The organism is Pseudomonas sp. NPDC089996, from assembly GCF_044748405.1.
GTDB lineage: Bacteria > Pseudomonadota > Gammaproteobacteria > Pseudomonadales > Pseudomonadaceae > Aquipseudomonas.
Window position 1 is genome coordinate 1 of record NZ_JBIVGA010000009.1, and the last position, 115,343, is coordinate 115,343.

The window sequence follows — 115,343 nt, forward strand, 5'->3', positions numbered from 1 at the left end:
AATCTTTGTGACTATCAGTCCGTACTCACAAGCACCCACACGAATTGCTTGATTCGATTTGTTAAAGAGCGTTTGGTTAAGAGCTTTTCGTCTCAGCCGAGGCGCGCATTCTACGCTTTCCTCAGAGTGTGTCAAGCGTTTATTTTGAAGTTTTTTGCGAGAAACTCGTTTAGCTTCAAACACTTGACTCGCCGCGATCTCTCGTAGCGGGAGGCGAATAATACAGCGTTTAAAACCGCTGTCAACCTTCATCTCAACCGCTATCGATCATTCGATCGAAGCCCTTTCAGTGACCTCTTAACAATCTAACTCAATGAATTTCAAGGAGTTTGTCGTTCCGATGTCGCTGGAAGTGGGGCGCATTATAAGGGGATTCGAGAGGGCGTCAACCTTTAATTTCAAGAAATTGAAATAGAAGGGGAAACGACCGTATCAGGGCTGCCAGGTGCCTGCCTTAATCTATTCAGAGCCTGCCCCTCAAACCGCCCTCCCCTGCCTCCTGACAATCCTCGGCAATACCCGAGAAACCGCGGGAACCCGCATCACCATCAACACCACTCCAAAAAAAGCATAAATCGCCCACTCCCTCAAATCCGAACGAACAATCCAAAGGAAATGCAGCAAACCCAACCCAAGCACCGCATACACCAGCTTGTGCAGCTTCTTCCACCGCGCGCCCAACCGACGCTGGCTATACCGGTTCGAGGTAACTGCCAGCACCAGTAACCCAAGGAACCCCAGCGCCCCCACAATAATGTAAGGCCGCTTGCGCAACTCCACCGCCAACTGCCCCCAATCCAGCCCGAGAATAAAGAACAGATAGGCCAGGATATGCAGCACGATATAGGCAAACACCCATAACCCCAGCTGCCGCCGCACCACGATCCATCCCGACCAGCCCGTCAGCTTCTGCAGCGGCGTCATGCTCAATGTCACCAGCAGGAAAGTCAGCGCCCCAAGCCCAAGCCGGTCCATGATGATTTTTCCTGGATCCGGGCCAAGCAGACTCATCGCGGCCTCATACAACCACCACACCGGGAACAGACACCCCACGACAAAGATGCCCAGGCGTAACCAGGGATATCGCATCAATAGTTCTTCCGCAGATCGAGCCCGGTGTACAGCGACGCCACTTCATCGGCGTAACCATTGAACATCTGCGTCTGACGCACATTCGGACTGAACAGCCCGCTGGGCAAACGGCGCTCGCGCGCCTGAGTCCAGCGCGGATGGTCAACCGTCGGGTTCACATTGGCATAGAAACCATACTCATCCGGTGCCAGTCCCTGCCAGGTGGTCCCCGGCTGCTCGGCCACCAGGCTGATTCGCACGATCGACTTGATACTCTTGAAGCCATACTTCCATGGCACCACCAGACGTAACGGCGCACCATTCTGATTGGGCAGCTCCCGGCCATACATCCCCACGGCCAGAATCGCCAGAGGGTGCATCGCCTCATCCAGACGCAAGCCTTCTCTATAAGGCCAGTCGATCAAGGCAAACCCCGAACGCTGCCCGGGCATGTGCTGTGGATCCTCAAGCGTCTCGAAGCGGACATAGCGTGCCTTCGACGTCGGCTCCACCTGCTTGAGCACCTGTGCCAAGGGAAAGCCCAGCCAGGGAATGACCATCGACCACGCCTCGACGCAGCGCAGCCGGTAGATACGCTCTTCCAGCTGATAAGGTTTGACGAAGTCTTCCAGTGCATAGCGCCCCGGCTTGCCCACTTCGCCATCCACCACGACCGACCAGGGCGCGGTCTTCAGGCTGTCGCCATTGGCGGCCGGGTCGCCCTTGTCAGGCCCGAACTCATAGAAGTTGTTGTAGTGGGTGGCATCCTTGAACGGCGTGATCGCCTCATCCTTGACCGTCACCGCCTGCCAACGCGCCGCAGCGAGCTTGTCGGTGAACCAGCCCGGCGCGGAGCCGGCCGCCACATCGGCATAACGCGACACTTCGGCCGCGCTCGCCCCGCCGGGCAAAGCGCCCAGGGCCAGGCCGGCCAATGAGCCGCCGAGCAGGGTTCGACGGGAGAGGTAGATGCTTTCGGGGGTGATCTCCGCTGCATTGCAGTCGGAAGACCTGGGAAGCTTGATGAGCATGGTCGGCTCCACAGCACTGGATAACGGATGTACCAGTAAGACTATGGAGCCGGAGGGTTATTCCAGCATTAAGCGATTTTCACGCTTTGCGCCGGCGTGCCCGCAACAGGAACTGGATCGGGCCCGATGCCGCGTAGGCAAGGAAGACCAACAGCAGGATGCGCGGCGGGTCGCTGAACACCACGGCAAACACCAGCACCACCGCGAGGATTGCCACGAACGGCACGCGCCCCTTGAGGTCCAGCTCCTTGAAGCTGTTGTACTTGATGTTGCTGACCATCAGCATGCCGGCGGCGGCAACCAACAGTGCCACCAGGAACGACAGCTTGGAACCCTGGATACCATAGTCACTGAATGCCCAGACAGTACCGGCGACCACGCCGGCGGCGGCCGGGCTGGCCAGGCCGATGAAGTAGCGCTTGTCGGCAGTGCCGACCTGGGTATTGAAACGCGCCAGACGCAACGCAGCACCGGCCACATAGATGAAGGCGACCATCCAGCCGACCTTGCCCATGTCACCCAGTGCCCAACCAAAGGCCAGCAAGGCCGGGGCCACGCCGAAAGCAACCATGTCCGACAGGGAGTCGTACTCAGCGCCGAAGGCGCTCTGGGTATTGGTCATGCGTGCCACGCGGCCATCGAGGCCATCGAGCACCATGGCCACGAAGATCGCGATGGCGGCGAAGGCAAAATACTTGCTCGCCTCGCGCGGGTCACCGGCGCTCTGCGCACTCATCGAGCTGATGATGGAATAGAAACCGGCAAACAGGTTGGCGGTGGTGAACAGGTTGGGCAACAGATAGATGCCGCGGTGACGCACCTTGCGCCCTTCAGCGTCATGCCCTTCTTCAATGTGCTCATCGACAGGTAGCAGGCTTTCGGCGTCGGAGGGCTTGTTCGGCTCTTCGGGACGTTCGCTCATGGAGGGTACCTTGCAACAGGATGGAAAATGTTCGACACGGGCCCGCGAAACAGGTTCTGACGGCAGGCCACTGGTCTGCTTTATACCAGAAGCTGACTGCCAGAACGAAAAAACGCGGCCGAAGCCGCGTTTTTCATGTTGCGATGTTACTTAGTTCTTGGCTTTGTCGACGATCTTGTTCGCCGAGATCCAAGGCATCATCGAGCGCAGTTGCTCGCCGATGATTTCGATGCCGTGCGAAGCGTTGTTACGGCGCTTGGCAGTCATCGATGGGTAGTTGGTAGCACCTTCGGAGATGAACATCTTCGCGTATTCGCCGTCCTGGATGCGCTTCAGAGCATTGCGCATGGCCTTGCGGGATTCTTCGTTGATGACTTCCGGACCGGTGACGTACTCACCGTACTCGGCGTTGTTGGAGATCGAGTAGTTCATGTTGGCGATGCCGCCTTCGTACATGAGGTCAACGATCAACTTCAGCTCGTGCAGGCACTCGAAGTAGGCCATTTCCGGCGCGTAGCCAGCTTCGACCAGGGTTTCGAAACCGGCCTTGACCAGCTCGACGGTACCGCCACACAGAACAGCCTGCTCACCGAACAGGTCGGTTTCGGTCTCGTCCTTGAAGGTGGTTTCGATGATGCCGGTACGGCCACCACCGACGCCAGCAGCGTAGGACAGGGCGACGTTCTTGGCGTTGCCCGAAGCGTCCTGATAGATGGCGATCAGGTCAGGGATGCCGCCGCCTTTGACGAACTCGGAGCGAACGGTGTGGCCCGGGGCCTTCGGCGCGATCATGATCACGTCGAGGTCGGCACGCGGAACGACCTGGTTGTAGTGGATCGAGAAGCCGTGGGAGAAGGCCAGGGTAGCGCCCTTCTTGATGTTCGGCTCGATCTCGTTCTTGTACAGAGCACCCTGGAACTCGTCCGGGGTCAGGATCATGACCAGGTCGGCAGCAGCGACGGCAGTAGCCACGTCGGCAACTTTCAGGCCGTGGGCTTCGGCCTTGGCAACGGTTGCCGAACCTTTACGCAGACCGACGGTAACGTCTACACCGGAGTCCTTCAGGTTGCACGCCTGAGCGTGGCCCTGGGAGCCGTAACCGATGATGGCGACTTTCTTGCCCTGGATGATGGAAAGGTCGCAGTCTTTATCGTAGAAAACTTTCATGAAAATACCCCTGGTTATATCTCGGCCCCTGCGGAGCCATCGCTAATTTTTGAATTCAGATGCTGAGCACTTTGTCGCCACGGGCAATGCCGGTAACGCCGCTGCGCACGGTTTCGAGAATCGATGTGGTGCCGATCGCCTGGATGAAGCTGTCCAGTTTGTCGCTGGTGCCGCTCAGCTGCACGGTGTACACGCTGGCGGTCACATCGACGATCTGGCCACGGAAGATGTCCGTGGTGCGCTTGATCTCGGCGCGCTGGGCACCAGTGGCCTTGACCTTGACCAGCATCAGTTCGCGCTCGATGTGGGCGCTTTCCGACAGGTCGACGAGTTTCACCACCTCGACCAGTTTGTTCAGGTTCTTGGTGATCTGTTCGATCACTTCGTCATGGCCAACGGTGGTCAGCGTCAGACGCGACAGGGTCGGGTCTTCGGTCGGCGCCACGGTCAGGCTTTCAATGTTGTAGTTGCGCTGGGAGAACAGGCCGACCACACGGGACAGAGCACCAGGTTCGTTTTCCAGCAGCAAGGAAATGATGTGCCGCATATCAGGTACGCTCCGTCTTGCTCAGCCACATGTCACGCATCGAGCCATCCTTGATCTGCATCGGATAGACGTGCTCGCTGCGGTCGACCGCGATGTCGATGAACACCAGGCGGTCCTTCATCGCAAACGCTTCTTCCAGCTTCGGCTTGAGGTCCTTCAGGCTGGTGATGCGGATACCCACATGGCCATAAGCCTCAGCCAGCTTGATGAAGTCAGGCAGCGACTCGACGTACGAGTGCGAGTGACGACCGTTGTAGGCCATGTCCTGCCATTGGCGGACCATGCCCAGCACACCGTTGTTCAGGTTGACGATCTTCACCGGCAGGCCGTATTGCATGCAGGTGGACAGTTCCTGGATGTTCATCTGGATGCTGCCTTCGCCCGTTACGCAGGCCACGTCCTGGTCCGGGAAGTTGAGCTTGACGCCCATCGCCGCCGGGAAGCCGAAGCCCATGGTGCCCAGGCCACCGGAGTTGATCCAGCGGTTCGGCTTGTTGAAGCGGTAGTACTGTGCCGCAAACATCTGGTGCTGGCCAACGTCGGAGGTGACGAAGGCGTCGCCATTGGTCACTTCGCACAGTGTCTCGATGACTTTCTGCGGCTTGATGACGTTACCGTCGCCCTTGTCGTAAGGGAACAGTTCGCCATCACCACGCCACTCGTCGATCTGCTTCCACCAGGCATCCAGCGCCGCCTTCTCAGGCTGCTCGCCGATTTCCTTGAGAATGCCAAGCATTTCGCTGAGCACGCTGTCGACGGGACCGACGATCGGCACATCGGCCTTGATCAGCTTGGAGATCGACGCAGGGTCGATGTCGACATGGATGATCTTGGCGTTAGGGCAGAACTTGGCCGGGCCGTTGACCACGCGGTCGTCGAAACGGGCACCGACAGCGAAGATCACGTCGGCATTGTGCATGGCCATGTTGGCAGTGAAGCTGCCGTGCATGCCGAGCATACCGAGGAACTGACGGTCAGTACCCGGGAAGCCACCCAGACCCATCAGGGTGTTGGTGACGGGCAGGTTCAGCGACTTGGCGATCTCGGTCAGCGCTTCGGAACCACCGCCGAGGATCACACCGCCACCGGCGTAGACGATCGGACGCTTGGCAGCCAGCAGCATCTCGGCGGCCTTGCGGATCTGCCCCGAGTGACCACGTACAGCCGGGCTGTACGAACGCAGCTTGACCTTCTTCGGATAGACGTACTCGAACTTCTCGGCCGGGTTGGTCATATCTTTTGGAATGTCGACCACGACCGGGCCTGGGCGACCGGATTGCGCCAGGTAGAAGGCTTTCTTGAGTACTTCAGGGATCTCGGTCGGGTTCTTGATCATGAAGCTGTGCTTCACGATCGGCCGCGAGATACCGATCATGTCGGTTTCCTGGAAGGCATCGGTACCTACCATGGTGCTAGGCACCTGGCCGGACAGGATGACCATCGGGATCGAATCCATGTAGGCGGTGGCAATGCCGGTAATGGCATTGGTCGCGCCCGGGCCGGAGGTTACCAGCACCACACCGGCCTTGCCGGTGGCGCGAGCATAGCCGTCCGCCATATGGGTTGCCGCCTGCTCGTGACGAACCAGGATGTGTTCCACTTCCGGTTCTTTGAACAGTGCGTCGTAAACATGAAGGAGAGCACCACCAGGGTACCCGTAGATGTGCTTAACGCCTTCGTCACGCAAGAAGCGGACGACCATCTCAGCGCCAGATAAAAGCTCCACGTTGTTCACCTCTAAAACGCCAGAATACCGTCCCTAGTGGACGGGTCTTAATAGGTTTACTGCCAAGCAGAGCATGAGCGAACGTCAGCACTGACTGAGCAAGTATTGGGAGCGCCCCAGAGTGTTGCGGGGTTTTCCCACCCAGCGCGAGGTAACGCGTTGCGGGGTGTAACAGGTCGGCGCGGGTGTGCGCCTCATGATCTGCTTAGCGGGTCTGCTTCTGGCAGTCCCTCTACAGCGGAATCTGGATTCTTGTGATTTGGCGCCTACAAGTCAAGAAAAATTATTGCCAATTTTTCCCCAAGATGAATTCCTGCCACCACTAAAAACCGAGTCAGCAGCAGGAAAAATAAGATTTCCACAAAAAAGGGCCACAATCTGCGGCCCTTGATGAAAAAACTGAAGAAATCAGGCGGAAGGAGCGATCAATTGATCGAATGCTGCCAACAGTCGGCGCAGCTCCCGACTTTGTTCCGGACGATCGGTAAACACGGTTTCCGCCATCACCAGGATGCTCGAAGCATTGGGCAGCGGCTGGCCGAGTTCGATGATGATCTTCATGCGCGGCAGGAAGATCCACTGCAACCACTGTTCGAAGCTCAGGGTATCGACCGCGAACGGTACGGTACTGGCCAATGCTTCGTCGCTGGGCGGCTCGTCTTCCCACCAGCCTTGCACCTGCAGCTCGCGCTCGATGAGCAGCAGGTGGTCAGCGATATCGAGAACGCGTTGCTCGACCATCACGAGTTGACCCGCGCTTTCTGCCGCGCCAAGGCGGCACCGGCGCTGTCACCCTGCTTCTCGCGGGCCTGGGCGATGGTATTCCACAGCTCGGCCTGCAGGTCGGGGCGACCGTTGGCGTAGGTCAGTGCCCGGCGCGCCAGTTGCTCGGCCTGTGGTGCGTCGCCTTGTGACAGGCGCACCTGGGCCAGGCGGAACAATACCTGCGGCTCACGCGGGGCGATGCGCTGGGCACGCTCCAGGCTCGAGGCAGCGCCATTGTAGTCACCGCTACCCTGCTGCGACTGGGCGGTCGTCAGCAACGCCAGCACCGGGCCGTCGAGCTGTTCGTCAGCCGACAGGCCGCCGGAAGCCGCAGCGCTGCGAGGGATGCCGGTCGGTGCACTGGACGCAGCCGGCGTGCTGTTCATCGAGGCGATATCGAACGGTTCGTCCGCGATCGGGTTAGGGTTGGTGGTCATCGGTGCCGAAGTGACCGGGCCTGAGCTGACCGGCCCCGGTGTGATCGGAGCGGTGCTGATCGGCGCCGCGCCGTTGCCTGCCGGGAAGGTCTGGATGCCGGCGGCACCGGCGCCTTGCGGAATCATCACGGTTACGCCGGAGTCCTCGGGCAGCGACTGCGCCTGCGAGGTGCCGTTGCTCATGCCCGCAGCCGAACGATTGGCCTGGACACGCTCACTATTGGACACCCGGGTGCTCGAGTCCACTACCGGGATGTTGCCGCGCTGCACGCTGGAGCACCCTTGGAGCACCACCAGCGCCGTCACGGCAGGAAACAGCCACTTATTCAATTCACACCTCATCAATGCTGCTCGGGGCTCAGTTCATCCAGCCCTTGACCCAGTCCATGACCGATTCTGCCGGATTCTGCTCGCCACCGCAGGTTGCCCCGGCGGGCGGTTCGCTGCCGCGAATATACGGCATCTGCACCGCTCCCGGACAGCTGCCGTCGGAGCCATGGCCGCTGTATGGGTCGATCCATGCCTGCACCACGTTGTCTGGCTGTGGCATGTCCAGTGGCAGCGGGTCGGCCTTCTTCATGAAGCTGGTCCAGACCTGCAAGGCACCGGTAGCACCGGTAAATGGCGTTTTGCCGTTATCGTCACGGCCCATCCACACCACCGCCAGCAAGTCCTGGCTGAAGCCCGAGAACCAGCTGTCACGCGAATCGTTGCTGGTGCCGGTCTTGCCCGCCAGGGTCAGCGAACTTGGCAGCACGTTGTACACCGAACGGCCGGTACCCTCGCGCATCACCCGCTGCATGGCGTTCTGCACCAGGTAGATGGAACCCGGGTCGAAGGTCTGCTGGATCTGGAACGGATAGCGCTTGAGCGGCTCCCCTTCGGCGGTGAGCACGCTGCGAATGCCGCGCATCGGCGTGTTGAAACCACCGTTGGCGATGGTCTGGTACATCGTCGCGACCTGCATTGGCGACATGCCGCCAGCGCCCAACAGCATCGCCGGGAAGGCCGGCCAGTCGACGTTGACGCCGAGGCGGCCGATAGTCTTGATCACGTTCGGCACACCCACTTCCAGGCCGAGTTTCGCGGTCGACAGGTTCAGCGAGTTGGCCAGGCCCTGGTACAGGTAGATCGTACCGTGCGAGCGCCGGTCATAGTTCTGCGGACGCCACACCTGGCCGTCGGCCCCCTTGACCGAGAACGCCTCATCCTGCACCCAGGTGGTCAGGGTGTATTTGCTTGGCTGCTCCAGCGCGGTCAGGTAGACCGCCGGCTTGACCAGCGAGCCGATCGGCCGCACGGCATCGATGGCACGGTTGAAACCGGCAAAACCGGACTGGCGGCTGCCGATCAGTGCCTGCACCTCGCCGGTTTCCGGATTGGTCACGACCATCGCCGACTCCACCTCGTCGGCACCTTTGCGCCCGGCCAGGCGCTTGAAGGTTTCGGCCATGGAGGTTTCGGCCTTCATCTGCAGGATCGGGTCGAAGCTGGTGAAGATGCGCAGGCCTTCTTCGGTCAAGTCTTCATCGCGGTAGTCCTGGCGCAGCTGACGCTTGACCAGGTCGAGGAAGGCCGGGAACGAGCTGTCGGCGAGGCTGCCACGCTTGGTCACGCCCAGCGGCATCTTCTTCGCCGCATCGACTTCCGCCTGGCTGGCCACGCCCTGCTCGGCCACCAGGTCAAGGACCAGATTACGCCGCGCCAGCGCACGCTCGGGGTAACGCCGCGGGTTGTAATAGGACGGCCCCTTGACCATGCCCACCAGCAAGGCAATCTGGTGCAGTTTCAGCTCCGACAGCGGCTGGCTGAAGAAGAACTGGCTGGCCAGGCCAAAGCCATGCACGGCGCGCTGGCCATCCTGGCCGACAAACACTTCGTTGAGGTAGGCCTCGAGGATTTCGCGCTTGTCGTAGTGCATTTCCAGCAGCACGGCCATCATCGCTTCGGTCAGCTTGCGGCTGAGGCTACGTTCGCTGGTCAGGTAGAAGTTCTTCACCAACTGCTGGGTCAGGGTACTGCCACCCTGGCGCATGGAACCTGCCGAGGTGTTGACCCACATGGCCCGGGCGATGGACTTGGGCGACACGCCGAAGTGGCTGTAGAAATCCCGGTCCTCGGTCGCTACCAGGGTTTCGAGCAGGTGGGGTGGCACCTGGTCAATCTTGATCAGGATGCGGTCTTCGAGGTTTTTCGGGTAGATACCCCCGATCATCAGCGGCTCGAGGCGTACCACGTCGAGCTTCTTGCCGTTGGCGCCAGTAAGGCCTGCGACGAAGTCGCCGGAGAAACGCACCCGCACGAACTGCGCAGGCTCCATGCCCTCGTAGAACTGGAAGCCACGGGTGTTGAGGTCGACGGTGTTGCCGTTGACCGCCGCCGCGCCTGGGCCGTTGGCTGCACTTTCACGCCGGTAGCCGAGGGCATCGAGTTCGGTGAGGAAGTCGTTCTTGCTCAGTTTCTGGCCGGTGAACAGCTCCAACGGCCGGGCATACACCTTGGCCGGGATGGTCCAGCGCTTGCCGGAAAACTTCTCCTGAACGATGGCATCGAGGTAAACCGCGAAGCCGGCAACGATCACCAGGCCGACCAGGCTGAGCTTCAAGGCCCAGCCCAGCCAGGCGCGCGAGCGGCCGGTCGGGCGTTTCTGAGGGGTGCGAGTATTTCGGGTTCGAGTCATGGCGGCGGATTATACGCACTTTGTAAAAGGTAGGCAGGCGCCCTCTGGCGGTAGGCAGGGACGGCACCATTGACCATAATGGCGCTTTCGAATTCCCTGCCTGCGGAAGGATTTCCTTTGAGCCAAGCCTTGATCAACGCGTTGCAGAACCCTGCCCTGTACCCTCACCCCGTGGACGGGTTCCAACTCATCGAGACGCACATCTCCTGGGTACTGCTCACTGGCGAGTACGCCTACAAGATCAAGAAGCCGATGAATTTCGGCTTCCTCGACTTCACTCGTCTGGACCAGCGCCAGCATTTCTGTAATGAAGAGTTGCGCCTGAACCAGCGCCTGACCGAGGGTCTTTACCTTGAAGTGCTGCCGATCACCGGCAATGCCCAAGCGCCGCAGATCGGCGGTGAAGGCGAAGTGATCGAATATGCGCTGAAGATGCGCCAGTTCCCCCAGGGCCAGATGCTCAGCACCCTGCAGGCCAATGGCGAACTGCACACCGGCCACATCGACCAGATGGCCCGGCAGATTGCCGAATTCCACCTGCAGGCACCGCAAGTGTCGCCGGAACACCCGCTGGGCACCCCGGAAAGCGTGATGGCCCCGGTCGAACAGAACTTCGAGCAGATTCGCCCGTTCCTCAGCGATAAAGCCGACCTGCAGCAACTGGACAACCTTCAGGCCTGGGCACGCAGCAGCTTCGAGCGCCTGCATGGCCTGCTGCAGGCGCGCAAGGCCAACGGTTTCATCCGTGAGTGCCACGGTGACATTCACCTGGGCAACGCCACGCTGATCGACGGCAAGGTGGTGATCTTCGACTGCATCGAGTTCAACGAGCCGTTCCGCCTGACCGACGTCTACGCCGACGTCGGCTTCCTGGCGATGGACCTGGAAGACCGCGGTCTGAAGTGCCTTGCCCGGCGCTTCGTCAGCCAGTACCTGGAACTGACCGGCGACTACGCAGGCCTGGAACTGCTGAACTTCTACAAGGCTTACCGTGCACTGGTCCGGGCCAAGGTCGCCCTGTTCAGCCTCTCGGCCGATGCCGACGGCGTGCAGCGTGCCACCACCCTGCGCACCTACCGCAACTACGCCAACCTGGCGGAAAGCTACAGCGCCATCCCTTCCCGCCTGCTGGCCATCACCCACGGCGTCTCGGCAGTGGGCAAGAGCCACGTGGCCATGCGCCTGGTCGAGGCGCTGGGTGCGGTTCGCGTGCGCTCGGATGTGGAACGCAAGCGCCTGTTCGGTGAGCAATCGCAACAGCACGCGGGCCAGCTCGCTGCTGGCATCTATGACCAGGACGCCAGCGGGGCGACCTACCAGCGCCTGCATGAGCTGGCGGCGACGATCTTGCGCGCCGGCTTCCCGGTGGTGCTCGATGCCACCTACCTCAAGGCCGAGCAACGCCAGGCCGCAGCCGCCGTGGCCAGCGAAACGGGTGTGCCATTCCTGATCCTCGACTGCCATGCCCCGGAAGCGGTGATCGCCAGCTGGCTGGAGCAGCGCCAGGCCGAGAACAGCGACCCGTCGGATGCCACACTGGAAGTGGTCAAGGCCCAGCAAGCCAGCCGTGAGCCGCTGGATGCCCAGGAGCTGGCTCACAGCACCCGCATCGATACCCAGGAAGCCAGCGGCATGGACCAGGTGATCGAACAGATTCGGCAGCGTTTGCCAGGCCTTTAAGTCCACCACGTCCCAGCTTCGACCACTTTGCGGGCATGCCCGCGAAGTGGTCGGCACAGCCCCCCCCGCAGGCAGCTCGTCGTCCCCGATGGCAAAAGGCCGCGCATTTCCCAACCCCCGCTACACTCCTCTCTGACCTGCTCGCGATTTATCCCCTAGACCCGTTCAGCCATCGCAAGGAGGCTCGATGAACGATGAATTGCAGCACCTGAAAAATCTTGGCAAGACCTCTGCCCAGTGGTTGCATGCGGCCGGCATCCACAGTGCATCGGACTTGCGCCGGTTGGGCGCCGTAGGTGCCTACCAGGCCGTGAAAACACGAGGATTCCGGGCGTCGAAGGTGCTGTTGTACGCCATTGAAGGTGCATTGCTGGACATGCACTGGAACGATTTGCCGGCTGAACGCAAGGAGGCGCTCAATCAGCAACTCGATGCGAAATGCCCCCTGCAAAAAAATATGAAATAAATGCTCGAAGGGGATTGACGCCGTAATGAGAATCGTTATGATTATCACAACTGGTCGCGAGACTGGTTGGATAAACTAAGAGCCCCTGGTTCGGACTCTCAGATTATCTCCTCATCAGGCTAATCACGGTTATTGACCCGGCATTTTGCCGGGTCTTTTTTTGCCCGCAGGTTTGGCATGGCAGGCACAGACCCCGTCGCCGGCACGGGCACACGCTAACGACGCAGTTGAGCGCAATAATCTTGCTCGGGCATTGACGCCGTATACCAAACGTAGTCGGCCATTCCGGGCTCGACTTGCTCACCGACCTCGGCCAGCAGCACCACCTTGCTCGCGCCCTTCGCGCCCAGATCGGCAAGGTGCAATGGCACCCCCAGATCCTTGCGCGCATGGTATGCCCCCGTGAACAACAGTGCCGGCTGCGGCGCCACCAGCAAACGCTCGGCGATACGCCGATCCCGCTGTTGCTGCACCGCCAGCATCGCTGGCAACTGGCTATCCGGCAGCAGGCCACAATGGCCTTGCTTCACCTGCTCGAGCAGCGCCGCCCTGACCGCCGGTGCATTCGACTGGGTGCCTGGCAGAACCGCCGGGTTGCGATAGGCCTGGCGCATTTCTGTGGGTGACAGGTTGGCTGCCAACAGGGGTACGTGCTGTTGCAAAGCTTCTTGCACGATAGGGCCGTAAAGCTGCCAGTCCCAGCCGTCTTCCCAGGCCAGGGCCTTGGGCAGGTCCTGCGGCAATTGCGCCTGCCCCGCAAGCGCATCGACGCGTGGCTGCTGTTCGGGTTGCAGCATTTCCAGCAGCAGGCTGCCCTGCGCTCGGCGTTGCTGCAACGCACGCATCAGCCACAGCTGCAAGGCATGATGGTCCGGGTTGTCATGCTTCTCACCCACCAGCACGCGCGGCGCATCGGCCAGGCCCTCGATCAGCTGTTCAGGGCTGATCAGCCGCCCGCTGGTCAGGTCGTGTATCTGCCCCAGCTCGGTGCTATTGCGCCCTTCGCTGCTCTGCCAGGCAGGCAACGGCGGAAGGCTGGCCTGGCAGCCACTCAGCGCCAACGCCAGGCACAGCAACGAACCGCACAGCAACGGATGACTCATGGGCAGTGCCTCCTAGCGGGTTATGATCAGCGGGTGACCCCGCTCCGGGTGTGCCTGCACCAGCACTTCGATACCGAACACGGCCTTGAGCGCCGCAGGTGTCAGTACCTCTTGCGGCGTGGCCAGGGCATGGCAGCGCCCGCTTTCAAGCAGCAGGATGCGATCACAGTAGCGCGCCGCCAGGTTCAGGTCATGCAGGATCACCAGCACTGCAGCGCCGCCGTCGGCAAAACGACGCACGGCTTGCAAGGTGGTGTGCTGATGCAACGGGTCGAGCATCGAAGTCGGTTCATCGAGCAACAGCGTGGCACCCTCCTCACCCGGCCACAGCTGAGCCAGCACGCGGGCCAGGTGCACCCTTTGCCGCTCGCCACCCGACAAGGCCAGGTAGCTGCGCCCCACCAGGTGCGAGGCATCCGCTGCCTGCAGAGCCTCGTCAATGATCTCGGCGTCGCGCTGTTGCCCGGTGCCGTGTGGCATGCGCCCCATGGCCACCACTTCCTCGACCTTGAACGAAAACCCCAGGCTGGACACCTGCGGTAGCACCGCCAGGCGCCTGGCACGCTCCTGCCCGGCCCAGTGAGCCAGTGGCCGGCCTTGTAGCGTCACATTGCCGCGGTCCGGTGCCAACTCGCCACACAGCACCCCGAGCAGGCTGCTCTTGCCGGCGCCATTCGGGCCGAGCACGCCCACCACCTGCCCGGGACTCAAGTGCAGATCAATACCGTGCAACACGTCATTGCTGCCCCGCTTAAGGTGCAGCCCCTCGACTTGCAACATCAGCTGCGCCCTCGTATCAGCAGAAGCAGGAAGAACGGCGCGCCGATAAAGGCAGTGACGATGCCGATCGGCAGCTCGGCAGGCGCCAACAGCAAGCGCGCCGCGAGATCGGCGAACAGCATGAGCACACCCCCGGCCAGCAACGACGCGGGCAGTACCACGCGATGATCGGGCCCTGCCAGCAAACGCACTAGGTGAGGAACCACCAGGCCGATGAAACCGATCAGCCCCGCGGCGGCCACCGCTGCCCCCACACCCAATGCCGTGCAGAACACCAGTTCGCGCTTGAGCCGCTCGACGTCGACGCCCAGGTGACGGGCCTCCGACTCGCCCAGCAACAAGGCATTCAGCGCCTTCGCGCGGCGCGGCAACCACAGCGCCACACCGCCTGCTATAAGCAGCAAGGGCCACAGACGCTCATAGCTGGCACCATTGAGGCTGCCCAGGTTCCAGAAGGTCAGCGTACGCAGGGTGGCATCATCGGCCAGGTAGGAAAACAGGCCGACGGCAGCACCGCCCAGCGCCGTCATGGCCACACCGGCCAACAGCATCGTGGCGACATTGGTCTGCCCGTCGCGACGCCCAAGGCGATAGACCAGCGCAGTGACCCCCAGCCCACCGATGAAGGCACACAGTGACAACAGATAAGGGGCCAGCGCATCCGGCAGGCCACCAAGCCAACTGCCACCCACGATGGCCACCGCCGCGCCCATCGCCGCACCGGCGGCAACCCCCACCAGGCCCGGGTCGGCCAACGGGTTACGAAAGAGCCCCTGCATGGCCACACCAGACAACGCCAGTACCGCCCCCACCGCCAACCCCAGCAAGGTGCGCGGCAGCCGGATTTGTCCCAGGATCATCTCGGCCTGCTGCAGGCCGTCTGCCGCAATTGGCAAACCCAACAGGCGCAGGCCTGCGCGCAGGGTATCGATCATCGGCAGGCTGACGGGCCCTAGGGCCAGCGACAGCCAGACTGCCAGCAGGCACAGCAATGTCAGGCAAACAAACAGTGTTCGCGGCTGGATCCGTTGTTTCATTTAGCGGTGCTTGCCGGGTAGAACGCAGTCGCCAGTTCCTGCAGGGCGGTTGGCAGGCGCGGGCCAAGGCCACCCACCAGCAATGTCGGGTCGAGCGACACCAGGCGCTTGTCGCGCACTGCACGGGAAGCGGCCAGGGCGGGGTTTTCCTTGAGCAGTGCGTGCAAGGCCTGCTCGCCGCTCAGTGCACGGTCGGAGAACACCACCACATCCGGGTCGAGCGCCGCCAGCGCCTCATTGGAGAAGTTCTTGTAGCCCTGGTGCTCGGCCAGGTTGCGCGCCCCTGCCTGACGCAACAGCCAGTCCCCTGCCGTGCCCTGCCCGGCAATCAGCGGTTTGGCACCCGCATGGCCAACCAGCAGCAATACACCTGGCGCCTTGTGATGCTGCTGGGCCTGCTGCACCTGCTGCTGCAGCGCTTCAAGTTGCTGGTGATAGCTGGCCGCCAGCTGTGCCGCTTTCTCCTCGACGCCCAGCAAACTCCCCAGCTGCTTCAGATTCTGGTCCACGGCAGCCAGCTCGGCCTGGCTGGAGAACAGCTCGACACGTACGCCCGCCTTGCGCACCTGCGCCAACACCGGCGGTGGCCCCATTTCTTCGGTGCCGACCAGCACATCCGGGCGCAGGCTGAGAATGCCCTCGGCCGACAACTGCCGTTGGTAACCGATACTCGGCAAGGCCTTCAGCGACTCGGGGTGCTGGCTGGTGGTATCGACGCCCACCAGGCGTGGCTCGCCGCCCAATTCACTGATCCACTCGCTGAGCGCCCCGCCAGCACTGACCCAGCGCTGTGGCAAGTCGGCAGCCAAGGCCTGGGTGGCAACAACGAGAGCTGCGCACAGGGCGAGCAAGGCAGCGGGACGGCGCATCATCGGATTCCTTCTGAAGACGGGCCGCACACCTTGTGGCGAGCGGCGGAACTGCGCACCATAGACGACTGGCGCAGCGAATGCGGGCAATTTGATAATTATTCGCATTGAAGCGTCAAGCCATCACTTTGTTTCACGAGCCTTCCCTGCAATGCATTTTCTCTGCTCTTCCGCGGCCCTGGCCGAGGGCCACAGCCGCGCCTTCAGCGTAGACGGCATCGACCTGTTCGGCGTGCGCCGCCACGGTCAGGTGCATCTCTACCGCAACCGCTGCCCGCATCGCGGCATCCCGCTGAACTGGGCGCGAGACGCCTTTCTCGACGACAGTGCAAGCCTGATCCACTGCGCCCATCATGGCGCGCTGTTTCTGATCGACAGCGGTGAGTGCGTGGCTGGCCCCTGCGAAGGCGAGATGCTGCAGGCCCTGGACTGCCATGAAGACAGCCAGGGTATCTGGTTCAAGGGTTGAGCAGCACCGGCAGCGGGCGGTCGATGACGATTCGCGAGGCATCCAGGCGTACACCGTAAGCCAGTACCTCGACCCCGTCCGCCACCGCAGCGCGCAGGGCGTCGGCATAGGCAAAGTCGATTTCGTCGGCGGGGCGCACGGCCTCGACACCGGTCAGGTTCACACAGTACAGCTGCACCGCACGAATGCCCTGGCGGGCCAAGGCCGCCAGCTCGCGCAGGTGCTTGGCGCCACGCTGGGTCACGGCATCCGGGAAGGCCGCCACGGCGTTATCCGGGTAACCCAGGGTCACACTCTTGACCTCGACATAGGCCGGCCCGTCGGCGAACTCCAGGCGAAAATCCACCCGGCTGCGTTCTTCACCGTAAGCCACCTCACGTTTCAGCGCAGTAAAACCGGCCAATTCATGGATCACCCCGGCGTGCAGTGCCTCTTCAACCAGTGCATTGGCCCGCCCGGTATTGATACAGGCCAGGCGGCCCTGGGGCGTTTCGCTGATTTCCCAAGTGCCTGGCAGCTTGCGCTTGGGGTCGTTGGAGCGGCTGAACCACACCTGCCCGCCCTCGCGCATGCAATTGAGCATGGAGCCGGTGTTCGGACAGTGGATGGTCAACTGCTCGCCATTGGCCAGTTCGATGTCGGCCAAAAAGCGCTTGTAGCGGCGCAGCAGGCGCCCTTGTTCAAGTTGAGGAAAGTACACCCGTTTACCCCTGCCAGTTCCGCAGGCCGCGGGCAATACGCGCGACGGCCTCTTCCAGCCGGGGCAGGCTCTGGGTGTAGGCAAAACGCACGTGATGCCCGGCCAGGTGGCGGCCGAAATCCAGGCCTGGGGTGAATGCCAGGTGCTCGGTTTCCAGGAAGTGCCGGCAGAACGCGAAGGCGTCGCCGCCGAAGGCGCTGATGTCGGCGTACAGGTAGAACGCCCCCTGCGGCTCGACGGCGATGCGGAAGCCCAGTTCACGCAGGGCCGGCAACAGATAGTCACGGCGAAGGGCGAACTCGGCACGGCGCTCTTCGAAAATTGCCAGGGTTTCCGGCTGGAAGCAGGCCAGCGCCGCATGCTGGGCCATGCTCGGTGCGCTGATGTAGAGGTTCTGCGCCAGTTTCTCCAGATCGGCCACGGCATCGGGCGGAGCCACCAGCCAACCGAGCCGCCAGCCAGTCATGCCGAAATACTTGGAAAAACTATTAAGGACGAAGGCCGAGTCGTCCACTTCCAGCACACTCGGTGCGTCCATGCCGTAGGTCAGGCCGTGGTAGATCTCGTCCACCACCAGGTGGCCATGGCGTTCACGCGTGGCCTTGGCCAGGCTGGCCAGCTCGTCGCGGCCCAGTACGGTGCCCGTCGGGTTGGCTGGCGAGGCGACCAGGGCGCCGACGCTGTCCTTGTCCCAGTAACGTTCGATCAGCTCGGCGGTGAGCTGGTAGTTGGTCTCCGGCCCCACCGGCACCAACTGCGCGCCGCCTTCGACCAGGCGCAGGAAGTGGCGGTTGCACGGGTAACCCGGGTCGGCCAGCAGCCAATGCTTGCCGGGATCGACCAACAGGCTGCTGGCCAGCAGCAGCGCGCCGGAGCCGCCCGGCGTGACCAGAATCCGCTCCGGGTCAATCTGCAGGCCATAACGCTGGCCATAGAACCCGGCGATGGCCTCGCGCAGCGCTGGCAGCCCGCGGGCGGCGGTATAGCGGGTATGCCCGGCAGCCAGCGCGGCCTGGCCGGCAGCGACGATCGGTGCGGCGGTGGTGAAGTCGGGTTCGCCGATTTCCAGGTGGATCACATCGTGCCCGGCGGCTTGAAGTTCGTTGGCCCGCGCCAGCAACGCCATGACGTGGAAGGGTTCGATGGCGCGACTGCGCGCACTGTAGGGGTGGGCCATGACCTTCTCTCAATTGGGTCTAAACTAGACATTCTACCTTTGCAAGGCACCGAACGTGCGGCTCCTGCCGCTGTCAACAGCTAGGATCGGGCGGGGTAGCGCACCCCCGATCTATCTGGTAAGTTCGGCGGCTCGCAGTCGCAGGGCCGGCGGGTGCCGGAGATGGAGCAGCCTGCGCATTGGATCAGATGAGTGAGAGGCGGTCTATTCATGTCCACCGTAGAAAAGCAAAAAACCGGTCAGACCATGTACGGTGTCGAGCCCTATAAAGAGACCAAGGGCGAGGAGTACATGGGCGAGCCCATGCGCAAGCATTTCACCAAACTCCTCAATGCCTGGAAAGGCGAGCTGATGGTCAGTGTGGACCGTACCGTGGACCACATGAAGGACGAAGCAGCCAACTTCCCCGACCCGGCCGACCGTGCCAGCCAGGAAGAAGAATTTGCACTGGAACTGCGCAACCGCGACCGCGAGCGCAAGCTGATCAAGAAGATCGACAAGACCCTGCAGAAGATCCAGGACCAGGATTACGGCTGGTGCGATTCCTGCGGCATCGAGATCGGCCTGCGCCGTCTGGAAGCCCGTCCGACCGCCGACCTTTGCTTCGACTGCAAGGAAATCTCGGAGAAAAAGGAAAAGACCGTCGGCAAAGGCTGATTCTTCTCCCATCCGAACGGGGCGCATCTAGCGCCCCGTTTCATTTATATGCCCGGCAATGCCATGAAAGACTCCCGCTACATCGGCCGCTTCGCCCCCACCCCGAGCGGTTTCCTGCACTTCGGCTCGCTGGTTGCCGCCCTCGCCTCCTGGCTCGACGCCCGCGCTGTAAATGGCCGCTGGCTGCTGCGCATGGAAGACACCGACCCGCCCCGGGAAATGCCCGGTGCCCGCGACGCGATCCTGCAAACCCTCGAACGCTACGGCCTGGAATGGGACGGCGAGGTGGTGTACCAGAGCCAGCGCCACGATGCCTACGCTGCGGTGGTCGACCGCCTGTTCAGCATGGGCCTGGCATACGCCTGCACCTGTTCGCGCAAGCAGCTGGAGGGCCACAACGGCATCTACCCAGGCTTTTGCCGTAACGCCGGGCATGCCCGTGAAGGCGCGGCGATCCGGCTGCGGGTGCCGGAGCTGATTTACCGTTTCACCGACCGGGTACAGGGCGAGTTCCAGCAGCATCTGGGGCGTGAGGTGGGCGATTTTGTCATCCAGCGCCGGGACGGGCTTTACGCCTATCAGCTGGCGGTGGTGCTGGACGACGCCTGGCAAGGTGTTACCGACATCGTGCGTGGCGCCGACCTGCTCGACAACACCCCGCGCCAGCTCTACCTGCAGGAGTTGTTGGGCTTTTCGCAGCCGCGTTATCTGCATATTCCACTGATCGTGCAACCGGATGGGCACAAGCTGGGCAAGTCGTACCGTTCACCGCCGCTGCAGGCGGAGCAGGCGACGCCGCTGCTGTTGAGAGCCCTGCGGGCATTGGGGCAAGAGACCGATTCGCAACTGCTGCTGGCAACACCAGCCGAAGTGCTCGATAGGGCTCGCCAGCAGTGGCGGCCAGCGGCGATTGCCCGGCAGACCACGGTGCCAGAGGCTGATTTGCACTGAAACAGGCCTGGCCCTTTCGCGTGTAAACCCGCTCCCACAGGTTTTCCATAGCCCTCAGAATTGTGGTGATCCTGTGGGAACGGGTTTACCCGCGAAAGGGCCGCCACAGACAACCCCGCTCTCAAAATCAAAAGCCCATTAAATTCAACCCCTTGGCGAACACCATGGATTCCCGCTAGCATCCCCCCCGCCATTTGCGCCAATAATAAGTCCAAGCCCGCAGCGCCCAACCATCGAGGCCAGCATGTACATCTATCGTTTGGTCCTGCTACTGGTCGTGGGGATCTACCTGTTCTCCCCGGCCATCATGGACTGGTGGATCGAACCGACCGGTGCCTGGTACCGCCCCTACCTGCTCTGGCTGATCCTGATCGTCGTCACCTTCATCCTGCAGAGCCAACGAGATGCCGATGAGCTTTAGCCTGACCCAGATGATCCTGATCAGCGCCGGGTACCTCATGGTGCTGTTCGGCGTGGCCTGGATCAGCGAGCGTGGGCTGATCCCGCGTTCCATCATTCGCCACCCGCTGACCTACACCCTGTCCCTGGGCGTCTACGCCAGTGCCTGGGCCTTCTATGGCTCGGTGGGCCTGGCCTATCAGTATGGCTACGGTTTCCTCGCCTGTTACCTGGGAGTATCTGGTGCATTCCTGCTGGCACCGGTGCTGCTGTATCCGATCCTCAAGATCACCCGCACGTACCAGCTGTCATCGCTGGCCGACTTGCTGGCGTTCCGCTTTCGCAGCACCTGGGCCGGCGCCCTGACCACGCTCATCATGCTGATCGGCGTACTGCCCTTGCTGGCCCTGCAGATACAGGCGGTGGCCGACTCGATCAGTATCCTGACCGGCGAGCCAGTCAAGGCGCGGGTGGCCTTTGCCTTCTGTATCCTGATCATCCTGTTCACCATTTTCTTCGGTTCGCGCCACATCGCCACCCGCGAGAAGCACGAAGGCCTGGTTTTCGCCATCGCTTTCGAATCGGTGATCAAGCTGCTGGCCCTGGGCGGCATCGGTTTGTATGCCCTTTACGGCGTGTTCGGCGGCCCCCATGAGCTGGAAGTCTGGCTGCTGCAGAACCAGACCGCCCTGGCGGCGCTGCACACGCCGCTGCAGGAAGGCCCTTGGCGCACCCTGCTGCTGGTGTTCTTCGCCTCGGCCATCGTCATGCCGCACATGTACCACATGGCTTTCACCGAAAACCTCAACCCGCGCGCGTTGGTCAGCGCCAGCTGGGGCCTGCCGCTGTTCCTGCTGCTGATGAGCCTGGCCGTGCCGCTGGTGCTATGGGCCGGCCTGCGCCTGGGCGCCAGCACCAACCCCGAGTACTTCACCCTGGGCCTGGGAATCGCCGCCAACAACCAGGCACTGGCACTGGTCGCCTACGTCGGCGGGCTTGCCTCCGCCAGCGGGCTGATCATCGTCACTACCCTGGCCCTGTCGGGCATGGCCCTCAACCATCTGGTGCTGCCGCTTTACCAGCCACCGGCCGAAGGTAACATCTACCGCTGGCTGAAATGGACCCGTCGCGCGCTGATCGTCGCCATCATCACCGCAGGCTTTGTCTTCTACCTCACCCAGAACAACCACCAGAGCCTGGCCAACCTGGGCATCGTGGCCTTCGTCGCCACCTTGCAGTTCCTGCCTGGCGTGCTGTCGGTGCTGTACTGGCCCACCGCCAACCGCCGCGGCTTCATCGCCGGCCTGCTGGCAGGCACCTTGGTGTGGATGGTGACGATGCTATTGCCGCTGCTGGGCAATCTGCAGGGTTTCTACATTCCATTGCTGGACATGATCTATGTGCTCGACGACACCAGCTGGCACATGGCGGCCATCGCGTCGCTGGCGGCCAACGTGCTGTTGTTCACCCTGATTTCGCTGTTCACCAACGCCAGCAGCGAAGAAGTCAGCGCCGCCGAAGCCTGCGCCGTGGACAACGTGCGGCGCCCGCAACGCCGCGAATTGCATGCCGCCTCGCCACAGGAGTTTGCCACCCAGCTGGCCAAACCTCTGGGCGCCAAGGCCGCGCAAAAAGAAGTCGAACAGGCCCTGCGCGACCTCTACCTGCCGTTCGACGAGCGCCGCCCCTACGCCTTGCGCCGCCTGCGTGACCGTATCGAGGCCAACCTCTCCGGGTTGATGGGGCCGAGCGTGGCCCAGGACATGGTCGAGACCTTCCTGCCGTACAAGTCCGGTAACGAAAACTACGTCACCGAAGACATCCACTTCATCGAAAGCCGCCTTGAGGACTACCACTCGCGCCTCACCGGCCTGGCTGCCGAGCTCGACGCCCTGCGCCGCTACCACCGCCAGACCCTGCAAGAGCTGCCCATGGGCGTCTGTTCGCTGGCCAAGGACCAGGAAATCCTCATGTGGAACAAAGCCATGGAAGAGCTGACCGGGATTGCGGCCAAGCATGTGGTCGGCTCGCGCCTGATGACCATCGGCGAACCCTGGCGAGGCCTGCTGCAAGGCTTCATCAACGTGCCCGACGAACACCTGCACAAGCAGCGCCTGGCGCTGGACGGCCAACCGCGCTGGCTGAACCTGCACAAGGCGGCCATCGACGAACCCCTGGCACCAGGCAACAGCGGCCTGGTGCTGCTGGTGGAAGACCTTACCGAAACCCAGGCCCTGGAAGACAAGCTGGTGCACTCCGAGCGCCTTGCCAGCATTGGCCGCCTGGCTGCCGGCGTGGCCCACGAAATCGGCAACCCGATCACCGGCATTGCCTGCCTGGCGCAGAACCTGCGCGAAGAGCGCGAAGGCGATGGTGAAATCATCGAGCTGTCCAGCCAGATCCTCGAACAGACCAAGCGCGTCTCGCGCATCGTCCAGTCGCTGATGAGCTTCGCCCACGCCGGCGGCAGCCATCAGAACAGCGAAGAGCCAGTGTGCCTGGCCGAAGTGGCGCAGGACGCCATCGGTCTGCTGGCACTGAACCGGCGCAATTTCGAAGTGCAGTTCTTCAACCTCTGCGACCCGGACCACTGGGCCGAGGGGGATCCCCAGCGCCTCGCCCAGGTATTGATCAACCTGCTCTCCAATGCCCGCGATGCATCAAAGCCCGGCAGTGCCGTACGTGTGCGCAGTGAAGTCAGCGAGCACACCGTCGACCTGATCGTCGAAGACGAGGGCAGCGGGATCCCGAAGAGCATCATGGACCGCCTGTTCGAACCGTTCTTCACTACCAAGGACCCGGGCGAAGGAACCGGACTGGGGCTCGCTCTGGTCTATTCCATCGTGGAAGAGCATTATGGGCAAATCACCATCGACAGCCCGGCCGACATCGAACGGCAACGTGGCACCCGGATCCGCGTGACCCTGCCCCGGCATGTCGTAGCGACGTCCCCTGAAATTCGAGACCGTCGAGAGAATTGAATCAATGCCGCACATTCTGATCGTCGAAGACGAAACCATCATCCGCTCGGCCCTGCGTCGGCTGCTAGAACGCAACCAGTACCAGGTCAGCGAAGCCGGCTCGGTGCAGGAAGCCCAGGAACGCTTCAGCATTGCCACCTTCGACCTGATCGTCAGCGACCTGCGCCTGCCAGGCGCCCCAGGCACCGAGCTGATCAAGCTTGGCCAGGGCACCCCGGTGCTGATCATGACCAGCTACGCCAGCCTGCGCTCGGCGGTGGACTCGATGAAGATGGGCGCGGTGGACTACATCGCCAAGCCTTTCGACCACGATGAAATGCTTCAGGCCGTGGCGCGCATTCTGCGCGACCGGCAGAGCGCCCCGGCGGCCATACCCGCTGCCGCCGAGCCACGGGCCAACGGCAAGGCCGCGCCAGCCGACAAGGGCGCCGCCGCCGTCAATGGCGAGATCGGCATCATCGGGTCGTGCCCGCCGATGCAGGACATGTACAGCAAGATCCGCAAGGTCGCGCCCACCGACTCCAATGTGCTGATCCAGGGCGAGTCGGGCACCGGTAAAGAGCTGGTCGCCCGTGCCTTGCACAACCTGTCGCGGCGAGCCAAGGCGCCGATGATCTCGGTGAACTGCGCGGCCATTCCGGAAACCCTGATCGAATCGGAACTGTTCGGCCACGAAAAAGGCGCCTTCACCGGCGCCAGTGCTGGCCGTGCCGGCCTGGTGGAAGCCGCTGACGGCGGCACCCTGTTCCTCGACGAAATCGGCGAGCTGCCGCTCGAAGCCCAGGCGCGCTTGTTGCGCGTGCTGCAGGAAGGCGAAATCCGCCGGGTCGGTTCGGTTCAGTCGCAAAAGGTCGACGTGCGCCTGATCGCCGCGACCCACCGCGACCTGAAGAACCTGTCCAAAGCCGGGCAGTTCCGTGAAGACCTTTATTACCGTCTGCATGTGATCGCCCTGAAATTGCCGGCCCTGCGCGAGCGCGGCAGCGACGTCAACGAGATCGCCAGTGCATTCCTCGCCCGCCAGAGCGCGCGCATCGGCCGTGACGACCTGCACTTCTCGGCCGAGGCCGAGCAAGCCATTCGTCATTACAGCTGGCCAGGTAACGTGCGTGAACTGGAAAACGCCGTTGAGCGCGCGGTGATCCTGAGCGAGAGCGCGGAAATTTCCTCCGACATGCTGGGCATCGACATCGAGCTGAGCGACCTGGAGGAGGATGACATCCTCGACAATGCCCTGGTCGCAGCCAGCGCCAGCGCCAGCAGTGCCAGCCATGAGCCGACAGAGGACCTGTCGCTGGAGGATTATTTCCAGCACTTCGTGCTCGAGCATCAGGACCACATGACCGAGACCGAGCTGGCTCGCAAACTCGGTGTCAGCCGCAAGTGCTTGTGGGAACGGCGCCAGCGCCTGGGCATCCCGCGGCGCAAGAGCAACGCCACCAGCGACAACTGATTCGGATCTCCACTACCCTCTTCGCGGGCTTGCCCGCGAAGAGGCCGGCAAGGCCACAGCCCCTCCACAGGTAACACCTCAGTTCCCGCACAAATCTGTTACCCAACCTTTCCGGCGTAACAGTTCCCGAGGCGTACGGTAACGAAAAAGCTCCGTTTTCGACCTGCCGAAATTCGCCAAACCACCCCAAACCCTTGATTTTGCTGGGTTTCGAAAAGTTGGCACGGCACCTGCTATATGTCTTGTACAAGAACAATAACAAGCACAGCAACTCAGAATAAGAACAAGACGAAACGGCTCACGCACAATAAAAACAAGACGGCGGAGGCGCAGCTAACTGATTCTTTTGGAGAGGATGCGTGTTTGGGGCTTGCCCCACGACCAGGCAGAGAACAACAAAAACTGCACTTAAAAGCAGCGCCTGAACTGGTTGGATCGAAGGATCAACGTGACATCAGCGGCCAAAGCAATCCGTTTGCTCTTTACCCCCGGATTGGGGGTCGTCCACAAGCTTCGAGATTTGTGGACAGGGCACTCAACAAAAACAAGAAGCCCAGTAAAAAAACAATAAGAGCACGCAACGACTTCTTGGGGAGCTTAGGCTCCCCTTGTCGTTTCTCCCCTTTAGCAGGAGCTTCCTGCTACCGCCTACACCATTCCCCCAGTAAATGCTAGAATCCCCGCCCATCATGCGGCCATTCTCCTATTCTTGGCCGAACATTCCTTCAAACAGTGCATCCCATGCTGAAGAAGCTGTTCCAGTCGTTCCGCCCACCCGTACCGGGCCAGCACCACAGGCGCACTACGCCCGAGGTGATCAACAAGAGCCAACACTCGCTGCAGCGCCACCAGTTCAGCCGCCACGCGGTGAACATCGTCGAGCGCCTGCAGAGTGCGGGCTACCAGGCATACCTGGTCGGTGGCTGCGTCCGCGACCTGATGCTGGGCATCACGCCCAAGGACTTCGACGTCGCCACCAGTGCCACGCCCGAGCAGGTCCGTGCCGAATTCCGCAACGCGCGCATCATCGGCCGGCGCTTCAAGCTGGTCCATGTGCATTTCGGCCGCGAGATCATCGAAGTCGCGACATTCCGCGCCCACCACTCGGAAGACGACCAGGGCGACAGCCACCGTTCGTCACACAACGCCAGTGGTCGCATCCTGCGTGACAACGTGTACGGCACCCTGGAAGAAGACGCGCAACGCCGCGACTTCACCATCAATGCCCTCTACTACGACCCGGTCAGCGAGCGCATCCTCGACTACGCCAACGGCGTGCACGATGTGCGCAACCGCCTGTTGCGCCTGATCGGTGACCCGACCCACCGCTACCAGGAAGACCCGGTGCGCATGTTGCGTGCCGTGCGTTTCGCCGCCAAGCTCGACTTCGGCATCGAGAAACACACCTTCCAGCCGATCCGCAAGCTGGCCCCGATGCTGCGCGAAATCCCGCCAGCGCGCCTGTTCGAGGAATGCCTCAAGCTGTTCCTCTCCGGCCAGGGTGCCATCGCCTTCGAGATGCTGGTCGACCTGGAGTTGTTCGAGCCGCTGTTCCCAGCCAGTGCCCATGCCCTGGACGAGCGCCCGACCTACACCCATACCCTGATCAGCCAGGCGCTGAACAACACCGACCTGCGCGTCAAGCAAGGCAAGCCGGTGACCCCGGCCTTCCTGTTTGCCGCCCTGCTCTGGCCAGCCCTGCCAAGCCGTGTGCTGCATCTGCAGAGCCAAGGCGTGCCGCCGATCCCGGCCATGAACGGTGCAGCCCACGACCTGATTGCCGAGCAATGTGCACGCATCGCCATTCCCAAGCGCTTCACCCTGCCGATCCGCGAGATCTGGGACATGCAGGAACGTCTGCCGCGCCGCAGTGGTAAACGCGCTGACATGCTGCTCGACAACCCGCGCTTCCGCGCCGGCTACGATTTCCTGCTGCTGCGCGAAAGCGCCGGCGAGGAAACCGATGACCTTGGCCAGTGGTGGACCGACTACCAAGATGCCAACGACAGCGAGCGCCGCGAGATGATCCGCGAGCTCGGTAGCCGTGACGAAGGCACCGGTGCCGGCCCGCGCAAACGCAAGCGCAGTGGCAGCAAGCGCAAGCGCAGCGGTGGTGACGAGGCGTTCGAGTGACCACGCGCGCCTACATCGGCCTGGGCAGCAACCTGGACGCACCCGCCGAACAGTTGCGCAGTGCCATGCAGGCGCTTGATCAAGTCGACGGCAGCCGCCTGGTGGCGGCTTCGGCCCTGTACACCAGCGATTCGCTGCTGCCCGGCCAGCCGCGCTACACCAACGCCGTGGCCGCGCTCGACACCACCTTGGCCCCACTGGACCTGCTCGACGCCTTGCAGGCCATCGAGAACGAGCAAGGCCGTGTGCGCAAGGAACGCTGGGGCCCACGCACGCTCGACCTGGACATGCTGCTGTTCGGTGACCAAGTCATCGATGTGCCACGCCTGCAGGTGCCGCACTACCACATGCATGCACGCCCCTTCGTGCTGTACCCCTTGGCCGAACTGGTGGCGGATGACTTCTGCCTGGCCGATGGCCGTACCCTCGCCCAGTTGCTCGAAGCCTGCCCGTTCGTCGGCCTGGAACGCCTGTAAACCGGGTGTTTGAGACATTTACCAGGTCACGGTAACGCCAGTAACACCCTGTTAGTAACAATGCGGTAACAGGGTGATTGACTTCCCCCACCTCGCTCACGACTATAGGCGTCCCGTGTGGCACCAAAGTGCCGCATACCCGTATTTAGGCCCGGACGGACCTGTGCCCGAACATCACGCGCGATGATGTGCCGCTCCGGAAGATGACTACACGCGTTGTATGCAGTCGTTTTTCACAGCGCCTGAACGAGGATTTTCCTACATGCCTGAAGTAACCCTGACCACCCTGCATGGCTTGAAGGCCAAGGGTGAAAAGATCACCATGCTGACCTGCTACGATGCGACCTTCGCCAAGGCCTGCAGCCAGGCCGGCGTCGACGTGTTGCTGGTGGGCGACTCCCTGGGGATGGTCCTGCAGGGCCACGACAGCACGCTGCCCGTCACCACTGCCGAGATGGCCTACCACACGGCCTGCGTCAAACGCGGCAACGATGGCGCGCTGATCCTCGCCGACCTGCCGTTCATGGCCCACGCCACCCCCGAGCAGGCTTTTGCCAACTGCGCCACGCTGATGCAGGCCGGCGCCCACATGATCAAGCTCGAAGGCGCCGCCTGGCTGGCAGACACCATCCGCCTGCTGGCCGAGCGCGGCGTACCGGTGTGCGCGCACATGGGCCTGACCCCGCAGACCGTCAACGTGCTGGGCGGCTACAAGGTACAGGGCCGCCAGGAAGCCCAGGCGCGGCAGATGCGTGCCGACGCCATTGCCCTGGAACAGGCCGGCGCGGCGATGCTGCTGCTGGAATGCGTGCCCAGCGAGCTGGCTGCGGAGATCACCCAGGCAGTGGGTATTCCAGTAATCGGCATTGGCGCCGGTAGCGCCACCGACGGCCAGGTACTGGTGTTGCACGACATGCTGGGCCTGTCGCTGAGTGGCCGGGTACCCAAGTTCGTGAAGAACTTCATGGCCGGCCAGGCTGACATCCAGAGCGCCCTTACCGCCTACGTCAAGGCCGTCAAGGACGTTACCTTCCCTGCAGCCGAGCACGGATTCAGCGCATGAACACAGTCAAGACCGTCCGCGAACTGCGCGCCGCCGTCGCCCGTGCACGCGGTGAGGGCAAACGCATCGGCTTCGTGCCGACCATGGGCAACCTGCACAGCGGCCACGCCGCGCTGGTAACCAAGGCCGCCCAACGTGCCGATTTCGTGGTCGCCAGCATTTTCGTCAACCCCTTGCAGTTCGGTGCCAACGAAGATCTCGACAAATACCCGCGCACCCTCGCCGCCGACCAGGAGCGCCTGCTGCAGGCCGGTTGCAATCTGCTGTTCGCGCCCACAGTGGAAGAGATGTACCCCGATGGCATGAGCGTGCAAACCCGCGTCAGCGTGCCCAACCTGTCCGAAGGCCTGTGCGGTGCCAGCCGCCCCGGGCATTTCGAAGGTGTGGCGACCGTGGTCAGCAAGCTGTTCAACATGGTCCAGCCGGACCTGGCCGTGTTTGGCGAGAAGGACTACCAGCAACTGGCGGTGATCCGCGCCATGGTGCGCGACCTGAACATGCCGATCCAGATCATTGGTGAGCCGACCGTGCGCGCCGAAGATGGCCTGGCGCTGTCGTCACGCAATGGTTACCTGACGCCCGAGCAGCGGGCTACGGCGCCGGTGGTTTATCGCACCTTGCAGCAGATTGGCCAGGCGCTGGTACGCGGCCAGGTGGATTTCGCGGCACTGATCGAGGAAGGCAAGGCCCAGCTGAGCGCTGCCGGTCTGCGCCCGGATTACCTGGAAGTGCGCCATGCCCTGAACCTGCGCCCGGCAACCTTTGGCGACCGGGACCTGGTGATTCTTGCTGCTGCTTACCTGGGTAACACTCGGTTGATCGATAATTTGTATCTGCATCTGGACGAGAAGACCGCATAACCTTCCGGGGCTGCTTCGCAGCCCATTCGCGGCGGTTCGGCGCCCCGACAAGCCCGTTCCCATATGCCTATAATGATGGCCTGTCTGAACCCGGCAATCAGTGCCCTGTCCAAGGCTCACCCCGCATCAAGGAATTCCGCTCAATGGCGTATTACCGTACCCCCCACGATGTGACGGCCCTGCCTGCCTGGCAGGCCCTGCAGAAACACCGCGACGCCATGCAAGGCTTCAGCATGCGCGAAGCCTTCGCCGCCGACGCCAATCGCTTCGATCAGTTCTCCCTGAGCTGCTGCGGCCTTTTCCTCGACTACTCGAAAAACCTGATCACCGACGAGAGCCGCAATCTGCTGGTGAACCTGGCCGAACAGGTCGGCCTGCAGGATGCGATCAAGTCGATGTTCAGCGGCGAGATCATCAACGCCTCGGAAGGCCGCCCGGTGCTGCACACCGCGCTGCGCCGCCCGGTGGGCGACAAGCTCAGCGTCAACGGCGTCAACGTGATGCCGGAAGTGCACAAGGTACTCAACCAGATCACCGAACTGGTCGGCCGCATTCATGACGGCCTGTGGCGTGGCTACAGCGAAAAGCCGATCACCGATGTGGTCAACATCGGCATTGGCGGCTCGTTCCTCGGCCCCGAGCTGGTCTCCGAAGCCCTGCTGCCTTATGCCCAGCGCGGCGTGCGTTGCCATTACCTGGCCAACATCGACGGCAGCGAGTTCCATGAACTGTCGGCCAACCTGCGCGCCGAAACCACGCTGTTCATCGTCTCGTCGAAATCGTTCAACACTCTCGAGACCCTGAAGAATGCCATGGCCGCGCGCACCTGGTACCTGGCCCAGGGCGGATCGGAAGCCGAGCTGTATCGCCACTTCATCGCAGTGTCGAGCAACAAGGCCGCCGCCGTGGCCTTCGGCATTCGCGAAGAGAACATCTTCCCGATGTGGGACTGGGTAGGCGGGCGCTACTCGCTGTGGTCAGCCATCGGCCTGCCGATCGCCCTGGCCATCGGCACTGCAAACTTCAAGGAACTGCTGTCGGGTGCCTACACCATGGACCAGCATTTCCAGACCGCGCCGTTCGACAAGAACATGCCGGTGCTGCTGGCCCTGCTGGGCGTCTGGTATGGCAACTTCTGGAACGCCAACAGCCACGCCATCCTGCCGTACGACCATTACCTGCGCAACATCACCAAGCACCTGCAGCAGCTGGACATGGAGTCCAACGGCAAGAGCGTGCTGCAGGATGGTACCCCGGTCAAGACCGATACCGGCCCGGTGATCTGGGGCGGCGTCGGCTGCAACGGCCAGCATGCCTACCACCAGTTGCTGCACCAAGGCACTCAGCTGATCCCGGCCGACTTCATCGTCCCCGTGGTCAGCTTCAACCCGGTGGCCGACCACCATCAGTGGCTGTACGCCAACTGCCTGTCGCAGAGCCAGGCGCTGATGCTCGGCAAGACCCGTGAAGAAGCCGAGGCCGAACTGCGTCAGAAGGGCCTGAACGAGGCGGACATCGAGAAGCTCGCGCCGCACAAGGTGATCCCGGGCAACCGCCCGAGCAACACCCTGGTGGTCGAGCGCATCAGCCCGCGCCGCCTGGGTGCACTGGTGGCGATGTACGAGCACAAGGTGTTCGTGCAAAGCGTGATCTGGGGCATCAACGCCTTCGACCAGTGGGGCGTGGAGCTGGGCAAGGAACTGGGCAAGGGCGTGTACCAGCGCCTGGTGGGCAGCCTGGAAGACAGCGCCGAAGATGGCTCCACCCAGGGTCTGATCAACTACTTCCGCGGCCGTCACCGCGGCTGACCTGCTCTTTGTGGGAGCGGCCTTGTGTCGCGAAAGGGGTGCGTAGCGCCCCCAGGATCTGAGCTTCGCAGCTGATATCGCCGGGGCCGCTTTGCGGCCCTTTCGCGACACAAGGCCGCTCCTACAACAGCCCTCAGGAACATCACCGCTAGCTACACTGTCCATCGAATAGCCGTTGCCGTCCCTCCGACAAGAGCAGGACCACCCGCCATGTTCGATATCAAGCAGTATCCCCACGCCCTGGCCGTCAGCCAGTCCGCCGGCCTCACCCACGACGACTACCAGCGCCTTTACCGCCAGTCGATCGAAGACCCCGACACCTTCTGGGCCGAACAGGCCAGACGCCTGGACTGGATCAAACCCTGGTCGAGCGTGCAGCAATGCGACCTGAGGACCGGCAAGGCCCTTTGGTTTGACGGTGCTCAGTTGAACGTCAGCTACAACTGCATCGATCGTCACCTGGCCCAGCGCAGCGAGCAGACCGCCCTGCTGTGGGAAGGCGACGACCCCACGGACTCCAAGTCCATCACCTACCGCGAACTGCACGGCCAGGTCTGCCGCCTGGCCAACGCCCTGAAGGCTCGCGGCGTGAAAAAAGGCGACCGGGTGTGCATCTACATGCCGATGATTCCCGAGGCCGCCTACGCCATGCTCGCCTGCACACGCATCGGCGCCATCCACTCGGTAGTGTTCGGCGGCTTCTCCCCCGATGCCCTGCGTGACCGCATTCTCGATGCCGACTGCCGCACCGTGATCACCGCCGATGAGGGCGTGCGCGGTGGCAAGCGCATACCGCTCAAGCACAATGTCGACAAGGCCCTGGCCAGCTGCCCTGAGGTCAGCAGTGTGTTCGTGGTGCGTCGCACCGGCGGTGATGTGGCCTGGAGCGAGGGCCGCGACGTCTGGTACCACGAAGCGACCGAAAAGGCCGGTGACGATTGCCCGCCCGAGCCGATGGGCGCCGAAGACCCTCTGTTCATCCTTTATACCTCCGGCAGCACCGGCAAGCCCAAGGGTGTGCTGCATACCACCGGTGGCTACCTGCTGCAGGCGACCATGACCTTCAAGGTGGTGTTCGACTACCGCGATGGCGAAGTATTCTGGTGCACGGCCGACGTCGGCTGGGTCACGGGCCACAGCTACATCGTCTACGGGCCATTGGCCAACGGCGCGATTTCACTGATGTTCGAAGGCGTACCCAACTACCCGGACACCTCGCGTTTCTGGCAAGTGGTGGACAAGCATCAGGTGAATATCTTCTACACCGCGCCCACCGCTCTGCGCGCGTTGATGCGTGAAGGTTCGGCACCGCTGCAGAGCACCTCGCGCAAAAGCCTGCGCCTGCTCGGCAGCGTGGGCGAACCGATCAACCCGGAAGCCTGGGAGTGGTACTTCGAAGAAGTTGGGCAGAAGCGTTGCCCCATCGTCGACACCTGGTGGCAGACCGAAACCGGCGGCATCATGCTCACGCCGCTACCGGGGTCGCAAAGGCTCAAGCCTGGCTGCGCCACTCAGCCGATGTTCGGCGTGCAACCGGCGCTGCTGGACGAAAAAGGCCAGCTGATAGAAGGCCCCGGTGCCGGCCTGCTGGTGATCAAGGCCAGCTGGCCTGGGCAGATCCGCAGCGTGTATGGCGACCACCAGCGCATGGTCGACACCTACTTCAAGCCCATGCCCGGCTACTACTTCACCGGTGACGGCGCCCGCCGCGATGCCGACGGCGATTACTGGATCACCGGCCGCATCGATGATGTGATCAACGTTTCCGGGCACCGCATCGGTACCGCCGAGGTAGAAAGCGCGCTGGTGCTGCACGACAGCGTCGCCGAGGCGGCCGTGGTTGGCTACCCCCACGACCTCAAGGGCCAGGGCGTGTATGCCTTCGTCACGACCATGAACGGCATTACCCCGGACGACACGCTCAAGGCCGAGCTGCTGGCGTTGGTCAGCAAGGAGATCGGCAGCTTTGCCAAGCCGGAACTGATCCAATGGGCGCCGGCCTTGCCCAAGACCCGCTCGGGCAAGATCATGCGGCGTATACTGCGCAAGATCGCCTGCAACGAGCTGGACAACCTTGGCGACACCTCGACCCTGGCCGACCCGAGCGTGGTGCAGGGCCTGATCGACAAACGCCTCAATCAATAGCGGGCGGCCACTTGCCATGGCCGTCCTGACACACAGGACGCCATGGAAGCCCTACGCCGCCGTATCGAAACCCAGGTCATGAGCCTTACCGGGCTGGCCCTCGGCCAGCTCGACCTCGAATCCCCCAAGGGCGACCCTGGCCTGTTCGGCCCGCACAGCATCAGCTGGCGGGTGCATGGCGACTTCCCGAGCATGTTGGTCGGCGGCATCAGCGCCCTGATGCTGCAGCTGCTGCACCCGTTGGCCCTGGCCGGGGTGTGGGACCATTCCAACTTCCGCGAAGACCTGCTCGGCCGCCTGCGCCGCACCAGCCAGTTCATCTCCGGCACCACGTTCGGCTCGACCCGTGATGCCGAATGGCTGATCGACAAAGTGCGCACCATCCACCTGCAGGTCACCGGCATCGCACCCGACGGCAGCCCCTATGCCGCCAGCGACCCGGACCTGCTGACCTGGGTGCACGTCGCTGAAGTCAGCAGCTTTCTCGCCGCCCACCTGCGTTACCGCGACCCTCAGTTGTCACGCGCCGACCAGGATGCCTATTACGCGGAAATCGCCCTTGTCGCCGAACGCCTCGGTGCCCGCGACGTGCCCCGCTCCTGCCAGCAGGTCGAGGACTATCTGCAGCGAATGCGCCCACAACTGCAATGCAGCGCGCGCAGCCTGGAAGTGGTCGGCATTCTGCTCGAAGCCCCTGCCCCGAGCCGCCTTGCCGAGCCGGTCGGCAAGCTGATGCTGCATGCAGGCATCGACCTGCTGCCGGACTGGGCCCTGGCCATGCTCGGCCTGCAGCAAGGGCCGCTGCAACGGCACATGATCCGCTTTGGCCTGCGCCGCACAGCGCCGGTCCTGCGCTGGGCCATGCGTGACGGCTCGGCACACCGGGCGAGGCGACGCATGGGCATCGAGTGACGGGAAAATGGTCGCCCCAGCGGAACCGATTTAACGTGCCATACTCCAAGCACTCCTGCTTAGACAGACGATGCGACACATGTACAAAGGATTGACTCGCGCACTCGGCGCCCTGTTGGCTCTCGTGGCCCTCTACAGCTTGCTCGGTTTCCTCATTCTTCCCGGTGTCGCCTTGCGCATCGCCAACCAGCAGCTGGCGCAATACGCCAACGTGCCGGCGCACCTGCAACGTATCGAACTCAACCCTTTCAGCCTTGAGCTGACGCTGTGGGGCCTGCAGATCGGCGAGCCCGGCAAAGAGCAGGTCGGCTTCGAACGGCTGTATGCCAACCTGGCACTGGACAGCCTGTGGATTCGCGCCCTGCACCTGCAGGCCATCGAGCTCGACAAGCCACGCAACGAGGTGCTGTTCGCCAAGGACGGTACGCTCAACCTGACGCAGCTGTTCAAGTTGCCTGCCAGCGAAGCCAAGCCGGACGAGCCCCCCGGCGACCCCTTTCCGCTGCGTATTGGCAGCATCAAGCTCAGTGGTGGCTACCTGCATTTCCAGGACCTGCGCCCGAGCGAGCCGATCGAGTTCGTCTACGACGACATGAACCTGGAGCTGAAGAACCTCAGCACCCTGCCGGACGATAATGCCGACATGACCCTGGTGGCGCTTGGCCCCAACGGCGGGCGGGTTGACTGGAACGGCACCCTCAGCCTGTCGCCGATCGCCTCGGAAGGTACGCTGAAGGTCACCGACGGCAAGCTGAAGCTGTTCTGGCCCTATGTGCGCGATGCCGTGCCCCTTGTGCTTGAAGACGGCGTGTTCAACCTCGACACCCACTACAAGCTCAACCTGTCCAAGGACACCGAGCTGCTGCTGGACAATACCTTGGTCAAGGTCGCGCCCTTCGCCATCAAGGCCCCGGATGGCCGGCCACTGGTGCGCCTGGCCAACCTGGAGGTAAGCGAGACGTCGATCGACCTGGCCAAACAGCTGGTCACCGTCGGCAAGGTTCGCAGTGAAAAACTGGAAACCTGGGCGGCACTGGAGCCGGACGGCCAACTCGACTGGCAGAAGCTGTTCGCCAGCCAGCCGGCCAAGCCCAGCCCGAAGGAAAAGGCCGAGCCGGCAGCTGCCGAGCCAACGCCTCAAGAGCAAGCCGCGAAGGCGCCAGGCAAGCCTTGGCAAGTGCTGCTCAAGGACGTTCAGCTGCGCAACTACCAGGTGCACCTCGCCGACCGCAGTCAGAAGGAACCGGTGGCACTGGACGTTGGCCCGCTGAACCTCGACATGCAGGGTTTCGACAGCCTCAACCAGTCGCCTTTCACCCTCAAGCTCGACACCGGAGTGGGTAAACAAGGCAAGCTGCAGGCGGCCGGTGAAGTGAACCTGGCGCCGGTCACCGCCAAGCTCGATGTCAGCACCCAAGACATCGACCTGCGTGTCGCCCAGGCCTACATCAGCCCGTTCATCCGCCTCGAGCTGCGCAGCGGCATGCTTGCCAGCGACCTCAAGGTCGACCTCAAGAGCACCGAGCCGCTGGCCTTCACCGTCGCTGGCAAGGCCCAGGTCAACCAGCTGCACACCCTGGACACCATCAAGGGCCGCGATTTCGTCAAATGGCAGCAAGTCAACGTCGATGGTTTGTCGTATGTGCACGGTGACGCCGTGTCGATCGACAAGGTGACCCTGCTGCAGCCCTACGCGCGCTTCATCATCAACGAAGACCGCACCACCAGCGTCGACGACCTGCTTATCCCGCAACCGGCCGGCGCGCCTGCCAAGCGCTCGGCCCAACCCGCCAGTGCCGCTGCCAGCAAGCCCTTGGGCATCCGCATCGGGCAGATCGATATCAACGATGGCTCGGCCAATTTCGCCGACCTGACCCTGACGCCGAATTTCGCCACCGCCATCCAGCAACTCAATGGCCGGATCGGCACCATCGACAACCGCAAGCCGGCACCGGCCAAGGTCGATGTGAAAGGCAAGGTCGACCGTTATGCACCGGTCACCATCAAGGGCGCACTCAACCCGTTCAACCCGCTGGCCAGCCTGGATATCGCCACCAGTTTCAAGCGTGTCGAGCTGACCACCTTGACGCCCTACTCCGGCAAGTTCGCAGGCTTCCGCATCCGCAAGGGGCGGCTGAACCTCGACCTGCACTACCTGATCACCAACGGCCAGCTCAAGGCCGAGAACAAGCTGGTGGTCGAGCAATTGCAGCTGGGTGAGAAGGTCGACAGCCCCGATGCGGTGGACTTGCCGATCCGCCTGGCGGTTGCGTTGCTCAAGGACACCGAGGGCAAGATCTCCATCGAACTACCGGTTTCCGGAGACCTGAACAACCCGCAGTTCAGCGTCATGCCTATCGTCTGGCAGACCCTGCGCAACCTGGTGCTGCGTGCGGCCCAGGCCCCGTTCAAGTTCATTGGTGGGCTGATTGCCGGTGGTGGCTCGGAAGACCTTGGCAGCGTGGCCTTCGCCCCTGGCTCCAGCGAGCTCACCGGTGATGCACAAGCGGCCCTGGACAAGCTGGCGTCAGCACTCAAGGAACGCCCGGCGCTTCGTCTGGAAATCGAAGGCACAAGCGCCCAGAGCAGCGATGGCCCGTTGATCGCAGAGCAACGCCTGGAGCGTGAATACCAGGCGACCTGGTACAAGATCCTGCAGCGCCGTGGTGACAAGGTACCGGCCAACGCCTCGATGCTGCAGGTCGATGACAGCGACAAGCCGGCGATGCTTGAAGGCATCTACCGTACACGCCTGAAGCAGCAGCCTCCGGCCGAATGGCAAGAACTTGGCCGGGAGGAGCGCACCACCAAGCTGCGCGAAGCGGTGATCAAGTCGTGGGCTGAAAGCACTGCGTTGCTGCGTACCCTTGGCCAGGAGCGGGCCAGCAGCATCAAGGACTACCTGGTCGACAAGGGCAAGCTCGAGGATGACCGGGTGTACTTCATCGATACCAGCCTGGGCCAGGCCGAAAGTGATGGGCGGGTGATTACCCCGATGCACCTGGATGCCGAATAAACAACTGGCCTGACGCGGTCGCTGTAGGAGCGGCCTTGTGTCGCGAAAGGGCCGCAGAGCGGCCCCGGCAATCTCGGCGTCGCCTGTGACTTCCTGGGGCCGCTCTGCGGCCCTTTCGCGACACAAGGCCGCTCCTACAAGTCGGCGTCAGGCCAGCCGTTGCCCTGACACCGACGGATGATACAGCGGCTGCACCTTGTTCCCCGCCGGGTCCAGCAGGTGGAAGCTGCGTGCCCCGTCACCATGGTTGAACGGCTTGTCGAGCAAGGTGACCCCACACGCCTTGAAGTACTGGTACCAGGCCTCCAGCTCCTCGACGGTGTCGACGATGAACCCGTAATGGTCGAGGGTCTGCAGCCCATTGGCCGCCCCTGCTCCACGCCCCAGCGACAGGTTGTCGTTTCCGCAGGTCAGGTAAACCAGGTCCTCGTTGGCCCGGTTCAGCACCTCCATGCCCATCACGTCGACATAGAAACGCTCGCACTCCTCCAGGTTGGGCACCAGCAGGGCAATATGGCGCAGACCATTCAGGCGACCGGGGCGAGCAGGTAATTCGGACATTGGCGCGACTCCACTTTTGTATACAATTCAGAATTGAATTTAAAACAAAAGGAGCGTCATGTGTATAGCCTGTTCATCAAGACCCGTGTCAAGCCCGGTTGCGCCGAGGCTTTTTTAACCGCCATCAAGGTCAATGCTGCGGCCTCCGTCGCTACCGAGCCAGGCTGCCTGGTGTTCGACGTGTCACAGGACAGGGTCGACCCGGACGTGATCTACCTCTACGAAATCTACCGCGACGACGATGCATACGAAGCGCACACTCAAACCGCTCACTTCCGCGACAGTCGCCCACTGGTCGAGCCGCTTGTGATCGAACAGGAGTGTTTCGAGAGCGATGTGGTTGCACGCAACCCTGTTTACTAAGGCCAAAATGAAAACCCGGCGTGAGCCGGGTTTTCGTGAAAGTGGCCAAATCCTTTTGGCCGACGGGACATCCCTTATTCGGCTTTCAAGCCGTCGGACATGACGCTCTTGACGCCTTTGATGTTCTTGGCGATGCGAACAGCCTCGTCTTTCTGCGAATCGGTCACTTTCACGTCCGAGGACAGCGAAACTACGCCTTGGCTGGTTTCGACTTTGATGTCGCTGCCTGGAATGCCTTTCTCAGTCATCAGATCGGCTTTGACCTTGGTAGTGATCCAGGTATCCGAACCTTCCTGCTGCATGTTGTCCACAGTGTTGGCAGCCATCATCATTGGCGCCTGTGTGGCTTGGGCGGCGAACGCACCGTTAGCCATGGTCAGGGTCAGAGCGGTTGCAGTAGCGGCAGCAATGGCGAACTTCTTCATGTGGGTCACTCCTGTTATTCGAAAGGTCTGCGCCGTATGTCCTGGCGGCAGGTGAGAAGGTAGTTGCATGTGCTGTGCCAGCTTTTCCGCTTCGCTTGTTTCCTTATAAATCAACAAGTTACACGCATGGCAAACTAATGAATGTCGTGCATTTTGCAATCAGGCCGGAAAACCTGCATGCAAGATGCAAGTCCGCAAAAAGTTCCAAGGCCCCATGAAAAAAGGGCCCCGAAGGGCCCTTTCATGTTGCGTGCAATCGCTTAGACGCCCGAGGCCTTGGCCGCGGCAACGTCCTTGATCGACAGCTTGATACGGCCGCGGTTGTCCACGTCCAGTACCAGCACTTCGACTTCCTGGCCTTCTTTCAGCACGTCGGTCACTTTCTCTACGCGAGCATCGCTCAGCATCGAGATGTGCACCAGGCCGTCCTTGCCAGGCAGGATGTTGACGAAGGCGCCGAAGTCGACGATGCGCTCGACCTTGCCGACGTAGATCTTGCCAATCTCGGCCTCGGCGGTGATGCCCAGGATGCGCTGCTTGGCAGCCTCTGCCGCTTCCTTGGATTCGCCGAAGATCTTGATCGAGCCGTCGTCTTCGATGTCGATCGAAGCCTTGGTCTCTTCGCAGATGGCGCGAATGGTGGCGCCGCCTTTGCCGATGACGTCACGGATCTTGTCGGTGTCGATCTTCATCGCGATCATGGTCGGGGCGTTGGCCGACAGCTCGGTACGCGACTCGCCAATGATCTGGTTCATCTGGCCGAGGATGTTCAGGCGCGCTTCCAGGGCCTGGCCCAGGGCGATTTCCATGATCTCTTCGGTGATGCCGTTGATCTTGATGTCCATCTGCAGCGCGGTAACACCTTTGGCGGTACCCGCAACCTTGAAGTCCATGTCGCCGAGGTGGTCTTCGTCACCGAGGATGTCGGTCAGGACTGCGAACTTCTCGCCTTCCTTGACCAGGCCCATGGCGATACCGGCAACCGGCGCCTTCATCGGTACACCAGCGTCCATCAGTGCCAGGGAAGCGCCGCAGACCGAAGCCATGGAGCTGGAACCGTTGGACTCGGTGATTTCCGAAACCACGCGGATGGTGTACGGGAACACGTCCGCAGCTGGCAGCATGGCCTGAACCGAACGACGGGCCAGGCGGCCGTGGCCGATTTCGCGGCGGCCGGCACCACCCATGCGACCACACTCGCCTACCGAGAACGGTGGGAAGTTGTAGTGCAGCATGAACGGGTCTTTCTTCTCGCCTTCGAGGGTGTCCAGCAGCTGGGCGTCACGTGCAGTACCCAGGGTCGCAACGACCAGGGCCTGGGTTTCGCCACGGGTGAACAGCGCCGAACCGTGGGTCTTCGGCAGCACGCCGACTTCGATGTTCAGCGGGCGCACGGTCTTGGTGTCGCGGCCGTCGATACGTGGCTTGCCGTTGACGATGTTTTCGCGAACGGTGCGGTATTCGATTTCGCCGAAGATTTCTTTGACTTCGCCGGCCGAAGGCTGGCCTTCTTCACCGGAGAACTTGGCGATCGCCTGATCGCGCAGCTCGCCCAGGCGTGCGTAGCGGTCAGCCTTGACGGTGATGGTGTAGCCCTGGGAAACGGCTTCACCGAACTCGGCACGGATGGCGTTGAACAGTTCGGTGTTGGCAACGGCCGGTTTCCAGTCCCAGGTCGGCTTGGCAGCTTCGGCAGCCAGCTCTTTGACAGCCTGGATAACAGCCTGGAATTCGTCGTGGGCGAACAGTACGGCACCCAGCATCTGGTCTTCGGTCAGCTCTTGCGCTTCCGACTCGACCATCAGCACGGCATCGGAAGTACCGGCAACGACCATGTCCAGGCTCGAGGCAGCCAGCTGCTCGTAGGTCGGGTTCAGCAGGTAGCCGGTGCTTTCGTGGAAGGCAACGCGGGCAGCGCCGATCGGGCCTTCGAACGGAATGCCGGAAATGGCCAGGGCAGCCGAGGTACCGATCATCGCAGCGATGTCCGGGTCGGTCTTCTTGCTGGTGGAAACGACGGTGCAGACAACCTGCACTTCGTTCATGAAACCTTCAGGGAACAGTGGGCGGATCGGACGGTCGATCAAGCGCGAGGTCAGCGTCTCTTTCTCGGAAGGACGGCCTTCACGCTTGAAGAAGCCACCTGGGATCTTGCCGGCGGCGTAGGTCTTTTCCTGGTAGTGGACCGACAGCGGGAAGAAGCCCTTGCCTGGGTCGGCCTGCTTGGCACCGACCACGGTCACCAGCACGGTGACGTCGTTGTCGACGGTAACCAGCACGGCGCCGGTTGCCTGACGGGCGATACGGCCCGTTTCGAGAGTAACGGTCGATTGACCGAACTGGAATTTCTTGATTACCGGGTTCACGGTTTCCTACCTTTTCAGTGGCTCTGGGGGAACTGGTTTCTTGCGAATTCTTGGGCAGAACAGGGAATCGGCCCCGTTGACCGTCCAGATACAACACGAGGCTGGGAACCTGGCGCCAAGCGGTAAAAACCGCTCAACGTTGCCAGGCTGCCAACCTCGAAGATACGCGTGGCGTGTCCGATGGAAACGCTGCCAGGCAGCGCTCCCAAAGCATGCAACACGCCATGCACACCACTGACCAGGCCGCTATTAGCGACGCAGGCCCAGGCGACCGATCAGGGCGCTGTAACGAGTGGTGTCTTTGCCCTTCAGGTAGTCCAGCAGCTTACGACGCTGGTTAACCATACGGATCAGGCCACGACGCGAGTGGTGGTCTTTACCGTTGGCCTTGAAGTGGCCTTGCAGCTTGTTGATGTTCGCGGTCAGCAGAGCGACCTGAACTTCAGGGCTACCAGTGTCGCCAGCAGCTTGCTGGTAGTCGGTAACGATTTGAGCTTTTTCTTCAACGCTGAGGGCCATGAGGCTTCTCCTGATAACGGAACCCGCGAACGGGTCCAATAGGCCAGGGACTGATCCCTGTATTAATAAAAAAGGTGTGACCGTGCCTACTGACAGCCACCCTTGTATCCGCACGTTACAGCCAGAGCCGGAACCTGCGGTTTCGATCATTCAGACCGAATCAGTCGACGCGGCGCAATGCGCCCGTCTTCGCTCACTTCACCGATACCGATGAAACGACCATTGTGATCCTGTACCCGGACCATGCCGAATTGCGGCGCGTCCGGAGCGCGTACTGCCTGGCCATGCAGCCAGTAGAATGCGCTGTGTTCGGACAGGCCAACCAGCGGCCAATCCAGCAAGCCACTGTCAGAAGGCATCAGGAAACGATCGAGCGCTTCATTGCCGCCTTCGGCGTGGGCCTGTTCAAGTGCTTCGAGGGTCACGGTCTGGGCCAGCTCGAAGGGCCCGGCGTGGGTCCTGCGCAGCTCGGCAACATAGGCACCACAGCCAAGCGCTTCGCCGATATCCTCCACCAGGGTGCGGATATAGGTGCCTTTGCTGCATCCTACGCTCAGCCGTGCACGAGTGCCTTCGCACTCGAGCAACTCCAAGCGGCCAATAGTAACAGAACGCGCCTCGCGCTCCACTACCTCTCCTGCACGCGCCAACTTGTAAAGCGGCTGGCCATCACGCTTGAGTGCCGAGTACATCGGCGGTATCTGGCTGATCGGACCGCGAAAACGTGGCAGCAGGGCCTCGATATCGGCACGACCAACGGTCACCTCACGCGTCTGCAGAACCTCGCCTTCAGCGTCGGCCGTATTGGTAGTCTGCCCCAGCTGCATGACCGTTTCGTAGCCCTTGTCGGAATCGAGCAGGTACTGCGAGAACTTGGTCGCTTCGCCAAAGCACAACGGCAGAACACCGGTGGCCAGTGGATCGAGGCTGCCGGTGTGGCCGGCCTTCTCGGCATTGAGCAACCAGCGGACCTTCTGCAACGCGGCGTTGGAGGTAAAGCCCAGCGGCTTGTCGAGCAGGATGATGCCGCTGACGTTGCGACGGATACGTTTGACCTGGGCCACCACTTACTCCTTGGCGTCCGGCTCGTCGGCATCCTTGTGCAGGCGGTCTTCGGCCACTGCACGCTCGATCAGCGCCGACAGGTGGACACCGCGGCTGACACTTTCATCGAAGTGGAAGTGCAACTGCGGCACGCTGCGCAGCTGCATCGAGCGGCCCAGGTGCAGGCGCAGGAAGCTGGCGGCGCTGTTCAGGGCCTTGAGCGACTGCTGCACGGCGTCAGGGGCTTCTTCGCCCATGACGGTGATGAAGACCTTGGCATGGCCCAGGTCGCGGCTGACATCCACGGCGGTGATGGTCACCAGACCGACGCGTGGGTCCTTGACTTCACGGCGGATCAGCTCGGCCAGCTCGCGCTGCATCTGATCACCGATACGTTGGGTACGGCTGTATTCTTTGGCCATTCTTGCTACCTGTAACTTAAAGCGGCAAACGCCCGGTGAGGCTGAAGCCTGACCGGGCGCTACCTACTGAGGCGCTGCCCACCGCCCTGCGGCGGGGGCTGGCGCCCTGCTCACCCTTAAAGGGTACGAGCAACCTGGACTTTCTCGAAGACTTCGATCTTGTCGCCGACCTTGACGTCGTTGTAGCTCTTGACGCCAATACCGCACTCCATGCCCGAACGCACTTCGGAAGCGTCATCCTTGAAGCGACGCAGCGATTCCAGCTCGCCTTCGAAGATCACAACGTCTTCGCGCAGTACGCGGATCGGACGGTTGCGGTACACGGTACCTTCGATGACCATACAGCCAGCGATGGCGCCGAACTTCGGCGAACGGAACACATCACGCACTTCGGCGACACCCAGAATGTTCTCGCGAACATCGCTGCCGAGCATGCCGGTCAGGGCTTTCTTGACGTCTTCGATGATGTCGTAGATCACGTTGTAGTAACGCATATCCAGACCTTCCTGCTCGACGATCTTGCGCGCGCCGGCATCGGCACGCACGTTGAAGCCGAACAGTACTGCATTCGAAGCCAGCGCCAGGTTGGCGTCGCTTTCGGTGATACCACCGACGCCGCCACCGATCACGCGCACCTGAACTTCGTCGTTGCCCAGGCCGCCAAGCGAGCCGTTCAACGCTTCCAGGGAACCACGCACATCGGTCTTGAGGACGATGTTGAGGGTCTTCTTCTCTTCCTGACCCATGGTCTCGAAGATGTTTTCCAGCTTGCCGGCGTGAGCACGGGCCAGCTTGACCTCGCGGTACTTGCCTTGACGGAACAGGGCAACTTCGCGTGCCTTCTTCTCGTCGGCAACCACGGACAGCTCGTCACCGGCTTCCGGGGTACCGTCCAGGCCGAGAATCTCGACCGGAATCGACGGGCCGGCTTCCTTCACAGGCTTGCCGTTCTCGTCGAGCATGGCGCGCACGCGGCCATAGTTGGAGCCGCACAGGACCATGTCGCCCTGACGCAGGGTACCGTCCTGAACCAGGATGGTCGCCACCGGGCCGCGGCCCTTGTCCAGGCGCGATTCGACCACGACGCCACGGCCTGGAGCGGTCGGGGTGGCGGTCAGCTCGAGGATCTCGGCCTGCAGCAGAACGGCTTCGAGCAGCTCATCTACACCGGTACCCATCTTCGCCGAAACCTTGACGAACGGCGTGTCACCACCCCAGTCCTCGGAGGTTACGCCTTCGACGGCCAGTTCGTTGCGGATGCGATCGAGGTCGGCACCCGGCTTGTCGATCTTGTTCACTGCAACCACCAGCGGAACGCCAGCTGCCTTGGCATGCTGAACGGCTTCGCGGGTTTGCGGCATCACGCCGTCATCCGCCGCCACCACCAGGATGACGATGTCGGTGGCCTTGGCACCACGAGCACGCATCTGGGTGAACGCGGCGTGGCCCGGGGTATCGAGGAAGGTGACCATGCCGCGGTCGGTTTCCACGTGGTAGGCACCGATGTGCTGGGTAATACCACCGGCTTCGCCTGCGGCAACCTTGGCACGACGGATGTAGTCGAGCAGCGAGGTCTTGCCATGGTCGACGTGACCCATGACGGTAACCACCGGTGCACGCGACTCGGTCTGGCCTTCGAACTTCAGCGATTCGGCCAGGGAGTCTTCCAGGGCGGTATCGCTGACCAAGGTGACCTTGTGGCCCAGCTCTTCTGCGATCAGCTGAGCGGTTTCCTGGTCGAGGACCTGGTTGATGGTGACCGGAGTACCCATCTTGAACATGAACTTGACCACCTCGGCGCCCTTGACGGACATCTGGTTGGCAAGTTCCGAGACGGTAATGGTCTCGCCGATGGTCACGTCACGAATGACGGGGCCGGTCGGGTTCTGGAAGCCGTGCTGGTTACGCTTCTTCAGCTTGCTCTTGCCACCACGGCCACGACGAGCGCCATCGCTCTCTTCGTCGGTGGTACGCGGAGCGGCACGAGGCGTCGGAGCCTTTTCCTTCTCCTTGACCTTGACCTTGATCGACACACGCGGGGCTTCGCCACGACGCTCGCCACCACGGCGGTCTTCGTCGCGGGTGCGGCCTTCGTTGCGACGGGCTTCGTCCTTCTTGCGCTCGGCAGCACGGGCTGCGGCGTCTTCGGACGCTGGAGCGTCGGCGACAACCGGGGCCGCGGCAGGTGCTGGCTCGGCCTTGGCGACTGGCGCCGGGGCTGGAGCTGCAGCAGCGGCTTCGGCCGACTGGCGGCGAGCCTGCTCTTCGTTGCGCTGGCGAACTTCGGCCTCGACCTTGTCGCGCGCGGCATTTTCAGCCGCGCGGCGCTCATCGAGCTCACGCTTCTGCTCGGCCTGGATTTCTTCCGGGCTGCGCTGCACGAAAACTTTCTTCTTGCGTACTTCTACGCTGATGCTCTTGCTACCGGCGACACGCAGGGTGCTGGTGGTCTTGCGCTGCAAGGTAATCTTGCGCGGCTCTTCCGCCTTGCTCTTGTGGCTGCTCTTCAAATGGGTCAGCAGAGTCTGCTTCTCATTGTCGGTCACTACCTGACCGGCGTCGGTGTGCGGCAGACCTGCCTCACGCATCTGCTGCAGCAGGCGCTCTACCGGTGCCTCGACCTCTTGGGCCAGTTCTTTCACCGTGACTTGCGTCATGCACTTCTCTCCTCAGGCCGCGCCTAATTACTCGAACCAGTGGGCTCGGGCGGCCATGATCAACTTGCCGGCACGCTCTTCGTCGATGCCGTCGATGTCGAGCAGGTCGTCAATCGACTGCTCGGCCAGGTCTTCGCGGTTAACCACGCCGCGCACCGCCAGTTCCGCCGCCAGGTCCTTGTCCATGCCCTCGAGGGAGAGCAGGTCTTCGGCCGGATGGGCGTCTGCCAGTTTTTCTTCGGTAGCGATGGCCTTGGTCAACAAACGGTCCTTGGCTCGAGCGCGGAGCTCATTGACGATATCTTCGTCAAAGCCATCGATGTTGAGCATTTCTTCCAACGGTACGTAGGCAATTTCTTCGAGGTTGGTGAAGCCTTCGTCAACCAGCACTTGGGCCAGCTCCTCGTCGACTTCCAGTTCATCGATGAAATTACGCAGGATGTCACCGGTTTCTGCCTGCTGCTTGGCCTGGATGTCCTTCTCGGTCATCACGTTCAAGGTCCAGCCGGTCAACTGACTGGCCAGGCGAACGTTCTGACCACCACGGCCAATGGCCTGGGCCAGGTTGTCCTCGGCAACTGCGATGTCCATTGCATGGGCATCTTCATCAACGATGATCGCCGCGACTTCAGCCGGCGACATGGCGTTGATGACGAACTGCGCCGGGTTATCATCCCACAGGACGATATCCACACGCTCACCACCCAGCTCGCCGGATACGGCCTGGACACGCGAACCGCGCATGCCGATACAGGCACCTTGCGGGTCGATGCGTTTGTCCTTGGAGCGGACGGCGATCTTGGCACGCGAGCCCGGATCACGGGAGGCGGCCATGACTTCGATGAGGCCTTCGGCGATTTCCGGCACTTCGATGCGGAACAGCTCGATCAGCATCTGTGGCGCGGTGCGCGACAGGATCAGCTGAGGGCCGCGGTTCTCGGTGCGGATTTCCTTGAGCAGCGCACGCAGGCGCACGCCGACCCGGAAGGTCTCACGTGGAATGATGTCTTCGCGGGCCAGCAACGCCTCGGCGTTGTTGCCCAGATCGACGATAACGTTATCGCGGGTAACTTTCTTGACGGTGCCGGAGATGATCTCGTTGACCCGCTCGCGGTAGGCGTCGACCACCTGGGCGCGCTCGGCTTCACGGACCTTCTGCACGATGACCTGCTTGGCGGTCTGCGCGGCGATACGGCCGAACTCGATCGACTCGATCTTTTCTTCGATCACATCACCGACTTTCGCTTCCGGGTGAGTGTCCTTGATCTTGTCCAGCCAGGTTTCGATCGCCGGGTCGTCCAGGTCGTTTTCGTCGACCACGGTCCAGCGACGGAAAGTCTCGTAGCTACCGGTGTGGCGGTTGATTTCCACACGCAGGTCGACTTCGTCCTCAAAACGTTTTTTGGTTGCAGTAGCCAGGGCCACTTCCAGCGCTTCGAAAATGACGCCGGGCGGTACACCTTTTTCGTTGGATACCGATTCAACAACCAGCAGTACTTCTTTGCTCATCGTACGCCTCGCCTTGCGCAAGCCATTGGGCCCGGATAGTCCGCCGGGCCCGGCACGTCTCAGTCAAAACTGGGAATAATATTGGCCTTGTCGATCGAGTCGATCGGCAGCAGGAACTCTTGATTGTCCACCTGGACGACCACGTCCTGTTCCTCCACACCGCGGAGAAGGCCCTGGAAGTTACGACGACCCTCGAAGGGTGAACGCAGCTTGATCTTCACTTGTTCGCCGGCATGCGAGGCAAACTGTTCCAGAGTGAACAGTGGGCGATCCATGCCTGGAGAGGAGACCTCAAGGGTGTATTCGCTGCTGATTGGATCTTCCACATCGAGGATCGCGCTGGCCTGACGGCTGACCGCTTCGCAGTCGTCCACCAGGATGCCGTCTTCCTTGTCGATATAGATGCGCAGTACCGAATGCTTACCCTGGGATACGAATTCGATCCCCCAGCACTGATAGCCCAGACCCTCGACCACCGGGGCCAACAAGGCCTGCAACTGTTCTAGCTTGCTCGACACCTGAACCCCCTCGTGCATGCTGTGCAAATAAAAAATGGGCGAAGCGCCCATCCCTGAAAGCGCCGTAGGACTACGACGCCGTAAATTTTGTTCGGCTAGCAAAAAGCCCCTGAAAAGGGGCTCCGCTGAAGCTGGTTGCGGGGGCTGGATTTGAACCAACGACCTTCGGGTTATGAGCCCGACGAGCTACCAAGCTGCTCCACCCCGCGACAAAGCTGGGGCGAAAGTATAAGACTTAACCGGCTTATGGGTCAAACCCAAACCTTCACCTGCAAGAAAGCCCGCTAAAGCGGGCTCTCAAGCTTCAATTGGTACCGAGAAGGGGACTCGAACCCCTACACCCTATGGGCACAACCACCTCAAGGTTGCGTGTCTACCAATTCCACCACCTCGGCAATACTACATTTGAAACCCGTTACTTCTGCTCTTCAGCTGGAGGAGGAACATCACCTTGAGGGGCGGTGTCGCTCTTCTGCTCCTGGAGCACCGGTACATCATCATTAACTGCCGGTTTCTGCGGCTCTTTCACTTCTAGCACCGCTGGATCTGGAAGACCTGCTTGGCTAAGCTGGTGAGCTTGTTGCTTCGCGAAGTATCCTAACCCAAGTGCTGTCAAAAAGAAAGTGGCAGCGAGTATAGCAGTCAATTTACTCAGGAAGGTAGCAGAACCCTGGCTTCCGAACACGGTGTTTGAGGCACCTGCGCCGAAAGATGCACCTGCTTCCGCACCTTTACCCTGTTGCAACAGAACCAGCACTACAAGCGACAGCGCTGCCAACAGATGAAAAACAACGATAACTGTTTCCAGCATTTGTTCAGTTTCCTGCGGCGCGACAAATTGCACCGAATTCGTCTGCGTTCAGGGACGCTCCACCAATGAGCCCCCCATCGATATCCGGCATGCCGAACAGTTCGGCCGCATTGGCCGCCTTCACGCTGCCGCCGTAGAGAAGCTGCACGTTTGCGGCAACTTCGGCGTCTTCGACCGCCAACTGGGCACGGATGGCTGCATGCACATCCTGAGCCTGCTGAGGCGAAGCCGTCAAACCTGTGCCAATGGCCCAAACGGGTTCATAGGCGATTACTGCATTGGCAAAAGCCTTAACACCGAACGCGTCGATGATACTGCTTAGTTGACCCCCGACAACTTCGAGTGTCTTGCCTGCCTCACGCTCTTCGAGAGTTTCCCCTACGCAGAGCACCGGCATTAAACCACTAAGTTGAGCGGCTGCAAACTTATCTTTCAACACTTCTTCACTTTCGCCGATGATCTGGCGACGCTCGGAGTGACCAATCAACACCAACTTGCAACCTGCTTCAACCAACTGACTTGGTGCAACTTCACCGGTCAGTGCGCCCTGCTCGGGCTTTATTGCAGAATTCTGTGCTCCGACAGCGATCCCTTTTCCTTGCAGCCCATCAACCACCTGATTGATGAACAGCGCCGGGGGAAACACCGCGACTTCCACACCGTTTGGCACGGACATGTTGCCCAGGCCCAGGATCAGCTCAGCGACGCTGGCGCGGGTACCGTGCATCTTCCAGTTACCAGCTACCATGGGGCGACGCATGCTTTACCTCGTCGGTCAAAGTGGGCGCAGATCTTACCCAACCCGATCTGCGCTGGCAAGCCTCTTTCAGGCACAAACTTCTGCGACCAGCTTGGCCAATGCTTCCGCGTGGCCTCGCACCTGGTTTTCGTCGTCACCTTCGACCATCACCCGCACCAACGGCTCGGTGCCGGACTTGCGCAGCAGCACACGCCCGCGCCCGGCCATGGCCTCGGTGACCTTGGCACTGGCCTCCTTGACCGCCGGATGCTCCAGGGGGTCGACCTTGCTCGCGCCAAAACGCACGTTGATCAGCACCTGCGGGCATTTGCGCAGGGTCTGGCGGGCATGCGCCAGGGTTTCACCGCGACGCTTGAGCGCCATCAGCACCTGCAGCGCGGCAATGATCGCATCACCGGTAGTGGTGTGGTTGCAGCACACGACATGGCCCGAGTTTTCACCTCCCAGCAGCCAGTCGCGCTCGAGCAGCTCGGCCATCACGTAGCGATCGCCGACCTTGGCCCGCACGAACGGAATATCCAGGTCCTTGAGCGCGAGCTCCAGACCCAGGTTGCTCATCAGCGTGCCGACCACGCCGCCTTGCAGCTTGCCACGCTCATGCAGGTCGCGGGCGATGACGAACAGCAACTCGTCGCCGTCGACGATGGCCCCCGTGTGGTCGACCATCAATACCCGGTCACCATCGCCGTCGAAAGCGATGCCCAGGTCGGCATGCCCCACCAGCACAGCGGCCTGCAACGACTCGATGTGGGTAGAGCCACAGCCCTCGTTGATGTTGAGGCCGTCCGGCTGCGCATGCAGCACGGTGACATCGGCGCCCAGCTCACGGAATACGCTTGGGGCTACCTTGTAGGTGGCACCATGGGCGCAGTCGACCACCAGCTTGAGGCCTTCGAAACTGGTGCTTGTGGGCACGCTACTCTTGCAGAACTCGATATAGCGGCCTGCCGCGTCGTTGATACGGGAAACCTTGCCCAGCTTGCCTGACTCGACCACGGTCATCGGCTGATCGAGCAGCTCTTCGATCATCAGCTCGACTTCGTCAGGCAGCTTGGTGCCCTGCCCGGAGAAGAACTTGATGCCGTTGTCGTCGTGCGGGTTGTGCGAGGCACTGATGACGATGCCGGCTTCAGCATGGAAGGTGCGGGTCAGGTAGGCGATTGCCGGGGTCGGCATCGGCCCGAGCAGCATCACGTCAGCACCTGCTGCAGACAATCCGGCCTCGAGCGCGGACTCGAACATGTAACCGGAAATTCGCGTGTCCTTGCCCACCAGCACTCGGCAATTGCCTTGCTTGCGGAAGGCCATGCCGGCGGCCCAGCCAAGCTTCAGCATGAAGTCCGGAGTGATCGGGTATTCGCCGACGCGGCCACGGATGCCGTCGGTACCAAAGTATTTTCTGCTCATAGGGACTCCAATATTCTTATTCGGCGTTCTGCACCGCGGCAATCATGCGCACCACATCGACGGTCTCGGCCACATCATGGACCCGCAGGATGCTGGCCCCCTTGGTCATGGCCAGAGCCGCCAGCGCGAGGCTGCCGTACAGTCGCTCACCGACCGGACGATCCAGCGTCAGGCCGATCATGCTCTTGCGCGAGACGCCCACCAGCAGCGGGCGCCCAAGGCGATAGAGCGCTTCCATGTGCTTGAACAGGCTGAGGTTGTGCGCCAGTGTCTTGGCGAAACCGAAGCCCGGATCAAGAATGATTCGTTCGGCGGGGATGCCCGCCGCTGCGCAAGCGGCCATCCGTTGTTCAAGATAGCGCGTTACGTCGGTGGTCACATCTTCGTAATGCGGGTCGTCCTGCATGTTGCCGGGCTCGCCTCGCATATGCATGAGACACACAGGCAGGCCAGTATCCGCCGCCGCATCCAGGGCACCATCGCGCTCCAGGGCACGCACGTCGTTGATCAGGCCGGCACCGAGCCGCGCCGATTCGCGCATTACCGCCGGAGTCGAGGTATCCACCGAAATGACCACGTCGAAACGACTGTTGATGGCCTCGACCATCGGCGCCACACGCTCGATCTCTTCGGTGACCGAAACCGCACGCGCGCCGGGGCGGGTCGACTCGCCACCGATGTCGATGAGCGTGGCGCCTGCCGCGATCATCGCCTCGGCATGGCGCAACGCCTCGTCACGCTGGCTGAAACGCCCGCCATCGGAGAAAGAATCGGGGGTGATGTTGAGAATACCCATGACATGGGTACGGGAAAGATCAAGAACCCGATTGCCGCAAGGCAACCGGGTCGGGTACTGCACTGAGCTCATAGATGCCCTTAGTGTTGAGCTGCTGGGCCGCCGATCGGCGATTCCGGGCGATCATTCTGGGCAGCAGGGGTGCCCGAATCCTTGTCATCATCCCAATCACGGGGTTCGCGCGGAGTACGACCCGCCATGATGTCGTCGATCTGATCGGCATCGATGGTCTCGTACTTCATCAGGGCTTCGGTCATTGCCTCGAGCTTGTCGCGGTTGTCGATCAGCAGCTGCTTGGCAGTGGCATAGCACTGGTCGATGATGCTACGCACTTCGGAGTCGATCAGCTTGGCAGTCTCGCCGGATACACTGGCGTGCTGGCTTCCGGCACTACGGCCGAGGAACACCTCGCCATCCTCTTCCGCATACATGAGCGGCCCGAGCTTTTCCGACAGCCCCCACTTGGTCACCATGTTGCGAGCGATCTGGCTGGCACGCATGATGTCGTTGGAGGCACCGGTGGTGACGCCATCGAAGCCCAGGGTCATCTCCTCGGCGATACGGCCGCCGTACAGCGAGCAGATCTGGCTGATCAGTGCACGCTTGGACAGGCTGTAGCGGTCTTCTTCCGGCAGGAACATGGTCACACCCAGGGCACGACCACGCGGAATGATCGAAACCTTGTAGACCGGGTCGTGCTCAGGCACCAGGCGGCCGACAATGGCGTGACCGGCCTCGTGATAGGCGGTGTTCCTCTTTTCCTTCTCGGACATGACCATGGTCTTGCGCTCGGCGCCCATCATGATCTTGTCCTTGGCCAGCTCGAACTCTTTCATTTCGACCAGGCGCTTGTTGGAGCGAGCGGCGAACAGCGATGCCTCGTTGACCAGGTTGGCCAGGTCTGCACCGGAGAAGCCTGGGGTACCACGGGCAATGACCGCCGGGTTGACGTTTTCGCCAACCGGCACCTTGCGCATGTGCACCTTGAGGATCTGCTCACGACCACGGATATCCGGCAGACCGACCACCACCTGACGGTCGAAGCGACCAGGGCGCAGCAGTGCAGGGTCGAGCACGTCCGGGCGGTTGGTGGCGGCAATGACGATGATGCCATCGTTCATTTCGAAGCCGTCCATTTCCACCAGCAGCTGGTTGAGGGTCTGCTCGCGCTCGTCGTGACCACCGCCCATGCCTGCGCCACGGTGGCGACCCACGGCGTCGATCTCGTCGATGAAGATGATGCATGGCGCGTGCTTCTTGGCCTGCTCGAACATGTCACGAACACGGCTGGCACCGACACCGACGAACATCTCGACGAAGTCGGAACCGGAAATGGTGAAGAACGGCACCTTGGCTTCACCGGCAATGGCCTTGGCCAGCAAGGTTTTACCGGTACCGGGCGGGCCGACCATCAGCACGCCGCGCGGAATGCGACCACCCAGGCGCTGGAATTTGCCCGGATCGCGCAGGAACTCGACCAGCTCGCCAACCTCTTCCTTGGCCTCGTCGCAACCGGCGACGTCAGCCAGGGTGGTCTTGACCTGGTCTTCGGACAGCAGGCGCGCCTTGCTCTTGCCGAAGCTCATTGGCCCGCCCTTGCCGCCTGCACCGCCTTGCATCTGGCGCATGAAGAACATGAACACGGCAATGATCACCAGGATCGGGAAGCTGGCAACCAGCAGTTGAGTCCAGATGCTCTGTTGCTCAGGCTGCTTGCCTTCGACGACCACGTGGTTGTCGACCAGGTCGCCGATCAGGCCATTGTCGGTGATGGCCGGGCGCACGGTCTTGAAGTTGTCGCCGTCGGCGCGCTTGCCGGTAATGATGTAGCCGTCGACGGTCACACGCTCGACCTTGCCATCCTTGACCTGCTGGATGAAGTCGGAGTAGTTGAGGGTCTGCGGCTCGTTAGGGCTTGAGAAGTTGTTCATCACTGTCACCAGGACAGCTGCGATGATCAACCACAGGATCAGATTCTTTGCCATGTCGTTCAATTCGCTACCCTCTGAGGCCGGCGCACGACGCAGCCGTGCCTCGCATGATATTCATCGCCCTAACTTACTACATTACCTACGCATCCGCAGGCACCGTCTGTAACCCTTTGTGAAACCTAGACTACACGAAGTTCGGACGATCCAGACGGGGTGGCCGATTGGAAATAACTATCAGCCACCCCGCAACACGCCTCACGCCCCCTTGAAACCCTTGCCCAGCAGGTACTGCTCACGGGATCGGTCCCGCGATGACGACGGCTTGCGCATCTGCACCTTGTCGAACTTGCTGCGCACGTCCTTCAGGTACAGATCGAAACCTTCGCCCTGGAAGATCTTGATCAGGAAGTCCCCGCCCGGCTTGAGCACGCGGGTCGCCAGATCCAGGGCCAGCTCGCAGAGGAACATGGCCTTCGGTATATCCACGGCAGGCGTACCACTCATATTGGGGGCCATGTCGGAAATCACAAGGTCTACGTGCGAATCACCAACCGCCTGAAGAATTTGCTGCAGCACTTCCTCCTGGGTGAAGTCGCCCTGAATGAAGGTCACATCGGGGATCGAGTCCATTTCCAGGATGTCGGAAGCGATCAGGCGGCCTTGGCCACCAATCAGACGACTGGTCACCTGGGACCAGCCTCCGGGTGCTGCGCCAAGGTCGATCACGCTCATGCCGGGGCGGATCAGGCGGTCCTTTTCCTGGATCTCCAGCAGTTTGTAGCTCGCACGCGAGCGGTAGCCATCCTTCTGTGCCTGTTTCACAAAAGGATCGTTGAAATGCTCTCGCAGCCAGTTTGCGCTGCTTTTGGAACGTTGTACCACGGGGCACCTCGATGATATGCGTCGTGATTGACTGGGCGGAGCCGGTGGCCCTCGGGTAAAATGCCGGTCAATTTTACAGAATCAGACGGAAAGGGTCAGATTATGCCGCTCAATAACGAGCAGAAGAAGCAATACAAGTCCATTGGTCATGACCTGAAGCCGGTCCTGATCGTTGCTGGCAACGGTTTGAACGAAGGCGTGATCGGCGAACTGGAGCGTGCGCTGGCCGATCACGAGCTGATCAAAGTCGAAATTCGCTCGGAAGATCGCGAAGAACGCGCCGAAACCATTGCCGCGCTGTGCAAGGCAGGCCGTGCCGAGCTGGTGCAGACCATCGGCAAGAAGGCACTGATCTATCGCAAGAACCCCCAGCCGAACAAGCAATTGTCCAACGTCCACCGTTACAAGTGACGAGTGTGGGAGCGGCCTTGCGTCGCGAAAGGGCTGCACAGCAGCCCCGGCGGTATTTGCGATAAAGCCGACATCCTGGGGTCGCTTCGCGACCCTTTCGCGACGCAAGGCCGCTCCTACAAGGACCACGGAACCAGGGCTAGCGGCGTGACCTGACCGGGACCGGTTGGGCCACCAGCACGATGCCGGAGAAGCCCAGCACCAGGAAACAGAACATCTGCCAGCGCTCGCCGACCGAGATGCCGTAGCGCAAGGTGTAATACCCCACGCAGGCGCCGAAGCCCAATAACAGCATCTGCCCGCGAAACTGCCGCCACCAGGCCGCCAGGCCGTCCACCCGCGCCAATACCGCCAGCTGGGTCAACAGGCCAAGCAAGGCCACGCCGATCAACCAGCGGTCGATCTGCCCGGCGACATCCTGCACCAGCAAGGGCGCAAGGCCACTGACTTTCAGTGCCGGCACCAGCCCCACATGGAACACCCAAAGGCCACCGACCCAGAAAACCTGGGCCAGTTGCCAGAGGATCCCCTCGAGGGATGGCGCCCGCAGGCGCCGGTCAGATGTGTTTGACTTCGACAATCTCGTACTCGACCGTACCGCTTGGCGTCTTGACCACCACGGTGTCACCTTCTTCCTTGCCAATGATGGCACGGGCGATCGGTGCGCTGCTCGACAGTTTGCCTTGTTTCACGTCAGCTTCATCTTCACCGACGATCTGGTAGGTCACCTCGTCGTCGGTCTCGGTGTTGGCCAGCACCACGGTGGTGCCGAAAATCACCTTGCCGGTGTGTGCGATGGTGGTGACGTCGATCACCACCGAGTTCTGCAGACGGCCTTCGATATCGCGGATGCGCGCCTCGACCATGCCCTGCTCCTCACGGGCGGCATGGTATTCGGCGTTTTCCTTGAGGTCGCCCAGCTCACGCGCTTCGCCAATGGCCTGGCTCAGGCGCGGGCGCTCGGTCTTGCTCAGGAAGGTCAGCTCCTCTTCCAGGGCGCGAGCGCCCTGGACGGTCATCGGGTACTTGGTCATGCTCATGCTTTGAGTCCTGCATGCAGATCCTGCAGGCGACGAACAGTCTTCTCGGGACCGAATTTCAGCGCCTCGCAGATGGCTTCACCCGCCGCAATGGTAGTGGTGCAGTAGATCTTGTGCTGCAGCGCATTGCGACGAATCGAGTACGAGTCGGCGATCGACTGGCGGCCTTCGGTGGTGTTGATGATCAGCGACACTTCGTCGTTCTTGATCATGTCGACCACGTGCGGACGACCTTCGGTCACCTTGTTCACACGGCGTACTTTCAGGCCAGCGGCTTCGATGACCTTGGCGGTACCCGCCGTTGCAACCACTTCGAAGCCCAGGGCGATCAGGTCACGGGCAACGCCAGCCACTTGTGGCTTGTCGTCGTCGCGCACGCTGATGAACGCGGTACCGCCGGTCGGCAGCACTTCGCTGGCACCCATCTGGGCCTTGGCGAAGGCTTCACCGAAGCTGTCGCCAACGCCCATGACTTCACCGGTCGATTTCATCTCAGGGCCGAGGATCGGGTCAACCCCCGGGAACTTGGCGAACGGGAAGACGGCTTCCTTGACGCTGTAGAAGTTCGGGATGATTTCCTGGGTGAAGCCCAGCTCTTTCAGGGTTTTGCCAGCCATGACACGGGCAGCGATCATGGCCAGGGAGGTGCCGATGCACTTGGAAACGAACGGCACGGTACGCGAGGCACGCGGGTTGACTTCGATCACGTAGATCTTGTCGCCCTGCAAGGCCAGCTGCACGTTCATCAGGCCGACAACGCCCAGCTCCAGGGCCATTTTCTTGACCTGTACGCGAACTTCGTCCTGGACTTCCTTGCTCAGCGAGTAAGGTGGCAGCGAGCACGCCGAGTCACCGGAGTGAACACCTGCCTGCTCGATGTGCTGCATGATCGCGCCGATCACCACGTCGGTGCCGTCGCAGACCGCATCCACGTCCATCTCGATGGCGCAGTTGAGGAAGTGGTCGAGCAGTACCGGGCTGTCGTTGGAAACCTGTACCGCCTCACGCAGGTAGCGCTTGAGTTCGTCCAGTTCGTAGACGATCTCCATGGCGCGGCCACCCAGTACATAGGACGGGCGCACGACCAGCGGGTAGCCGATGCCGCCAGCGGCGCTGATGGCTTCTTCTTCGCTGCGCACGGTGGCGTTTGGCGGCTGCAGCAGGTTCAGGCGCTGAACCATCTGCTGGAAGCGCTCACGGTCTTCGGCACGGTCGATGGCGTCCGGGCTGGTACCGATGATCGGTACGCCGGCCTCTTCCAGGGCGCGAGCCAGTTTCAGCGGGGTCTGGCCGCCGTAGTGAACGATGACGCCCTTCGGCTTCTCGACGCGGCAGACTTCCAGCACGTCTTCCAGTGTCAGCGGCTCGAAGTACAGGCGGTCGGAGGTGTCATAGTCGGTGGAGACGGTTTCCGGGTTGCAGTTGACCATGATGGTCTCGTAACCGTCTTCACGCAGCGCGAGGGCCGCGTGCACGCAGCAGTAGTCGAACTCGATGCCTTGACCGATACGGTTCGGGCCGCCACCCAGGATCATGATCTTGTCGCGGCTCGACGGGTTGGCCTCGCACTCTTCCTCATAGGTGGAGTACAGGTAGGCGGTGTCGGTGGCGAACTCGGCGGCGCAGGTGTCGACGCGCTTGTAGACCGGGAACACTTCCAGCTTGTGGCGGTGACGGCGCAGGTTCTTGTCGGTGATGCCGAGCAGCTTGGCCAGGCGCTGGTCCGAGAAGCCTTTGCGCTTGAGGCGCAGCATGTAGCCCTTGTCGATCGACGACAGCGCCAGGGTCTTGACCTTCTCTTCTTCCTTGATCAGATCTTCCATCTGAACCAGGAACCACATGTCGATGCCGGTCAGGGCGAAGATTTCTTCGCAGGTCATGCCCGAACGCATGGCATCGGCGACGTACCAGATACGCTCGGCACCCGGCACGGTCAGCTCGCGCTTGAGGATGCTGGCGGCTTCCGGGCTGGCCAGGTCGATTTTCGGGTCGAGGCCGCAGGCGCCGACTTCCAGGCCACGCAGGGCTTTCTGCAGGGATTCCTGGAAGGTGCGGCCGATGGCCATGACTTCACCCACGGACTTCATCTGGGTGGTCAGGCGGGCGTCGGCTTTCGGGAATTTCTCGAAAGCGAAGCGTGGCAGCTTGGTGACGACGTAGTCGATCGACGGCTCGAAGGACGCCGGAGTGCGGCCGCCGGTGATGTCGTTCTGCAGTTCGTCGAGGGTGTAACCGATGGCCAGCTTGGCGGCGATCTTGGCGATCGGGAAGCCGGTGGCCTTGGAAGCCAGGGCGGACGAACGCGAAACGCGCGGGTTCATCTCGATTACGACCATACGGCCGGTGTTCGGGCAGATACCGAACTGCACGTTGGAACCGCCGGTTTCGACACCGATTTCACGCAGCACCGCCAGCGAGGCGTTGCGCATGATCTGGTATTCCTTGTCGGTCAGGGTCTGTGCCGGAGCCACGGTGATCGAGTCACCGGTGTGCACGCCCATCGGATCGAAGTTCTCGATGGAGCAGACGATGATGCAGTTGTCCTTCTTGTCGCGGACCACCTCCATCTCGTATTCCTTCCAGCCGATCAGCGATTCGTCGATCAGCAGTTCCTTGGTCGGCGACAGGTCCAGGCCACGGGTGCAGATTTCTTCGAATTCTTCACGGTTGTAGGCGATACCGCCGCCGGTGCCGCCCATGGTGAACGACGGGCGGATGATGCACGGGAAGCCGAGCTTCTCGAGGACCGCATTGGCCTCTTCCATGCTGTGGGCGATACCCGAGCGCGGGCACTCCAGGCCGATGTCTTTCATGGCCTTGTCGAAGCGCGAACGGTCTTCGGCCTTGTCGATGGTGTCGGCGTTGGCACCGATCATCTCTACGCCGAACTTTTCCAGAACGCCGTGGCGCTCCAGGTCCAGGGCGCAGTTCAGTGCGGTCTGGCCACCCATGGTCGGCAATACCGCGTCCGGGCGTTCTTTATCGATGATCTTGGCCACCGATTGCCATTTGATCGGCTCGATGTAGGTGGCGTCGGCCATGGCCGGGTCGGTCATGATGGTGGCCGGGTTGGAGTTCACCAGGATGACGCGGAAACCTTCCTCGCGCAGGGCCTTGCAGGCCTGGGCGCCGGAGTAGTCGAATTCGCAGGCCTGGCCGATCACGATCGGGCCAGCGCCGAGAATCAGGATGCTTTTGATGTCTGTACGTTTTGGCATGGTTGTCACTCAAATCCGCGGGTCAGTCGGCAAGCCGTCTTGAACAATCTGGGTCAGGCGCTTCCGGGCACGGCACGAGCCGGCCCGGGGCCTTGATGCAGGATGCTCAGCGGCGCTTGGCCATGGCATCGGTGAAACGATCGAACAGTGGCGCGACGTCGGTCGGGCCTGGGCTCGCCTCAGGGTGGCCCTGGAAGCTGAACGCGCTCTTGTCGGTGCGCTCGATACCCTGCAGGGTGCCGTCGAACAGCGACTTGTGGATGGCGCGGACGTTGCTCGGCAGGGTGGTTTCGTCAACGGCGAAACCGTGGTTCTGGCTGGTGATCATGACCACGCCGGTGTCCAGGTCCTGGACCGGGTGGTTGGCACCGTGGTGACCGTGGCCCATCTTCACGGTCTTGGCGCCGGAGGCCAGGGCCAGCAGCTGGTGGCCGAGGCAGATGCCGAATACCGGGATCTCGGTCTCGAGGATTTCCTTGATCGCCTGGATCGCGTAGTCGCATGGCTCCGGATCACCAGGGCCGTTGGACAGGAACACGCCATCCGGATTCAGTGCCAGCACTTCGCTGGCCGGGGTCTGGGCAGGCACCACGGTCACGCGGCAGCCGCGGGCGACCAGCATGCGCAGGATGTTCAGCTTGACGCCGTAGTCGAAGGCGACCACGTGATACGGCAGGTCGGCAGCGTCGATGGTCGGGTGGCTGTCGGTCTTCAGTTCCCACACGCTGGAGCGCCACTCGTAACGCTCCTGGGTGGAAACGACCTTGGCCAGGTCCATGCCCTTCAGGCCCGGGAAGGCGCGAGCGGCGGCGATGGCTTGCTCTTCGGTGATGTTGTCACCGGCGAGGATGCAGCCATTCTGAGCGCCCTTTTCACGCAGGATACGGGTCAGGCGGCGAGTGTCGATGCCCGCGATGGCGACGACATTGTTGGCCTTCAGGTAGTCAGGCAGCGACTGGGTGTTACGCCAGTTGCTGGCCAGCAGCGGCAGGTCACGGATGACCAGGCCAGCGGACCAGACGCGGTTCGACTCGGCGTCTTCCGGCGTGGTGCCGGTATTGCCGATGTGCGGGTAGGTCAGGGTAACGATTTGCTGCGAGTAGGAAGGGTCTGTAAGGATTTCCTGGTAGCCCGTCATAGCGGTGTTGAATACCACCTCACCAACGGTCTGACCGTCGGCACCAATGGCTTCACCGCGAAAAATACTGCCGTCGGCAAGGGCGAGTATGGCTGGCTTTGTCAAGAAGACCTCCCGTAAATCAAGCATGAAAGGGCGATCGCAGGTTGCAAAAAAGCGGAGTGACGTATGGACACGTCACCCCGCTTTCATGTGCTGAATTCAATTCGCTGCGCGCTTTTAGTGGACACACTAAAGCTGTAGCTTACAGAAAAGTGCGTTTTCGGTCTACCGCATATGTGTCTCTAAAACACATGATTGCGACAGACTGACATTCGCGGGCATTGCACACCCGTGTAGGAGCGGCCTTGTGTCGCGAATGGGCTGCCCAGCAGCCCCAGCTTTCTGTGGCGCTGCCGAGATTTTTGGGGCCGCTGCGCGCCCCTTTCGCGACACAAGGCCGCTCCTACAGGGATCGCACATCCCGAGGGAGCACGGCTTAATGCAGCTCGAGCACGTCCTGCATGTCGTACAGGCCTGGCTCGCGCCCATCCAGCCACAGCGCCGCACGCACCGCACCCTTGGCGAAGGTCATGCGGCTGGAGGCCTTGTGGGTGATTTCCAGGCGCTCGCCTTCAGCGGCGAACAGCACGGTGTGGTCACCGACCACATCGCCGGCACGCACGGTGGCGAAGCCAATGGTCTTGCGATCACGCGCACCGGTCTGACCTTCACGGCCATACACCGCCACTTCCTGCAGATCGCGCCCCAGTGCATTGGCAACCACTTCACCCATGCGCAGCGCGGTACCCGACGGCGCATCCACCTTGTGCCGGTGGTGCGCCTCGATGATCTCGACGTCGACATCATCGCCGAGCACCCGCGCCGCCATGTCCAGCAGCTTGAGGCTGAGGTTGACGCCGACGCTGAAGTTGGCAGCGAACACGATCGGGATGTCCTTGCCTGCCTCGGCCAGCAATTGCTTTTCTTCGACGGTGAAACCGGTGGTACCGATGATCATCGCCTTGCCGTGCTTGCGGCAGAACGCCAGGTTCTTCAGCGTCACCGAAGGATGAGTGAAATCGATCAGCACGTCGAAGTCGTCGGCAACCTTGGCCAGGTCATCGGACAGCAGTACGCCGATCCGACCCAGCGCTGCCAGCTCACCCGCATCTGCGCCGACCAGCGAGCTGTCCGGGCGATCGATCGCCGCCGTCAGGCCCGCACCCGGGGCTTGCTGAACGGCCTCGATGAGCGTCTTGCCCATACGCCCCGCCGCACCCATCACTGCAATACGTCGCATAGCCATTTTCCTTGTCAGAGATCGCCGAAGAAGCGCTTCACGCCATCGAACCAGCCATTGGCCTTGGGCGAGTTGTCGCCTTCCAGCGAGCTGCGCAGCTCTTCGAGCAGTTCGCGCTGGCGACGGGTCAGGTTGACCGGAGTCTCGACCGCCACGCGGCACAGCAGGTCACCAGCACCACCACCACGCACCGGGGCAACGCCCTTGCCGCGCAGGCGGAACTGCTTGCCGGTCTGGGTGCCTTCCGGAATTTTCAGCTTGACGCGGCCATCGAGGGTCGGCACTTCCAGCTCGCCACCCAGGGCTGCATCGGTGTAGCTGATCGGTACTTCGCAGTACAGGTGCTTGCCATCACGCTGGAAGATCTCGTGCTCGCGCACGCTGATGACCACATACAGGTCGCCGGTCGGACCACCATGGGTGCCCGCCTCGCCCTCGCCGGACAGGCGAATGCGGTCGCCGGTATCGACGCCAGCCGGCACCTTGACCGACAGCGTCTTGTACTCCTCGACACGGCCTTCGCCATGGCATGAGGTGCACGGGTCGGTGATGATCTTGCCCTGGCCGTGGCAGCGCGGGCAGGTCTGCTGCACCGAGAAGAAGCCTTGCTGCATGCGCACCTGGCCGATACCGCCGCAGGTCGGGCAGGTCGACGGGGTCGAACCCTTCTTGGCACCGGAGCCGTCACACGGCGCGCAGTTGACCAGCGTCGGCACGCGGATGCTGACCGTAGTGCCACGCACCGCTTCTTCCAGGTTCAGTTCCAGGGTATAGCGCAGGTCGCTGCCGCGCTGGGCACCGCCACGTCCGCCACCGCGACCACCACCGAAGAAGTCGCTGAACACGTCACCGAAGATATCGGAGAAGTTGGCGCCGCCGAAGCCGGCACCACCGCCACCCATGCTCGGGTCGACGCCGGCATGGCCGTACTGGTCGAATGCCGCACGCTTGCTGGCATCGGACAGTACTTCGTAGGCCTCGTTGGCCTCCTTGAACTTGTCTTCCGACTCTTTATCGCCCGGGTTGCGGTCCGGGTGGTACTTCATCGCCAGGCGGCGGTAGGCCTTCTTGAGGTCAGCTTCGCTGGCGCCGCGCTCGACACCCAGAACCTCATAATAATCACGCTTGGACATAGGTCATTTGCACCTTGTTGGGCGTCTGGCATCTGCGCCGCGCCATCAGCACCTGCCTGCAAACCGAAAAATGGCACGGACAAATGCTGTAAAAAATCTCGAATTCCAGATACGCCAACGCGGGAGCAAGCCCCCGCGCGGCGACATCCTACCAGTTCACCGAGCCAAGCCGGTGAACGGGTCGACAACCTGCAACGATTACTTCTTGTCGTCGCCTTTGACTTCTTCGAACTCGGCGTCAACCACGTCATCGTGCTTGGCTTCCGGCTCGGCCTGCTGAGCGCCGCCCTGAGGCTGCTCAGCCTGCTGCTCGGCGTACATCTTCTGGGCAACCGGCGCGGAAACCTTGGACAGCTCTTCGACCTTGGCGTCGATGGCGGCCTTGTCGTCGCCTTTGACAGCGGCTTCCAGGGCAACCACGGCAGCTTCGATCGCGGTCTTCTCTTCGGCAGTGACCTTGTCACCCGCGTCGACGACCATCTTGCGCGTCGAGTGCACCAGCGCGTCACCCTGGTTACGGGCAGCGGCCAGCTCTTCGAACTTGCGGTCTTCCTCGGCGTTGGCCTCGGCGTCACGCACCATGCGCTCGATTTCTTCGTCGGACAGGCCGGAGTTGGCCTTGATCACGATCGACTGGGTCTTGCCGGTGGCCTTGTCCTTGGCGCCTACGTGCAGGATGCCGTTGGCGTCGATGTCGAAGGTCACTTCGATTTGCGGCACGCCGCGTGGCGCTGGCGGAATGTCGGCCAGGTCGAACTTGCCCAGCGACTTGTTCTGCGCAGCCTGCTTGCGCTCACCTTGCAGCACGTGGATGGTCACGGCGCCCTGGTTGTCGTCGGCAGTCGAGAACACCTGCGACTTCTTGGTCGGGATGGTGGTGTTCTTCTCGATCAGCGCGGTCATCACGCCGCCCATGGTTTCGATACCCAGGGTCAGCGGGCTGACGTCCAGCAGCAGTACGTCTTTCACGTCACCGGCCAGTACGGCGCCCTGGATGGCAGCACCCATGGCCACGGCTTCGTCCGGGTTGACGTCCTTGCGCGCTTCTTTGCCGAAGAAGTCGGCAACGGCCTTCTGCACCATCGGCATGCGGGTCTGACCACCGACCAAAATCACATCGTCGATCTTGCTGGCATCGATGCCGGCGTCTTTCAGGGCGATGCGGCAAGGCTCGATGGTACGGCTTACCAGGTCTTCGACCAGCGACTCCAGCTTGGCGCGGGAGATCTTCACGTTCAGGTGCTTCGGACCAGTAGCGTCTGCAGTGATGTACGGCAGGTTGACGTCGGTCGACTGGGTCGAGGACAGCTCGATCTTGGCTTTTTCAGCAGCTTCTTTCAGACGCTGCAGGGCCAGTGGATCGTTCTTCAGGTCCATGCCGGACTCTTTCTTGAACTCGTCGACGAGGTAGTCGATCAGGCGCATGTCGAAGTCTTCGCCACCCAGGAAGGTGTCGCCGTTGGTGGCCAGTACTTCGAACTGGTGCTCACCGTCGACTTCGGCGATTTCGATGACCGAAACGTCGAAGGTACCACCACCCAGGTCATAGACGATGACGGTGTGGTCGCCCTTGGCCTTGTCCATGCCATAGGCCAGTGCAGCAGCGGTCGGCTCGTTGATGATGCGCTTGACGTCCAGGCCGGCGATGCGGCCGGCGTCCTTGGTGGCCTGGCGCTGGCTGTCGTTGAAGTAGGCCGGAACGGTGATGACCGCTTCGGTGACGGGTTCGCCGAGGTAGTCTTCGGCGGTCTTCTTCATTTTCTTCAGGACTTCGGCGCTGATCTGCGGCGGCGCCATTTCCTTGCCACCGGCTTCGACCCAGGCGTCACCGTTGCCGGCCTTGACGATCTTGTACGGCACCAGCTTGATGTCTTTCTGCACGACGTCTTCTTCGAAGCGGCGGCCGATCAGGCGCTTCACTGCGAACAGGGTGTTGTGCGGGTTGGTGACGGCCTGGCGCTTGGCCGACTGGCCGACCAGGATTTCGCCGTCGTTGGCGTAGGCCACGATCGAAGGGGTAGTACGCGCGCCTTCGGCGTTTTCGATGACCTTGACGTTACCGTTTTCCAGAATGGAGACGCACGAGTTGGTGGTCCCCAGGTCGATACCGATGATTTTGCCCATGTTAACTCTCCCGAAACTTGAATTTGGCGGCAGCGGTCACTTCTGGCCAACTGCGGTAATACTTGAACGCTTGACACCTAGATGGGGTTGCCCCGACAGATTTCAAGCCTTCTCATCGATAGAAGGTTGCGGTGCAGCAGGCGCCTTGCTGACCACCACCATGGCGGGGCGCAGCAGGCGGCCGTTGAGCAGGTAACCCTTCTGGAACACGTTGAGCACGCTGTTCGGCTCGATGTCGGCGCTTTCCTGCATGGCCATCGCCTGGTGGTGCTCGGGGTTGAACGGCTGGCCGTGCGGGTCTACCGCTTCGAGGTTGTAGCGCTTGAGCGTGTCCTGGAACATCTTCAGGGTCAGTTCGACGCCTTCACGGGTCTGCTTGAGCTGTTCGTCCTCAGGATTCAGGTGCGCCAGCGCCATTTCCAGGCTGTCGATCACCGGCAACAGGTCGCCCGAGAACTTCTCGAGGGCGAACTTGCGAGCCTTGTCGACTTCCTGTTCGGCGCGACGAATGCTGTTCTGCGCTTCGGCAGCGACACGCAGGGACTGATCCTTGGCGGCGGCCAGCTGCTCTTCGAGCTCCAGAACGCGGGCACCGTTATCCACTGCACCGGCCTCTTCGACGTTAAGGTTTTCTTGATCCAGCTGTTCGTCAGCCATGGGGTCTCTCCTCCGCAATTTCGGTTGTACGAGCAAAGCTCGCCGTGTCTGCCGGCTATATGGGGCCGGAAAAACCAGCTTCAAGGGGCAAGGTGGTTTTCCGGGCGGCAACAGAATCTGCCAAGGGGCATTGGCAGCCCTGAAAAAAGTACTGTATAAATAACCAGACCTGAACTTCGGGAGCGGCCCCCATGCTGGTGCACCTGTCCATTCACAACTACGCCATCGTCGAGCACCTCGACCTCGAAATCGCCCGTGGCATGTCCGTCATCACCGGCGAGACCGGCGCGGGCAAGTCGATCATGCTCGACGCGCTCGGCCTGGCCCTGGGTGACCGTGCCGACAGTGGCGTGGTGCGCCCCGGCACCGACAAGGCAGACATCCTTGCCACGTTCGACCTGGTGGACATCCCCGAAGCCCATGCCTGGCTGGCCGAGCGCGACCTGAACAACGACGGGCCGTGCATCCTGCGCCGGGTGATCACCGCTGAAGGCCGCAGCCGTGGCTACATCAACGGCACACCCTGCCCGCTCGGCGACCTCAAGGCCCTCGGTGAATTGCTGATCGACATCCACAGCCAGCATGAACACCAGTCGCTGCTCAAGACCGACACCCACCGCCGCCTGGTGGACGAATACGCCGGCGCCATCGACCTCGCCCGCCAGGTGCAGCTTGCCGCCAGGCGCTGGAACCAGACCCGCCTGGAGCTTGAGCGCCTGTCCAATTCAGGCGACGAGCAACGTGCCCGCCACCAGTTGCTCAGCTACCAGCTCGAAGAGCTCGACAACCTCGGCCTGGGCGAGAACGAGCTGGAACAGCTGGAGCAGGAACACAAGAACCTGACCAACGCCGAGGCCCTGTTCGGTATCTGCCGCCAGGTCATCGACCAGTGCAGCGAAAGCGATTCGGGCAACGTGCTCAGCGCCCTCACCAGCAGCCTGAACCGTCTCGGCGCCGCAGCGAACGCCCCGCGGGCATTGGGTGAAGCGGCGAACATGATCGCCAGCGCACAGATTCAGGTTGAAGAAGCGATGGGCGAACTCAACCGCTTCCTCGACAACTTCGACGCCGACCCCATGCGCCTGCAAGCCCTGGAAGAGCGCCTCGACACAATCTACACGCTGGCACGCAAACACCGCGTGCACCCCACAGAGCTGCCGCACCTGCAGCAACAGCTGATGGACGAACTGGAAGGCCTGAACGCCAGCGACGAGTCGATCGAGCGCCTGGGCGAGGAGCTTGGCGCCTTTGCCCAGCACTATAAAGAGAAGGCGCTGGAGCTGAGCGCCCTGCGCCAGCAGGCAGCCAAACAGCTGGCCGTCGCCGTGGAGCAGGAAATCCAGCGCCTGGGCATGCCCGGCGGCCGGTTCTGCATCGAACTCACGCCCAACGAAGGCAACGACCTGTCGCCGCATGGCCTTGAACAGGTCGAGCTGCTGGTCAGCGCCAACCCCGGGCAGCCGCTCAAGGGCCTGGCCAAGGTGGCGTCCGGCGGCGAGCTGTCGCGTATCAGCCTGGCGATCCAGGTGATCACGGCGCAGACCTCGCGCATTCCCACGCTGGTGTTCGATGAAGTGGACGTCGGCATCGGCGGCCCAACGGCCGAGATCGTCGGCCAGCTGCTGCGGCGCCTGGGCGAACGTGGCCAGGTACTGACCGTGACGCACCTGCCGCAGGTGGCCGCCCAAGGGCACCATCACCTGTTCGTGCACAAGGTGCGCAACAGCGACACCACCCATACTGCAGTGGCCAGCCTGGGCAAGCGCGAACGGGTCGAGGAAGTGGCGCGGATGCTCGGGGGTATCGACCTGACCAAGGAATCCCTGGCGCATGCGCGCAAGATGGTGGTCTCAGGCAAAGCCTGAAATTGACGCGGACTTTTTGTGGGAGCGGCCTTGCGTCGCGAAAGGGCCGCGTTAGCGGCCCCAGTAATTTGTGCATTTGCGCTGAAATCCTGGGGCCGCTTCGCGGCCCTTTCGCGACGCAAGGCCGCTCCCACAAAGATCGCAACTCGGCCCCCCATAAAGCACAAAGGCGACCCGAAGGTCGCCTTTGTCATTCGTAACGTATGGAATCGTTACTTTTTCTTACGCACATAAAGGACCAGGTTGTGGTCCACGAGCTCGTAGCCATGCTCGGCCACGATCTCTTTCTGGCGGCGCTCGATTTCAGCGTCCATGAACTCGATAACTTCACTGGTCTCCACGTTGACCATATGGTCGTGGTGACCGCCGTCAGCCAGCTCGAACACCGCATGGCCGCCGTCGAAGTTGTGGCGTACCACCAGACCAGCCGCTTCGAACTGGGTCAGTACGCGATAGACGGTTGCCAGACCGACGTCCTCGCCAGCCTCCATCAGCGCCTTGTAGACATCCTCGGCGCTCATGTGACGTTGCTCGGTGGAGTCGAGCATCTGTAGGATCTTGACTCGAGGCAGGGTCACCTTGAGACCGGCTTTGCGCAATTCGCTATTTTCAACCATGGTCAGCTTTCTCGCCGATGCTGCTTCGCAGCTTCTCTTAATACGGGTATGATCGGGGTTTACGTTGTCCAGCCAAGATAGTGGAAGTCGCCCACCGATGCAAAACACCAAGCTCTTGCTAAACAGCCTCGCCCTCGCGGGACTGCTCGCACTCGCCGGTTGCTCGTTTCCCGGGGTTTACAAAATCGACATCCAGCAGGGCAATGTCGTCACGCAAGACATGATAGACCAATTACGCCCCGGAATGACCCGCCGGCAAGTAAGGTTTATCATGGGCAACCCCTTGCTGCAGGATACGTTCAACACCAACCGTTGGGACTACCTGTACAGCCTGCAACCAGGTGGCGGCAAACGCCAGCAGGAACGCATGAGCATTTTCTTCAACGACAGCGACCAACTGGTCAGCCTGTCTGGCGACTTCATGCCAGGCGTGAGTCGCGACCAGGAAATCCTCGGCGGCAGCAGCGACACCACGGTCAGCCCGGCCAGCCAGCCAGAGCAGGGCCAGCCCCAGCCGCAGCCGGAAGAAAAACCGGCCAAGCCAGGCTCGACGGAAGAGTCCATCCAGCGCGAGATCGACACCATCGAGACCACCCCAGTGCCGACGCCGGCACCGCTGGACACCTCGCCGCAGTAATTGCCGGCCAGATGAAAAAGCCCGGACCATGGTCCGGGCTTTTTATTGCCACCCGCTCAGCTCGACCTCAACCATTGAGCTGCTTGGCACGCTGGCAGAACGCATCCACCAGGGTATTGGCCGCCTGATTGAACAGCGGCCCCAGCGTGGCGCGCACGATTGCGCCGGCATAATCGAACGTCAGGTCCAGGCTGATCTTGCAGGCCTTGTCACCAAGCGGCTTGAACACCCACAGGCCATGCAACTGAGTAAACGGCCCCTCTTCCAGGTTCATCTCGATGGACTGCCCCGGCACCAGCACATTGCTTGTGACGAACTGCTGGCTCATGCCGCCCTTGGCCACTTCCAGCTTGGCCCGCATGTGCGTGTCGCTGGCCTCGATCACCGTCGAAGCCGAGCACCAGGGCAGGAATTCAGGGTAGCTGGCGACGTCATTGACCAGATCGTAGAGCGCCTGGGCAGGGTACGGCAGCAGGGCGGAGCGTTGAATATGGGTAGTCATCCAGGCGTCACTTCCAAGGCTGGGTGGCGGCGCTTCGCAGCGTGCCGAAAACAGGTTCTGTGCATAGAACAGGCCTTGTATTGTCCGGTATTCATTGCAGTGGCTCAAGCACACCGAAATCCCATAGCCGACCGCGCGATGACTTGCCTATAATGCCACCCCTATGGCTAAACAAAAGAAACATCCGACCGGGACCATCGCGCAAAACAAGAAAGCGCGACACGATTACTTCATCGAGCACAAGTTCGAGGCCGGGCTGGTCCTGTCCGGTTGGGAAGTAAAGAGCCTGCGGGCCGGCAAGGCGCACCTGACCGACAGCTACGTGCTGCTCAAGGATGGTGAAGCCTGGCTGTTCGGCAGCCACATCACCCCACTGAACACCGCCAGCACCCACGTCATCGCCGACCCCATGCGCACCCGCAAGCTGCTGCTGAACAAGCGCGAGCTCGAGCGCGTGGAAGCTGCCGTGGCGCAGAAGGGCTACACCTGCGTGGCCATGGCGCTGTACTGGAGCAAGCACCTGATCAAGTGCGAGATCGCGCTTGGCAAGGGCAAGAAGGAGTTCGACAAGCGCGACACCATGCGCGAACGCGACTCCAACCGCGAGCTGCAGCGTGCGGTGCGGAACAAGGGCAAGGAAGAGTAACCCTCTGCCCTATACGGCCTTTGTGGGAGCGGCCTTGTGTCGCGAAAGGGCTGCGAAGCGGCCCCAGCTATTCAGACTGCGGAGCTGAAATCCTGGGGCCGCTTCGCAGCCCTTTCGCGACACAAGGCCGCTCCTACAAGGAACGCGATACGCTGCTCAACGGCCGCTGCGCCGCTCTGCCCGCGCCACCCGCTGGGCCTCGTCCTGCGCCTCTTCCAGCACTTCCTGCACATACAGAATGTGCCGGCTGGACACTTCACGCGCATCCTCCGCCCTGCCCTCGACAATCGCCTGGTACAACTCGCGGTGCTGACCGATCAGCATGTCGCGTGTTTCCGTGCGCTGCTGATACATGCCACCGATGTTGGTCACAACGTTGCGCTTGAGCAGGTCGAACAAGCCACGGATCGTATGCAACAACACCGCGTTATGGCTGGCCTCGGCAATCGCCAGGTGGAAGCGCGCATCGGCCGCACCCTCCTCCGCCCGCGTCACCTCGTCAGCCCGCGCATAGCAATCCTGCAAGGTGTCGAACGCCGCCTTGAGCCGCGCACGATCAGGCTCGGTGGCACGCTGGGCCGCGTAATAGGCGCATGACGCCTCCAGGGTATGGCGAAACTCGAGCAGGTCGCGCTGCGCTTCGGCACTGTGCTCGAGCAGCTGCAGCAACGGGTCGCTGAAGGTCGAACCAAGCGATTCGGCCACGTAGTTGCCGCCACCCTGGCGGCTCACCAGCAGCCCCTTGGCCACCAGCTTCTGGATCGCCTCACGCAGTGACGGGCGCGACACACCGAACTGTTCGGCCAGGGCGCGCTCGGCCGGCAAGCGCTGCCCGGAGGTCAACGTGCCTTCCAGAATCATCCCTTCCAACCGATCGACGATGTCGTCGGACAGGCGCCGTTGGCGGACCTGATCAAAAACCATCACATGCTCTCCACAAACCCCCGGCCAAATTCAGGGGCGCCTATTCTCGCCGATTAGCACCCAGCCAGCACGCATCAGGCGACGGTTTTCTCAAGCAAGCAGCTGGCCGTTCATCGCCACGCGACCAAAGTTTTGCACGGGACAAATTGACACACCCACGACAGCGCTTTTAACCTAGCGACCAGCCATTGTAAATTGGTCTTACCAATTATCCAATGCCAGTGCTGACCAACAACAATTAGGGGCCACCCCATATGCAAACCTGGCAACAACTCTATACCCCGCTTGGTAGTCTCGGCCTGTCCGCACTGGCGGCGGTCATTCCTATCGTATTCTTCTTCCTGGCCCTGGCCGTGTTCCGCCTCAAAGGCCACGTGGCTGGCAGCATCACCCTTGCCTTGTCGATCCTGGTGGCGATCTTTGCCTTCCAGATGCCTGTCGACATGGCGCTGGCTGCCGCAGGTTACGGCTTCCTCTATGGCCTCTGGCCGATTGCCTGGATCATCGTTGCCGCGGTGTTCCTGTACAAACTCACGGTCAAGAGCGGCCAGTTCGAAGTGATCCGCAGCTCGGTGCTGTCGATCACCGACGACCAGCGCCTGCAGGTATTGCTGATCGGCTTCTGCTTCGGTGCCTTCCTCGAAGGCGCGGCCGGCTTCGGCGCCCCGGTGGCCATCACTGCCGCGCTGCTGGTGGGCCTGGGCTTCAACCCACTGTACGCCGCCGGCCTGTGCCTGATCGCCAACACCGCACCGGTAGCCTTCGGCGCCCTGGGCATCCCGATTATCGTGGCTGGCCAGGTCACCGGCATCGACGCCTTCCACATCGGCGCCATGACCGGCCGCCAGCTGCCGCTGCTGTCGCTGTTCGTGCCGTTCTGGCTGGTGTTCATGATGGACGGCCTGCGCGGCGTGAAAGAAACCTGGCCCGCCGCCCTGGTCGCCGGCCTGAGCTTCGCTGTGACCCAGTACTTCACCTCGAACTTCATCGGGCCGGAGCTGCCGGACATCACCTCGGCCCTGGCCAGCCTGATCTGCCTGACCCTGTTCCTGAAAGTCTGGCAGCCGAAGCGTTCGTTCGCCGAAGCCAAAGGCAGCGTCGGCGCCGCGGTGGTACAACCGAGCGGCAGCCAGCCGACCCCGTACAGCTTCGGCGAGATCTTCAAGGCCTGGTCGCCGTTCCTGATCCTCACCGTGCTGGTGACCATCTGGACCCTGAAGCCTTTCAAGGCTGCCTTCGCCCCAGGCGGCGCGATGTACAACTTCGTGTTCAACTTCGCCATCCCGCACCTCGACCAGCTGGTGGTCAAGACCGCACCAATCGTCACTGCGCCAACCGCCATGCCAGCGGTGTTCAAGCTCGACCCGATCTCCGCCACCGGCACCGCGATCTTCCTCTCGGCGCTGATCTCCATGGCCGTGCTGAAGATCAACTTCAAAACTGGTCTGACCACTTTCAAAGAGACCTTCTGGGAACTGCGCTGGCCGATCCTGTCGATCGGCATGGTGCTGGCCTTCGCCTTCGTCACCAACTACTCGGGCATGTCGTCGACCATGGCCCTGGTGCTGGCCGGCACGGGCGCCGCGTTCCCGTTCTTCTCGCCGTTCCTTGGCTGGCTGGGCGTGTTCCTGACCGGTTCTGACACCTCGTCCAACGCCCTGTTCAGCTCGCTGCAGGCCACCACCGCGCACCAGATCGGCGTCAACGACACCCTACTGGTGGCGGCCAACACCAGCGGCGGCGTGACCGGCAAGATGATCTCGCCACAGTCGATCGCCGTGGCCTGCGCTGCCACCGGCCTGGTCGGCAAAGAATCCGACCTGTTCCGCTTCACCGTCAAGCACAGCCTGTTCTTCGCCACCATCGTCGGCCTGATCACCTTGATCCAGGCCTATTGGCTGACCGGCATGCTGGTTCATCACTAAAGTGAAAGGGGCCGGGCGCCGAGACGCGCCCGGCATCTCCTTCAACCCACGCTGCGAGAATCCATGATCATTTCCGCCTCCACCGACTATCGCGCCGCGGCCCAACGCAAGCTGCCCCCCTTCCTGTTCCACTACGCCGACGGCGGCGCCTACGCCGAACACACCCTGCGCCACAACGTCTCCGACCTTGCCAGCATTGCCCTGCGCCAGCGCGTGCTGAAGAACATGTCCGAGCTGAGCCTGGAAACCAGGCTGTTCGACGAAACCCTGAGCATGCCCGTGGCCCTGGCCCCGGTCGGGCTCACCGGCATGTACGCCCGCCGTGGCGAAGTGCAGGCGGCGCGTGCGGCGGCGGCCCATGGCATCCCCTTCACCATGTCCACAGTGTCGGTGTGCCCCATCGAAGAAGTGGCACCCGCCATCGACCGGCCGATGTGGTTCCAGCTGTACGTGCTCAAGGACCGAGGTTTCATGCGCAACGCGCTGGAGCGGGCCAAGGCCGCCGGCGTGAAAACCCTGGTGTTCACCGTCGACATGCCGGTGCCCGGCGCCCGCTACCGCGACGCCCACTCCGGCATGAGCGGCGCCAACGGCCCGATGCGCCGCGTGCTGCAGGCCATGACCCGCCCCGAGTGGGCGTGGGACGTTGGCGTGATGGGCCGCCCGCACGACCTGGGCAACATCTCCAAGTACCGTGGCAACCCCACGGGCCTGGCCGACTACATCGGCTGGCTGGGCAACAACTTCGACCCGTCGATCTCGTGGAAAGACCTGGAGTGGATTCGCGAATTCTGGGACGGCCCGATGATCATCAAGGGCATCCTCGACGCCGACGACGCCCGTGACGCGGTCAAATTCGGCGCCGACGGCATCGTCGTGTCCAACCACGGCGGCCGCCAGCTCGACGGCGTGCTGTCCAGCACCCGCGCCCTGCCAGCGATTGCCGATGCGGTAAAAGGCGACCTGAAGATCCTCGCCGACTCCGGCATCCGCAGCGGCCTCGACGTGGTGCGCATGATCGCCCTCGGCGCCGACACCGTGCTGATCGGCCGCGCCTTCCTCTGGGCCCTGGCCGTGCATGGCCAGGCAGGGGTGAAGAACCTGCTCGAACTGTTCGAGAAAGAAATGCGCGTGGCCATGGTGCTGACCGGTGCCAAGTCGATCAGCGAGATCAGCCGCGATTCGCTGGTCCGCGAACTGGGCGCCTGAGCGCCCGCACACAGTACCGCCTGAATGACTCGGGGCACCCGGCGCGCCAGACGCCGTGGCCCCGCGAGGAGATTGCATGAGCCTGCCCGCCGCGTTCCTGCGTGATGCCGAGCGCCTGATACCCGCCGAACGCCGTTTCGACGACCCGACGTCCACCCTTGCCTTCGGCACCGATGCCAGCTTCTACCGGCTGATCCCCAAGCTGGTGGTGCGCGTCGAGTCCGAGGACGAAGTGGTAGCGCTGATCCAGCTGGCCCAGCGCGAACGCGTGCCGGTCACTTTCCGCGCCGCTGGCACCAGCCTGTCTGGCCAGGCCATCAGCGACTCGGTGCTGATCGTGCTCGGCGATAACTGGAACGGTAAGGAAATCCGCGGCCAGGGCGAGCAGATCCGCCTGCAGCCCGGGGTCATCGGCGCCCAGGCCAATGCCTGGCTGGCCCCATACGGGCGCAAGATCGGCCCCGACCCGGCCTCGATCAACGCCTGCAAGATCGGCGGCATCGTCGCCAACAACGCCAGTGGCATGTGCTGCGGTACCGCCCAGAACACCTACCACACCCTCGCCGGCCTGCGCCTGGTGCTGGCCGACGGCACCCGCCTGGACAGTGAAGACCCGGCCAGTGTCGCAGCCTTTGCAAACAGCCACGCCGAGCTGCTGGAAGCGCTGGCCCGGCTCGGCCGCGAAACCCGCGCCAACACCGAACTGGCCGACCGCATCCGGCACAAGTACCGGCTGAAGAACACCACCGGCCTGTCACTCAATGCCCTGGTGGACTACGACCAGCCGCTGGATATCCTGCAGCACCTGCTGGTCGGGTCCGAAGGCACCCTGGGCTTCATCAGCGCCGTTACCTACGACACCGTACCCGACCACCCACACAAGGCCAGCGCCTTGCTGGTGTTCCCCAGCGTGGAAAGCTGCTGCCGCGCCGTCACCGTGCTCAAGCGCCAGCCGGTATCGGCCGTCGAACTGCTCGACCGCCGCAGCCTGCGCTCGGTGCAGAACATGCCGGGCATGCCGCTGTGGGTCAAAGGCCTGTCGGACAACGCCTGTGCCCTGCTGATCGAGTCTCGCGCCGCCAGCCAGAGCCTGCTGCACGAGCAACTGCACTCGGTGATGGCGTCGATTGCCGACTACCCGCTGGAGCAGAAGGTCGACTTCAGCGAAGACCCGGCCGTGTACAACCAGCTGTGGAAGATCCGCAAGGACACCTTCCCCGCCGTCGGCGCCGTGCGCCAGACCGGCACCACAGTCATCATCGAAGACGTCACCTTCCCTGTCGAGCAACTGGCCGAAGGCGTCAACCGCCTGATCCAGCTGTTCGACAAGCACCACTACGACGAGGCGATCATCTTCGGCCACGCGCTGGAAGGTAACCTGCACTTCGTGTTCACCCAGGGCTTCAACAGCGCCGAGGAAGTCGCCCGCTACCAGGCGTTCATGGACGATGTCGCGCAGCTGGTGACCGTCGAATTCGGCGGCTCGCTCAAGGCCGAGCACGGCACCGGCCGCAACATGGCGCCGTTCGTGGAGCTGGAATGGGGGCATGACGCCTACCAGCTGATGTGGAAGCTCAAGCGCCTGCTCGACCCCAACGGCATCCTCAACCCCGACGTGGTGCTGAGCGAAGCCCCGGACATCCACCTGAAGAACCTCAAGCCGCTGCCGGCCGCCGACGAGATCGTCGACAAGTGCATCGAGTGCGGTTTCTGCGAGCCGGTCTGCCCCTCCAAGGGCCTGACCCTCAGCCCACGCCAGCGCATTGTCATGTGGCGCGACATCCAGGCCAAACAACGCGCCGGCATCGACACCCGCGAACTGCTGCAGACCTACCAGTACCAGGGCATCGACACCTGCGCCGCCACCGGCCTGTGCGCCCAGCGCTGCCCGGTCGGCATCAACACCGGCGAACTGGTGAAGAAGCTGCGCAGCCAGGCCGCCGACCACACCAGGACCGCCGACTGGCTGGCCGACCATTTCCACACGGCCCTGGGTGGCGCCCTCTTCACCCTCACAGCCGCCAACACTGCGCGCAAACTGCTCGGCGCCCCCCGCCTCGGCCGCCTCAGCGCCTCACTGAGCAAGGCCAGCAAAGGCCGCCTGCCACAGTGGACCCCGGCCATGCCCCAGCCACTGCGCACGGTGGACTTCGGCCCGGCGAGCAACGACGCCCGGCCCCGCGTGGTGTACCTCGCTGCCTGCGTATCCCGAGTCATGGGCCCAGCCTACGCCGACCGCGAGCAAAGCTCGCTGCTCGACAAGACCCGCGCCCTGCTGGAAAAAGCCGGTTACCAAGTTGTCTTCCCAGACAACGCCGACAGCCTCTGCTGCGGCCAGCCGTTCGCGTCCAAGGGTTACCCCGAGCAGGCCGAACACAAGCGTCAGGAACTGATCAACGCCCTGCTCCACGCCAGCCGCGGCGGCCTCGATCCGATCTACTGCGACACCAGCCCCTGCACCCTGCGCCTGGTGCAGGACCTGGGCGAAACCCGGCTGGACCTGTATGACCCGGTGCGCTTCATCCGCACCCACCTGCTCGACAAGCTGGAGTTCACCCCGCAGGACGAGCCGGTGGCCGTGCACGTGACCTGCAGCACCCAGCACCTGGGTGAGAGCCAGGCGCTAATTGATCTGGCGCGCCGCTGCAGCAAGCAGGTGGTGATCCCGGAAGGCATCCACTGCTGCGGTTTCGCCGGTGACAAAGGCTTTACCACACCCGAGCTCAACGCCCACTCGCTGCGCAGCCTGAAGGATGCCGTGCAGTATTGCAGCGAAGGCATCTCCACCAGCCGCACCTGTGAAATCGGCCTGTCCAGCCACAGCGGGATCGACTATCACGGCCTGGTCTACCTGGTAGACCGCGTCACCCGCCCACGTGCAATCTGAGCTATCCCTATAAAAGCAAGTGTCTCGCACAGACTTCCAAGTCGCCGCGATCCCTGTAGGAGCGGCCTTGTGTCGCGAAAGGGCTGCGTAGCAGCCCCAGGATTTCAGCTCCGCAGCATCATCCGCCGGGGCCGCTTTGCGCCTCTTTCGCCACACAAGGCCGCTCCCACACCGACCGCATCGCCCGATCGACAGCAACATCCCGCCACACACCACAATGCCGCCAAGCCATCACCCCGATTGAACCCCCGCCAAATCCCGACAGTCCACCCTTGTAGGCCCACTTCCAAGCGGCCATAAAAGGAGACACCCATGAAAGGTACCGCGCTTTCGGCCCTCTTCGCGGCCGCGACCCTCCTGGCATCCCCGGCCTTCGCCGCCGAGGACCTGTGCACCGCCAACCTGCAGAAGATCGACGACAGCATGGCCACCGCCGGCGCCACCTCCGAAGGCCTGGACAAAGCCATGACCGAACAAGTGGACAAAGCCAAGGCCGCCCAGGCATCGGGTGACACCAAGGGCTGCATTGCCATTACCAGCAAGGTGCTGGAGCGCATGGAAAAGACTGAAAAAGGTGGCGGCTCGGCCGGCAGCGGTTCTTGAGCCCCCGCAGCGCGGGCGCCAGGACCGGCTGTCGACGTCGCCCGCGCAATGGCGTATACTCCACCCCACGTGCCGTAAGGTGCGTTAGCCAAGAGCTAGTGTGGGGCCGATTAGGATTCGACGCCGGTAGCGAAACTCTAGGTGCATGCCGAGTTGGTAACAGAACTCGTAAATCCACTGTTGCAACTTTTATAGTTGCCAATGACGAAAACTACGGCGCGGAGTACAAGCTGGCTGCGTAAGCGGCCCTCTTGACCCGTTGCTTCTGGTAGCTTCGGCTCCAGCAATCACTAGGGGATGCCTGTAAACCCGAACTGATTGTCATACAGAACAGGATCGTCGCGTAGCACGTTGTGGGCGAAGTGACTAAAACTTACACAACTCATCCAAAGCACCCTGCCCGTCGGGCGGCTGCGGATTAAATCAGTAGACACGGCTAAGCATGTAGTACCGACAGCGGAGTACTGGCGGACGGGGGTTCAAATCCCCCCGGCTCCACCAAATGATCAATCAAAGACGTCCACGGACGTCTTTTTTTGTGCCTGCAACCCAGCAAATACGCGGCCTCCAGCGCTTTTGCGGTCTTTTGAGAGTTTTTGAGTTCCAGCCGTTCGGGTATTCCAGACGGTATTCCATCTCATCCGGTGCTAATCTTTGGAATACCGAATCAGTGCTTGAGGAGAATCTCATGCCTGCTCAGAACCTTCGCCTCTCCGATCGACAGCTCAAGGGAGTCAAACCCGCGTCCAAGGATTACGTCCTCACGGACGGCGACGGTTTGCAGCTCCGCGTACGCAGCAACGGCTCGTTGCTGTGGAATTTCAACTACCGCGAACCGGTGACCAAGAAGCGCATCAACATCGGCTTCGGGACCTACCCCGAACTGTCACTGGCGAACGCACGAAAGAAGGCAGTCGAAGCGCGTGAGCTACTCGCACAGGGCATTGATCCCAAGGTGCAGCGCAATACGTTGAATGAAGCCAAGCGCGCAGAAACGGAACACACCTTCGAGAATGTGGCCACCGCCTGGTTCGAGCTCAAGAAAGACTCGGTGACCGCGGCCTACGCCGAGGACATTTGGCGGTCGCTCACACTGCACGTATTCCCCGATTTGAAGACGACACCACTTGCGAAGATCACCGCGCCGATGGTGATCGCATTGCTTCGTCCAATCGAAGCGAAAGGCAGCCTGGAGACGGTCAAGCGTCTCAGCCAGCGACTAAACGAGATCATGACCTACGGCGTGAACTCCGGCCTGATCTTCGCCAACCCGCTCAGCGGCATCAGGGCAGTATTCAAGAAGCCCAAGAAAGAGAACATGGCTGCGCTTCCGCCCGAAGAACTCCCCGAGCTCATGCTGGAGATCGCGAACGCCAGCATCAAACGCACGACCCGCTGCCTGATCGAATGGCAGTTGCACACGATGACGCGCCCCGCCGAGGCGGCAACTACTCGCTGGGAAGACATCGACTTTGAAAGGCGTGTCTGGACTATCCCTCCGGAGCGGATGAAGAAGCGCCGTCCGCATAGCATCCCGTTGAGTGATCACGCTGTCGCCCTGTTGGAGTCACTCAAGCCTCACAGCGGCCATCGCGAATATGTCTTCCCGGCTGACAGAAATCCGCGCACACACGCCAATAGCCAGACCGCCAACATGGCGTTGAAACGTATGGGCTTCCAGGATCGGTTGGTCAGCCACGGCATGCGCTCGATGGCCAGCACCATCTTGAATGAACATGGGTGGGATCCGGAACTCATCGAAGTGGCACTGGCGCATGTCGACAAGGATGAGGTACGCAGCGCCTATAACCGAGCCGACTACATTGAGCGCCGACGACCGATGATGGCCTGGTGGAGTGAGTACATCCAGAAAGCCGCCACCGGCAGCCTGCTCGCCTCAGCGTACGGCCAAGTCAGAGACAAGAACGTGGTGCCGATACGCTAGCGCTATGCAGGCACAACAACGGCAGCAACTGAGCGTTCAAGATTCAGGGCAAGCAGCCTCGCTTATTCGCTTCTCAGCACGGGTCCATCCAAACAGGGCTGCAAAGCCGCCCTGTTTGGATGGACCTCACTTTGAAGAGCTAAAAGCGACCACGTTGTCCAGGATTTACCACGGAATTCCACCGGTGGATAACCGCTCTTAAAGTCCAAAGTGGCGCTGAATTTTGAATCTTGACCGGGTTTATCCACAGGCGTAGAACTGGCCGTGCAAGCGCTGTCGATGACAGCAACCCAGGTGGCCCGAGCCTTGAAGGTCACGCTGCTCTCTCGCGGTGGTTCTCCCCCCAAATGGCGATTCGCGTCCGGCAGCTCGCCCGGTCACCTCCCCGGTGATGGATGCCTCCTTCAGATCATGGCCGTCGTGCGCCAGACAACACCTCCTACTTCGCTGCCCTGCAGCAACCTATCCGCTTGGCCGAATCTTGCGCCAACCTGCGCCCGTCTCTTTCCGGTGGAAAGAGACGGGCGCTTCTAACACTGCTGCAGCCCTCATCGCACTTGGCTTTGCGGCAACTCCACTCGTGACAATCAGCGTGACAAACGCCGAAGTCACCAGCAACAGCGCTGTAGATGATGGTGCCGCAGACCACGGAATGGACTGCACCTGACTGACAGTCAGGCATGCCCCGGTCATCGCATTGCTGCGTTCACCCGGCTCAGGACCTCGGGGCAATGGTCTCGTCAGCCAATGCAGCCTCCACCCGCCCACCGGTAACGGTGCTCAGGAGGCCAGATCATGAGGTGCCCTTGCTCCCGGTGGTAAGGAGCCGCCAGTCCCGCGTTAAAGGACATCCCCACAGGTCGCAGGGGCCTTGATCCCTGATAACACTCAGCATTCTTGGCGGGATGACGTGGGGCGAGGATTGGAGAGCAAGAGATGAGGTGACCGACATGGCATTGGTAGGCAGACGCGATAGCCGCAATTTTGGCTACGGCAGGCAATTGAGCTACGCAGGGCCGCAAGCGCTGAAAGACATGTTCGGCGGTGGCCACTACGGCACGGTCAAGGCGCACTGTGATCGGTGGCAGGCATTCGTGAAGTGGTGCCGTTCCGAACAGGGGCCCAGTATCAATGATGCGCGGCAGGTTGATCGGAAAGTTTTGGCCGACTATGCGGCGTACCTGCGCAACGTGGTTGGGCACGGTGACCTCGCCATCAGCACCGCACAAAATCGGTTATCCAGCGTTAACAGGACCATGGCAGCGCTTCGCGGTGATCAGTACGTGAGATTGCCCAGCCCGAGCAAGGCGTTGGGTATGCAGCGCAGCGGGGTTCGACAGTCGGAGCCGCAGGGCCAAGACCGCGAACAGGTTAAGCAGATCGTTGATGCGCTTTGCAGCCGTCATCAGTTACGAGCCGCTGCGATCGTTCTGTTGGCACGAGCCACCGGCATGCGCTTGCGTGAGGCCATCTTGGCTGACCTGCCACGGCTAAGCCGTGAGGCTAACGACCAAGGTAGGATTAACATTCAGGATGGCACCAAAGGCGGCCGCGCCGGCGCTTCGGCGCCACGTTGGATTGCAGTGGACGACCATGTTCGAGGTGCCCTTGAGTTTGCACGGCAGGTGTCGCCTGCAGGTAGCCGCAACCTAATTGCGCCACACGAGAGCTATCTGAATGTTCTGCAAGAAATCATTCGCCCTGCGCGGGCCATCCTGCATGTCCACAAGCTCCGAGGCTTCCATGAGCTCCGTGCGGCGTACGCATGTGAGCGCTATGAGCAGATCACCCAGCACCGTACGCCTATCAAAGGCGGTCAATGTTGCCAGGTAGATAGAAACCTTGATCGTGAAGCTCGGAGGCAGATCAGCTGTGAGCTAGGGCACGGTCGGATCGATGTGGTCGCGGCCTACATTGGAGGACGGTCATGAGCAAGCCATTTGATATGGAGTTGTTCTTGGCTGGCGTTCTGACTGGTTCGCACGCAACCCGGCAACGCCACGTGCGACAGGCAAAAATAATCCAGGTCGAAATTGCAGCGCGCTGGCAGCGAGAAACACCTTGGGCTTGGCAAAAAAAGCATGTGGTTTGGTTTCTTGAGCATCGCTTAAATTTACGTGGTGAAGCGACGCGGTATTACTATTTACTTACGATGCGGTTACTCGCTCGTCGTTTACAAAAAACATGGGGTTTCAATCGCTGAGTTAGGCCGACTCCCATCGACCCAAGATGCCCTACGCGCTGCATACGGTCTGTGGGTAGAATCCCTCACTCCAACCATCACGCGCTAGCCGCATGGAAAGGGAGAGCGCCTTGAGCGTGAAGATTAGCTTTGACAATGAACAAGCAGTTGCCAGCTTCCTCCTGTCTGATTGGGCTCCGCCGCTGGCCGAATACTTGGGACGCTACTTCGACGTCTGCGATGGCATGCTTCGCTTGGATTACTCCCACCTGTCTAACGAGAACACTAGCGATACGTGCGACTGGATATGGAGGTCGCAAACCGATCGTGAGCGCTTTATATCCATATTCGAGGATGCTGCACAGAAGGGGCGGATTGAACTGACCCTCATAACCTTGGGACATGGATCCACTGGAATCAAGGGTTCGTCATCCATCCTGGACCAAAATGCCTACCGGTCTGCCGAGAAGTCCTTCAGAAAAGACGTGCTTCAAGGCAATTCCCGGGCCTTGCGGGAAACCGTCGTGGCGGAGATCGCGCCCCGTGCGACATGGCTGAGTTGGCTGCTCAATACCGATTCATATGACCGGAATCGCTTTTTAGACAATCGGGAGATCATGGCGGCGCTGGTGACCAGTACGTCAGAGAACGATTGCATCCACGTCCTCCAATTAGTCGCCCCTCGTCACGATCAGAATAACTGGGCATTCGAGCAGATGGTCGAGCAACATTGGCAACATGTACGCGACTACTTGGAAACCCATTTGGGCATGCCCCCGGGCTATTCAGGTGGCAAAGCGCCTGATCTAGTCTTCTCGCTGTTTGCAAATTCGCCTACGGTGCAAGCGTCCCGGTGGGCCTGCGAGCAGGTTCTTGATCGAGTTGGTTCGATGATTTTTCCTCGGCTGATCAAACATTGCCACGCCATCGTGGCGGACGATGTGCGCAACCTGTTCATGTGCTGGCAGGTTCGTCCGAAGACAGGGAATAAAGACGATTTCAAGGAATGCGTTGCCACAGCCTGCTCGACGCTTGCTACGTTGTTGAAGGACACTATGCCCTCGGACCTCGCGCTTGCCGCGGCCTGGCACGAGTTCGTGAAACCAGCGCGGTCCGCCCAGCAACTCGTTGCTACAAGCCTCAGCGAATTGCCATCTGGGGCGTGGGACCAGGAAGTGCTGTGGAGCCAACTAGGTCCCGCCGCCCGCGAGGCGTGGCGGCAGGATCTCTTTGACCAAATGAGGGGGGAGCCAGAGCTGGCTCAGGGGCTCCTCGATTTCGCCTGCCGCTGGCTCCCGCTGACAGCGTTCGCTGAAGTTGAACCGGTGCTCCTGCGACTGATGGATGACGAGGATCATCTGGCTTTTGCGACCAAGCTTGCCAGCGTTGGCCCAAGGCAGGTGCAACTGAGGGCTAATGGACTGGTACGGTCCAGCCGGGGGGCACTGGACCTGGAGGGGCAAGTAGACCTGAAAGAAAATGCCACTATGCTGCCCAATGTTGGTGCCCAAACTTGGCTAGGCGACCCGTCCGTGGAGCGCGTCATCCATAGGGCAGTTAGCCAGATCGAGGAAAATTTTTGCCGAGAGTATCCCACGACCTGGGGAGAGGACGAGGAGGTTCATACTGCACGCCTCCTGGCCCTTACGCAGGAGGCCGTCGGCAATGCGAGCCTCCAGTTGCACCAGCTCTCGGCCACAACGCGTACTACGTATCCGAGCCTGTCGGTCAGGGTGCGACAACCTGGCAAGCGAGAAGAAGGGACCAGCACGCCTGCCGGGGCACCTCTGGGGGCGGACGTGCTGTTTCTTACCCGTATCGTGGACGACGGCAAAACTGTAATCCAGCGTGCCACTCTTGTGCAGGTAAAAAAGCGCAGCGGCACTGGGTCGGGGAAGCGCTTTAGTTCGACGATAGGCATCGACCTGCGGCAATGCGAGGACATGCTCACGCATTCAGAGCACGCCTATTACCTGTTCGCGACGCCGGCCTCGCCGCGTCCGACGCTCTGGGTTGCCCCGGCGCGGCTCGTCAGGAACTTGGCCCAATTGCATACGAGCAAAGCATCGGTCGTAGCGATTCAGGTGCGAGACGCTAGCTGCTCTTATGCGGATTTCTTCCTGCACGACCTCGTCGGCCTGTGGGCTGGCGACGAATATGCGGACCTCGTTGCCGTTGCAAACGGCGATCCTCGGCTTGGGCGAACGCCTCGCCACATCGTCGACATCGAGGTTCGCCGCCAATCGGATTGATGGTCCCGGCAGAGAACCATGCTACTACTCCACTCCGCCCCGATCCGCAGCCCTAAGGGCTGCGGATGGGGGTGCTGGGATTATCAAATTGTCACAATCATCTCCGTACTGGAGCGGTCGGCTGCAACTGCTTTGTAATGAATGTCTGCTCAATGAAGAACATCTCATAAACCAGTGCAGCGACCGAGTACTCGACTTCGGTTGAAGTTTGGCCATAAAAACCGCTACTTGTTGAGGCTTTAGCGGATGCGCGGACTGTCGCTTAGGAATAGCACAATTCAGCCTTCCGCGGCCTTCCAAATATGCAATTGTTCTTCCGCTTCACGCCCTGAGGAAGTCAGTCGTGATCGGCCGTTCTTGATCCATAACTGTCGTTCACAAATCGTAGCTAGAGTCCGAGAGTGGTAGCTGTTGGCCAATCGGGCGACGAAGTCCGACATGAGCCTTGTGGAGCTTGCCACGTGATCTGGAATTCGATTCTCAGGGAGACTTTGGTGTTGAACGTGTGCGTCGTCTGATCCCCCCACCGAAGTTCTCAGCGTTGCCCTCTCGCCCAAAAGCACAAACCCCCGCTTGAAAGCAGGGGTTTGTCATCAACCTGACCGGCGTATCAAGCGCCGATTTTTTCTGTCAATACGACTTATAACCCGTCGAGCAGCGCCTTGTTGCGCACCGCACCCTTGTCGGCACTGGTTGCCAGCAGGGCGTAGGCCTTCAGCGCGGTGGTCACCTTGCGCGGGCGGACTTCGGCAGGCTTCCAGCCTTTCTTGTCCTGCTCGATACGGCGGTGGGCCAGTTCTTCGTCGCTGACCAGCAGGTTGATCGAACGGTTGGGGATGTCGATCAGCACTTTGTCGCCGTCGCGCACCAGGCCGATGGCGCCGCCAGCGGCGGCTTCCGGCGAGGCGTGGCCGATCGACAGGCCCGAGGTGCCGCCCGAGAAGCGGCCGTCGGTGAGCAGGGCGCAGGCCTTGCCCAGGCCCTTGGACTTCAGGTACGAGGTCGGGTAGAGCATCTCTTGCATGCCCGGGCCGCCTTTCGGGCCTTCGTAACGAATGATCACGATGTCACCGGCCTTCACTTCGTCGGCAAGGATGCCGCGCACGGCGCTGTCCTGGCTTTCGAAAATCTTCGCCGAGCCTTCGAACACGTGGATCGACTCGTCGACACCAGCGGTTTTCACTACGCAGCCGTCCAGTGCGATATTGCCGTACAGCACGGCCAGGCCGCCTTCTTGCGAGTAGGCGTGTTCGAAGCTGCGGATGCAGCCGTTTTCACGGTCGTCGTCGAGGGTTTCCCAACGGGTCGACTGGCTGAAGGCGGTCTGCGTCGGAATGCCGGCCGGGCCTGCCTTGAAGAAGGTGTGCACGGCTTCGTCATCGGTCTGGGTGATGTCCCATTTGGCGATGGCTTCTTCCATGCTGCGGCTGTGCACGGTCGGCAGGTCGGTGTGCAGCAGGCCGCCACGGGCCAACGAACCGAGGATGCTGAAGATGCCGCCGGCGCGGTGCACGTCTTCCATGTGGTACTTCTGGATGTTGGGCGCCACCTTGCACAGCTGCGGCACCTTGCGCGACAGGCGATCGATGTCGCGCAGGTCGAATTCGACTTCGCCTTCCTGTGCTGCAGCCAGCAGGTGCAGGATGGTGTTGGTCGAACCGCCCATGGCGATGTCGAGCATCATGGCGTTTTCGAACGCCTTGAAGTTGGCGATGCTGCGCGGCAGTACCGAGGCGTCGTTTTCCTGGTAGTAACGCTTGCACAGCTCGACGATGGTGCGCCCGGCAGTGAGGAACAGCTGCTCACGGTCGGCGTGGGTGGCCAGGGTCGAACCGTTGCCCGGAAGGGCCAGGCCCAAGGCTTCGGTCAGGCAGTTCATCGAGTTGGCGGTGAACATGCCGGAGCACGAACCGCAGGTCGGGCAGGCGCTGCGCTCGTATTCGGCGACTTTCTCGTCGGACGCCGTGGAGTCGGCGGCGATGACCATGGCGTCGACCAGGTCCAGGCCGTGGCTGGCCAGCTTGGTCTTGCCGGCTTCCATCGGGCCGCCGGACACGAAGATCACCGGGATGTTCAGCCGCAAGGCCGCCATCAGCATGCCTGGGGTGATCTTGTCGCAGTTGGAGATGCAGACGATGGCGTCGGCGCAGTGGGCGTTGACCATGTACTCGACGGCGTCGGCAATGATCTCGCGGCTTGGCAGCGAATACAGCATGCCATCGTGGCCCATGGCGATGCCGTCATCGACCGCGATGGTGTTGAATTCCTTGGCCACGCCACCGGCGCGTTCGATTTCGCGGGCGACCAGCTGACCCAGGTCCTTCAGGTGCACATGGCCCGGGACGAACTGGGTGAACGAGTTGGCGATGGCGATGATCGGTTTCTTGAAGTCTTCGTCCTTCATGCCGGTGGCGCGCCACAAGGCACGGGCGCCGGCCATGTTGCGGCCGTGGGTGGAAGTCTTGGAACGATAATCAGGCATGAAACACTCCTGGCGGCTTAATCAGGTCACAAAAAGGGGAGTGAGCTTCTCTTGTCCTTTGTGCCGCAGGCCGGTTGCCACTGGCACGGATGGGGCCGAAGACCGCGCGGGATCGCCGCGTGCTTGGCCAGAGCTCATAAACCCGCCGGGGATGACTGGCGATGAATAGGCCGATTCTACACCGCTGGCGCGCGGAAGGAATGGGCGAGCACAGAGAAGCCGAGGCCAAGTGATGAATAAACCGTACTGGCGGAACCAAACCCATACCTATTTAGCACTTTTTTGGCACCCGGTTCAGCCTCCTAGCGAAGACCCACTCATGATTACCACAGCCTCGTCATTTGGCCGCTTGGCGGTCGCTTGTAGCGACATGAATACTGGCAAGGCTGCGTGGGCTTGGCATCGATAAATCGTTAGACATTTGCGAATCACTTTGGCGTTGATGCAGTAGCTGATGGCGCCGCTGGAAACTGTGGCGCCCGGTTGCAGGCAATCCTGAACGACCTGGCTCTGAAGTGTTTGGAATCAGAGCTGCGTTGGCGTATAGAAATCTCGCGATAAGGATAATCGCGTCCGCTAAATAATGATCGGACACCATCGTCCTTAATTCCGGGATTCTGAAGGTGTACCCACCAGGCGCTTACTCATCGGTGATCGCACTGCAACTCAGTCGTAACGCCAAGCGTTTGGTACAGCCGGTAAGGCGTGAGTAAAGCAGATTGCCAGACTTGAGTATTTACACGATAATTTTACCAGCGATACTCGGCAGGATGCTCGAATAGTAGGGAGCATTGGCAGATACAGTTACTGCACGCACCGATCCGCACATGCAGCATTACTGAATGCCCCCTAAATGGAGGTACCTAATGCGTCGAGGCATAAACGCCCGAGTCTCGCTCCGGATAGCTCTCATACACATGTTCAAATACTGCTGAGCACTTCAGGTTGTAGAGTTCAGGGGTATAAGCGCGAGGTAGGCCGAGGTCCAGAACGTCTTCAATTGCTAGCTTTAGTTGCGAGCGGGCAGTGGTCTTCTGTCGCCAATTAATGACGAGCAACTCCTTGAGGCGGGCCAGCAGGTCGCGGGCCGCTTTCTTGACTGCGGCAAGCTCCTCTGGACTGAGGTCTGGGGCAGGACGAGTCAGAATGTCGAAGATGACCAGTTCCTCTTCAGTTACGTTCTCGCGGACATGCCGCTCCTGCTCCTGATTCAGATTCTTGGTTAAGTCTAACAACTCCTGATAAAGCTCCTCAATGCTGCGGCTGCCGGCGTTGTAGCTCTCAATCAGTGCTTCAAATTTCTCGGCAAAGTCGGCGCGAGTGCGGTTTCGTTGAATCATTCCTTCAAGCTTGGTGCGAATCGCCGCCTTCAGTTCCTCAAGGTCGGTGTTCTTGTGCTTGGCTTCCTTGAAGCGCCTAGCTAATGCCTCGAAATTGATTTTTGATAGATCCAGCGCCGGGGGCCCCTGCTCTCGGATGGCATGCCCGGTGATTGAGCCATCCAGCAAACCGTTGATGTTATTCATTACTAGCGAGATGTCAGGCGGATTCGGGTTCAGCCTAGAGCGGATGCATTCGGCCAGCGTCGATATACAGGCAACACGACTAGCAAACTCCAGCGCAGACGGATCAGGTTTGACTGCCTGGTAAAGTGTGCTGATCAGCCTTTCATGCGCAAAGAAGTCACGACGCAGTGAATCAGGAGAGATCAGCTTGTTCATCGCGTCAGCGATGCACTGCAAGCGCTCCAAACCGCCCACTGGTGTTGCCTCGATCTCATCCAGCAACACACTGTGAGCGGCACAGAACGTGGTCACTTCAGCTACTGTATTGCGCAGATCCTCAACCAGTTGCTGCTTGTCTTTGACCGGTTCCTTTCCATTTTTGCCCGCGCCGTAGATGGCCAACGCCTTTTCCAAGGAGGCAAATACATTGGCGTAATCGACGATGACCCCACTATGCTTGCCGGGGAAAACTCGGTTGGCACGCGCAATGGTCTGCATCAAAGAATGGTTTCGCATCGGCTTGTCGAGGTAGATCGTCGAGCAGCTTGGTGCGTCGAAACCGGTCAGCCACATGGCACAAACGAACGCAATGCGCAGCGGGTCTTCAGTGTCCTTGAACTTCTCATCCAAGCCCGGATTCGACTCGTACATCCTTTTGCGATGCGGCTCGATATCCAACCCAAGGCTTTGCATTTGCTGGATTTCGTTTTGCCCTGGTGAAACAATCAGCGCCATGTCAGTACTGGTCAGCACCTCTAGACGTTGTTTCAGCTCCGCTGCGCGCACATCGCGTCTTGCCTGGTCTGGGGTCATTCCGCCGCTATATGCTTGGTATGCGAGTTCACCCAGTTCTTTTCGAACCTGCGCGGTTTCAGCAGCCCAGTGCTGTTTAACCTTGTCGTGCATGCGCAGCGCGGTGGCCTTGTCGATGCATACAACCATCGCCTTGCCGACGAAGCCGCGACTCCCAAAATGCCGTACGATGTCAGCCGCCACAGTGTCCAGCCGGTCCTCACGGGTGATCAGATGATATTGTCGGCCCAGTTCACGCTCCAGCTTGGCCTCTTGGTCTGAGTCGAGTTCAGCATCTTCGATCAGTTGGTAGATATCCTCGTTCAGGTCCGGGTTAACAAGCTGTAATTCTGGAGTGCGGTTCTCATAGAACAGCGGCACAGTGGCGCCGTCTTCGATGGACTGCTGGAAGTCGTATATCGAAACGTAATCACCGAAGATTTCTTTAGTGCGCTCTTCGCCGGCAATCAGCGGCGTGCCAGTAAAGGCGAGGAACATCGCCTTGGGCAGTGCCGCACGCATATTCAGCGCCAGCGTGTCGTATTGGCTGCGGTGCGCCTCGTCGGTGAGTACGATCACATCAGAACGATTACAGAGGATCTCCGGCGTCTGAAATTTATGCACCAACGTGAACACGTATCGGTGATTGCCGCGCAGCAGTTCGCGCAGATGAGCACCACTAGAGGCATGGCACTCATCACCTTCGCCCTCACTCACCGCTCCAGTGGCCTTGAAAGTCTTGGCTATCTGCTCGTCCAGCTCCACGCGGTCGGTTACGACCACAAAGGTCCAGTTGCCGACCAGCTTACGCAGCACTTTCTGGGCGAAGAACACCATCGAAAAACTCTTGCCGCTGCCCTGGGTCTGCCAGAACACGCCGCCACGTCCATGGCCCAGCATGCGCGCTTCCAGCATCGAATCGATCGCATTATTCACGCCGAGAAACTGGTGGTTCTGCCCAATGACTTTGACCAACCCAGCCTTGTGTTCGGAAAATAGCGTGAAGTTCTCGACCAGATCCAGCAGGCGATTAGGGTCGCATGTCCCTCGCAGCATCACTTCCAGCGACACCCTACGCGGCTCATCTTCGCGCTCGATACGCTTCCATCTGACCCAGCGCTCCCAGTCGGCGGTCAGCGAACCGACCAAGCTGTCCGTGCCGTTGGATGCAATCATCAGCGCGTTAAACCAAAACAGCGCAGGAATCTGTTGTTTGTAGTGCGTCAGGTTCTCGTCGAATGCCGCGCGTGCAGGTACGCCGGGCTTCTTCAGCTCGATCACCACCCAGGGCAATCCATTGACGAAGCCCACTAAATCGGGTCGGCAGGTATAGAGCGCGCCGGTCACGCTGAATTGGCTCACCAGCAGGAAGTCGTTGTTCTGCGGCTGCTCCCAGTCCACTACACGCAAACGCTCAATCTTCTGGCCGCCATGTTCGCGGTCAGGCACGGACACCGTAATACCTTCTTTAAGCAGTTGATAGGTCTCGCGATTGGCGGCTTCCGCAAGCATGGCGGAGCGGTCGCGAGTGAGCTCGTCGATAGCGGTAGTGATAGCCTCAGCAGGCAGCGTTGGGTTGAGCTTGTAGAGTGCCGCGCGCAGGCGGGCGGCCAGAACGACCTCGCTCTTGGTTTCGCGTCCCAGAGTGGCGCTGGCGCCGAAGGTTTCTTCGATTGCCGACAGCGTCTGCCAGCCAAGATCGGCAAACAATCCAATGGCAGGTTGCTCGACGAGCTGGTCTTCACTGTAGGCGTAAGCGCTCATTTCTTGGTCTTCCTTGAGGTCTAGCCCTAGGGCTGGTGCGGTAACAGTAGTTCGTGAGGTTGAGAAGGCTTTGTCACGGTATAAGGCTATGACAACAGGCCTTGTATCTGGCACATCATTTCCAGCCGTTGTATGAGCCAGCCACGGTGTGAAATCGTTGGCTTCGTTCTCCATGCTTCACGTAATGGCAATCGCTCCAGCTGAATCAAGCTCTTTGTCATGCTCATACGGACGGATCTACGTTGATCTGACCTGAAAGCAAGCGCGGCAACAATAGGTCGCGGGTGCGACGGAGGTTTTTTATTTGCTTACCATAGATTTCTGCTGTGGATCTCATTCCCTTAACAGTAGACCCGAACTGACGTTGCAGGGCGGTTGGAGGCACTGCCAGGTCAATGTCGGAAATAGCCGCGCGACCAAGTTCGGTCTGTCCAGTTGCCCCAGTTCCGAGGCGTTCGAAGGTCTCTTGGAGATTGAGCAGGCAGCAGCCATAGAAGTCAAGATCGATGCGGGATGCCGCACGGGCAATCGTCACATGGGTATCGATGGTGCATTTATCGAGACATTCATAAACCTGCGCGACACGCCCAAGTGTGCCCACGCCGGTTGAATTGATTAGGACATCACCGAAACAAATCTGCTTTTCGCTTGGTATAGCCTTGGATTGCCTGCGCGCGGGCTCAAGGCTTAGTCGCTGGTTGCGGACGCACTTTTGGTTGATTACAACTGAATCACCCTCTTCGTCATATCGTGGCGTTATTCCTCGGTTGATATATGAAGAAATATCACCGAGTTTTTTCGGCTCCCACCCCTGCGGAATTTCGCCGAGTGGGGAAGCGACCAGTGGCGTGCTTTCATGACCTGGGAAGCGGAAGTGGACGAACCATTCGCGGTAGAGGGCGCGGGCCATTGACTCCAGAATTTTAATGCGCCGTTGGCTATTCTCGATCAGTTCGTCGTAGGCCGACAAGATGCTTGCGGTGCGTTGCTGGACAGAGAGCGGAGGAACCACAATCTTAGTGTCGCAAAAGGCCGACTTGTTGAGTATAGGTGTACGGACGCCGGTGGCTGAGCCAAGCGACAGCAGCTCTTGCTTCCTAGTACGCAGCGAGTAGTAGAGAAATGAAGCATCTACCTCGCTGTTAGGAACAATTGTGTTAAGTTGCTGATTGGTAAATGATGGACGGTCTGTCATAACAACCTCGCCCATTTGCCAGCCAATACAAGATACGCATACGCTATTGGCTGGTAGCTTTATTCGCTTTAGTAGCTCAGCACCTTCAAACGAGAGTGAACGTTGCGTTTCACGAGCGTACTTACCCTGGTGCATATCGCCTGGAGTGATGAATGGATAATTTTCTCCAAAGCAACTTGCCCGTTCTGTGGGAGGCGTTCGACCGGTAAATACTTCACCAAGATCACCAATCCGTAGCTCTGGCCAATTGTGCAAAGCCATCATCATGCTCCCAGAATATCTGCCACATTCGCGGCAATGAACTGCTCTAATTCGCGTGCCTGCATGTTTAGCGATGCCAGTTCCTCATTCAGGGCTTCTAGTTGCTCCTTGAAGTCTTCGTCGCTGACATCCTCGCCCGGTGCCACGCCGACATAGCGACCGGCATTGAGTGACCAGCCCTGGGCTTCGATCTCTTGCAGCGTGGCGACCTTGCACAGACCCAATACGTCGGCGTAGGCGGGCTGATCGCCGAATACCTCCTTGAGCTTGGCTTCGGCATCCGCACCACCAAGGGTAAGGTCGAGTGCCTCTCCGCGATACAGACGTACCAGATTGGCTATGAAACCGATCTGCGCGGCTGTCCAGTCACGATGAGCTCGGTCGATCTGGCGGTAGATATGGCGGGCATCGATGAACAGCACGGTATCGGCACGCGGAGTGTTGGCCTTGCCTTTGTCGAGAAACCACAAAGTCACGGGCAGGGTAACGGTGTAGAACATATTAGGACCAACCGCGACCATCACGTCGACTGCTTGTGCTTCAATCAGCTTCTGCCGCAACTCCTGCTCGGAGGAGCGCGCATCGGAGGCCGAGTTGGCCATGACGAAGCCAGCACGGCCTTGCTTGTTCAATGACGAGTAGAACAGCTGAATCCATAGATAGTTGCCGTTGTCGGTGCGCGGCAGGCCAAAGGGGTAGCGGCGCGACTTCCCTTGAGCATCGTAGCCAACCATGTCGGTCAGGCGCGCTTTGTCCACGGCATTGATGTTGAACGGCGGATTGGCCAGTACAAAGTCGAACTGGCCGACTGCATTGTGCGGGTCGTCGTAGTAACTGTTGACGTTACCGCCATGGCTTATCTGGCCTTCAAGCCCGTGTACTGCCAAGTTGAGGCGGCAAAGGCGGCCAGTTTCATCGGTTTTTTCGACGCCACAGATTGAAAGTTCGGCTGCGGGGTTTTTCTGGTGCTCGGCCACAAAGCGCGCCGACTGTACGAACATACCACCCGACCCACAGGCAGGGTCCAAAATACGACCGTGGAAAGGTTCGATCACTTCGGTGAGCAGGCGCACGATGCTGCTAGGGGTATAGAACTCACCACCGCCCTGGCCCTCGCTCATGGCGAAAGCACCGAGGAAATATTCGTAAATGCGGCCAAAGGCGTCGAAGTCAAGGCTGGCCGGTATTTCGGAGACCTTCTTCAACAGCTCCTTGAGTAGGGTGCTGGTGAACAGGTTATAGGTCTTGGGCAGCACGCCAGCGAGCTTGGGATTGTGCTTCTCGATCTCGCGCATAGCTGTATTGACAGCACCACCGATGTCCGACGCCTCTGGCAGGGTAAGCAGGTGATCGAATCGCGCTTCCTCGCTCAGGTACAGCGTGCTTTCCGCATGGTAGGCCTCTGAAATATCAACCCGGCTACTCCGGCGCGCTGAAGCACCTTCTACTTCAAATTTGGTTCGCAGCAAGGCAAAGCGAACCTCTGCAAAGCGCAGGAATATCAGGCCGAGGATAGGGCCGGAGTATTCCTGTGCTTTCAGACCCGAGTTGGCGCGAAATTGGTCAGCGGCATCCCATAAGCGTTTTTCAAGTGAGTTGGCGGTGGCGTCTCTTTCGGATGGGGCGATCCAATGCATGGTCAGTCTTTCTCAATCTGGTGCAGCCGTGTTGAATGGTGCTCGGAGCTTGCTGGGGCTGAACGTGATCGTCCTAAACTAGGACGTTCAGATCCTATCGCCCTGTAAGATTGCTTGCCCGAGTTTGCGAGGCTTAGACGCCATCGAGGTATGTGGCGCATTATCCGCTAAATTCAGGAGATAGGTAAGATCTTCGTATACGTATGGCCAAGTCATCCACCCGGCCCCGCAAAGCCAAGAAATGGTGTGCACTTAAAATTTAAGAGGGCATCAAGGCCCAAGTCATTCAGGAGTGTGTTCAGCATGGCGCTTCGATTGCCAGCATCGCACTCGACCATAGGCTCAACGCAAGCCTTGTCCATAAATGGATTCGGGTAACAGACTGGCGTACCCAAGTAGCCATGACTCCTGGAGTCTGACTCATAAGCTGATGGCAGCCTTGCACATTCGATGAGGACGGTGCCCTGAGCGTTAGGGGCTAAAGCTCTCGCGCCCCTAGCCGCTGCTGGACCTCTGCTCCAGCGTTCAACTGAGCCCAACGTACTTCTGCCGGAGCCGTGCGTAGGTCCACGGCCGGGCAGCCTGAAGTTGTTGCCGGATGGGGCGGGAGCGCCTGCGCTCCTACCACACGCAGAGACTTGACACGCGTCCGTAGATTTGCGACCCCCAACCCCGATCATCACGCTTGAAGCAAATTCAGCGAGTTGCGCCAGAGAATTGATGCCCTGAAGATCGAACTGCATTGCAAAGTTGACTAAATCTCTTAGATCAACGGCTTCGACATTAGCCCAATGTACCAGTCGATTGCCACGAAAACCGAAGGTGGCTCGCATGGGATCACCAAGAACGCATGTTGAAATACCTGGACCTAACCTGACACGATGGCATGTTGGACGATATTGCAATCTTGCTACTCCTCATAAAGCATCCGCGCATAGCTGGCACGAAGAGGCCGAACAAGGTGTCCAGCGTGCAGCGACTGTTTAGCGACCTCTCGAATTGCAGGGTCGTCAGCGTAGGGCTGATGGAGTACCAAAATTTGCGGGTTGTGGCCGCTTCGCGCCGGAAACTTCGCGATGAGACGCATCGATAACCCGTCGGTGGTAGATATCCGAAGGCAGAGCTAGGAACGCCTGCACCTATCAGGCGAGCGCGCAAAGCTGCAACACCAGCGTTCGTGTGCGTTAGTGCGTTAGTGCGTTAGTGCGTTAGGACGAGGATGGTCTTAGTTAACACAACAATCATCGACGCTATCGTTTGCTAGGAGCCCCTGTACGTGGGATGTGGGGCATCGCACGCGCAGGGGCAACAATCAACAACGCAACTCTTGCTAGATTCGATCCCGATTCGTTTTTTCGGCGAAGCTCAAAAGCACCGTCCATCGAGTTCCAGGCCACGCGGCCTTCCAACTAGTATTCCAAGCAGGTTGACCAATAAATTATTGACCAGAAAAAACAGATAGATACCGACTCATTTCAAATTACCCCGGCTCACTCCCCTGCAAAATAATCACTATCCACCTGCTTAACCTCATAAACCTGCTTAACACTAACCCCCAAATTGTTCTCAACCATCAACCGAGCCAGCTCAACCCCATCAATCAGCACCACCTTGATATCCAGCCCAAGCGCCGCCTCCCTGGCCCCCACGGAAAAATCCGAGGTCGTAATAAACACACCTTTCCGCGCCCGCTGCCGTGTCAACGCCCCGATAAACTTATCTATCTCAGGCCGATGCACCGTGTTGCTCCAGCGCTTGGCCTGCAGGTAGATCACGTCCAGCCCAAGCTTATCCTCATTGATAATCCCGTCGATGCCATCATCGTTCGTTGCCTGTGTCGCCTTGCCGGCCTCTTTCCGCGAGCCGCCATACCCCATGGCCAGCATCAAATCCACCACCAGCTGCTCAAAGAAAATCGGGCTGGCAGCCCTCACCTGCGCCAGAAGGTCTTCCGCAAGCGATTGCATAAGTGCCTGGTGAGCCTCATCCATTTGCTCATCCGGGGTCGTCTCGACGGCTTCCACCGCCCCGTTCTTGATAACGTCCAGCACATCGGTAGCCTGCGGCTTGGCAGTGTGGAAATCGGCAAATTCAGGAAACTGCTTCAGCCAGGATACGGTGATGCGCGAAGGGCCGTTGGCCAGCGCTTGCCGACCGCGATCGGTGATCTGCACCATCCCCTTGCTCGGGATAGTCAGCAAACCCGCTTTGTTGAGATATGTCCTGGTCCAGCCCACGCGGTTGTTGATCACCGTTTGACGCCCGGACGGCAATTGCTCCTTGCGCTCTTCTTCAGTCAGCTGAAACACATCGGCAATGCACTCGCGAAGTCCATTAAGCGGTATCGCCTCGCCGTCCCGAACAGCCTCCAGCACGGGGCGCATGAGACTTTGAAAATCCGGGATCGGCATGACTTTTCCTTTTCGGTCGTCGTGTGGCTTGTTCACACTCAGTTGGCATGATGTCGCACTGACATCCATCCGCAACATGCCATTTCACACCGCAATCGACAACCCCAGCTACGACTCGGTCAAGCGATCACACCCGACGCGCTTTTCTTTTACATCCACCTCAAGTACCGTCGCGGTCGGTCGATACAAGCCAGTGGCCACCATTCTTTTCGCGCCCACCACTTCGACAAATGGACTTCTCGTGTGAACACTCCCCTGCGCCGCACATTTGTTCTGTTCAGCAATTCTCCAACCGGCCTGAACACCCGCCTGCCCCACAACCTGAGGCAGAGCTGAGCATGTCTTCCCGCGATTACCTGTACAAAAATCTTCGCCCCGAACTTGTCGCCCCCGACGCCCCGGCCCAAGCTGACTCCGCTAAAGCGCAACGCAGCATCAAACCGCGCTTCACCCTTGAGCGCGACGTGGTGCTCTCGGCCAGCAATCGTCAGCAACTGGACGAGGCCTTGGTCAAAATTCGCTACCACGACGTCATCTACGAGACTTGGGGTTTCGCCGAGGTCGACCCAAGCGGCAGGGGCACGCTGCTCAATTTCCATGGCGCCCCAGGCACCGGCAAGACCCTCACCGCCGAAGCCTTCGCCGGCAGTATCGGCAAGCGGCTGATCAATGCCAGCATCGCCGACCTGGAAAGCAAGTTCATGGGCGACACCTCGAAGAACATCGTCAGCCTGTTTGCCGCAGCGCGTAACGAAGACGCGGTGTTGTTCCTCGATGAAGCCGACACGCTGCTCGGCCGTCGCCTCTCGTCAGTCACTCAAGGCATCGACAATGAAGTCAACGCGATGCGTTCGACCCTGCTGATCGAGCTGGAGAAACACCCCGGGATCGTGATTTTCGCCAGCAACTTCGCTCGCAATTACGACTCCGCTTTCGTCAGCCGCATCTCTCAGCACATCCATTTCGAGTTGCCCGGCGACGATGAGCGCAGAGCGATCTGGGCCAAGCTGCTGGTTCCAGGTATCCCGCTGAGCGTAGCCCGCGAAGATCTGATCGAGGCGCTGGTGCAGCCCTCTGCCGGCCTCTCTGGCCGGGAAATCCGAACCTGCCTACGCCTGGCGTTACCCAAACCTTTGCTGGAAGGCGGCGGTGGGCGGCTGACGCCTGAGCATGTGCTCGGCGCCATCGAGCAATTGCTGCTGGCACGCAATGACATAAAAGTTTCCACACCTGGCGAACAGGCCGGGCGTACTGATATCGCACGCAAATTGTTGGGCGTGAACTCAAGGAGTGACGGTTAAATGGGCTGGTTGAGCAAGGTCAAAGGGTTTTTCAGCAAAGCAGTTCAGGTTGTCAAAGAGAAGGTCGTAGAGGCTGTCAATTGGCTGGCTGACAAGGCCGAAACCTTCGTGGGTGAAGTCAAGCGCCTGTACAAGGCCGCCAAGCCTTACATCTCCAAAGCCCGTATGGTGCTGCGGACCATCGCCGCGAATGTGCCGGTGCCGTGGGTGCAGGGCATCAGCATGGCGCTCGACAAGGCACTGGCTGTTCTGGAGCATCTGGACAGCCACCCGCTCGTTGCCAAGGTCGATGCGGCGATCAAATGGGTAATCGCTCGCGCCCGCGACATTCAACGCCATCTGCTCAACGATCAGGAAGTCAAAGAAGCCGAACAGCGTGCTGCCGACCTGGAAGCTGCGATGGCCAAGGTTGATGAATCCGGCCGTCAGGCGCTCGAGGCCCTGGCCATGAGCAACCGCTACGAACTGGTCCGTGCCCGCATCAGCCGACTGGTCGAAGATGAAGCCTTCGTCAACTTCGAGCACTACCTGCGCATTCGTGCGGTGCAGAAACTGCTGCCTCTGTACGAACAGCAAATGGAGCAGGTCAAAGAAATTAACAGCGTGCTGGATGAGCCGCTGTTCATCATTCAGGTTGCCAGCCAGCTGATAGAAGGCCACGCAGAACTTGATGACGCGGCCATGGAGCGCCTGGACAGTTTGACCACCGAACGCTTCGGCAAGCCGGTGATCCCGTTCGTGTTCGAAGAGATGATCAATGTGTGGGGCCTGGACCTCAAGCAGCACCAGGACGCGTGGGAGGAACTGAGCAACCGTGTGTCCCGCGACCAGGTCATCGTCAAACGCCTGAACAACCTGGCAAAGCTGGAGCCACTGCCAATCGAGGAAGCCAAGGTACTCGCAGACCTCGAAAAACTACTGCCTGGCGACCTGGCCCATTTGGACAAGCTGGCCAGCGAAGTCCTCGCCAAACGCAACTACGTTTACGCCGCCGAAGGTTTCCTGCAATTGCTGGAAAATGACGAGCAGCGCCTGATCGACCAGGATCGTGAGTACCTCATCGACGACGGTTTCGAGGTGGGTGAACTGCTGATTCGCTGCGCTCAGAATGGCGAGAAATGGGAGAACCTCAAACGCGAGGAGCAATCGCTGATCATCAGCTTCGCCAACATCTTCGAAGCCGACTGCCGCAAGCGTGCCGAAGAGTTCACCCAGGTTGAGGTGGCAGCGTGAGTGGCGGTGTTCTGGAGTTTCTGTCGCCTTCGCTGGGGAATCCGCTGGAGGTGGTGTTCTGCACGGTAATCATGGGCGGCATGCTGGTTTCCCTGATCACCGCCGAGATCTTCGGCCGTGCACCCGCGTGGGAGCGCAATTGGCAAGGCGGCACGCACAAGGGCGCGCTGGACATCGAGCACGGGTCGCTCGGTGAGTTGAACCTGGCCGTTGCTACCCTGCCCGAACGCATCGTGGCCAACATGCCGGGGCTGCTGTTGATCGTCGGCTTGCTGGGCACGTTCCTCGGCTTGGGCATGGCGTTGGACAAAGCGTCTGGAATTCTCCAGGGCAATGCCGATTCGCTCAATGCAATGAGCGATTCGCTGGGCCAGCTCACTGGCATGATGAAAGACCTGGGCACCAAGTTCAAAACTTCGACTTGGGGCATCATTGCCTTCATCGTGCTGAAACTGTGGGACTCTGCGCGCTGGTCCGCTGAAAGCCGCCGGACCGGCTGGTGCGTTGATCGCATGAAGCGCGAGATCGACAACAGCCGAGATCAGCAAAAAAGTGCAACCGAGCTCCGTGACAACCTCACCCGCCAGGCCCTGGCCGCGGTTGGTGATCAACTGGTACAAGCCATTGCCAGTCAGAGCCAAGTGCTCGGCAATGAGCTCAAGCAGCTCAAACTGATGGAGTTCAAGCGCGGACAAATCCACGATGAGCAGTTCGCACAGACCGCCGCCAATCTGGAGGGGCAACTGCAGCAGTTGCAGCAGCTCAGCGGACCAGAAGGCCATCTCGCGACGCTGGCCCGCTACGCCGCCCATCTGCCGCGCCTGGATCTGCTGGAGCGCCACGGAGAGAGTCTGCAGGGCCTCGATGCTGGCCTCGGCCGCCTACAGTCGCAACTGGAGCAGTCCAACCAGCAGCTCACTGGGTTGGGGCAGCAGCTTGAACACGGGCACCAGCTGACCGAGCGCCTGCAGCAGACTGCCACCGTGCAATCAGAACACGCACAACTGGAAAGTGAGCGGCGCGAACGCCAAGATCAAACCTTGCTCGCGACCCTGGCTGAACAGCATGGTGCGCAACTGGACGCAGACCGCACACAGGCTGCTCGTGTACAAGAGCGGTTTGATGAGCTGGCCGCACTTTCGTCCAAAGGTATCGAAGCGACACAAGCAGTCGGCGCACACACCCAGGCCAGCCAGCAGAGCCTGGAACTGTTCGTCACGGCCAGTACCGAAAACCTCAACGCGCTTGAACAAGCCGGCACTACCATGGGTACGGCGGCCAATCAGCTGGCCCAGTCCGCCAGCGCCCTGGAAGGCAGTGTGTTGACCATGGAGAAGAGCGTCGGTGCAGCCATCGACAAGCTCAACGATGACTTCCATGCTCACCTGCAGACAATGCAGAGCAGCCTCGACGGCAACATCTCGCGCCTGAGTGATGTAATGAACGAGCTGCAGACCGGGATGATGGATAACGTCAACCGGATGAGCCAGGACTTCACTCAAAACACTACGGCGATGTCGGAGAACCTGCGGTCGGCAACCGACAATATCTCCGAGGCGGTCCTCAAGCTTTCTGCCGAGGTCAATGACGTGATGGCCAGCGTGACCCGCAACATCGAAGGCGCGAACAAGGCTCAGACCAACGCCAGCGCGATGTTCACCACGACCAACGACGAGCTCAACGGCGCCATCAGTCAGATGGAAAAGAACATGAAGACGCTGGGTGTGCAGATCACCCAAGGTCTGACTGACATCTCCGAGAGCAACCGGAACATGCGGGCCACCGGCAAAAAGCTGGAACAGTTGAAAGAGCTGCCTGACAGCTTTGCCAAGCTGCACGAGCATTTCGAGCAGTTGCTCGGCCAAGGCACGCAAACCGTGCTGATGCTCGACAAGCTGGCGGTGGAGCTGCGCAACGACCCACACCAACGCGGCCAACTGCTCAGCCAGGCGGTAGAAAATCTGACCGAGCTCTCTTCTCAACTCAAGACGCTGGCAGCCAGCACGCAGCAAGGCCGGCAGCAGGTCGCCAGCCTGCCCCAGGCGCTGGCGGACAAGGTCGGTGAGCAGTTCTCCAATCACCTGCAACCGTTGCAGCATGCAGCCGGTTCCACTGTTGCCCTGCTTCAGCGGATGGCCGACCAGAACCAGCAGGCGCTGGCTCGGAAGGCTTCCGACGAGCCTCTGACAGCGTGAGACGGCCATGAAAGACAAACCCAATGAATGGGTCTCGATCTCCGACCTGATGGCCGGCGTGATGGCCGTTGTGATGCTGATGCTGGTGGTGTCGGTGCTGCAGAACAAAGCGGCCGAGGCAGCCATGGCGGTTGAAAAGCAGCAGATGGAGGCTGCTCGTCAAGAAGAGCGCAGCAAAGGCGAGGCGGCCCAGCGGGCTGGTCTGAGCAAGCTGCTGGCGGCTATGCAATCCGACCTGCAGCGCAGCGGCGAGACGGACCTGGTGGACATCGACATACAAAACCGCCGCCTGACCCTCCCCGACAATGCCTTCGCCCGCGGCAGCGCCTGCATTACCCCGGCCGCCAAAGGCGCACTGACCTTGCTCAGCGCGCGCGTGGCCACCTTCATCCACGATTACGGCCAGGGGCAAGTGCTGGTAGAGGGCCACACCGACAACCTGCCGGTTTCCCGCCCAGTCACTGACTATGAGCGGTTCTGCACGGTGTATGACGACAACTACACCTTGTCTGCAGCACGCGCCCGCGAGGCTCGCAAACTGCTGATTCAGGCGCTTGAGCCACAGCAGGCACTGCGCGTCGTGGTAGCAGGCTATGGTGACTCACGCCCCAAGCCGGGCGTGGATCCGGCCAGTGCGCTCAACCGTCGGGTGGAGGTGCAGCTGGTGGTGGCCACGCAGCTTCCGGCGGCAAATTAGCGCGGTGCGGCCCACATTCTAAACTGGCGGGCCGCTCCCCTGAACCTGATCTAGACACCGAGAGGTAAGGACACGATGGCATCTACAGGAATCGATTGCGACGACGAACTCTTCGCCAGCCTGCTCAGCGCCAAGCCTGATGAGGTGGATTTGTTGGTGGACATCATCACCGACTTTTCCAGTGGCCGCGCCGGCCTGGACGCGGACGTCAAGAAGCAGCTGGTGCAAGCCAAGCACAGCTCCCGACCTGCCGGTTACAACCAACAGCAGCTTAAGCTGCTAGGTCACGAACTGCAGCAGTTTGGCGGGCACTCGGCGATGAACCTGGCGCGCAAATTTCTGAAAAAGTCCGCTGTGCCCTATGCCGAAATCGTCAACGACGTATATCAGAAGCTCAACGGCAGCGGTTCTGCGAGCCTGTCCGCCGCCGACAAGGAGCGTCAGATCGCCCTGGCCCTGTTCGGCGCCGGTTGGCGTGAGCTCGCGCCAAGCGAACGCTATGAACGTGCTACCAGCACCAAAGTTCTAACTGGGCTGTTCAAACTCAAGGACGCTCTCTCGGTGAGTTCTGGCGCTGCGGTCGGGCTGTCGGCTGCCAGCAGCGCGGCGTTGTTCACCGTGGCAACCACCGGGTTGCGCCTGAACCCTCTCGGCGCTGCAGCGACGGTTGGTTTCGGCCTGAGCAGCAGCATTGCCGAAGCCTATCGGGTGACCGTGCCCTTTGTGGCCCAAATGGGCTGGATCCGCCTACGCCGCGAAGCGCCTGAGGCAAGTGCCCCAGCGCCGACCGTAGCTGCCAACTCCACACCGAGCAGTTCAGAGCTGGTAGTTCAGAACGACCAAGGCGAAACACTGCTGAAACTCAACACCCTGCAGCGACCGCCCGCAGGCGTACACAGTCCGCTACCCACCGACCAGATCAGTGCGCTGAACCCGTTGCTGGCGAATGTACCGGGCCTCGCGGCGCTAGGAGAAATGTCCAAGGGCAACTATGTAGTTTGCAGTCTGCCATTCGAGACATTGACCAAAAATGCCAACAACGATGGCAGCGTGAGGGCTTTCGTCCGCACCGGGGGCAAGATCAGCGAACAGGCCAGCTTGTCATTGCCCGAAGAGCTGCAGAACGTGCTGCTCAGCGGCGCGGTTTGGAACGCGGTGTCTTCAGCCGTGGGGCAGAAGCACCTGCACGATATCAACGAGAAGCTTAACGCCATCAAGCGCCAGCTGGACAGCGTGCTGCGCGAACTGGACGAAGTCCGCTGGGAAACGCTCGCCGGAATGGTCGACTATACCCAGGACCTGCTTGACCATTACCCCCAAGACGGCATTAGTCACTACGCAGTTCAGGCTCTCGAAAGTCAGCACAGCCAGATTTCGGCGCTGAGGACTTACTTCGAGCGCAAGATGAAAGAAGAGCTGGAAGTCGCTCAAGCTGTGGAGGCCGACAAGCTGTTTGGCGCAGACAGTGCACGCCAAGCGTTGACTGGCAGCCTGGCGAAGATGGAGGGCTGGGTGAGCGGATTCCTGCAAGCTGCTCAGTTGCAGGTTGTGAACAGCGCCTTGCGCTACATGGCTGAGCCGCAGCAACGTCACCGTAGCGCTGCCGCCAAGGTCTTGGAAAGTCTGGGGCAATTGGAAGCTATCGCCATGCAGAGTCGTAGCGTGTACAGCTCGCAGATGGAGCTGACCAGCTCACGAGTCTTTAGCCTCGACAGCACGTTGAGCCAAAGCTTCACGGCGCAACTGAACAGCATTGCCGGCACGCTTGCGCAAGGCCCATTCGACACCCAACAGCTGCACCATTCGCTCTTCAATCAAGGTGAACAGCAGGTGTTGCTGCGTTACCAAGATGGCAAGATCGCCGAAGCTCAACTGCTACAGAGTGCGCTTTGATCAAAGATCAAGCGCGTCGACAACAGGCAGGGGCGCTTAAATGCGCCCCACTGCCCGCCTAACCGTCTCCAACAACTCCCCCAACCGAAACGGCTTCACCAACATATCCATCCCCTCCCCCAAAAACGCCTGCCTATCCCGCGCCTCATCCGCATACCCCGTCATAAACACCACCGGCAACCCCGGCCGATAGGTCCTGGCCATATCCGCCAACTCCCGCCCACTCAACGTCGGCAACCCCACATCGGTCAGCAACAAATCCGGCCCCGGCTCCTGCCGCAACTGCTCCAGCGCCTCATCCACCGTCGAGGCCAACGTACAGCGGTACCCCGCATCAGTCAGCGCTTCAGCCACCGACAACCGCACAGAAGCCATGTCCTCCACAATCAGCACATGCTCCCCATTCCCCCGCACATCTTCCGCAGCCTCGCGGTGCGGGGCGACGGCCGAGTCCTCGGTAGCGGGCAACATCAAGGTCACTTCAGTCCCCTGCCCCAACACACTGCGCAGCACCACATGCCCACCCGACTGGCGAGCAAAACCATAGATGGTCGACAACCCCAACCCGGTCCCCTGCCCCAGCGGCTTGGTGGTGAAGAACGGGTCGAACACCTTGTCCAGCAGCGCGGGCTCGATGCCGCTGCCGTCGTCACGCACCGTCAACGCCACGTAAGGTCCATCACGCAGGTTCGGGTCGCCATGCACCAGCGCCGCGCAGGTCTTGACCCAGATATGCCCGCCCTTGGGCAGGGCGTCGCGGGCGTTGATCACTAGGTTGAGCACGGCACTTTCCAGCTGCACCGGGTCGACCAGGGCGGTGGCGGTGTGGTCCGACAAATCCAGGTTGAGGGTGATGCGTTCGCCGATGGTGCGGGTGAGCAGTTCTTCCAGCGAGCTGACGTGCTGGTTGACGTCCACCGGGCGGGTGTCCAGCGGTTGCTGGCGGGCGAAGGCGAGCAGGCGCTGGGTCAGCACGGCGGCGCTGCTGGCGGAGCTGAGGGCGGCGTCGACGTACTTGGGGACCTTTTCCGTGCGGCCTTCGATGACGCGTTTGCGGATCAGTTCGAGGCTGGTGATTACGCCGGTCAGCAGGTTGTTGAAGTCGTGGGCGATGCCGCCAGTCAGGCTACCCAGGGCGTCCATCTTCTGCAGCTGCAGCAGCTGGGCTTCGGTGCGGGCGCGCTCGGCGACTTCCTTTGCCAGCTGAGTGGTGGCGTCGTCCAGGCGGGCCAGGTGCGAGCGCTCGCGGTGGCGGTGTTCGGTGATGTCTTCGACGAACACCAGGCACAGGCCGGGGGTGCGGTAGGGCGACAGCTGCCATTCGGTGTCGCGGGGCTCGCCGTGCAGGCGCATGCCCAGGTTGCCGCGCCAGCGCTTGCCAGCGCGCAGGTGCTGGCGCAGTTCTTCGAGCGCGTGGTCCTGGCCTTCGGCGAAGCATTCGCGCAGCTGTTGCGGGTCGCGGTTGTCTTGCACCAGGTGGGCGAAGGCGTGGTTGCATTCGTGCACCTTGAGCTCGGCGTCGAGCACGGCAATCGGTGCGGACACGCCGCGGAAGATCTCCTGGAAGCGTGCCTCGCTCTCGCGCAGCGCGCGTTCGCTGTCGCGTACGCGCAGCAGGGTGCGCAGGGTGGCCAGCAGAACGTCCGGGTCCACGGGGTGGATCAGGTAGGCATCGGCGCCGGCGTTCAGGCCGGTGATGATGTCGCCGCTCTGGATCGATGCCGCCGAGACGTGGATCACCGGCAACAGCGCGGTTCTGGCGTCCTCGCGCAGCAGGCGGACGATGTCGAAGCCGCTCATGTCCGGCAGGTTCACATCGAGAATCAGCGCATCGACCTGCTGCTCGCGGATCAGCGCCAGTCCCTCGCCGCCGGTGCCGGCTTCCAGTACTTCGTAGCCGTGCACGGCCAGGCGGCGGCGCAAGGCATAGCGGGTAGCCGCGTTGTCGTCGACGATCAGCAGGCGCACGTCAGGTTTCATCGGTGTTCTCCTGGGCCAGGGCCAGCGGGATGATCACGTAGAAGCATGAACCGATCCCTGGCTCGCTGGTCACCCCCACTTCACCACCCAGCAGGCTGGCGAAGCGCTTGCACAGTGACAGGCCCAGGCCGGTGCCGCGCAGGCGTTTCTGCAGCGGTGAGTCGACTTGGGCGAAGTCCTCGAACAAGGTGTTGAGCAGCTCGGCCGGGATGCCGATTCCGGTGTCACTGACGGCGAAGCGGATCTGGTCTGTACCGTGCAACTGGGCAGAAACCCGCACCTCGCCGTGCGAGGTGAACTTCACGGCGTTGGATATGAAGTTGCGCAGTATCTGCGCCAGCTTCTTGTCGTCGGTGTACAGCCTTGGCAAGCCGACAGGCTCTTCGAAGATCAGGTCCACCGCGCTGGCGTCGACAATCGGCCGGAACATGCCACGCAAGGCGGCGAACAGGTCGAGCATGTCGAACCAGGCCGGCGAGATGGTGATGCGCCCGGCTTCGATCTTGGCCAGGTCGAGCAGGTCGTCGACCATGTCCGACAGCTCGCGGGTGGCGGTGCTGACAAAGGCGACCTGGCGGTGCTGCTCTGCGGACAACGGGCCGTCCAGCTCGTCGGCGAGCAGGCTGGTGATGCTCAGGATCGAGCCCAGCGGGGTACGGAACTCGTGGCTCATGTAGGACAGGAAGCGGCTTTTCAGGTCCGAGGCCTGGCGCAGTTGCTCGGCCTGGATGTCCAGCTCGGCATACAGCGCCAGCACGCCCTGGTTGGTTTCTTCAAGCTCGGCGCGCAGTGCTTCGTTCTCCGCCTGCAGGCGGGCCACCAGTGCCGCCTGGTCGGTTGCGGGTTCAGCCATGGGTGTGCTCCAGGTCGACGACCAGCACCGTCACGTCATCCCGCCCACGGCAGAAGTCGCGGTGCAGCACGGTCGCGATCACGGCCGGGTGGCGATGCACCAGGCCAGGGTAGTCTGCAAGGTTCCAGCGCGATTGCAGGCCGTCGCTGTACAGAATGAGCAGGTTGCCGTTCACCTGAGCGTAGTCGAAGGCCTGTGCCTTGCGGTACTGGCCGCCGACGATGCCAGGGTACGAGGCCAGGCCGCGGGCACGTACACCTTCGATCAGGCTGGCACCGATGTTGCCGATGCCGGTGAAGGCCAGGCTGTTGCGGCAGGCATCATGCTGGGCGATGGCCACGGCGCCACCGCGGGTGCCGGCCATCGCCTGGTGCATGCGTTCGATCAGCAGCAGCGGGTCGATGAAGGCGTCGGCGGCGAAAGCCGCAGCGCCTGCCTGCGCAGCGGTTTCGGCATCAGGCCCGTGGCCCAGGCCGTCCACCAGCAAGGCGCTGAGGCGGTTGCCGTCGATCGCCACGTGCCAGGTGTCGCCGCAGGCGGGGTCGTCATGCAGGGCGTGATGACTGACGCCGATGCGCAGGTCGGCGCCAGCGCTCTGGCGGCGGTACAACCGCGCCAGGATCACCGAACCACGCGCATCGGTATGCACGTCGAATACCTGGGCCAGGCGTGCGATCGCCCCCAGGCCGATGCCTTGGGTGCCGCCTGTGGAATAGCCATCGGCCAGGCATGTCGCGGTATCGAAGCCCTGGGCGCGGTCCACAGCCAGCAGTTCGATGCCCTCGCCATTGGCGCCGGGAACAGCGCGCAGGTGCAGTTCGCCGCGCTGTGCATGCTTCAGCACATTGCTGCCAAGCTCGGTGGCCAACAAGGCCACGCGCCCAGCGTCCTCGCTGTCGAAACCGTGATGTTCGGCCAGCTTCTGCGCCATGCGCCGGGCGTGGCCGACCTGGCTGCTGTCTTCGAGCGGCAGCACGCGGGTGAGGCTGGCGTGGATATTCATGCCCATCGCGTGATCGTCACTCGGGTGCCGGCGCCTGGGGCGGTGTCCAGCTCGAACTCGTCGACCAGGCGCCGTGCCCCGGTCAGGCCCAGGCCGAGGCCGTTGCCGGAGGTCCAGCCGTCGGTCAGCGCCAGCTTGATATCGGGGATACCAGGGCCTTCATCGCGGAACACCAGGCGCAAGCCGGTGCGCCCGGCATCGTCCAGCACCTGCCAGTCCATGTCGCCGCCACCGCCGTACACCACGGTGTTGCGCGCCAGCTCGCTGACGGCGGTCACCAGCTTGGTCAGGTCGACCAGGCGCATGCCGCACTCGCTGGCCAGCTTGCGGGCCAACTGGCGTGCCAGTACCACGTCCTGCTCGATGCGCACCGGCAGGCTGCCACTGTCTTGGGCGTTCATGCGCGCCTCACTGTCTGGCGCAGGCGCTGCATGCCGCGCTCGACGTTCAGGGCGGTGCTGACGCCTGGCAGGTTAAGGCCCAGCTCCACCAGGGTGATGGCCACGGCCGGCTGCATGCCTACGACCATCACCTGAGCGTCCATCAGCCGTGACAGGCTGGCGATGTCGGCGATCATTCGGCCGATGAACGAGTCGACCATGTCGAGTGCGGAAATATCCATCAACACGCCTCGGGCCGAGGTGCTGCTGATGCGGTCGGTGAGGTCGTCCTGCAGGCGCAGGGCCAGTTCGTCATGCATGTCGACCTGGATGGTCACCAGCAGAAATTCGCCCATTTGCAGGATCGGTATGCGTTCCATGGGTTTACCCCCGCTCGGCCAGGCTCACACCCAGGCGCGACAGGGCCAGCTTCAACGCGTCGGCAAGGTTGGCCTTGGTGGTCAGGGTACCCAGGTCGAGCCCCAGGTGGACGATGGTCTGGGCGATCTGCGGGCGCACGCCGCTGATGATGCAATCGGCGCCCATCAGGCGGATCGCGGTCACCGTCTTGAGCAGGTGCTGGGCCACTAGGGTGTCGACGGTCGGTACGCCGGTGATGTCGATGATGGCGATTTCCGAACCGGTGTCGACGATGCGCTGCAGCAGCGACTCCATCACAGTCTGGCTGCGTTGCGAATCGAGGGTGCCGATCAGCGGCAGGGCCAGCACGCCGTCCCACAGCTTCACCACCGGGGTGGACAGCTCCAGCAGCTCTTCTTGCTGGCGCTTGATCACCGATTCGCGGGTTTTCTGGTAGGTGCGGATGGTGTGCATGCCCATGTTGTCGAGCAGTTCGGAAATGCCCCACAGTTGCTCGGCCTGGCGCGCTGGCTCGTTGCTGTAGTGGGCCTGCAACAGGCTGAACAGCGGGCCCTTGAGGCCGAAGATGAAGTACACCGTCTGGTGCGAGTCATGGCCGAGCTGGGCGCGGCTGGCGGAGAGCTTCTCCAGGAACCGACGCACTTCGTCCCAACCCGCTGCGCCGATGTCGCTGCCACTGTCCGATTGCAGGCCTTCGATCAGCAGTTGCAGAAATTCGCGGGTTTCCTGGCTGAGGGTCTGCTCTTTGATATTGCGCGTGGCGCCGCTGGCTTCCAGGCCCGAAACCCACTCATTGAGCAACTGTGCCTGATTGGCCTTGATCGCTTCCAACGTGCTGCCGTGCAGTGCTGCCATGTGCCTTTCGCTCCTGTGCGTTAAGGCCGGCATCCCCATGTGCTCACCGGCCTGCAGAAAATGACATCTACGCTAACAAATAGTTGTGGGGCACAGGAAAGATAGTTGCATGATGCCAGCTTAGCGCGCTGTTGATGGCGCCAGGTCGGGCAACGGGCGACGCAAGAGTGCGCCCACCAGCACAGCGAATACCCATGCTGCGCAGCCTGCGCACAACAGCATCGCCTGGAAGCCGCCCATGAATGCCTGCTGCGCGAGGGGTGCAATGGCATCGCGCAGTCCGGGTTCGATCAATGCCAGTGCCGCCGGCATGTCACCTGCAGCCACCCGCGTGGCCATGGCGGCGACATGGGTCAGCTGATCGGGTGCCAGCTGTTGCAGCGATTGGCGCAGCAACTGCTCACCGCGGCTGGCCAGCACGCCACCGAAAATGCCGATGGCGAGCACGATGGCGCCAAACCGGGTGGTGGTGCTCAACCCGGACGCCATGCCGGTGCGCTCCCGCGGCACACAGGCCATGATGTTCTTCTGGGTGTCGCCATTGAGCAGCCCAGCGCCTGCGCCCAGTACCAGGCTGGCCAGGGCAAAAACGGGGTAGCCCCCAATGCCGACAGCCCAGGCACACAACAGATTGCCCGCGCCCACCAACACCAGCCCCAGGGCAAACACCTGCGCCGGGCTCAACCGCACAGCCAGTCGCATCCCCCAGCGCGGTGTCAGCAACATCGCCACGGCAAACGGCAACATCCCTGCCCCCGCCGCCAGCGCCGACAGCTGCAGCCCGTTCTGCAGGTACAGCGGCAACAACGTCATCATCACCTGCGCACACGCGGCGTAGGCGAACATGCCCAGCAAGGCCCCGATGAAGCGCCCGCTGCGCATCAGTTGCAGGTCGATCATCGGCCGTTCCTGGCTGCGCTCGACCATGATGAACAGGCCGAACAGAAACGCGCTGATCAGCAGGCGGCCGAGCGTATCGACACTGGTCCAGCCCACCTGGTTGGCGTCAATCATCGCCCAGATCAGGCAGCCCAGGCTGCCGGCAAAGGTCAGGCTGCCCATCGGGTCGAGCCGCGCGGCAGCGCTGTCGCGAGACTCTTCGATAGTGCGCAGGACCATCAGTGCCAGCACTGCCACCAGCGGCAGGTTGATGTAGAAGATCCAGCGCCAGCCGAGGGTGCTCGCGATCACGCCGCCGAGCAGAGGCGCGAAGGTGATGGTCGCGCCCATGCAGGCGCCCCAGAAGGCCCAGGCGCGCAGGCGTTCCTCTGGTTCGTGGAAGCGATGGCCGATGGCGGCCAGGGCCGAGGTCAGCAGCATGGCCGCACCCACGCCTTTGGCTGCCCGTGCCAGGTCGAGGAACAGCAGGCTGGGGGCTGCGCCGCAGGCCAGCGAAGCGACGCCGAACACGGCCAGGCCGATCAGCAGCATGCGCTGGCGGCCGAAGCGGTCGGCCAGGCTGCCGGCGGGCAACAGGCAGGCGGCGAAGGCCAGCAGGTAGGCGCTGACCACCCATTCGATATCGGCGAACGCGCCGGACAGGTCACGGGCGATGCTGGGCAGGCTGACAGCAACGATGTTGGTGTCGAGGATGATCAGGGCGCAGACCAGGGAGGCGGTGAGCAGGGTGAAGCGGGCTGAGGGCATTGTTGGGCTCCGGTAATCGTTTGTCTGCCAGATCGCCGGGGCTGCGTTGCAGCCCATCCTGTAGGAGCTGGCTTGCCTGCGATGGACCGCGCAGCGGTCCCCTGCAATGTCACTGGCAACCTTGTATTGTTGAATCACCATAACGCCACCCGCCCCAAGGCTTGTTAGCCTCAAGGGACCGCGTCATTAGCCTGCAGGTAACACCGCATGGAAATCCGCCATTTCCGCTACTTCCTCTGCGTCGCCCGCCACGGCCACTTCACCCGTGCCGCCGAGCAGCTGGGCATCGCCCCGCCCACCCTCAGCCGGCAGATCCAGGACATGGAACGCGAGCTGGGCGTGCGGCTGTTCGAGCGCAACCAGCGCGAAGTGAACCTCACCGCCGCCGGCCAGGCGTTGCTGATCGAAGCCGACCAGGCAGTACGCCAGTTCGATGCTGCGCAGTTAGGCGCGCAGCGTGCCGGGCGTGGCGAAAGCGGGCGTATCGAGCTGGGCTACGTGGCGTCGGCGGCATACTCGGGCATGTTGCAGCGGCAGGTGGTCAGCTTCAGCGATGCGCACCCTGGCGTGCGCCTGAACATCCGCGAACTGCCCATGGCCGAGCTGCCAGGCATGGTGCGTGATGGCCTGCTCGACCTGGCCTATGTGCGCTCGCCGATGGAGCTGCCGGAAGAACTCGAAGCCATCGCCCTGCACCAGGAAGGCTTCGTCCTCGCCCTGCCCGCCAGCTCGCGGATCAACGAACTGACGCAGATTCCAGCGGCGCGCCTGGCCAACGAGACCTTCATCCTGCCCGAACAGATTTCCGGCACGCTGGAGGCAGCGGCGCAGGGTGGCTTCGTGCCACAGCTGGGGCCGCAACCGGGCAGCCTGGTGGCGGTGATTACCCTGGTGTCGCTGGGGCAAGGGATCGCGGTGGTGCCGGAGTCGGTGGTGCAGCGCATCAGCCTGCCGCAGGTGAACTACCGGCGGATTGCCGATTGCCAAGCCAGCTCGTGGTTGAGCCTGGTCCACCGACGCTTCGAGAAAGCGCCGACTGTGAATAGATACATCGAAATGATGGGTGGCCAGGTTTTGTGGAATTTGTCTCAGCGCTGATGAGACTTTTATCGCTGCCAGGTGTTCACCACAACATTATTCAGCGCCTGTGAGATCGAGCGCCGCGCGGGCGGCGCTCGATCTGACAGGCGCTGAAAATTACTCGGCGAACATAAAACAAGGGCACCCATCCACTGGTGCCCTCGCCCTTGTTGCAAGGTGAACTCAATCACCCCATCGAACGCGCCCCCACCGTCTGCGCATGGCCCCGCGAGGTGACGATCCCCAGGAAGGAAATCACGATCGCCAGGCCCAAGGTCGAACTCACTTCCGCCCGGTGCTCAGGCGTGTACATCATCACCGCCAGTGCGCCGGCGATGAAGATGATCACCGCCCAGGTCAGGTACGGGAACAGCCACATGCGGAACTTCAACTCGGTGTTCTCGCGCTCCAGGCGGCGGCGCATGCGCAGCTGGGAGATGGCGATGACCATGTACACCAGCAGCGCGATGGCGCCAGAACTGGCCAGCAGGAACTCGAACACGCCCTTGGGTGCGAAGTAGTTGAGGATGGCGATGGCGGCGCCGATCAAGGTGCTGCCGAACACCGCGGCACGGGGCACGCCAACCTTGGAGGTCTTGTTGAGGAAGGCCGGGGCGTCGCCGCGCTTGGCCAGCGAGTACATCATCCGCGAGGCGATGTAGATCGACGAGTTCATGCAGCTGGTCACCGCCACCAGCACCACCAGGTCGACCATGAAACCGGCGTTGGGGATATTCATGATTTCCAGCGCGCGCTGGTAAGAACCCACCACTGCCAATTGCGGATCATTCCACGGCACCACCGAGATGATCACGAAGATCGACAGGATGTAGAAGGTGCTGATGCGCCAGATCACCGAGCGGGTGGCCTTGGCGATGTTGCGCGAGGGGTCGCTGGATTCGGAGGCGGCGATGGTCACGGCCTCGGTACCGATGAAGCTGAACATCACCGTGATGAACGCCCCCACCACCGCTGCCCAGCCCTTCGGCGCGAAGCCGCCGTGTTCGGTGATCAGCCCGCTCAGGCCGCTGACTTCGCGGTTGGGCAGCCACCCCATCAGCGCGGCGAAGCCCAGGCCGATGAAGCCGAGAATCGCCGTGACCTTGAGGATGGCGAACCAGAACTCGAACTCGCCGTACTTGGCCACGCTGAACAGGTTGGTGCCCGCCAGCAACAGCACCGAGGCCAGGGCGAATATCCAGCTGGGGATGTCGGGGAACCAGGCGTTGAGCACATGCCCCGCCGCCAGCGCCTCGATCGGGATCACCAATACCCAGAACCACCAGTACAACCAGCCGATGGTATAGCCGGCCCAGCAGCCGATGGCCTGGTCAGCGTAGGTGGAGAACGATCCGGTGTCCGGGTGCGCCACGGCCATTTCGCCGAGCATGCGCATGACCAGTACCACCAGGGTGCCGGCCACGAAGTACGAAATAATGGTGGCTGGCCCGGCCGCCGCAATGGCGTGCCCGGAGCCTACGAAAAGTCCGGCACCGATGATGCCCGCAATGGACAGCATCGTTACATGACGCGGCTTGAAACCTTGTGCAAGGTTGCCATCAGATCCCACGGTGTTCATTGATCTTGTTCTCTTTTTGCTGACACAAGGAAGGACGGGCAGGCGTAGGCGAAAATATCTCCTTTGAAATCAATAAGTCGACACGTTGCTGGTGTGTTGTTGTTGATCTTTGGCACACGTCACAGAGCAAGATGCCGGTGTGGTTCGGGCTTCATTTAAGCCTTGCGGGGCTGTGGGAAATTACACGAGAACGCCTCGAAACTGTTCGATCACGACAGCGCATTTCCATTAACGCCAGATGTCGCGAATGGCATGCCCGATCACGCCAGCAAGTCATTCGAGGCTTTTGTTTTTCATCTGGATGTGTTTCCACCGGCCACAAAAAAGCCCCGGTCTCCCGGGGCCTCTGTTGCTCAGGCGTCTGCCTACGCCTGCCCGGTACGCTCGAAGCGCCTGGCCAGCAACAGGTAAGCGAAGATCCCCAGCACGCCATGGGCGGCCACGAACCAGAGTGCGTTGTGGAACGAGCCGGTGCTCGCCACCACATAACCGATCACCAGCGGGGTGACGATGCCGGCGATGTTGCCGATACCGTTGAACACGCCGCCGCACAGGCCGACCATCTTCTTCGGCGCCACGTCCGACAGCACCGCCCAACCCACCGCCGCCAGGCCCTTGCCGAAGAAGGCCAGGGTCATCAGGGCGATCACCGCGGCGTTGCCCTCCACATAGTTGGCCAGCACCAGGCTGGTAGACAGCGCCATGCCAATCACGAACGGGGTCTTGCGCGCCTTGGAGGGGTGCACGCCGCGGCGGATCAGGCAGTCCGAAACGAAGCCGCCGAGAATGCCGCCGGTGAAACCGCAGATAGCTGGCAGCGCGGCGACCCAGCCGGCTTCCATGATGGTCATGCCACGGCCCTTGATCAGGTAGATCGGGAACCAGGTGATGAAGAAGTAGGTGAGCGCGGTGATGCAGTACTGCCCCAGGTACACCGCCCACAAGTTGCGGCTGGTGAACAGCTGTGCGATCTCGGCGCGGGTGGGCTTGCTCTTGGCCGTCTTACGTTCCTGCTCCAGGTCGACCAGGGCCCCGCCTTCGCGCATGTAGTCGAGTTCTTCGCGGCTCAACCCGGGTGCACTGTGCGGCTCGTGATAAAGGCGGAACCACACCACGCTCAGCACGAGGCCAAGCACGCCCATCCAGATGAACACCTGCTCCCAGCTCAGGGTGTGGGTCATCCACGCCATCAGCGGCGCGAACACCACCACCGCCATGTACTGCGCCGAGTTGAACAAGGCAGACGCTGTGCCGCGCTCACGGGTGGGGAACCAGCAGCTGACGATGCGCGAGTTGGCCGGGAACGCGGGCGACTCCACCAGGCCGAGCATGAAGCGCATGGAGAACAGCGCCACTGCCGCCGACACACCGGCAAGGCCCAGCCAGCCGACCGTGCCTTGCAGCAAAGTGAACAGTGACCAGAGGATCAGGCTGATGCCGTACACTCGGCGCGCGCCGTAACGGTCCAGCAGCCAGCCGCCAGGTACCTGGCCCAGGGCGTAGGCCCAGGCGAAGGCCGAGAAGATCATGCCCAACATCATCGGGTCCAGGCCCAGGTCTTTCAGTACTTCGGTGCCGGTGATCGACAAGGTGGCGCGGTCGGCATAGTTGATGACGGTGATGACGAAGATCAGCGCCAGGACCAGAAAGCGATGGCGACCGATCCCGGCCACGGCCTGCGGTGCGGCGACGGCGGATTTGCTGTTCATGTGGACCCTCTTGCTTCTCGGTGGAAGCGATTGTTCTTGTGCGGAGAAGGTGTGGCCCTTGGGCCTTGTGTTGCCTGTGCCGGCCTCTTCGCGGGCAAGCCCGCTCCCACAAGGTCCTCCACAGTTTTCAGCACCTGCGGAGAACTCTGTGGGAGCGGCTTTAGCCGCGAAAGGGCCCTAGAGGTCGATCACCCGATTCGGCGGCACCTCGCCCCGAAAACAGGCCTCCAGGTTCTGCAAAACCATGCGCCCCATCTCCAGCCGGGTCTGCAGTGTGGCGCTGCCACGGTGCGGCTGCAGCGCGACCTGGTTCAGGTCTCGCAACGCCGGCGGCACATACGGCTCGTCGACGAACACATCCAGCCCGGCGCCGGCAATGCGCTGCTCGCGCAACGCTTCGACCAACGCGTCTTCGTCGACCAGCTTGCCGCGCGCCACGTTCACCAGGTACCCCTGCGGCCCCAAGGCATCGAGCACTTCGGCCGTCACCAGCACCTGGCCGCCATCGGCGGAAGCCGCCACTACCAGCACATCCACCGACCTCGCTAGCGCGACCAGGTCGGCCTCAAAGCGATAACCGCTTTCTGGCTGTTCACGCCGCCCGTTGTAGGCAATGCGCATGTCGAATGCAGCAGCGCGCCGAGCGATAGCCTTACCGACCTCACCCAGACCGACGATGCCCAGTTCGATACCGCTGACCTTGCGCGCCAATGGCAGGTTGACCGTGCCCCATAAACCGTCGCGCACCAACCGCTCACCCTCGCCCAGACGGCGCAGGGTGCTGATGATCAGGCCCATTGCCAGGTCGGCCACATCGGCGGTCAGCACGCCCGGTGTGGTGGTGACGTGAATGCCGCGGCT

At 61.5% G+C, this 115,343-nt stretch carries 91 protein-coding genes, 2 tRNA genes, 1 other RNA gene and 2 pseudogenes (1 of these 96 running past the window's edge); 36 read left to right on the forward strand and 60 right to left on the reverse strand.

Annotated elements, in window-relative coordinates:
- Window positions 1–477: 477 nt before the first annotated feature.
- The 9 genes from msrQ to mrcB all read right to left on the reverse strand — a co-directional run bounded on the left by msrQ (window position 478) and on the right by mrcB (window position 10,346).
- Window positions 478–1,089, reverse strand: a complete 612-nt coding sequence (gene msrQ, locus ACIPW4_RS16775) for a protein-methionine-sulfoxide reductase heme-binding subunit MsrQ (protein WP_400659696.1) — start codon at window positions 1,087–1,089, stop codon at window positions 478–480.
- The gene (gene msrP, locus ACIPW4_RS16780) at window positions 1,089–2,102 is read right to left on the reverse strand and encodes a protein-methionine-sulfoxide reductase catalytic subunit MsrP (RefSeq protein ID WP_400659698.1); all 1,014 of its coding nucleotides are present in this window, start codon (window positions 2,100–2,102) and stop codon (window positions 1,089–1,091) included. Before msrP ends, msrQ begins: the two co-directional genes overlap by 1 nt.
- A gap of 79 nt (window positions 2,103–2,181) precedes the next feature.
- A complete protein-coding gene (gene pssA, locus ACIPW4_RS16785) occupies window positions 2,182–3,024 on the reverse strand; it encodes a CDP-diacylglycerol--serine O-phosphatidyltransferase (protein ID WP_400659701.1) in 843 nt (280 codons plus the stop codon).
- A 150-nt stretch (window positions 3,025–3,174) separates the two neighbouring features.
- Window positions 3,175–4,191, reverse strand: a complete 1,017-nt coding sequence (gene ilvC, locus ACIPW4_RS16790; protein WP_056795202.1) for a ketol-acid reductoisomerase — start codon at window positions 4,189–4,191, stop codon at window positions 3,175–3,177.
- Between the two features lie 55 nt (window positions 4,192–4,246).
- Window positions 4,247–4,738, reverse strand: a complete 492-nt coding sequence (gene ilvN / locus ACIPW4_RS16795) for an acetolactate synthase small subunit (protein ID WP_400659704.1) — start codon at window positions 4,736–4,738, stop codon at window positions 4,247–4,249.
- A gap of 1 nt (window position 4,739) precedes the next feature.
- Entirely contained in the window at window positions 4,740–6,464 is a 1,725-nt protein-coding gene (locus tag ACIPW4_RS16800; protein ID WP_400659707.1) for an acetolactate synthase 3 large subunit, read from the reverse strand.
- Window positions 6,465–6,872: 408 nt separating this feature from the next.
- On the reverse strand, window positions 6,873–7,205 hold the full coding sequence (locus ACIPW4_RS16805) for a YqcC family protein (protein WP_400659710.1): 333 nt from the start codon (window positions 7,203–7,205) through the stop codon (window positions 6,873–6,875).
- Entirely contained in the window at window positions 7,205–8,008 is an 804-nt protein-coding gene (locus ACIPW4_RS16810) for a tetratricopeptide repeat protein (RefSeq protein WP_400659712.1), read from the reverse strand. The genes ACIPW4_RS16805 and ACIPW4_RS16810 overlap by 1 nt, the downstream gene beginning before the upstream one ends.
- Before the next feature lie 16 nt (window positions 8,009–8,024).
- Window positions 8,025–10,346 (reverse strand): penicillin-binding protein 1B, encoded by a 2,322-nt coding sequence (mrcB, locus tag ACIPW4_RS16815; RefSeq protein WP_400659715.1) that lies wholly within the window; start codon window positions 10,344–10,346, stop codon window positions 8,025–8,027.
- A gap of 117 nt (window positions 10,347–10,463) precedes the next feature.
- On the opposite strand from mrcB, the gene ACIPW4_RS16820 reads away from it, so the two are divergent.
- A complete protein-coding gene (locus ACIPW4_RS16820; protein ID WP_400659717.1) occupies window positions 10,464–12,026 on the forward strand; it encodes an AAA family ATPase in 1,563 nt (520 codons plus the stop codon).
- 187 nt (window positions 12,027–12,213) lie between these two features.
- Window positions 12,214–12,492 (forward strand): TfoX/Sxy family protein, encoded by a 279-nt coding sequence (locus ACIPW4_RS16825; RefSeq protein ID WP_400659719.1) that lies wholly within the window; start codon window positions 12,214–12,216, stop codon window positions 12,490–12,492.
- Window positions 12,493–12,707: 215 nt separating this feature from the next.
- Here ACIPW4_RS16825 and ACIPW4_RS16830 read toward each other — a convergent pair whose 3' ends face one another.
- From ACIPW4_RS16830 to ACIPW4_RS16845, 4 genes are read right to left on the reverse strand one after another with little or no spacing between them, the layout of a single operon-like run.
- Window positions 12,708–13,595 carry a ChaN family lipoprotein gene (locus tag ACIPW4_RS16830; RefSeq protein ID WP_400659721.1) on the reverse strand — a complete coding sequence of 296 codons (888 nt, stop codon included), beginning with the start codon at window positions 13,593–13,595 and terminating at the stop codon, window positions 12,708–12,710.
- Window positions 13,596–13,607: 12 nt separating this feature from the next.
- Window positions 13,608–14,375, reverse strand: coding sequence for a heme ABC transporter ATP-binding protein (locus ACIPW4_RS16835; RefSeq protein WP_400659724.1), 768 nt, complete (start codon window positions 14,373–14,375; stop codon window positions 13,608–13,610).
- Window positions 14,375–15,358 carry a FecCD family ABC transporter permease gene (locus ACIPW4_RS16840; RefSeq protein WP_400660167.1) on the reverse strand — a complete coding sequence of 328 codons (984 nt, stop codon included), beginning with the start codon at window positions 15,356–15,358 and terminating at the stop codon, window positions 14,375–14,377. Before ACIPW4_RS16840 ends, ACIPW4_RS16835 begins: the two co-directional genes overlap by 1 nt.
- 50 nt (window positions 15,359–15,408) lie before the next feature.
- Window positions 15,409–16,284, reverse strand: coding sequence for a hemin ABC transporter substrate-binding protein (locus ACIPW4_RS16845; RefSeq protein WP_400659725.1), 876 nt, complete (start codon window positions 16,282–16,284; stop codon window positions 15,409–15,411).
- A 148-nt stretch (window positions 16,285–16,432) separates the two neighbouring features.
- On the opposite strand from ACIPW4_RS16845, the gene ACIPW4_RS16850 reads away from it, so the two are divergent.
- Window positions 16,433–16,750 (forward strand): Rieske (2Fe-2S) protein, encoded by a 318-nt coding sequence (locus tag ACIPW4_RS16850; protein WP_400659728.1) that lies wholly within the window; start codon window positions 16,433–16,435, stop codon window positions 16,748–16,750.
- Here ACIPW4_RS16850 and sfsA read toward each other — a convergent pair.
- Together sfsA and ACIPW4_RS16860 are read right to left on the reverse strand one after the other, a co-directional pair.
- Window positions 16,740–17,450 carry a DNA/RNA nuclease SfsA gene (gene sfsA, locus ACIPW4_RS16855; RefSeq protein WP_400659730.1) on the reverse strand — a complete coding sequence of 237 codons (711 nt, stop codon included), beginning with the start codon at window positions 17,448–17,450 and terminating at the stop codon, window positions 16,740–16,742. The two genes, ACIPW4_RS16850 and sfsA, sit on opposite strands and share 11 nt — an antisense overlap.
- 4 nt (window positions 17,451–17,454) lie before the next feature.
- Entirely contained in the window at window positions 17,455–18,627 is a 1,173-nt protein-coding gene (locus ACIPW4_RS16860; RefSeq protein ID WP_400659733.1) for a pyridoxal phosphate-dependent aminotransferase, read from the reverse strand.
- A 210-nt stretch (window positions 18,628–18,837) separates the two neighbouring features.
- On the opposite strand from ACIPW4_RS16860, the gene dksA reads away from it, so the two are divergent.
- From dksA to ACIPW4_RS16925, 13 genes are all read left to right on the forward strand, one after another.
- Window positions 18,838–19,284 carry an RNA polymerase-binding protein DksA gene (gene dksA, locus ACIPW4_RS16865; protein WP_103448934.1) on the forward strand — a complete coding sequence of 149 codons (447 nt, stop codon included), beginning with the start codon at window positions 18,838–18,840 and terminating at the stop codon, window positions 19,282–19,284.
- Between the two features lie 63 nt (window positions 19,285–19,347).
- Window positions 19,348–20,235, forward strand: coding sequence for a tRNA glutamyl-Q(34) synthetase GluQRS (gene gluQRS / locus ACIPW4_RS16870; RefSeq protein WP_400659737.1), 888 nt, complete (start codon window positions 19,348–19,350; stop codon window positions 20,233–20,235).
- Between the two features lie 244 nt (window positions 20,236–20,479).
- A complete protein-coding gene (locus tag ACIPW4_RS16875; RefSeq protein WP_003250005.1) occupies window positions 20,480–20,656 on the forward strand; it encodes a hypothetical protein in 177 nt (58 codons plus the stop codon).
- Complete coding sequence (locus ACIPW4_RS16880) at window positions 20,640–23,615, forward strand: sensor histidine kinase (RefSeq protein WP_400659740.1); 2,976 nt, start codon at window positions 20,640–20,642, stop codon at window positions 23,613–23,615. Before ACIPW4_RS16875 ends, ACIPW4_RS16880 begins: the two co-directional genes overlap by 17 nt.
- A 4-nt stretch (window positions 23,616–23,619) precedes the next feature.
- Entirely contained in the window at window positions 23,620–25,068 is a 1,449-nt protein-coding gene (locus tag ACIPW4_RS16885; protein WP_400659742.1) for a sigma-54-dependent transcriptional regulator, read from the forward strand.
- A gap of 741 nt (window positions 25,069–25,809) precedes the next feature.
- Complete coding sequence (locus ACIPW4_RS16890; RefSeq protein ID WP_400659745.1) at window positions 25,810–27,201, forward strand: polynucleotide adenylyltransferase PcnB; 1,392 nt, start codon at window positions 25,810–25,812, stop codon at window positions 27,199–27,201.
- Window positions 27,198–27,677, forward strand: coding sequence for a 2-amino-4-hydroxy-6-hydroxymethyldihydropteridine diphosphokinase (gene folK / locus ACIPW4_RS16895; protein WP_400659746.1), 480 nt, complete (start codon window positions 27,198–27,200; stop codon window positions 27,675–27,677). The genes ACIPW4_RS16890 and folK overlap by 4 nt, the downstream gene beginning before the upstream one ends.
- A 262-nt stretch (window positions 27,678–27,939) precedes the next feature.
- Window positions 27,940–28,740 (forward strand): 3-methyl-2-oxobutanoate hydroxymethyltransferase, encoded by an 801-nt coding sequence (gene panB, locus ACIPW4_RS16900; RefSeq protein ID WP_400659748.1) that lies wholly within the window; start codon window positions 27,940–27,942, stop codon window positions 28,738–28,740.
- Window positions 28,737–29,600 (forward strand): pantoate--beta-alanine ligase, encoded by an 864-nt coding sequence (gene panC / locus ACIPW4_RS16905; RefSeq protein WP_400659751.1) that lies wholly within the window; start codon window positions 28,737–28,739, stop codon window positions 29,598–29,600. The genes panB and panC overlap by 4 nt, the downstream gene beginning before the upstream one ends.
- Window positions 29,601–29,743: 143 nt before the next feature.
- A complete protein-coding gene (gene pgi / locus ACIPW4_RS16910) occupies window positions 29,744–31,408 on the forward strand; it encodes a glucose-6-phosphate isomerase (protein ID WP_400659753.1) in 1,665 nt (554 codons plus the stop codon).
- A gap of 210 nt (window positions 31,409–31,618) precedes the next feature.
- Window positions 31,619–33,553, forward strand: coding sequence for an acetate--CoA ligase (acs, locus tag ACIPW4_RS16915; RefSeq protein ID WP_400659755.1), 1,935 nt, complete (start codon window positions 31,619–31,621; stop codon window positions 33,551–33,553).
- A 42-nt stretch (window positions 33,554–33,595) separates the two neighbouring features.
- Window positions 33,596–34,465 (forward strand): oxygenase MpaB family protein, encoded by an 870-nt coding sequence (locus ACIPW4_RS16920; RefSeq protein WP_400659758.1) that lies wholly within the window; start codon window positions 33,596–33,598, stop codon window positions 34,463–34,465.
- Between the two features lie 79 nt (window positions 34,466–34,544).
- The gene (locus ACIPW4_RS16925) at window positions 34,545–37,481 is read left to right on the forward strand and encodes a DUF748 domain-containing protein (protein WP_400659759.1); all 2,937 of its coding nucleotides are present in this window, start codon (window positions 34,545–34,547) and stop codon (window positions 37,479–37,481) included.
- Between the two features lie 147 nt (window positions 37,482–37,628).
- Here the strand turns inward: ACIPW4_RS16925 and ACIPW4_RS16930 are convergent, their stop codons facing one another.
- The gene (locus ACIPW4_RS16930; protein ID WP_400659760.1) at window positions 37,629–38,042 is read right to left on the reverse strand and encodes a VOC family protein; all 414 of its coding nucleotides are present in this window, start codon (window positions 38,040–38,042) and stop codon (window positions 37,629–37,631) included.
- A 60-nt stretch (window positions 38,043–38,102) separates the two neighbouring features.
- On the opposite strand from ACIPW4_RS16930, the gene ACIPW4_RS16935 reads away from it, so the two are divergent.
- Window positions 38,103–38,405, forward strand: coding sequence for a putative quinol monooxygenase (locus ACIPW4_RS16935; RefSeq protein ID WP_400659762.1), 303 nt, complete (start codon window positions 38,103–38,105; stop codon window positions 38,403–38,405).
- A gap of 74 nt (window positions 38,406–38,479) precedes the next feature.
- Here ACIPW4_RS16935 and ACIPW4_RS16940 read toward each other — a convergent pair whose 3' ends face one another.
- From ACIPW4_RS16940 to rlmE, 16 genes are all read right to left on the reverse strand, one after another.
- Entirely contained in the window at window positions 38,480–38,830 is a 351-nt protein-coding gene (locus tag ACIPW4_RS16940; protein ID WP_400659764.1) for a BON domain-containing protein, read from the reverse strand.
- 260 nt (window positions 38,831–39,090) lie between these two features.
- Window positions 39,091–41,196 carry a polyribonucleotide nucleotidyltransferase gene (pnp, locus tag ACIPW4_RS16945; protein WP_400659767.1) on the reverse strand — a complete coding sequence of 702 codons (2,106 nt, stop codon included), beginning with the start codon at window positions 41,194–41,196 and terminating at the stop codon, window positions 39,091–39,093.
- Window positions 41,197–41,445: 249 nt separating this feature from the next.
- A complete protein-coding gene (rpsO, locus tag ACIPW4_RS16950; RefSeq protein ID WP_016489163.1) occupies window positions 41,446–41,715 on the reverse strand; it encodes a 30S ribosomal protein S15 in 270 nt (89 codons plus the stop codon).
- Between the two features lie 146 nt (window positions 41,716–41,861).
- The gene (truB, locus tag ACIPW4_RS16955) at window positions 41,862–42,779 is read right to left on the reverse strand and encodes a tRNA pseudouridine(55) synthase TruB (RefSeq protein WP_400659770.1); all 918 of its coding nucleotides are present in this window, start codon (window positions 42,777–42,779) and stop codon (window positions 41,862–41,864) included.
- 3 nt (window positions 42,780–42,782) lie between these two features.
- Window positions 42,783–43,181 carry a 30S ribosome-binding factor RbfA gene (rbfA, locus tag ACIPW4_RS16960; RefSeq protein WP_033696035.1) on the reverse strand — a complete coding sequence of 133 codons (399 nt, stop codon included), beginning with the start codon at window positions 43,179–43,181 and terminating at the stop codon, window positions 42,783–42,785.
- 116 nt (window positions 43,182–43,297) lie between these two features.
- On the reverse strand, window positions 43,298–45,838 hold the full coding sequence (gene infB, locus ACIPW4_RS16965) for a translation initiation factor IF-2 (RefSeq protein WP_400659773.1): 2,541 nt from the start codon (window positions 45,836–45,838) through the stop codon (window positions 43,298–43,300).
- Between the two features lie 27 nt (window positions 45,839–45,865).
- Window positions 45,866–47,347, reverse strand: coding sequence for a transcription termination factor NusA (nusA, locus tag ACIPW4_RS16970; RefSeq protein WP_400659775.1), 1,482 nt, complete (start codon window positions 47,345–47,347; stop codon window positions 45,866–45,868).
- Window positions 47,348–47,406: 59 nt separating this feature from the next.
- On the reverse strand, window positions 47,407–47,865 hold the full coding sequence (gene rimP, locus ACIPW4_RS16975) for a ribosome maturation factor RimP (RefSeq protein ID WP_060509592.1): 459 nt from the start codon (window positions 47,863–47,865) through the stop codon (window positions 47,407–47,409).
- Window positions 47,866–47,997: 132 nt separating this feature from the next.
- A tRNA-Met gene (locus tag ACIPW4_RS16980) sits at window positions 47,998–48,074 on the reverse strand.
- Between the two features lie 100 nt (window positions 48,075–48,174).
- Window positions 48,175–48,260 (reverse strand) — tRNA-Leu (locus ACIPW4_RS16985).
- Between the two features lie 20 nt (window positions 48,261–48,280).
- Entirely contained in the window at window positions 48,281–48,676 is a 396-nt protein-coding gene (secG, locus tag ACIPW4_RS16990) for a preprotein translocase subunit SecG (RefSeq protein WP_400659778.1), read from the reverse strand.
- 4 nt (window positions 48,677–48,680) lie between these two features.
- Window positions 48,681–49,436 (reverse strand): triose-phosphate isomerase, encoded by a 756-nt coding sequence (gene tpiA / locus ACIPW4_RS16995; protein WP_400659780.1) that lies wholly within the window; start codon window positions 49,434–49,436, stop codon window positions 48,681–48,683.
- A 66-nt stretch (window positions 49,437–49,502) separates the two neighbouring features.
- Window positions 49,503–50,843, reverse strand: coding sequence for a phosphoglucosamine mutase (glmM, locus tag ACIPW4_RS17000; protein ID WP_400659782.1), 1,341 nt, complete (start codon window positions 50,841–50,843; stop codon window positions 49,503–49,505).
- A gap of 16 nt (window positions 50,844–50,859) precedes the next feature.
- Window positions 50,860–51,711 (reverse strand): dihydropteroate synthase, encoded by an 852-nt coding sequence (gene folP, locus ACIPW4_RS17005; RefSeq protein WP_400659785.1) that lies wholly within the window; start codon window positions 51,709–51,711, stop codon window positions 50,860–50,862.
- 8 nt (window positions 51,712–51,719) lie between these two features.
- Window positions 51,720–53,624, reverse strand: a complete 1,905-nt coding sequence (gene ftsH / locus ACIPW4_RS17010) for an ATP-dependent zinc metalloprotease FtsH (RefSeq protein WP_400659788.1) — start codon at window positions 53,622–53,624, stop codon at window positions 51,720–51,722.
- A gap of 201 nt (window positions 53,625–53,825) precedes the next feature.
- Window positions 53,826–54,452: a 23S rRNA (uridine(2552)-2'-O)-methyltransferase RlmE gene (rlmE, locus tag ACIPW4_RS17015; RefSeq protein ID WP_400659791.1), complete on the reverse strand. Its 627-nt coding sequence runs from the start codon at window positions 54,450–54,452 to the stop codon at window positions 53,826–53,828.
- Window positions 54,453–54,554: 102 nt separating this feature from the next.
- On the opposite strand from rlmE, the gene yhbY reads away from it, so the two are divergent.
- The gene (gene yhbY, locus ACIPW4_RS17020) at window positions 54,555–54,863 is read left to right on the forward strand and encodes a ribosome assembly RNA-binding protein YhbY (RefSeq protein ID WP_400659793.1); all 309 of its coding nucleotides are present in this window, start codon (window positions 54,555–54,557) and stop codon (window positions 54,861–54,863) included.
- Window positions 54,864–55,002: 139 nt separating this feature from the next.
- Here the strand turns inward: yhbY and ACIPW4_RS17025 are convergent, their stop codons facing one another.
- From ACIPW4_RS17025 to grpE, 8 genes are all read right to left on the reverse strand, one after another.
- Entirely contained in the window at window positions 55,003–55,443 is a 441-nt protein-coding gene (locus ACIPW4_RS17025) for an MFS transporter (protein WP_400659796.1), read from the reverse strand.
- Window positions 55,421–55,903 carry a transcription elongation factor GreA gene (gene greA / locus ACIPW4_RS17030; protein WP_177326679.1) on the reverse strand — a complete coding sequence of 161 codons (483 nt, stop codon included), beginning with the start codon at window positions 55,901–55,903 and terminating at the stop codon, window positions 55,421–55,423. Before greA ends, ACIPW4_RS17025 begins: the two co-directional genes overlap by 23 nt.
- Window positions 55,900–59,121: a carbamoyl-phosphate synthase large subunit gene (carB, locus tag ACIPW4_RS17035; RefSeq protein ID WP_400659799.1), complete on the reverse strand. Its 3,222-nt coding sequence runs from the start codon at window positions 59,119–59,121 to the stop codon at window positions 55,900–55,902. The genes greA and carB overlap by 4 nt, the downstream gene beginning before the upstream one ends.
- Window positions 59,122–59,227: 106 nt before the next feature.
- The gene (carA, locus tag ACIPW4_RS17040) at window positions 59,228–60,364 is read right to left on the reverse strand and encodes a glutamine-hydrolyzing carbamoyl-phosphate synthase small subunit (RefSeq protein ID WP_400659802.1); all 1,137 of its coding nucleotides are present in this window, start codon (window positions 60,362–60,364) and stop codon (window positions 59,228–59,230) included.
- 373 nt (window positions 60,365–60,737) lie between these two features.
- Entirely contained in the window at window positions 60,738–61,541 is an 804-nt protein-coding gene (dapB, locus tag ACIPW4_RS17045; RefSeq protein ID WP_400659805.1) for a 4-hydroxy-tetrahydrodipicolinate reductase, read from the reverse strand.
- A 14-nt stretch (window positions 61,542–61,555) separates the two neighbouring features.
- Window positions 61,556–62,674 carry a molecular chaperone DnaJ gene (gene dnaJ, locus ACIPW4_RS17050; protein WP_400659808.1) on the reverse strand — a complete coding sequence of 373 codons (1,119 nt, stop codon included), beginning with the start codon at window positions 62,672–62,674 and terminating at the stop codon, window positions 61,556–61,558.
- A 198-nt stretch (window positions 62,675–62,872) separates the two neighbouring features.
- Window positions 62,873–64,798 (reverse strand): molecular chaperone DnaK, encoded by a 1,926-nt coding sequence (gene dnaK / locus ACIPW4_RS17055; RefSeq protein WP_400659810.1) that lies wholly within the window; start codon window positions 64,796–64,798, stop codon window positions 62,873–62,875.
- 102 nt (window positions 64,799–64,900) lie between these two features.
- Window positions 64,901–65,455 (reverse strand): nucleotide exchange factor GrpE, encoded by a 555-nt coding sequence (gene grpE, locus ACIPW4_RS17060; RefSeq protein ID WP_400659813.1) that lies wholly within the window; start codon window positions 65,453–65,455, stop codon window positions 64,901–64,903.
- A gap of 191 nt (window positions 65,456–65,646) precedes the next feature.
- On the opposite strand from grpE, the gene recN reads away from it, so the two are divergent.
- Window positions 65,647–67,320: a DNA repair protein RecN gene (gene recN, locus ACIPW4_RS17065; RefSeq protein ID WP_400659816.1), complete on the forward strand. Its 1,674-nt coding sequence runs from the start codon at window positions 65,647–65,649 to the stop codon at window positions 67,318–67,320.
- A 212-nt stretch (window positions 67,321–67,532) separates the two neighbouring features.
- Here the strand turns inward: recN and fur are convergent, their stop codons facing one another.
- Entirely contained in the window at window positions 67,533–67,937 is a 405-nt protein-coding gene (fur, locus tag ACIPW4_RS17070) for a ferric iron uptake transcriptional regulator (protein WP_008096237.1), read from the reverse strand.
- 97 nt (window positions 67,938–68,034) lie between these two features.
- On the opposite strand from fur, the gene ACIPW4_RS17075 reads away from it, so the two are divergent.
- The gene (locus ACIPW4_RS17075) at window positions 68,035–68,574 is read left to right on the forward strand and encodes an outer membrane protein assembly factor BamE (protein ID WP_400659818.1); all 540 of its coding nucleotides are present in this window, start codon (window positions 68,035–68,037) and stop codon (window positions 68,572–68,574) included.
- A gap of 67 nt (window positions 68,575–68,641) precedes the next feature.
- Here ACIPW4_RS17075 and ACIPW4_RS17080 read toward each other — a convergent pair whose 3' ends face one another.
- The gene (locus ACIPW4_RS17080; protein WP_400659820.1) at window positions 68,642–69,076 is read right to left on the reverse strand and encodes a type II toxin-antitoxin system RatA family toxin; all 435 of its coding nucleotides are present in this window, start codon (window positions 69,074–69,076) and stop codon (window positions 68,642–68,644) included.
- 163 nt (window positions 69,077–69,239) lie between these two features.
- Here ACIPW4_RS17080 and smpB point away from each other — a divergent pair, with 163 nt between their 5' ends.
- Window positions 69,240–69,722 (forward strand): SsrA-binding protein SmpB, encoded by a 483-nt coding sequence (gene smpB / locus ACIPW4_RS17085; protein WP_400659823.1) that lies wholly within the window; start codon window positions 69,240–69,242, stop codon window positions 69,720–69,722.
- A 156-nt stretch (window positions 69,723–69,878) separates the two neighbouring features.
- Here the strand turns inward: smpB and ACIPW4_RS17090 are convergent, their stop codons facing one another.
- Complete coding sequence (locus tag ACIPW4_RS17090) at window positions 69,879–70,646, reverse strand: FCD domain-containing protein (RefSeq protein WP_400659826.1); 768 nt, start codon at window positions 70,644–70,646, stop codon at window positions 69,879–69,881.
- 254 nt (window positions 70,647–70,900) lie between these two features.
- Here ACIPW4_RS17090 and ACIPW4_RS17095 point away from each other — a divergent pair, with 254 nt between their 5' ends.
- The 9 genes from ACIPW4_RS17095 (at window position 70,901) to ACIPW4_RS17135 (ending at window position 83,649) form a co-directional block, all read left to right on the forward strand.
- Window positions 70,901–72,571, forward strand: a complete 1,671-nt coding sequence (locus ACIPW4_RS17095; RefSeq protein ID WP_400659828.1) for a lactate permease LctP family transporter — start codon at window positions 70,901–70,903, stop codon at window positions 72,569–72,571.
- 63 nt (window positions 72,572–72,634) lie between these two features.
- Window positions 72,635–73,780 (forward strand): FMN-dependent L-lactate dehydrogenase LldD, encoded by a 1,146-nt coding sequence (gene lldD, locus ACIPW4_RS17100; protein WP_400659830.1) that lies wholly within the window; start codon window positions 72,635–72,637, stop codon window positions 73,778–73,780.
- 76 nt (window positions 73,781–73,856) lie between these two features.
- Complete coding sequence (locus ACIPW4_RS17105; RefSeq protein WP_400659832.1) at window positions 73,857–76,667, forward strand: FAD-binding and (Fe-S)-binding domain-containing protein; 2,811 nt, start codon at window positions 73,857–73,859, stop codon at window positions 76,665–76,667.
- A gap of 312 nt (window positions 76,668–76,979) precedes the next feature.
- On the forward strand, window positions 76,980–77,270 hold the full coding sequence (locus ACIPW4_RS17110) for a hypothetical protein (protein ID WP_400659834.1): 291 nt from the start codon (window positions 76,980–76,982) through the stop codon (window positions 77,268–77,270).
- Window positions 77,271–77,372: 102 nt separating this feature from the next.
- Window positions 77,373–77,771, forward strand: a transfer-messenger RNA (tmRNA) gene (ssrA, locus tag ACIPW4_RS17115).
- 187 nt (window positions 77,772–77,958) lie between these two features.
- The gene (locus ACIPW4_RS17120) at window positions 77,959–79,215 is read left to right on the forward strand and encodes an integrase domain-containing protein (protein ID WP_400659837.1); all 1,257 of its coding nucleotides are present in this window, start codon (window positions 77,959–77,961) and stop codon (window positions 79,213–79,215) included.
- Between the two features lie 950 nt (window positions 79,216–80,165).
- Window positions 80,166–81,146: an integrase domain-containing protein gene (locus ACIPW4_RS17125; RefSeq protein ID WP_400659840.1), complete on the forward strand. Its 981-nt coding sequence runs from the start codon at window positions 80,166–80,168 to the stop codon at window positions 81,144–81,146.
- Window positions 81,143–81,418, forward strand: a complete 276-nt coding sequence (locus ACIPW4_RS17130) for a hypothetical protein (protein ID WP_400659843.1) — start codon at window positions 81,143–81,145, stop codon at window positions 81,416–81,418. Before ACIPW4_RS17125 ends, ACIPW4_RS17130 begins: the two co-directional genes overlap by 4 nt.
- 110 nt (window positions 81,419–81,528) lie before the next feature.
- Window positions 81,529–83,649: a hypothetical protein gene (locus ACIPW4_RS17135; RefSeq protein ID WP_400659845.1), complete on the forward strand. Its 2,121-nt coding sequence runs from the start codon at window positions 81,529–81,531 to the stop codon at window positions 83,647–83,649.
- Between the two features lie 640 nt (window positions 83,650–84,289).
- Here the strand turns inward: ACIPW4_RS17135 and ilvD are convergent.
- The 7 genes and pseudogenes from ilvD to ACIPW4_RS17170 form a co-directional block, all read right to left on the reverse strand.
- A complete protein-coding gene (ilvD, locus tag ACIPW4_RS17140) occupies window positions 84,290–86,131 on the reverse strand; it encodes a dihydroxy-acid dehydratase (protein WP_400659847.1) in 1,842 nt (613 codons plus the stop codon).
- Window positions 86,132–86,994: 863 nt separating this feature from the next.
- Window positions 86,995–90,192, reverse strand: a complete 3,198-nt coding sequence (locus ACIPW4_RS17145; protein ID WP_400659850.1) for a type I restriction endonuclease subunit R — start codon at window positions 90,190–90,192, stop codon at window positions 86,995–86,997.
- 223 nt (window positions 90,193–90,415) lie between these two features.
- Window positions 90,416–91,648 carry a restriction endonuclease subunit S gene (locus tag ACIPW4_RS17150; RefSeq protein ID WP_400659852.1) on the reverse strand — a complete coding sequence of 411 codons (1,233 nt, stop codon included), beginning with the start codon at window positions 91,646–91,648 and terminating at the stop codon, window positions 90,416–90,418.
- A 2-nt stretch (window positions 91,649–91,650) separates the two neighbouring features.
- On the reverse strand, window positions 91,651–93,285 hold the full coding sequence (locus ACIPW4_RS17155; RefSeq protein ID WP_400659854.1) for an N-6 DNA methylase: 1,635 nt from the start codon (window positions 93,283–93,285) through the stop codon (window positions 91,651–91,653).
- Between the two features lie 397 nt (window positions 93,286–93,682).
- A pseudogene (locus ACIPW4_RS17160) lies at window positions 93,683–93,890 on the reverse strand (DNA helicase UvrD); the annotation flags it as partial.
- A 177-nt stretch (window positions 93,891–94,067) separates the two neighbouring features.
- Window positions 94,068–94,473: pseudogene (locus ACIPW4_RS17165) on the reverse strand (DNA helicase UvrD); the annotation flags it as partial.
- Between the two features lie 302 nt (window positions 94,474–94,775).
- A complete protein-coding gene (locus tag ACIPW4_RS17170; RefSeq protein WP_400659857.1) occupies window positions 94,776–95,696 on the reverse strand; it encodes a restriction endonuclease in 921 nt (306 codons plus the stop codon).
- 338 nt (window positions 95,697–96,034) lie between these two features.
- On the opposite strand from ACIPW4_RS17170, the gene ACIPW4_RS17175 reads away from it, so the two are divergent.
- The 5 genes from ACIPW4_RS17175 to ACIPW4_RS17195 all read left to right on the forward strand — a co-directional run bounded on the left by ACIPW4_RS17175 (window position 96,035) and on the right by ACIPW4_RS17195 (window position 103,015).
- Window positions 96,035–96,997: an ATP-binding protein gene (locus ACIPW4_RS17175; protein ID WP_400659859.1), complete on the forward strand. Its 963-nt coding sequence runs from the start codon at window positions 96,035–96,037 to the stop codon at window positions 96,995–96,997.
- Window positions 96,998–98,230, forward strand: a complete 1,233-nt coding sequence (locus ACIPW4_RS17180; protein WP_400659862.1) for a hypothetical protein — start codon at window positions 96,998–97,000, stop codon at window positions 98,228–98,230. It abuts the gene before it with no gap.
- Window positions 98,227–100,425 carry a hypothetical protein gene (locus ACIPW4_RS17185; protein ID WP_400659865.1) on the forward strand — a complete coding sequence of 733 codons (2,199 nt, stop codon included), beginning with the start codon at window positions 98,227–98,229 and terminating at the stop codon, window positions 100,423–100,425. Before ACIPW4_RS17180 ends, ACIPW4_RS17185 begins: the two co-directional genes overlap by 4 nt.
- 7 nt (window positions 100,426–100,432) lie before the next feature.
- Window positions 100,433–101,122 carry a flagellar motor protein MotB gene (locus ACIPW4_RS17190; protein WP_400659867.1) on the forward strand — a complete coding sequence of 230 codons (690 nt, stop codon included), beginning with the start codon at window positions 100,433–100,435 and terminating at the stop codon, window positions 101,120–101,122.
- 75 nt (window positions 101,123–101,197) lie between these two features.
- A complete protein-coding gene (locus ACIPW4_RS17195; RefSeq protein ID WP_400659870.1) occupies window positions 101,198–103,015 on the forward strand; it encodes a hypothetical protein in 1,818 nt (605 codons plus the stop codon).
- A gap of 36 nt (window positions 103,016–103,051) precedes the next feature.
- On the opposite strand, the gene ACIPW4_RS17200 is transcribed toward ACIPW4_RS17195, so the two are convergent.
- The 7 genes from ACIPW4_RS17200 to ACIPW4_RS17230 all read right to left on the reverse strand — a co-directional run bounded on the left by ACIPW4_RS17200 (window position 103,052) and on the right by ACIPW4_RS17230 (window position 110,114).
- Complete coding sequence (locus ACIPW4_RS17200; RefSeq protein WP_400659873.1) at window positions 103,052–104,995, reverse strand: response regulator; 1,944 nt, start codon at window positions 104,993–104,995, stop codon at window positions 103,052–103,054.
- Window positions 104,985–105,848 carry a sensor histidine kinase gene (locus ACIPW4_RS17205; protein WP_400659875.1) on the reverse strand — a complete coding sequence of 288 codons (864 nt, stop codon included), beginning with the start codon at window positions 105,846–105,848 and terminating at the stop codon, window positions 104,985–104,987. Before ACIPW4_RS17205 ends, ACIPW4_RS17200 begins: the two co-directional genes overlap by 11 nt.
- On the reverse strand, window positions 105,841–106,851 hold the full coding sequence (locus ACIPW4_RS17210; protein WP_400659877.1) for an ATP-binding protein: 1,011 nt from the start codon (window positions 106,849–106,851) through the stop codon (window positions 105,841–105,843). The genes ACIPW4_RS17205 and ACIPW4_RS17210 overlap by 8 nt, the downstream gene beginning before the upstream one ends.
- On the reverse strand, window positions 106,848–107,252 hold the full coding sequence (locus tag ACIPW4_RS17215) for an anti-sigma regulatory factor (protein WP_400659879.1): 405 nt from the start codon (window positions 107,250–107,252) through the stop codon (window positions 106,848–106,850). The genes ACIPW4_RS17210 and ACIPW4_RS17215 overlap by 4 nt, the downstream gene beginning before the upstream one ends.
- Entirely contained in the window at window positions 107,249–107,611 is a 363-nt protein-coding gene (locus ACIPW4_RS17220; protein WP_400659882.1) for an STAS domain-containing protein, read from the reverse strand. Before ACIPW4_RS17220 ends, ACIPW4_RS17215 begins: the two co-directional genes overlap by 4 nt.
- Window positions 107,612–107,615: 4 nt before the next feature.
- Entirely contained in the window at window positions 107,616–108,467 is an 852-nt protein-coding gene (locus tag ACIPW4_RS17225; protein WP_400659884.1) for an STAS domain-containing protein, read from the reverse strand.
- Between the two features lie 120 nt (window positions 108,468–108,587).
- A complete protein-coding gene (locus tag ACIPW4_RS17230) occupies window positions 108,588–110,114 on the reverse strand; it encodes an MFS transporter (RefSeq protein WP_400659886.1) in 1,527 nt (508 codons plus the stop codon).
- A gap of 207 nt (window positions 110,115–110,321) precedes the next feature.
- Here ACIPW4_RS17230 and ACIPW4_RS17235 point away from each other — a divergent pair, with 207 nt between their 5' ends.
- Window positions 110,322–111,212, forward strand: a complete 891-nt coding sequence (locus tag ACIPW4_RS17235; protein ID WP_400659889.1) for a LysR family transcriptional regulator — start codon at window positions 110,322–110,324, stop codon at window positions 111,210–111,212.
- 169 nt (window positions 111,213–111,381) lie between these two features.
- On the opposite strand, the gene ACIPW4_RS17240 is transcribed toward ACIPW4_RS17235, so the two are convergent.
- The 3 genes from ACIPW4_RS17240 to ACIPW4_RS17250 all read right to left on the reverse strand — a co-directional run.
- Window positions 111,382–112,773 carry an amino acid permease gene (locus ACIPW4_RS17240; RefSeq protein ID WP_400659891.1) on the reverse strand — a complete coding sequence of 464 codons (1,392 nt, stop codon included), beginning with the start codon at window positions 112,771–112,773 and terminating at the stop codon, window positions 111,382–111,384.
- Window positions 112,774–113,138: 365 nt separating this feature from the next.
- Complete coding sequence (locus tag ACIPW4_RS17245; RefSeq protein WP_400659893.1) at window positions 113,139–114,482, reverse strand: MFS transporter; 1,344 nt, start codon at window positions 114,480–114,482, stop codon at window positions 113,139–113,141.
- A 177-nt stretch (window positions 114,483–114,659) separates the two neighbouring features.
- Window positions 114,660–115,343, reverse strand: partial view of a 2-hydroxyacid dehydrogenase gene (locus tag ACIPW4_RS17250; protein ID WP_400659895.1) — the 3' portion only. 267 nt of this gene lie beyond the right edge of the window; only the last 684 of its 951 coding nucleotides appear in the window; its start codon lies off the right edge, out of view; it ends in the stop codon at window positions 114,660–114,662.

Coding starts and splice junctions, on each gene's coding strand:
- mrcB (WP_400659715.1), bottom strand. CDS start 10,346: ATGACTCGAACCCGAAATACTCGCACCCCTCAGAAACGCCCGACCGGC.
- ACIPW4_RS17080 (WP_400659820.1), bottom strand. CDS start 69,076: ATGACTACCCATATTCAACGCTCCGCCCTGCTGCCGTACCCTGCCCAG.
- infB (WP_400659773.1), bottom strand. CDS start 45,838: ATGACGCAAGTCACGGTGAAAGAACTGGCCCAAGAGGTCGAGGCACCG.
- ACIPW4_RS17110 (WP_400659834.1), top strand. CDS start 76,980: ATGAAAGGTACCGCGCTTTCGGCCCTCTTCGCGGCCGCGACCCTCCTG.
- dapB (WP_400659805.1), bottom strand. CDS start 61,541: ATGCGACGTATTGCAGTGATGGGTGCGGCGGGGCGTATGGGCAAGACG.
- ACIPW4_RS17120 (WP_400659837.1), top strand. CDS start 77,959: ATGCCTGCTCAGAACCTTCGCCTCTCCGATCGACAGCTCAAGGGAGTC.
- panC (WP_400659751.1), top strand. CDS start 28,737: ATGAACACAGTCAAGACCGTCCGCGAACTGCGCGCCGCCGTCGCCCGT.
- ACIPW4_RS16810 (WP_400659712.1), bottom strand. CDS start 8,008: ATGAGGTGTGAATTGAATAAGTGGCTGTTTCCTGCCGTGACGGCGCTG.
- dksA (WP_103448934.1), top strand. CDS start 18,838: ATGTCCACCGTAGAAAAGCAAAAAACCGGTCAGACCATGTACGGTGTC.
- ACIPW4_RS17170 (WP_400659857.1), bottom strand. CDS start 95,696: ATGCCGATCCCGGATTTTCAAAGTCTCATGCGCCCCGTGCTGGAGGCT.
- ACIPW4_RS17130 (WP_400659843.1), top strand. CDS start 81,143: ATGAGCAAGCCATTTGATATGGAGTTGTTCTTGGCTGGCGTTCTGACT.
- folP (WP_400659785.1), bottom strand. CDS start 51,711: ATGAGCTCAGTGCAGTACCCGACCCGGTTGCCTTGCGGCAATCGGGTT.
- ACIPW4_RS16860 (WP_400659733.1), bottom strand. CDS start 18,627: ATGGCCCACCCCTACAGTGCGCGCAGTCGCGCCATCGAACCCTTCCAC.
- fur (WP_008096237.1), bottom strand. CDS start 67,937: ATGGTTGAAAATAGCGAATTGCGCAAAGCCGGTCTCAAGGTGACCCTG.
- ACIPW4_RS16875 (WP_003250005.1), top strand. CDS start 20,480: ATGTACATCTATCGTTTGGTCCTGCTACTGGTCGTGGGGATCTACCTG.
- carB (WP_400659799.1), bottom strand. CDS start 59,121: ATGCCAAAACGTACAGACATCAAAAGCATCCTGATTCTCGGCGCTGGC.
- ACIPW4_RS17225 (WP_400659884.1), bottom strand. CDS start 108,467: ATGGCAGCACTGCACGGCAGCACGTTGGAAGCGATCAAGGCCAATCAG.
- ACIPW4_RS17230 (WP_400659886.1), bottom strand. CDS start 110,114: ATGCCCTCAGCCCGCTTCACCCTGCTCACCGCCTCCCTGGTCTGCGCC.
- ACIPW4_RS16880 (WP_400659740.1), top strand. CDS start 20,640: ATGCCGATGAGCTTTAGCCTGACCCAGATGATCCTGATCAGCGCCGGG.
- ACIPW4_RS17245 (WP_400659893.1), bottom strand. CDS start 114,482: ATGAACAGCAAATCCGCCGTCGCCGCACCGCAGGCCGTGGCCGGGATC.
- ACIPW4_RS17175 (WP_400659859.1), top strand. CDS start 96,035: ATGTCTTCCCGCGATTACCTGTACAAAAATCTTCGCCCCGAACTTGTC.
- ACIPW4_RS17210 (WP_400659877.1), bottom strand. CDS start 106,851: ATGAATATCCACGCCAGCCTCACCCGCGTGCTGCCGCTCGAAGACAGC.
- ACIPW4_RS16845 (WP_400659725.1), bottom strand. CDS start 16,284: ATGATGCGCCGTCCCGCTGCCTTGCTCGCCCTGTGCGCAGCTCTCGTT.
- dnaK (WP_400659810.1), bottom strand. CDS start 64,798: ATGGGCAAAATCATCGGTATCGACCTGGGGACCACCAACTCGTGCGTC.
- rbfA (WP_033696035.1), bottom strand. CDS start 43,181: ATGGCCAAAGAATACAGCCGTACCCAACGTATCGGTGATCAGATGCAG.
- ACIPW4_RS16920 (WP_400659758.1), top strand. CDS start 33,596: ATGGAAGCCCTACGCCGCCGTATCGAAACCCAGGTCATGAGCCTTACC.
- ACIPW4_RS17220 (WP_400659882.1), bottom strand. CDS start 107,611: ATGGAACGCATACCGATCCTGCAAATGGGCGAATTTCTGCTGGTGACC.
- dnaJ (WP_400659808.1), bottom strand. CDS start 62,674: ATGTCCAAGCGTGATTATTATGAGGTTCTGGGTGTCGAGCGCGGCGCC.
- ACIPW4_RS16925 (WP_400659759.1), top strand. CDS start 34,545: ATGTACAAAGGATTGACTCGCGCACTCGGCGCCCTGTTGGCTCTCGTG.
- ACIPW4_RS17240 (WP_400659891.1), bottom strand. CDS start 112,773: ATGAACACCGTGGGATCTGATGGCAACCTTGCACAAGGTTTCAAGCCG.
- yhbY (WP_400659793.1), top strand. CDS start 54,555: ATGCCGCTCAATAACGAGCAGAAGAAGCAATACAAGTCCATTGGTCAT.
- pgi (WP_400659753.1), top strand. CDS start 29,744: ATGGCGTATTACCGTACCCCCCACGATGTGACGGCCCTGCCTGCCTGG.
- lldD (WP_400659830.1), top strand. CDS start 72,635: ATGATCATTTCCGCCTCCACCGACTATCGCGCCGCGGCCCAACGCAAG.
- ACIPW4_RS17095 (WP_400659828.1), top strand. CDS start 70,901: ATGCAAACCTGGCAACAACTCTATACCCCGCTTGGTAGTCTCGGCCTG.
- smpB (WP_400659823.1), top strand. CDS start 69,240: ATGGCTAAACAAAAGAAACATCCGACCGGGACCATCGCGCAAAACAAG.
- ACIPW4_RS16825 (WP_400659719.1), top strand. CDS start 12,214: ATGAACGATGAATTGCAGCACCTGAAAAATCTTGGCAAGACCTCTGCC.
- tpiA (WP_400659780.1), bottom strand. CDS start 49,436: ATGCGTCGCCCCATGGTAGCTGGTAACTGGAAGATGCACGGTACCCGC.
- msrQ (WP_400659696.1), bottom strand. CDS start 1,089: ATGCGATATCCCTGGTTACGCCTGGGCATCTTTGTCGTGGGGTGTCTG.
- ilvC (WP_056795202.1), bottom strand. CDS start 4,191: ATGAAAGTTTTCTACGATAAAGACTGCGACCTTTCCATCATCCAGGGC.
- ACIPW4_RS17145 (WP_400659850.1), bottom strand. CDS start 90,192: ATGAGCGCTTACGCCTACAGTGAAGACCAGCTCGTCGAGCAACCTGCC.
- ACIPW4_RS17155 (WP_400659854.1), bottom strand. CDS start 93,285: ATGCATTGGATCGCCCCATCCGAAAGAGACGCCACCGCCAACTCACTT.
- ACIPW4_RS16805 (WP_400659710.1), bottom strand. CDS start 7,205: ATGGTCGAGCAACGCGTTCTCGATATCGCTGACCACCTGCTGCTCATC.
- ACIPW4_RS17195 (WP_400659870.1), top strand. CDS start 101,198: ATGGCATCTACAGGAATCGATTGCGACGACGAACTCTTCGCCAGCCTG.
- ACIPW4_RS17105 (WP_400659832.1), top strand. CDS start 73,857: ATGAGCCTGCCCGCCGCGTTCCTGCGTGATGCCGAGCGCCTGATACCC.
- ACIPW4_RS17205 (WP_400659875.1), bottom strand. CDS start 105,848: ATGGCTGAACCCGCAACCGACCAGGCGGCACTGGTGGCCCGCCTGCAG.
- ACIPW4_RS16835 (WP_400659724.1), bottom strand. CDS start 14,375: ATGTTGCAAGTCGAGGGGCTGCACCTTAAGCGGGGCAGCAATGACGTG.
- ACIPW4_RS17235 (WP_400659889.1), top strand. CDS start 110,322: ATGGAAATCCGCCATTTCCGCTACTTCCTCTGCGTCGCCCGCCACGGC.
- ACIPW4_RS17075 (WP_400659818.1), top strand. CDS start 68,035: ATGCAAAACACCAAGCTCTTGCTAAACAGCCTCGCCCTCGCGGGACTG.
- ACIPW4_RS17150 (WP_400659852.1), bottom strand. CDS start 91,648: ATGGCTTTGCACAATTGGCCAGAGCTACGGATTGGTGATCTTGGTGAA.
- greA (WP_177326679.1), bottom strand. CDS start 55,903: ATGAGCATGACCAAGTACCCGATGACCGTCCAGGGCGCTCGCGCCCTG.
- recN (WP_400659816.1), top strand. CDS start 65,647: ATGCTGGTGCACCTGTCCATTCACAACTACGCCATCGTCGAGCACCTC.
- glmM (WP_400659782.1), bottom strand. CDS start 50,843: ATGAGCAGAAAATACTTTGGTACCGACGGCATCCGTGGCCGCGTCGGC.
- ACIPW4_RS16940 (WP_400659764.1), bottom strand. CDS start 38,830: ATGAAGAAGTTCGCCATTGCTGCCGCTACTGCAACCGCTCTGACCCTG.
- ACIPW4_RS17200 (WP_400659873.1), bottom strand. CDS start 104,995: ATGAAACCTGACGTGCGCCTGCTGATCGTCGACGACAACGCGGCTACC.
- ACIPW4_RS17215 (WP_400659879.1), bottom strand. CDS start 107,252: ATGAACGCCCAAGACAGTGGCAGCCTGCCGGTGCGCATCGAGCAGGAC.
- msrP (WP_400659698.1), bottom strand. CDS start 2,102: ATGCTCATCAAGCTTCCCAGGTCTTCCGACTGCAATGCAGCGGAGATC.
- grpE (WP_400659813.1), bottom strand. CDS start 65,455: ATGGCTGACGAACAGCTGGATCAAGAAAACCTTAACGTCGAAGAGGCC.
- ACIPW4_RS17090 (WP_400659826.1), bottom strand. CDS start 70,646: ATGGTTTTTGATCAGGTCCGCCAACGGCGCCTGTCCGACGACATCGTC.
- rpsO (WP_016489163.1), bottom strand. CDS start 41,715: ATGGCCCTCAGCGTTGAAGAAAAAGCTCAAATCGTTACCGACTACCAG.
- ACIPW4_RS16850 (WP_400659728.1), top strand. CDS start 16,433: ATGCATTTTCTCTGCTCTTCCGCGGCCCTGGCCGAGGGCCACAGCCGC.
- secG (WP_400659778.1), bottom strand. CDS start 48,676: ATGCTGGAAACAGTTATCGTTGTTTTTCATCTGTTGGCAGCGCTGTCG.
- ACIPW4_RS17180 (WP_400659862.1), top strand. CDS start 96,998: ATGGGCTGGTTGAGCAAGGTCAAAGGGTTTTTCAGCAAAGCAGTTCAG.
- ilvN (WP_400659704.1), bottom strand. CDS start 4,738: ATGCGGCACATCATTTCCTTGCTGCTGGAAAACGAACCTGGTGCTCTG.
- ACIPW4_RS16885 (WP_400659742.1), top strand. CDS start 23,620: ATGCCGCACATTCTGATCGTCGAAGACGAAACCATCATCCGCTCGGCC.
- ACIPW4_RS16830 (WP_400659721.1), bottom strand. CDS start 13,595: ATGAGTCATCCGTTGCTGTGCGGTTCGTTGCTGTGCCTGGCGTTGGCG.
- pssA (WP_400659701.1), bottom strand. CDS start 3,024: ATGAGCGAACGTCCCGAAGAGCCGAACAAGCCCTCCGACGCCGAAAGC.
- acs (WP_400659755.1), top strand. CDS start 31,619: ATGTTCGATATCAAGCAGTATCCCCACGCCCTGGCCGTCAGCCAGTCC.
- gluQRS (WP_400659737.1), top strand. CDS start 19,348: ATGAAAGACTCCCGCTACATCGGCCGCTTCGCCCCCACCCCGAGCGGT.
- ftsH (WP_400659788.1), bottom strand. CDS start 53,624: ATGGCAAAGAATCTGATCCTGTGGTTGATCATCGCAGCTGTCCTGGTG.
- ACIPW4_RS17190 (WP_400659867.1), top strand. CDS start 100,433: ATGAAAGACAAACCCAATGAATGGGTCTCGATCTCCGACCTGATGGCC.
- ACIPW4_RS17125 (WP_400659840.1), top strand. CDS start 80,166: ATGGCATTGGTAGGCAGACGCGATAGCCGCAATTTTGGCTACGGCAGG.
- nusA (WP_400659775.1), bottom strand. CDS start 47,347: ATGAGCAAAGAAGTACTGCTGGTTGTTGAATCGGTATCCAACGAAAAA.
- ACIPW4_RS16890 (WP_400659745.1), top strand. CDS start 25,810: ATGCTGAAGAAGCTGTTCCAGTCGTTCCGCCCACCCGTACCGGGCCAG.
- panB (WP_400659748.1), top strand. CDS start 27,940: ATGCCTGAAGTAACCCTGACCACCCTGCATGGCTTGAAGGCCAAGGGT.
- ACIPW4_RS16930 (WP_400659760.1), bottom strand. CDS start 38,042: ATGTCCGAATTACCTGCTCGCCCCGGTCGCCTGAATGGTCTGCGCCAT.
- ilvD (WP_400659847.1), bottom strand. CDS start 86,131: ATGCCTGATTATCGTTCCAAGACTTCCACCCACGGCCGCAACATGGCC.